Source organism: Paenirhodobacter ferrireducens (assembly GCF_004022265.1).
GTDB lineage: Bacteria > Pseudomonadota > Alphaproteobacteria > Rhodobacterales > Rhodobacteraceae > Rhodobacter > Rhodobacter ferrireducens.
In genome coordinates this window covers 1-104,824 of sequence record NZ_SAVB01000022.1, presented here as the reverse complement: position 1 = coordinate 104,824, position 104,824 = coordinate 1, and the positions used below count along the sequence as shown (strand labels likewise).

106 protein-coding genes and 2 tRNA genes are annotated in these 104,824 nt (G+C 68.3%); 43 read left to right on the top strand and 65 right to left on the bottom strand.

Translation table 11 applies throughout. The features are described from left to right. The first annotated feature begins 32 nt into the window (after positions 1 to 32). The 3 genes from cydX (at position 33) to hemP (ending at position 685) form a co-directional block, all read left to right on the top strand. The gene (gene cydX / locus EOW65_RS15620) at positions 33 to 155 is read left to right on the top strand and encodes a cytochrome bd-I oxidase subunit CydX (protein ID WP_128150978.1); all 123 of its coding nucleotides are present in this window, start codon (positions 33 to 35) and stop codon (positions 153 to 155) included. A gap of 209 nt (positions 156 to 364) precedes the next feature. Next, a complete protein-coding gene (locus tag EOW65_RS20030; RefSeq protein WP_164880121.1) occupies positions 365 to 517 on the top strand; it encodes a hypothetical protein in 153 nt (50 codons plus the stop codon). Positions 518 to 526: 9 nt separating this feature from the next. After that, the gene (gene hemP / locus EOW65_RS15615; protein WP_164880124.1) at positions 527 to 685 is read left to right on the top strand and encodes a hemin uptake protein HemP; all 159 of its coding nucleotides are present in this window, start codon (positions 527 to 529) and stop codon (positions 683 to 685) included. Between the two features lie 57 nt (positions 686 to 742). On the opposite strand, the gene EOW65_RS15610 is transcribed toward hemP, so the two are convergent. From EOW65_RS15610 to EOW65_RS15595, 4 genes are all read right to left on the bottom strand, one after another. Beyond that, entirely contained in the window at positions 743 to 1,012 is a 270-nt protein-coding gene (locus EOW65_RS15610; RefSeq protein WP_128150976.1) for a DksA/TraR family C4-type zinc finger protein, read from the bottom strand. A gap of 106 nt (positions 1,013 to 1,118) precedes the next feature. After that, positions 1,119 to 1,192: transfer RNA gene (locus EOW65_RS15605), tRNA-Gly, on the bottom strand. Positions 1,193 to 1,262: 70 nt separating this feature from the next. After that, on the bottom strand, positions 1,263 to 2,915 hold the full coding sequence (locus EOW65_RS15600) for a hypothetical protein (protein WP_206364086.1): 1,653 nt from the start codon (positions 2,913 to 2,915) through the stop codon (positions 1,263 to 1,265). A gap of 87 nt (positions 2,916 to 3,002) precedes the next feature. Next, positions 3,003 to 4,796, bottom strand: coding sequence for a PhoX family protein (locus EOW65_RS15595; RefSeq protein WP_206364085.1), 1,794 nt, complete (start codon positions 4,794 to 4,796; stop codon positions 3,003 to 3,005). A 169-nt stretch (positions 4,797 to 4,965) separates the two neighbouring features. Here EOW65_RS15595 and EOW65_RS15590 point away from each other — a divergent pair, with 169 nt between their 5' ends. From EOW65_RS15590 to ybaK, 4 genes are read left to right on the top strand one after another with little or no spacing between them, the layout of a single operon-like run. Continuing rightward, positions 4,966 to 6,813, top strand: a complete 1,848-nt coding sequence (locus EOW65_RS15590; protein WP_128150973.1) for a heavy metal translocating P-type ATPase — start codon at positions 4,966 to 4,968, stop codon at positions 6,811 to 6,813. Positions 6,814 to 6,822: 9 nt separating this feature from the next. Beyond that, positions 6,823 to 7,182: a YigZ family protein gene (locus tag EOW65_RS15585; protein WP_128150971.1), complete on the top strand. Its 360-nt coding sequence runs from the start codon at positions 6,823 to 6,825 to the stop codon at positions 7,180 to 7,182. Further along, positions 7,179 to 7,541 (top strand): DUF4186 domain-containing protein, encoded by a 363-nt coding sequence (locus EOW65_RS15580; RefSeq protein ID WP_128150969.1) that lies wholly within the window; start codon positions 7,179 to 7,181, stop codon positions 7,539 to 7,541. Before EOW65_RS15585 ends, EOW65_RS15580 begins: the two co-directional genes overlap by 4 nt. Further along, the gene (gene ybaK / locus EOW65_RS15575; RefSeq protein WP_128150967.1) at positions 7,538 to 8,020 is read left to right on the top strand and encodes a Cys-tRNA(Pro) deacylase; all 483 of its coding nucleotides are present in this window, start codon (positions 7,538 to 7,540) and stop codon (positions 8,018 to 8,020) included. Before EOW65_RS15580 ends, ybaK begins: the two co-directional genes overlap by 4 nt. 2 nt (positions 8,021 to 8,022) lie before the next feature. On the opposite strand, the gene EOW65_RS15570 is transcribed toward ybaK, so the two are convergent. After that, a complete protein-coding gene (locus tag EOW65_RS15570) occupies positions 8,023 to 9,474 on the bottom strand; it encodes an ATP-dependent nuclease (protein ID WP_128150965.1) in 1,452 nt (483 codons plus the stop codon). A gap of 53 nt (positions 9,475 to 9,527) precedes the next feature. Beyond that, positions 9,528 to 10,817 (bottom strand): DUF3422 family protein, encoded by a 1,290-nt coding sequence (locus tag EOW65_RS15565; protein ID WP_121533339.1) that lies wholly within the window; start codon positions 10,815 to 10,817, stop codon positions 9,528 to 9,530. A gap of 215 nt (positions 10,818 to 11,032) precedes the next feature. On the opposite strand from EOW65_RS15565, the gene EOW65_RS15560 reads away from it, so the two are divergent. The 5 genes from EOW65_RS15560 to EOW65_RS15540 all read left to right on the top strand — a co-directional run bounded on the left by EOW65_RS15560 (position 11,033) and on the right by EOW65_RS15540 (position 13,141). Continuing rightward, positions 11,033 to 11,467 (top strand): EF-hand domain-containing protein, encoded by a 435-nt coding sequence (locus EOW65_RS15560; protein WP_164880120.1) that lies wholly within the window; start codon positions 11,033 to 11,035, stop codon positions 11,465 to 11,467. 33 nt (positions 11,468 to 11,500) lie between these two features. Continuing rightward, positions 11,501 to 11,812 carry a hypothetical protein gene (locus EOW65_RS15555; RefSeq protein WP_128150961.1) on the top strand — a complete coding sequence of 104 codons (312 nt, stop codon included), beginning with the start codon at positions 11,501 to 11,503 and terminating at the stop codon, positions 11,810 to 11,812. Positions 11,813 to 11,880: 68 nt separating this feature from the next. Continuing rightward, entirely contained in the window at positions 11,881 to 12,450 is a 570-nt protein-coding gene (locus EOW65_RS15550; protein WP_128150959.1) for an RNA polymerase sigma factor, read from the top strand. Then, positions 12,447 to 12,746, top strand: a complete 300-nt coding sequence (locus EOW65_RS15545; protein WP_128150957.1) for a hypothetical protein — start codon at positions 12,447 to 12,449, stop codon at positions 12,744 to 12,746. Before EOW65_RS15550 ends, EOW65_RS15545 begins: the two co-directional genes overlap by 4 nt. Next, positions 12,746 to 13,141 carry a hypothetical protein gene (locus EOW65_RS15540; protein ID WP_128150955.1) on the top strand — a complete coding sequence of 132 codons (396 nt, stop codon included), beginning with the start codon at positions 12,746 to 12,748 and terminating at the stop codon, positions 13,139 to 13,141. The genes EOW65_RS15545 and EOW65_RS15540 overlap by 1 nt, the downstream gene beginning before the upstream one ends. Here the strand turns inward: EOW65_RS15540 and EOW65_RS15535 are convergent, their stop codons facing one another. The 6 genes from EOW65_RS15535 to EOW65_RS15515 form a co-directional block, all read right to left on the bottom strand. After that, positions 13,142 to 13,591 (bottom strand): DUF2306 domain-containing protein, encoded by a 450-nt coding sequence (locus tag EOW65_RS15535; protein WP_276319607.1) that lies wholly within the window; start codon positions 13,589 to 13,591, stop codon positions 13,142 to 13,144. It abuts the gene before it with no gap. A gap of 18 nt (positions 13,592 to 13,609) precedes the next feature. Continuing rightward, positions 13,610 to 13,750 carry a hypothetical protein gene (locus tag EOW65_RS20020; protein WP_164880119.1) on the bottom strand — a complete coding sequence of 47 codons (141 nt, stop codon included), beginning with the start codon at positions 13,748 to 13,750 and terminating at the stop codon, positions 13,610 to 13,612. Between the two features lie 53 nt (positions 13,751 to 13,803). Next, on the bottom strand, positions 13,804 to 15,240 hold the full coding sequence (locus EOW65_RS15530) for an NAD(P)(+) transhydrogenase (Re/Si-specific) subunit beta (RefSeq protein WP_128150951.1): 1,437 nt from the start codon (positions 15,238 to 15,240) through the stop codon (positions 13,804 to 13,806). Between the two features lie 18 nt (positions 15,241 to 15,258). Continuing rightward, complete coding sequence (locus EOW65_RS15525) at positions 15,259 to 16,836, bottom strand: Re/Si-specific NAD(P)(+) transhydrogenase subunit alpha (protein ID WP_128150996.1); 1,578 nt, start codon at positions 16,834 to 16,836, stop codon at positions 15,259 to 15,261. Positions 16,837 to 17,120: 284 nt separating this feature from the next. Further along, positions 17,121 to 17,588 carry a methyltransferase family protein gene (locus EOW65_RS15520; RefSeq protein ID WP_240664722.1) on the bottom strand — a complete coding sequence of 156 codons (468 nt, stop codon included), beginning with the start codon at positions 17,586 to 17,588 and terminating at the stop codon, positions 17,121 to 17,123. 12 nt (positions 17,589 to 17,600) lie between these two features. Further along, positions 17,601 to 18,110, bottom strand: a complete 510-nt coding sequence (locus EOW65_RS15515; RefSeq protein ID WP_128150949.1) for a hypothetical protein — start codon at positions 18,108 to 18,110, stop codon at positions 17,601 to 17,603. 131 nt (positions 18,111 to 18,241) lie between these two features. Between EOW65_RS15515 and moaA the strand changes: the two genes are divergently transcribed. Beyond that, positions 18,242 to 19,252, top strand: coding sequence for a GTP 3',8-cyclase MoaA (gene moaA / locus EOW65_RS15510; RefSeq protein ID WP_128150947.1), 1,011 nt, complete (start codon positions 18,242 to 18,244; stop codon positions 19,250 to 19,252). Positions 19,253 to 19,336: 84 nt separating this feature from the next. After that, the gene (locus EOW65_RS15505) at positions 19,337 to 19,744 is read left to right on the top strand and encodes a universal stress protein (protein ID WP_128150945.1); all 408 of its coding nucleotides are present in this window, start codon (positions 19,337 to 19,339) and stop codon (positions 19,742 to 19,744) included. Between the two features lie 123 nt (positions 19,745 to 19,867). On the opposite strand, the gene EOW65_RS15500 is transcribed toward EOW65_RS15505, so the two are convergent. Together EOW65_RS15500 and dksA are read right to left on the bottom strand one after the other, a co-directional pair. After that, positions 19,868 to 21,046 carry an FAD-dependent monooxygenase gene (locus EOW65_RS15500; RefSeq protein ID WP_128150943.1) on the bottom strand — a complete coding sequence of 393 codons (1,179 nt, stop codon included), beginning with the start codon at positions 21,044 to 21,046 and terminating at the stop codon, positions 19,868 to 19,870. 103 nt (positions 21,047 to 21,149) lie between these two features. Beyond that, positions 21,150 to 21,572, bottom strand: coding sequence for an RNA polymerase-binding protein DksA (gene dksA / locus EOW65_RS15495; RefSeq protein WP_121533315.1), 423 nt, complete (start codon positions 21,570 to 21,572; stop codon positions 21,150 to 21,152). A gap of 193 nt (positions 21,573 to 21,765) precedes the next feature. Between dksA and EOW65_RS15490 the strand changes: the two genes are divergently transcribed. Continuing rightward, positions 21,766 to 22,611 carry an AAA family ATPase gene (locus EOW65_RS15490; RefSeq protein WP_128150941.1) on the top strand — a complete coding sequence of 282 codons (846 nt, stop codon included), beginning with the start codon at positions 21,766 to 21,768 and terminating at the stop codon, positions 22,609 to 22,611. Between the two features lie 267 nt (positions 22,612 to 22,878). Next, positions 22,879 to 22,952: transfer RNA gene (locus EOW65_RS15485), tRNA-Gly, on the top strand. An 8-nt stretch (positions 22,953 to 22,960) separates the two neighbouring features. On the opposite strand, the gene EOW65_RS15480 is transcribed toward EOW65_RS15485, so the two are convergent. Then, the gene (locus EOW65_RS15480) at positions 22,961 to 24,043 is read right to left on the bottom strand and encodes a PQQ-dependent sugar dehydrogenase (RefSeq protein WP_206364084.1); all 1,083 of its coding nucleotides are present in this window, start codon (positions 24,041 to 24,043) and stop codon (positions 22,961 to 22,963) included. Between the two features lie 108 nt (positions 24,044 to 24,151). On the opposite strand from EOW65_RS15480, the gene EOW65_RS15475 reads away from it, so the two are divergent. Then, entirely contained in the window at positions 24,152 to 24,502 is a 351-nt protein-coding gene (locus EOW65_RS15475) for a RidA family protein (protein WP_128150939.1), read from the top strand. Between the two features lie 142 nt (positions 24,503 to 24,644). Here EOW65_RS15475 and EOW65_RS15470 read toward each other — a convergent pair whose 3' ends face one another. After that, a complete protein-coding gene (locus EOW65_RS15470; protein WP_128150937.1) occupies positions 24,645 to 25,811 on the bottom strand; it encodes a M20 aminoacylase family protein in 1,167 nt (388 codons plus the stop codon). A gap of 64 nt (positions 25,812 to 25,875) precedes the next feature. Further along, a complete protein-coding gene (locus EOW65_RS15465; RefSeq protein ID WP_128150935.1) occupies positions 25,876 to 27,213 on the bottom strand; it encodes an NAD(P)/FAD-dependent oxidoreductase in 1,338 nt (445 codons plus the stop codon). A gap of 154 nt (positions 27,214 to 27,367) precedes the next feature. Between EOW65_RS15465 and EOW65_RS15460 the strand changes: the two genes are divergently transcribed. Both EOW65_RS15460 and EOW65_RS15455 read left to right on the top strand, forming a co-directional pair. Continuing rightward, on the top strand, positions 27,368 to 28,150 hold the full coding sequence (locus EOW65_RS15460; protein ID WP_240664720.1) for an HAD-IIB family hydrolase: 783 nt from the start codon (positions 27,368 to 27,370) through the stop codon (positions 28,148 to 28,150). Further along, positions 28,143 to 29,360, top strand: coding sequence for a glycosyltransferase family protein (locus EOW65_RS15455; protein WP_128150932.1), 1,218 nt, complete (start codon positions 28,143 to 28,145; stop codon positions 29,358 to 29,360). The genes EOW65_RS15460 and EOW65_RS15455 overlap by 8 nt, the downstream gene beginning before the upstream one ends. Here the strand turns inward: EOW65_RS15455 and EOW65_RS15450 are convergent. The 20 genes from EOW65_RS15450 to EOW65_RS15355 form a co-directional block, all read right to left on the bottom strand. Next, positions 29,357 to 31,141 (bottom strand): sugar phosphorylase, encoded by a 1,785-nt coding sequence (locus tag EOW65_RS15450; protein ID WP_128150930.1) that lies wholly within the window; start codon positions 31,139 to 31,141, stop codon positions 29,357 to 29,359. The two genes, EOW65_RS15455 and EOW65_RS15450, sit on opposite strands and share 4 nt — an antisense overlap. 117 nt (positions 31,142 to 31,258) lie before the next feature. Then, positions 31,259 to 32,281, bottom strand: a complete 1,023-nt coding sequence (hypE, locus tag EOW65_RS15445; RefSeq protein WP_128150928.1) for a hydrogenase expression/formation protein HypE — start codon at positions 32,279 to 32,281, stop codon at positions 31,259 to 31,261. A gap of 241 nt (positions 32,282 to 32,522) precedes the next feature. Continuing rightward, entirely contained in the window at positions 32,523 to 33,659 is a 1,137-nt protein-coding gene (hypD, locus tag EOW65_RS15440) for a hydrogenase formation protein HypD (RefSeq protein ID WP_128150926.1), read from the bottom strand. Next, positions 33,656 to 33,946, bottom strand: coding sequence for a HypC/HybG/HupF family hydrogenase formation chaperone (hypC, locus tag EOW65_RS15435; protein WP_121533299.1), 291 nt, complete (start codon positions 33,944 to 33,946; stop codon positions 33,656 to 33,658). Before hypC ends, hypD begins: the two co-directional genes overlap by 4 nt. 1 nt (position 33,947) lies before the next feature. Next, positions 33,948 to 35,423 (bottom strand): sigma-54-dependent transcriptional regulator, encoded by a 1,476-nt coding sequence (locus tag EOW65_RS15430; protein ID WP_128150924.1) that lies wholly within the window; start codon positions 35,421 to 35,423, stop codon positions 33,948 to 33,950. Then, positions 35,423 to 36,310 (bottom strand): hydrogenase nickel incorporation protein HypB, encoded by an 888-nt coding sequence (hypB, locus tag EOW65_RS15425; RefSeq protein ID WP_128150922.1) that lies wholly within the window; start codon positions 36,308 to 36,310, stop codon positions 35,423 to 35,425. Before hypB ends, EOW65_RS15430 begins: the two co-directional genes overlap by 1 nt. Further along, a complete protein-coding gene (hypA, locus tag EOW65_RS15420; RefSeq protein ID WP_128150920.1) occupies positions 36,310 to 36,651 on the bottom strand; it encodes a hydrogenase maturation nickel metallochaperone HypA in 342 nt (113 codons plus the stop codon). Before hypA ends, hypB begins: the two co-directional genes overlap by 1 nt. Then, positions 36,644 to 37,528 carry a hydrogenase expression/formation protein HupK gene (locus EOW65_RS15415; protein ID WP_128150918.1) on the bottom strand — a complete coding sequence of 295 codons (885 nt, stop codon included), beginning with the start codon at positions 37,526 to 37,528 and terminating at the stop codon, positions 36,644 to 36,646. The genes hypA and EOW65_RS15415 overlap by 8 nt, the downstream gene beginning before the upstream one ends. Next, positions 37,525 to 38,331 carry a [NiFe]-hydrogenase assembly chaperone HybE gene (gene hybE, locus EOW65_RS15410; RefSeq protein ID WP_128150916.1) on the bottom strand — a complete coding sequence of 269 codons (807 nt, stop codon included), beginning with the start codon at positions 38,329 to 38,331 and terminating at the stop codon, positions 37,525 to 37,527. Before hybE ends, EOW65_RS15415 begins: the two co-directional genes overlap by 4 nt. After that, positions 38,328 to 39,155 carry a hydrogenase expression/formation protein gene (locus EOW65_RS15405; RefSeq protein WP_128150914.1) on the bottom strand — a complete coding sequence of 276 codons (828 nt, stop codon included), beginning with the start codon at positions 39,153 to 39,155 and terminating at the stop codon, positions 38,328 to 38,330. The genes hybE and EOW65_RS15405 overlap by 4 nt, the downstream gene beginning before the upstream one ends. Before the next feature lie 4 nt (positions 39,156 to 39,159). After that, positions 39,160 to 39,573: a thioredoxin domain-containing protein gene (locus tag EOW65_RS15400; RefSeq protein WP_128150912.1), complete on the bottom strand. Its 414-nt coding sequence runs from the start codon at positions 39,571 to 39,573 to the stop codon at positions 39,160 to 39,162. A gap of 10 nt (positions 39,574 to 39,583) precedes the next feature. Continuing rightward, the gene (locus tag EOW65_RS15395) at positions 39,584 to 39,904 is read right to left on the bottom strand and encodes a HypC/HybG/HupF family hydrogenase formation chaperone (RefSeq protein ID WP_128150910.1); all 321 of its coding nucleotides are present in this window, start codon (positions 39,902 to 39,904) and stop codon (positions 39,584 to 39,586) included. Beyond that, complete coding sequence (locus EOW65_RS15390) at positions 39,904 to 40,536, bottom strand: HyaD/HybD family hydrogenase maturation endopeptidase (RefSeq protein WP_121533283.1); 633 nt, start codon at positions 40,534 to 40,536, stop codon at positions 39,904 to 39,906. The genes EOW65_RS15395 and EOW65_RS15390 overlap by 1 nt, the downstream gene beginning before the upstream one ends. 308 nt (positions 40,537 to 40,844) lie before the next feature. Continuing rightward, the gene (cybH, locus tag EOW65_RS15385; protein ID WP_128150908.1) at positions 40,845 to 41,621 is read right to left on the bottom strand and encodes a Ni/Fe-hydrogenase, b-type cytochrome subunit; all 777 of its coding nucleotides are present in this window, start codon (positions 41,619 to 41,621) and stop codon (positions 40,845 to 40,847) included. A 48-nt stretch (positions 41,622 to 41,669) separates the two neighbouring features. Beyond that, the gene (locus EOW65_RS15380) at positions 41,670 to 43,463 is read right to left on the bottom strand and encodes a nickel-dependent hydrogenase large subunit (protein WP_128150906.1); all 1,794 of its coding nucleotides are present in this window, start codon (positions 43,461 to 43,463) and stop codon (positions 41,670 to 41,672) included. A 3-nt stretch (positions 43,464 to 43,466) separates the two neighbouring features. Continuing rightward, the gene (locus EOW65_RS15375) at positions 43,467 to 44,543 is read right to left on the bottom strand and encodes a hydrogenase small subunit (RefSeq protein ID WP_128150904.1); all 1,077 of its coding nucleotides are present in this window, start codon (positions 44,541 to 44,543) and stop codon (positions 43,467 to 43,469) included. Positions 44,544 to 44,742: 199 nt separating this feature from the next. Continuing rightward, positions 44,743 to 47,001 (bottom strand): carbamoyltransferase HypF, encoded by a 2,259-nt coding sequence (gene hypF / locus EOW65_RS15370; RefSeq protein ID WP_128150902.1) that lies wholly within the window; start codon positions 46,999 to 47,001, stop codon positions 44,743 to 44,745. Positions 47,002 to 47,058: 57 nt separating this feature from the next. Continuing rightward, positions 47,059 to 48,495: a nickel-dependent hydrogenase large subunit gene (locus tag EOW65_RS15365; protein ID WP_128150901.1), complete on the bottom strand. Its 1,437-nt coding sequence runs from the start codon at positions 48,493 to 48,495 to the stop codon at positions 47,059 to 47,061. After that, positions 48,492 to 49,490 (bottom strand): NADH-quinone oxidoreductase subunit B family protein, encoded by a 999-nt coding sequence (locus EOW65_RS15360; protein ID WP_128150899.1) that lies wholly within the window; start codon positions 49,488 to 49,490, stop codon positions 48,492 to 48,494. The genes EOW65_RS15365 and EOW65_RS15360 overlap by 4 nt, the downstream gene beginning before the upstream one ends. After that, complete coding sequence (locus EOW65_RS15355) at positions 49,487 to 50,884, bottom strand: sensor histidine kinase (RefSeq protein ID WP_128150991.1); 1,398 nt, start codon at positions 50,882 to 50,884, stop codon at positions 49,487 to 49,489. The genes EOW65_RS15360 and EOW65_RS15355 overlap by 4 nt, the downstream gene beginning before the upstream one ends. A gap of 123 nt (positions 50,885 to 51,007) precedes the next feature. Here EOW65_RS15355 and EOW65_RS15350 point away from each other — a divergent pair, with 123 nt between their 5' ends. Together EOW65_RS15350 and EOW65_RS15345 are read left to right on the top strand one after the other, a co-directional pair. Then, positions 51,008 to 52,651 (top strand): FAD-binding dehydrogenase, encoded by a 1,644-nt coding sequence (locus tag EOW65_RS15350; RefSeq protein WP_128150897.1) that lies wholly within the window; start codon positions 51,008 to 51,010, stop codon positions 52,649 to 52,651. Then, a complete protein-coding gene (locus tag EOW65_RS15345) occupies positions 52,648 to 53,646 on the top strand; it encodes a 2-dehydropantoate 2-reductase (protein ID WP_128150895.1) in 999 nt (332 codons plus the stop codon). Before EOW65_RS15350 ends, EOW65_RS15345 begins: the two co-directional genes overlap by 4 nt. 38 nt (positions 53,647 to 53,684) lie before the next feature. On the opposite strand, the gene EOW65_RS15340 is transcribed toward EOW65_RS15345, so the two are convergent. Together EOW65_RS15340 and EOW65_RS15335 are read right to left on the bottom strand one after the other, a co-directional pair. After that, positions 53,685 to 54,848: an MFS transporter gene (locus EOW65_RS15340; protein WP_128150893.1), complete on the bottom strand. Its 1,164-nt coding sequence runs from the start codon at positions 54,846 to 54,848 to the stop codon at positions 53,685 to 53,687. Positions 54,849 to 54,850: 2 nt separating this feature from the next. Continuing rightward, positions 54,851 to 55,390: a GNAT family N-acetyltransferase gene (locus tag EOW65_RS15335; protein ID WP_128150891.1), complete on the bottom strand. Its 540-nt coding sequence runs from the start codon at positions 55,388 to 55,390 to the stop codon at positions 54,851 to 54,853. A 90-nt stretch (positions 55,391 to 55,480) separates the two neighbouring features. Between EOW65_RS15335 and EOW65_RS15330 the strand changes: the two genes are divergently transcribed. Next, entirely contained in the window at positions 55,481 to 56,368 is an 888-nt protein-coding gene (locus EOW65_RS15330) for a LysR family transcriptional regulator (protein ID WP_206364083.1), read from the top strand. 22 nt (positions 56,369 to 56,390) lie between these two features. Here the strand turns inward: EOW65_RS15330 and EOW65_RS15325 are convergent, their stop codons facing one another. The 7 genes from EOW65_RS15325 to EOW65_RS15295 form a co-directional block, all read right to left on the bottom strand. After that, positions 56,391 to 57,596 (bottom strand): NAD(P)/FAD-dependent oxidoreductase, encoded by a 1,206-nt coding sequence (locus EOW65_RS15325; RefSeq protein WP_128150889.1) that lies wholly within the window; start codon positions 57,594 to 57,596, stop codon positions 56,391 to 56,393. A 334-nt stretch (positions 57,597 to 57,930) separates the two neighbouring features. Beyond that, entirely contained in the window at positions 57,931 to 58,851 is a 921-nt protein-coding gene (locus EOW65_RS15320; protein WP_128150888.1) for a serine hydrolase, read from the bottom strand. A gap of 26 nt (positions 58,852 to 58,877) precedes the next feature. Then, entirely contained in the window at positions 58,878 to 59,831 is a 954-nt protein-coding gene (locus tag EOW65_RS15315; protein ID WP_128150886.1) for an ABC transporter ATP-binding protein, read from the bottom strand. Beyond that, positions 59,818 to 60,813 (bottom strand): ABC transporter ATP-binding protein, encoded by a 996-nt coding sequence (locus tag EOW65_RS15310; RefSeq protein WP_128150884.1) that lies wholly within the window; start codon positions 60,811 to 60,813, stop codon positions 59,818 to 59,820. Before EOW65_RS15310 ends, EOW65_RS15315 begins: the two co-directional genes overlap by 14 nt. 3 nt (positions 60,814 to 60,816) lie before the next feature. Then, a complete protein-coding gene (locus EOW65_RS15305) occupies positions 60,817 to 61,638 on the bottom strand; it encodes an ABC transporter permease (protein WP_206364082.1) in 822 nt (273 codons plus the stop codon). A gap of 4 nt (positions 61,639 to 61,642) precedes the next feature. Then, the gene (locus EOW65_RS15300; RefSeq protein WP_128150882.1) at positions 61,643 to 62,578 is read right to left on the bottom strand and encodes an ABC transporter permease; all 936 of its coding nucleotides are present in this window, start codon (positions 62,576 to 62,578) and stop codon (positions 61,643 to 61,645) included. An 83-nt stretch (positions 62,579 to 62,661) separates the two neighbouring features. Next, the gene (locus tag EOW65_RS15295) at positions 62,662 to 64,170 is read right to left on the bottom strand and encodes an ABC transporter substrate-binding protein (protein ID WP_128150880.1); all 1,509 of its coding nucleotides are present in this window, start codon (positions 64,168 to 64,170) and stop codon (positions 62,662 to 62,664) included. Positions 64,171 to 64,306: 136 nt separating this feature from the next. Here EOW65_RS15295 and EOW65_RS15290 point away from each other — a divergent pair, with 136 nt between their 5' ends. Together EOW65_RS15290 and EOW65_RS15285 are read left to right on the top strand one after the other, a co-directional pair. Beyond that, the gene (locus EOW65_RS15290; RefSeq protein ID WP_128150987.1) at positions 64,307 to 65,209 is read left to right on the top strand and encodes a LysR family transcriptional regulator; all 903 of its coding nucleotides are present in this window, start codon (positions 64,307 to 64,309) and stop codon (positions 65,207 to 65,209) included. An 80-nt stretch (positions 65,210 to 65,289) separates the two neighbouring features. Further along, positions 65,290 to 66,270 (top strand): MBL fold metallo-hydrolase, encoded by a 981-nt coding sequence (locus EOW65_RS15285; protein ID WP_128150879.1) that lies wholly within the window; start codon positions 65,290 to 65,292, stop codon positions 66,268 to 66,270. Between the two features lie 3 nt (positions 66,271 to 66,273). On the opposite strand, the gene EOW65_RS15280 is transcribed toward EOW65_RS15285, so the two are convergent. Then, positions 66,274 to 66,909 carry a TetR/AcrR family transcriptional regulator gene (locus EOW65_RS15280; protein ID WP_128150877.1) on the bottom strand — a complete coding sequence of 212 codons (636 nt, stop codon included), beginning with the start codon at positions 66,907 to 66,909 and terminating at the stop codon, positions 66,274 to 66,276. A gap of 172 nt (positions 66,910 to 67,081) precedes the next feature. Here EOW65_RS15280 and EOW65_RS15275 point away from each other — a divergent pair, with 172 nt between their 5' ends. From EOW65_RS15275 to speB, 7 genes are read left to right on the top strand one after another with little or no spacing between them, the layout of a single operon-like run. Next, entirely contained in the window at positions 67,082 to 68,134 is a 1,053-nt protein-coding gene (locus EOW65_RS15275) for an ABC transporter substrate-binding protein (RefSeq protein ID WP_128150876.1), read from the top strand. 49 nt (positions 68,135 to 68,183) lie between these two features. Beyond that, positions 68,184 to 68,999 carry an ABC transporter permease gene (locus EOW65_RS15270; protein ID WP_128150874.1) on the top strand — a complete coding sequence of 272 codons (816 nt, stop codon included), beginning with the start codon at positions 68,184 to 68,186 and terminating at the stop codon, positions 68,997 to 68,999. After that, positions 68,999 to 69,778 carry an ABC transporter ATP-binding protein gene (locus EOW65_RS15265; RefSeq protein WP_240664718.1) on the top strand — a complete coding sequence of 260 codons (780 nt, stop codon included), beginning with the start codon at positions 68,999 to 69,001 and terminating at the stop codon, positions 69,776 to 69,778. The genes EOW65_RS15270 and EOW65_RS15265 overlap by 1 nt, the downstream gene beginning before the upstream one ends. Next, on the top strand, positions 69,775 to 70,533 hold the full coding sequence (locus EOW65_RS15260) for an SDR family NAD(P)-dependent oxidoreductase (protein WP_128150872.1): 759 nt from the start codon (positions 69,775 to 69,777) through the stop codon (positions 70,531 to 70,533). Before EOW65_RS15265 ends, EOW65_RS15260 begins: the two co-directional genes overlap by 4 nt. After that, complete coding sequence (locus EOW65_RS15255) at positions 70,527 to 71,234, top strand: SDR family NAD(P)-dependent oxidoreductase (RefSeq protein ID WP_128150870.1); 708 nt, start codon at positions 70,527 to 70,529, stop codon at positions 71,232 to 71,234. Before EOW65_RS15260 ends, EOW65_RS15255 begins: the two co-directional genes overlap by 7 nt. 11 nt (positions 71,235 to 71,245) lie before the next feature. After that, entirely contained in the window at positions 71,246 to 72,016 is a 771-nt protein-coding gene (locus EOW65_RS15250; RefSeq protein ID WP_128150868.1) for a creatininase, read from the top strand. An 11-nt stretch (positions 72,017 to 72,027) separates the two neighbouring features. After that, positions 72,028 to 73,002, top strand: a complete 975-nt coding sequence (gene speB, locus EOW65_RS15245; protein WP_128150866.1) for an agmatinase — start codon at positions 72,028 to 72,030, stop codon at positions 73,000 to 73,002. Between the two features lie 84 nt (positions 73,003 to 73,086). Here the strand turns inward: speB and EOW65_RS15240 are convergent, their stop codons facing one another. Genes EOW65_RS15240 through EOW65_RS15230 form a run of 3 tightly spaced genes read right to left on the bottom strand, consistent with a single transcriptional unit; the run spans position 73,087 to position 75,430 of the window. Next, positions 73,087 to 74,448 (bottom strand): sensor histidine kinase, encoded by a 1,362-nt coding sequence (locus EOW65_RS15240; protein ID WP_128150864.1) that lies wholly within the window; start codon positions 74,446 to 74,448, stop codon positions 73,087 to 73,089. After that, the gene (locus EOW65_RS15235; RefSeq protein WP_128150862.1) at positions 74,445 to 75,116 is read right to left on the bottom strand and encodes a response regulator transcription factor; all 672 of its coding nucleotides are present in this window, start codon (positions 75,114 to 75,116) and stop codon (positions 74,445 to 74,447) included. Before EOW65_RS15235 ends, EOW65_RS15240 begins: the two co-directional genes overlap by 4 nt. Then, a complete protein-coding gene (locus tag EOW65_RS15230; protein WP_206364081.1) occupies positions 75,116 to 75,430 on the bottom strand; it encodes a PepSY domain-containing protein in 315 nt (104 codons plus the stop codon). Before EOW65_RS15230 ends, EOW65_RS15235 begins: the two co-directional genes overlap by 1 nt. Before the next feature lie 306 nt (positions 75,431 to 75,736). On the opposite strand from EOW65_RS15230, the gene EOW65_RS15225 reads away from it, so the two are divergent. The 5 genes from EOW65_RS15225 (at position 75,737) to EOW65_RS15205 (ending at position 81,885) form a co-directional block, all read left to right on the top strand. Then, on the top strand, positions 75,737 to 76,777 hold the full coding sequence (locus EOW65_RS15225; RefSeq protein WP_128150860.1) for a cytochrome-c peroxidase: 1,041 nt from the start codon (positions 75,737 to 75,739) through the stop codon (positions 76,775 to 76,777). A 145-nt stretch (positions 76,778 to 76,922) separates the two neighbouring features. Beyond that, positions 76,923 to 77,327 (top strand): OsmC family protein, encoded by a 405-nt coding sequence (locus EOW65_RS15220; RefSeq protein ID WP_128150859.1) that lies wholly within the window; start codon positions 76,923 to 76,925, stop codon positions 77,325 to 77,327. 109 nt (positions 77,328 to 77,436) lie between these two features. Beyond that, positions 77,437 to 77,877, top strand: a complete 441-nt coding sequence (locus tag EOW65_RS15215; protein ID WP_128150857.1) for a glycine zipper domain-containing protein — start codon at positions 77,437 to 77,439, stop codon at positions 77,875 to 77,877. A gap of 205 nt (positions 77,878 to 78,082) precedes the next feature. Beyond that, positions 78,083 to 79,075, top strand: coding sequence for a uroporphyrinogen decarboxylase family protein (locus EOW65_RS15210; protein WP_128150855.1), 993 nt, complete (start codon positions 78,083 to 78,085; stop codon positions 79,073 to 79,075). Further along, positions 79,072 to 81,885: an AMP-binding protein gene (locus tag EOW65_RS15205; protein ID WP_128150853.1), complete on the top strand. Its 2,814-nt coding sequence runs from the start codon at positions 79,072 to 79,074 to the stop codon at positions 81,883 to 81,885. Before EOW65_RS15210 ends, EOW65_RS15205 begins: the two co-directional genes overlap by 4 nt. A gap of 303 nt (positions 81,886 to 82,188) precedes the next feature. Here EOW65_RS15205 and EOW65_RS15200 read toward each other — a convergent pair whose 3' ends face one another. Then, positions 82,189 to 82,572 (bottom strand): hypothetical protein, encoded by a 384-nt coding sequence (locus EOW65_RS15200; RefSeq protein ID WP_164880118.1) that lies wholly within the window; start codon positions 82,570 to 82,572, stop codon positions 82,189 to 82,191. A 747-nt stretch (positions 82,573 to 83,319) separates the two neighbouring features. On the opposite strand from EOW65_RS15200, the gene EOW65_RS15195 reads away from it, so the two are divergent. Both EOW65_RS15195 and EOW65_RS15190 read left to right on the top strand, forming a co-directional pair. Next, positions 83,320 to 85,521, top strand: coding sequence for a hypothetical protein (locus tag EOW65_RS15195; RefSeq protein ID WP_128150849.1), 2,202 nt, complete (start codon positions 83,320 to 83,322; stop codon positions 85,519 to 85,521). A 330-nt stretch (positions 85,522 to 85,851) separates the two neighbouring features. Continuing rightward, positions 85,852 to 87,048: a tyrosine-type recombinase/integrase gene (locus tag EOW65_RS15190; protein ID WP_128150980.1), complete on the top strand. Its 1,197-nt coding sequence runs from the start codon at positions 85,852 to 85,854 to the stop codon at positions 87,046 to 87,048. A gap of 334 nt (positions 87,049 to 87,382) precedes the next feature. Here the strand turns inward: EOW65_RS15190 and EOW65_RS15185 are convergent, their stop codons facing one another. After that, on the bottom strand, positions 87,383 to 88,006 hold the full coding sequence (locus EOW65_RS15185; protein ID WP_128150847.1) for a hypothetical protein: 624 nt from the start codon (positions 88,004 to 88,006) through the stop codon (positions 87,383 to 87,385). Between the two features lie 610 nt (positions 88,007 to 88,616). Between EOW65_RS15185 and EOW65_RS15180 the strand changes: the two genes are divergently transcribed. The 3 genes from EOW65_RS15180 to EOW65_RS15170 all read left to right on the top strand — a co-directional run bounded on the left by EOW65_RS15180 (position 88,617) and on the right by EOW65_RS15170 (position 91,677). Continuing rightward, entirely contained in the window at positions 88,617 to 89,621 is a 1,005-nt protein-coding gene (locus tag EOW65_RS15180) for an ABC transporter substrate-binding protein (RefSeq protein ID WP_128150845.1), read from the top strand. Positions 89,622 to 89,696: 75 nt separating this feature from the next. Further along, the gene (locus tag EOW65_RS15175; protein WP_128150843.1) at positions 89,697 to 90,608 is read left to right on the top strand and encodes an ABC transporter permease; all 912 of its coding nucleotides are present in this window, start codon (positions 89,697 to 89,699) and stop codon (positions 90,606 to 90,608) included. Continuing rightward, entirely contained in the window at positions 90,601 to 91,677 is a 1,077-nt protein-coding gene (locus tag EOW65_RS15170; protein WP_128150841.1) for a quaternary amine ABC transporter ATP-binding protein, read from the top strand. Before EOW65_RS15175 ends, EOW65_RS15170 begins: the two co-directional genes overlap by 8 nt. Here EOW65_RS15170 and EOW65_RS15165 read toward each other — a convergent pair. Then, positions 91,668 to 92,096 carry a bacteriophage spanin2 family protein gene (locus EOW65_RS15165; RefSeq protein WP_164880117.1) on the bottom strand — a complete coding sequence of 143 codons (429 nt, stop codon included), beginning with the start codon at positions 92,094 to 92,096 and terminating at the stop codon, positions 91,668 to 91,670. The genes EOW65_RS15170 and EOW65_RS15165 overlap by 10 nt on opposite strands. Positions 92,097 to 92,167: 71 nt before the next feature. Between EOW65_RS15165 and EOW65_RS15160 the strand changes: the two genes are divergently transcribed. Beyond that, positions 92,168 to 92,449 (top strand): hypothetical protein, encoded by a 282-nt coding sequence (locus tag EOW65_RS15160; protein ID WP_128150837.1) that lies wholly within the window; start codon positions 92,168 to 92,170, stop codon positions 92,447 to 92,449. Positions 92,450 to 92,530: 81 nt separating this feature from the next. Here the strand turns inward: EOW65_RS15160 and EOW65_RS15155 are convergent, their stop codons facing one another. From EOW65_RS15155 to EOW65_RS15145, 3 genes are all read right to left on the bottom strand, one after another. Beyond that, entirely contained in the window at positions 92,531 to 92,911 is a 381-nt protein-coding gene (locus tag EOW65_RS15155) for a hypothetical protein (RefSeq protein ID WP_128150835.1), read from the bottom strand. Between the two features lie 74 nt (positions 92,912 to 92,985). After that, positions 92,986 to 93,732 (bottom strand): phage regulatory protein/antirepressor Ant, encoded by a 747-nt coding sequence (locus tag EOW65_RS20010; protein ID WP_206364080.1) that lies wholly within the window; start codon positions 93,730 to 93,732, stop codon positions 92,986 to 92,988. Positions 93,733 to 93,793: 61 nt separating this feature from the next. Further along, complete coding sequence (locus EOW65_RS15145; RefSeq protein ID WP_164880116.1) at positions 93,794 to 93,988, bottom strand: Arc family DNA-binding protein; 195 nt, start codon at positions 93,986 to 93,988, stop codon at positions 93,794 to 93,796. A gap of 86 nt (positions 93,989 to 94,074) precedes the next feature. Between EOW65_RS15145 and EOW65_RS15140 the strand changes: the two genes are divergently transcribed. After that, a complete protein-coding gene (locus EOW65_RS15140) occupies positions 94,075 to 94,500 on the top strand; it encodes an Arc family DNA-binding protein (protein WP_128150829.1) in 426 nt (141 codons plus the stop codon). A gap of 10 nt (positions 94,501 to 94,510) precedes the next feature. Here the strand turns inward: EOW65_RS15140 and EOW65_RS15135 are convergent, their stop codons facing one another. From EOW65_RS15135 to EOW65_RS15095, 9 genes are all read right to left on the bottom strand, one after another. Further along, a complete protein-coding gene (locus tag EOW65_RS15135) occupies positions 94,511 to 95,191 on the bottom strand; it encodes a lysozyme (protein ID WP_206364079.1) in 681 nt (226 codons plus the stop codon). 70 nt (positions 95,192 to 95,261) lie between these two features. Next, complete coding sequence (locus EOW65_RS15130; RefSeq protein ID WP_128150825.1) at positions 95,262 to 95,558, bottom strand: hypothetical protein; 297 nt, start codon at positions 95,556 to 95,558, stop codon at positions 95,262 to 95,264. Positions 95,559 to 95,574: 16 nt separating this feature from the next. Continuing rightward, a complete protein-coding gene (locus EOW65_RS15125; RefSeq protein WP_128150823.1) occupies positions 95,575 to 96,258 on the bottom strand; it encodes a hypothetical protein in 684 nt (227 codons plus the stop codon). After that, positions 96,258 to 97,148, bottom strand: coding sequence for a hypothetical protein (locus tag EOW65_RS15120; protein ID WP_164880115.1), 891 nt, complete (start codon positions 97,146 to 97,148; stop codon positions 96,258 to 96,260). Before EOW65_RS15120 ends, EOW65_RS15125 begins: the two co-directional genes overlap by 1 nt. After that, positions 97,145 to 103,165, bottom strand: coding sequence for a coiled-coil domain-containing protein (locus EOW65_RS15115; protein ID WP_128150819.1), 6,021 nt, complete (start codon positions 103,163 to 103,165; stop codon positions 97,145 to 97,147). Before EOW65_RS15115 ends, EOW65_RS15120 begins: the two co-directional genes overlap by 4 nt. 38 nt (positions 103,166 to 103,203) lie before the next feature. Beyond that, positions 103,204 to 103,524: a hypothetical protein gene (locus tag EOW65_RS15110; protein ID WP_128150817.1), complete on the bottom strand. Its 321-nt coding sequence runs from the start codon at positions 103,522 to 103,524 to the stop codon at positions 103,204 to 103,206. A gap of 35 nt (positions 103,525 to 103,559) precedes the next feature. After that, complete coding sequence (locus tag EOW65_RS15105; RefSeq protein ID WP_128150815.1) at positions 103,560 to 104,009, bottom strand: hypothetical protein; 450 nt, start codon at positions 104,007 to 104,009, stop codon at positions 103,560 to 103,562. An 89-nt stretch (positions 104,010 to 104,098) separates the two neighbouring features. After that, complete coding sequence (locus EOW65_RS15100) at positions 104,099 to 104,542, bottom strand: hypothetical protein (RefSeq protein ID WP_128150813.1); 444 nt, start codon at positions 104,540 to 104,542, stop codon at positions 104,099 to 104,101. Between the two features lie 2 nt (positions 104,543 to 104,544). Continuing rightward, positions 104,545 to 104,781: a hypothetical protein gene (locus tag EOW65_RS15095; RefSeq protein ID WP_128150811.1), complete on the bottom strand. Its 237-nt coding sequence runs from the start codon at positions 104,779 to 104,781 to the stop codon at positions 104,545 to 104,547. Positions 104,782 to 104,824: the final 43 nt, after the last annotated feature.

Sequence of the window (104,824 nt, the reverse complement as noted above, 5' to 3'; positions counted from 1 at the left end):
ACAAGAACGCCTACTGAGAAAGGACGCATCCCATGTGGTACTTCGCCTGGATCCTCGGCCTCCCCCTCGCAGCCCTCATCGCCGTCGCAAACGCAATGTGGCTCGAAATGCTCAACGATCGGAAGATCGCCGGGGAGCATGATCCGAAGCGCTGAGGCGCATCCCATCCCGAGACCGGCCTCCTTCGTCCAGTTTGGGGGCCGACCAGGGCCGCCCCGGTGTCCAGCCGCCGGGGCGGCCCTACTTTTTTGGGGGAGCGTCCGGTGCGCGGAGATAATCCGAGTAAAAGAATCAGCCTTTACAAATCCGATCTTTTCACTCAGGTTATCCCCACCAGGAACCGAAGCGAACAGGACACCCGGACATGAAACGCTCCCTCCATCCCGGCCCCGACGCGCGGGGCGCCCGCCGCTCTGACCCGCCCTTCAGCCTGCGCGACCTCGTCGAGGCGATCTGCACCGGCGTCGCCCCCGCCCAGGGGATCGAGATGATGCTCGACCGCATCGAGAGGGGCTGAGGAATGACGATGTCGCAAAGCTTTACCGCGCAGGATTACCTCCCCGCGCTGCCGCTGCATGACGCGCGCGTGCTGACCGAGGGCGGCTCGCTCGCCAGCATCCTGCTCGACGGTCAGGTCTATACGCTGCGCATCACCAAGGCAGGCAAGCTGATCCTGACGAAGTAGTCCCCGTCAGAGATCCCTTCCTTCGTCGCGACTGGGGCCGGCCTGCCGGCCCCCTTTTCATTTCAGCTGGCTGTCCTTCGAGCCACGCCGGTTGATGCCGCCGCGCAGCTGCGGCCGGGCGTCGCGCGCCTTCTGACAGTCGATGCAGAGCTTGACGCCGGGGATCGCCACCCGCCGCGCCTCGGGGATCGGCTCGTCGCATTCGACACAGAATTCCGCGCTTTCGCCCATGGGCCCGCGCCGCGCCTGCAGGCGCTTGAGCTCGTCCTCGATCGAGGCGTCGATCTGTTCGTTCACCGCGCCGTCGCGCGCCCAGCCACCGGCCATGCCGCATCCCTCCAGTCAGACCGTAAAGCTAGGCAGCAAAACGCCGCCCGTCAAAGGGGCGGCGACAACCAGAGGGGAAAATTTCGATCCGGGAGGGAAATTTTTCTGGAGCGGGCGGCGGGAATCGAACCCGCGTCATTAGCTTGGAAGGCTAAGGTCTTACCATTACACAACGCCCGCGCCGGTGCACAGTCCGCGCCCGGACCTGATACAGGCACCGGGCGCGTCGTGCAAGCGCCGCGTGACGGGCTCAGCGCTTGAGCCGGTAGAACCACGGATCGGCCGGTTCCGTGATGCCGGTCGGCGCATCCTGCTCGACCCGGCGCCAGACCGTCGCGTCCTGCGGGGTGATCGTCGCGTCGCGCCCCTTCACGAAGCTCTGCTCGCGCACGATCATCCGATAGGCGGCATCGAGCGCGATCGCCCGTTCGGGCGAAGGCGTGACGAGCGGCGCGATGTCGGCCGTCAGCGCCGCGGCCTTGTCGTCCGCCAGATCTCCGTCCTCAAGCCAGGCCGCGATCACCTCGGCATTCGAGCGGAACTCGTCGCCCGCATGGTTGGTGCGCAGGTAATGGGCGTAATCGCCCTGCCCGTCCGCGCGCACGAGATCCGGCGTGCCGGAAAGCCCCTTCTGCGTCCAGTGATACCAGCCGTCGCGGAAGGAGCCGGGGCCCGAGAGCTTGCGCGGGAAGGCGAAGGTCGAATCGTCGGTGGTGCCGATCGAACCGTGGCAGCCCATGCAGAACACCGTCTCCTCGAAGCTTTGCGGCCGCAGATCGCCCGCCGCATCCTCGATGAAGCCCTGCAACCGCCAGCCCATGCCGTTCGGGATCCCCGCCTCGGCCGAGCCGAAGAACTGCTTCGGCCGGTCGGGGAAGTCGGCGTCCTCCTTCTTCTCGGCGAGCGCCCCTTCCTCGAGATCGGCATAGTTCTGCCAGGAGGTCTTCTTCATGTAGCGCAGCTCCTTCATCCGCGGCGCCATCGTCACGCCCTCGGGGCGCGGGTCGAGGTAGCGCACGGAATGCAGGAACTCGGTGCCGAGCGGATAGAGACCGGCCGCAAGCGGCGCCTCCTTCGGGCCGAGGGTGCCCGCGCGCCCGGCCCAGTGCATCGTCACCCCCTCGAGCGGGGCAAAGGCAAAGGCCACTCGGGTCGCGGTGGCAAGCGCGCCGTCGCGGTTGAGATCGACGCCGAGCGCGGCCTCGTCCATCGGCTCGATCGCCACATCGGCACGGTTGATCAGCGCCTCGGTGATCGCGAGATTGGCCTTGTAGACGGCGAGGCTCTCGGTGCCGTCGGCGGTCTGGCGATAGGCGTCGGGCAGACGGATCATCACATCGTCGGTCGAGCCGTTGGTGGGCCAGAAGGTGCCCGGCAGCGGCACATAGGCAAAGGCGCGCCAGCCGGTGCGCCGGCCGTCAGGGGCATGGTCGAAGCCCTCGTCGTCGAAGGCGAAAAACGCGTCGGGGCGATAGCCCGCCCAGGCCCCGTCGCCATTTGCGTCCCACTCGGGCGGCAGCCGGTCGAGCCTGGCGGCCAGCACCGGCCGGCCATCGGCACCACGGTAATTGTCGGTGCGCACCCAGTCCCGAATCTCCTCGGCGTCGGTCGCGGCCACCGCGGCGCGGCGATCGACGAACAGGTTCGTCCAGGGGTTTTCGAGCGCCGGCCCCGGCATCGCGTAGTCCTGCTGCAGGTCCGGGTCGGAGACGAAATTCGGCGCGCGCGGCAGGGTGTGGCAGGTCTGGCAGGGGTTGTGCACAGCGCCCTGCGCATCCTCGGTCTTCGTATAGCATTGCGGCGGGATATAGGCGGTCTTGTTCGCAAGCACCGTCGCCGTCAGATCGAGCGCATGGGCCGGCGCGGCGGTGGCAAGCAGGGCAAGAAGGGTCAGGCGCCGCATCGGTCGGTCCTTTCGCAAAGGCAGGAAGTCTCGAAAGCAGACGGGGCGCGGAAAAGATCCGCGCCCCGCCCGTGGTCTGGTCTCAGATCACTTGTCCATCGCCGGGAACGGCCCGATGTAGCCCACATAGGCGCGCGCATCGGCCGGATCGGCGAGCTTGTCCTCGTCGCTTTCGCCATAGGGGTGCTGCACGACCGCCATCAGATAGCCGTGGCCATCGATGTTCGGATACCAGTAGGCCGAGGTGGTTTCCGAGCCATAGGGGGTCGACAGGATCCGGGTCAGCTTGCCCGAGTCGGTGTTCAGCGCCCAGATCGCGTCGTTCTGGTGGCCCTCGCCAGTGTCCTCGCCGATGATCAGCGTGTTGTAGCCCGGCATGTAGGTGATGTTGTCCGGGTTCGCGATGCCGTTGATGTCACAGGTGTTCACCTTGGCCGCGTCGCCGCACATGTTGTGCGCCGGATCGCAGCCCGGATCGGCGGCCTTTTCTTCCTGTTCCTTCGACATCGGGATGCCGGCGACGAGGCCCTTCATCGAGGTCGCGGTGAAGCTGTCGTCGAGGCTCAGCTGATAGACCGCGCCGCAGGCGTTCTTCGCCACGCGGATGTCGTTGCGGCCGCCCTTGTCCTGCTTGCCGCCGTCTTCCATGCCCTTCGACACTTCCGACATCGACAGATAGAGCGCGTGCTTGTCGGCGTCGTAGGTCGAGCCTTCCATCTTCCGGAACTCGGTCGTCGCGCCCATCATCGAGGCATAGCGGCGGGTTTCCAGACGCGAGGCCAGCATCTCCATGCCCGGCTTCACCTTCAGACATTCGGCGCGGCCCTCGGCGTTCGACGAGGCAAAGCCCTCGGCACAGCTGCCGTCCTCGTTCAGATCGGCGGCCTCGAACAGGTCCGAGAATTTCACGCCCTTCTCGATCGCGGCCTGCACGGTCGCGTCATCGGCATGGCCGAGGTCGATCCAGTCAAGGGTCGCCGCGCCCACGCCCTCGTCCGAGGTCTGCACCCATTTCGCGGCGTAAAGCGTACCGGCCGACAGATCGCCCGCCTTGTCGGCGACGAAGCGGAACAGGCCCACGTTGGTGCCGTCGTCCGAGATATAGGCGGTCTTCTGGTCGGGCATCACGTTGGCCAGCTCGACCGCGACGCGGCCCATCGAGAAATGCTTGGCCGCGTTGGCGTCGCCCGCGTCCGAAACGGTGATCTCGGTCGGGAAGCCGTAGCGATAGGGGTTGTAGGCGGCGCGGAACTCGTCGAGCGTCATCTTCGCCGGGTCGAGGCCCTGATAGCGCACCATCGGGAAATCGTAATCGTCGATCTGGTCAAGCGCGGTCGCGGTCTCGATCTCGCGCGCATCGGCCGGGTATTCCTCGGAACCGAGATGGGTTTCCCACGGCGTCACCGAGCCCGCACAGGGCACCCAGAGCCCGCCGAAGGCCGAGAAGTTCACCGGCTTCGTCGAGACCGGCGTCAGGTTGCCGTCGGCATCGCGCGAGAGTTCCGAGATGTACATCGAGCCCGGGCGCGATTCGAAATGGGTGATCGAATAGAGCTTGTCGCCCTTGCGGATCAGCGAGGTGAAGTCGGCGTCGACCGAGATGTGCTCGGAACCGTCGGCGGATTTCACCGGGTTGCCGTTCGCGTCGGTCAGCAGCGCGAAGGTGCCGTCGCCGATCTTGTCGCCCGAGCGCGCAAGCAGGTGATAGGCGATCGGGTAATCCTTGCCGTCGATCGTCACCTTGTCGGTCGCCACCACGGCGCGCTTGGCCGCATCGTCGGCCGCGAAGGGCACCGGGGCGAAGGACAGATCGCCCGCATGGGCAAGCACGGGCAGAGCGATGAGCGCGGTGGCTGTCAGAAGATGGCTGCGCAGGGACATGGGGTTCTCCAGTCGGATGAATGATGTGCCCGCCCTAGTCCCGCCGCCCGACAGGAATGTGACAAACCATCCTTCCCTAGCGGAAAGCGCGCCCCCGGGGAGCGGCGCCACGCCCCGTTGACGGCGCCGCGGGGCAGGATAGTCTGCCCCGGCAACCTCGGAGGCAGCCATGAGCAGAACCAGCACCGCGTTAATCGCCCTCGCTATCGCGGGGCTTGCTGTCGGACTCGGGCTGCGTTTCGCGGCGATGCCCTCCGCCGCGCAGATCGCCTGGACGCTGGGCACCCTGCCCGTCCTTGCCGCCCTGCTGATCGAGATCGTGCGCGCGCTGGCGCGCGGCGAGGTCGGGCTCGACATCGTCGCGGCGCTGTCGATGAGTGCGGCACTGCTTTTCGGCGAGACCCTTGCCGCGCAGGTGGTGGCGGTGATGTATGCGGGCGGCACCTTCCTCGAGGCCTATGCCGAGGGGCGGGCGCGGGCCGACATGTCGGCGCTGCTGGCCCGCGTGCCGCGCGTCGCGCATCGCCACAGCGGCGACGGGCTCGAGGAGGTCGCGCTCGACGCGCTCGCCCCCGGCGACCGCATCCTCGTGCGACGCGGCGAGGTGACGCCGGTCGACGGCACGCTGGCCTCGGCGACGGCACTGCTCGACACCTCGGCGCTGACCGGCGAGTCGCTGCCGGTGCGGATCGGCCCCGGCGCCTCGGTGATGAGCGGGGCGGCGAATGCGGGCGAGGCCTTCGACATGATCGCCACGCATCGCGCCGCCGAAAGCACCTATGCGGGCATCGTGCGACTGGTCGAGGCGGCGGCCCGCGCCCGCGCGCCGATGGCGCGGATGGCCGATCGCGCCTCGCTCGGCTTTCTCGCCGTCACCCTCGCGATCGCCGGCGCCGCCTGGGGGCTGACCGGCGATCCGATCCGCGCGGTCGCGGTGCTGGTGATCGCCACCCCCTGCCCGCTGATCCTTGCCGTGCCGGTGGCGCTGGTCGCCGGGCTCAGCCGGGCGGCGCGCTTTGGCGTGCTGATCAAGGGGGCGCAGGCGCTCGAGGCGCTGTCGCGGGTGAAGGTGCTGATCCTCGACAAGACCGGCACCCTCACCGACGGCACGCCGAAGCTGACCGCGATCCTGACCGAGGGCATCGACGAGACCGAAACGCTGCGCCTGGCTGCGGCGCTCGAACAGGCCTCGGGCCATCCGGTGGCACAGGCGCTGGTGGCCGAGGCGCAGGGCCGCGGCCTGGCCCTGCCGGTGCCCGAGGCGGTGTGCGAGGCCCCGGGCGAGGGCCTGACCGGCCGGATCGAGGGGCATGCGGTCGCGATCGGCGGGCCGGGCTTCGTCGCCGCGGCGCTTGGCCAGCCCGCCCCCGACCTGCCCCCGGCCGAGCCGGGCGCGCTGCGGGTGACGCTCGGCGTCGATGACCGGATCGTCGCCCATCTGACCCTCGCCGATCGGCTGCGCGAGGACACCCCCGGCTTCCTCGCCGCGGCGCGCCGCCTCGGCATCCGCCGCATCATCCTGGCGACCGGCGACCGGCCCGAGATCGCCGCGCGGGTCGCCGCGCCGCTTGGCCTCGATGCGGTCGAGGCCGGGCTCGTGCCTGCGGACAAGGTCGCGATCGTGCTGCGCGAACGCAGCGCCGGGCCGGTGATGATGGTGGGCGACGGGGTGAACGACGCCCCGGCCCTTGCCGCCGCCGATGTCGGGGTGGCCATGGGCGCACGCGGCGCTGCCGCCTCGGCCGAGGCGGCGCAGGTGGTGCTGCTGGTCGACCGGCTCGACCGGCTGCTGCCCGGCATCGAGGTCGCACAGCGCTCGATCGCCATCGCCTGGCAAAGCGTCGCGGTGGGGCTTGGCCTCAGCGTGCTTGGCATGATCGCCGCTGCCTTCGGGCTGATCTCGCCGGTCGAGGGCGCCATCGCGCAGGAGGCGATCGACGTCGCGGTGATCCTGAACGCGCTGCGCGCCCTGGCGATCCGGCCGCGCGGCATTGCCCCCGCCACCGAAGCGGCCTAAGCGGGAACCATGCGCATCCTCGAGAACATCATCACCGACCGCGGCTCGCGCTATGCCGTCTCGGGTGGCCCCTGCCGCACCGAGGCGGAAGCGCGCGCCTTCCTCACCGCGCTGAAGCGCAACAAGAAATTCGCCAAGGCCACGCATAACAGCTGGGGCCTGATCGGCGCCGACGGCCCGGTGAAGAACGACGACGGCGAGGCCGGCGCCGGCATGGTGATCCTGCGGATGCTGGAGCGCGAGGGGGTGACGGACGAGATCGTCGTCGTCACCCGCTGGTTCGGCGGCAAGCATCTGGGCGGCGACCGCTTCCGCCATGTGCAGGAGGCGGTGCGGATCTACATCGACGCGCTGCGCGCCGGGGCATGAACGCCGAAGCCGAGACGCTGGCCCGCCTCGCGCATTCGAAATTCCGCGCGCGCTTTCACCTCGGCCCGCGCGAGCGCGCCTATGCCGAGACGAAGGGCCGCGCTATGATCGCCTCGCATGGCGCCGATTTCATCGCGACGCGGCTGGCCCCGGAAGCGCCCAAAAACGACGGCAGGCAGACCCCGATGCGCGGCCACCCGGTCTTCGTCGCCCAGCACGCCACCGCCACCTGCTGCCGCGGCTGCCTGGCGAAATGGCACGGCATTCCGGCCGGCACCGCCTTGACGGCAGCCGAGCAGGACCGGATCCTGCGCCTGATCCTTGCCTGGATCGACCGCGAGATGGACCACGGACAATGAGCACGCAAACCCCCTCGACACAGGCGCTGAAGCGCGCGGGCGTCGATTTCGACATCCGCGAATACGACTATCCGCACGACCACGGCCACGAGCGCATCGCGCTGCAGGCGGCCGAGGCGATCGGCGCGGATCCGGCGCGGGTGCTCAAGACGCTGATGGTCGAGGTCGACGGCAAGCCCGCCTGCGCGGTGATCCCCTCGGACCGGACGCTGTCGATGAAGCGGGTGGCCACGGCCTTCGGCGGCAAGGCCGCGCAGATGATGGACGCGGCGAAGGCCGAGCGCCTGACCGGCTTTCACACCGGCGGCATCAGCCCCTTCGGTCAGCGCAAGCGGGTGCCGGTGGCGATCGAGGTGGCGGTGATGGAGTTCCCGACGGTGGTCATCAACGGCGGCAAGCGCGGCATGATGGTGATCCTTGCCCCCACCGACGCCCTGACCGCGGCGGGCGCCACGGCACAGCCGCTGATCGCCGACTGAGCTCAGATCAGCAGCGCGTCGACACGCTCCGCAATCTGCGCGAAGGGGGCCGGGCTCGCCACGCCCCAGCGGCCGGCGGGCGTACGGTCATCGCCCAGAGTGATCGCCAGCACACATTGGAGGACCGCCTGCTCGAACAGCCATTTCTCGGGCCAGTCCGCGCCGGGCAGGAAATCGAGATGATCCCGCGCCCAGTCCCGGATCCTCGCCTGTTCCGCCTCGGCCGAATGGCCGCCGTCGCACAGATTCGCCACGCCCGAGCAGAAGCTGTCCGCGGTGCTGCGCCGATCGCCATCGGGCAGGCACAGGCATTGCCGCCGCCCCTCGAGATAGCGCGCGGCCATCACCCTTTGCAGGCTGCTGTGCGAGCCGATCGGCAGGATCCGCACCCGCTCCCGCTGCGCGAGGCTGAGGCTTGCCTGAACGATCGCCTCGGCCACCTCGTCCTCGACGAGGATGTCAAGCTTGCGCGGATCGCTGCGCCCCATCCGGCCGCAGGCATAATCGGCCGAGATCCCGGGAAAGGCCCGCGTGTCCTCCCCCACGGCCTCGATGAAGACCCGCCCCTCGGGCGGCAGCGCGGCGAGGATCTCGTAGGCATGGGTGGTGCAGATCACCTGGCACTTGCGTTCAAGACACAGCTCTTTCAGCACCTCGATCAGCCGTTTCCGGGCGCGCTCGTGCAGGCCCAGCTCGATCTCGTCGATGACGAGCAGACAGCCCGGCCCGGCGGCGAAAAGCGTGATGAGGATCTCGAACACCGCGCTTTCCCCTGCCCCCATGTTGAATCCCGAATAGCGCAGCGCCCCCGATTGCACCCGCGGCAGGGTGTAGCGGCGATGTTCGAGGCTTTCGAAGGCGTCGTAATGCTTGCCGAGGATCCGCCCCGCGAGTTCGGCAATGCGGGCGCTGTCCGCGGCGGCGACGCCCGGCGGCCGGAAGCTGGCGCGATAGGACTTGTGCGTGCTGCGCTCGTAATAGGGCACGACCCGCTGCACCCCGAAATAGATGACGTTGCGCCTCACGCGCCCTTGGTAGTTGTTCCACTTTCCACCTTCGCGCTTGGTGCGAGACTGACCCGCAATTCCCGGCTCGCGCCCGCGCCAGCGATCATGCCGAAACGCATAATCGATCCGAATTCCTTCTGGCCCGATCTCTCCGGCGGACTGCACGAAGAAATCGCTGAAAGTATAGTAGTTCACCTTTCGACTTGGCGGGCGAAAACCGTCGGCAGCATTGTGAAAGGCACAGGCCGCCATCGCGAGCAGCGTCGACTTGCCCGATCCGTTCGCCCCGGCGATGGCGAGGATCGGATAGCCGATCTCAAGCCGGAACGGCGCCAGCCCGCGCATCCGGCCGCGCGCCAGCTCGATCGCGACCAGCGACTGCCGCGTGTTATCGTTGGTGAACCAGGTCAGATTCTTCTGATCAATCTCTGAAAGAACATATGGCATGACGCCCCCGCAATGCGGGAAGTATCGGCGGCAGGCCGTGTCCCGGCAAGGGCCTAGTGCCCGCCAAAGCCCTTGCGGATGCGCCGCACCATCAGCCAGACGCCGATGATGACAAGCGGCGTCAGCCCGGCCACCGCCATCTCCTTCGACACGCCATAATGCTTGGCGAGCGGATAGCTCAGATAGCCCGCAAGGCTGACCGCGTAATAGCTGATCGCCACCACCGACAGCCCCTCGACCGTGTGTTGCAACTGCAGCTGCACGTCGGCGCGCCGGTCCATGCTTTCCAGAAGCTTCTGGTTCTGCCCCTGCCGCTCGACCTCGACCCGGGTGCGCAACAGCTCGCCCGCGCGCTCGGCCCGCTCGATCATCGCATTCAGCCGCGCCTCGGCCGATTTCACCGTGCGCATCGCCGGATCATAGCGGCGCAGCATGAATTCCGAGAATTTCTGCCGCCCCTCGAAGCGGCTCTCGCGCAGCACCATCACCCGTTCCTTGACGATCGCCTCATAGGCCCCCGTCGCGCCGAAGCGGAAGGAATGGGCGACGGCGAGCCCCTCGAGCTCGGCCGAGATCGCCAGCAGCCGGTCGAGCTGCTCCTCGGCGGGGTGGCTGTCGTCGCTCATCCCCTCGACCAGCGCCTCGAGCTCGGGGTCGAGCGCGTTGAGCCGCTGCGTCAGGCTGCGCGCCCGGCCAAGGCCCAGCATCGACATCGCGCGATAGGTCTCGAGCTCGCAGATCCGCTGCACGACGCGGCCGATCCGCCCGGGCCCGGTGCCCGGCCGCACGAAGACGGCAAAGCGCATCTGCCCGTTCGCGTCGATGCGGAAGTCGGTCGCCACCGCCGCGGCCCCGTCGAGCACCCAGGCACAGACCATGCTTTCGTGCACGAACCAGTCATCGAGCGCGGGCATGATCGCGTCCGGGTCCTCGGGCAGGAACTCGATGCGGATCATCACCGCGGCGATGCGCTTGCCCGGCGCCTGCGACAGCCAGTCGGCCGGGAAGACCTCGGTGTCGTTCGGGTCGAAGGGCCGCGCGGCGACACCCGGCGCATGGGCGAGATAGGTCACGAACTCGGTGTGGCTTTCCCATTTCAGGGTATAGCGGCCGATCTCGCCGGTATGGTGGGTGACATCGGCGGGCGGCAGCGGCGCGCCGTTGCGCTCGAGCAGCGCGCACAGATGCGCGTGATCGCGCCTGCGGTCTCGGTTCGCGGCATCGCGCGGTTCCTTCACCGCGGCATAGACCACATGGGCCGGCGCCGCGATGCGCGGAAAGGGGCGCGCATGCAGCTCGTTCACCAGCGCATAGCGCAGCGGATGGTCGTCGATCGGGGTCATGCTGCCTCCGGTGCGGTCAGGGCCGAGGCTTTCCCCCTTACCGCGAATCGCCCCACAGGCAAAGAAAAAATGCCGCGATACCAGATGTTTATCGGCATACAACGGTATGCAGGTTGCGCCTCCGCATGCCGCGGCACGGAAAAATCACGCGGCAGGCGTAGGGAATGGCGCCGCGCCGCGTATCCCCTTGCATGACATCGAAAGGGAGACCCGCGATGAAACCAGCCCTGCCCCTGCGCACCCTGCCCGCGATCGCGCTTGCCGCGACACTCGGCCCGGCGCTTGCCTGCGCCGCTGGCACCACGAGCCCGGGCTTTGCCGCGCTCGACCGCGACGGCAACGGCGCGATCAGCCGCGCCGAGTTCCTCGAGCTGCGCAAGGCGATGTTCGCACGCATCGACGCCGACGGCTCGGGCACGATCACCCGCGCCGAGCTCGACGCCGCCCGGGCGAAGCTGCCGCAAGGCAGCAGCCGCCGCGGCGAGGACCGGATCTGGGCGCAGGATGCGAACCGCGACGGCAAGCTGACACTCGCCGAATACACCGCCCAGACCCGCGGCTTCGACATGGCCGACCGCAATGGCGACGGCGTGCTGAGCCCGGCCGAATTCGAGCGCGTCGCGCGCTTCCTCGGCCAGCTGCCGCGCTGATACCGCCCCTCATCTCCGTCGAAAGGACAGATCATGAAACGTCTTGCCACCCCCCTTCTCGCCCTTGCCCTCGCGCTGCCCGCCACTGCCCCGGTCGCGCAGGCGCAAAGCGTCACCGTCACCGGGTCGAACGGCGGCACGATCCAGCGCGACCGCGACTGCACCCGGTCCGCGGGCACGGCGCGCTGCACCGTCACCGGCACCGCGACCGGCCCGAACGGGCAGATCGCCACGCGCGAGCGGGTGCGCACCACCACCGCCGGCAGCTCGAGCACCACGGTCACCGGCACCGGGCCGCAGGGCAGCACCACCTATCGTGCGCGCCGCATCATCGTGACGCGCTGAGGGGATGCGCCCGCCCCGCCCCGCGGCTAGGCTGCGGCGGGCGGGGCGCAGGGGGCGCGCAGGCGGCAATGGAACGCGGCGAGGAAGCACAGGCACTGATGGCGGCGCTCGCGCGCGGCGAGCGTGCGGCGCTTGCGCGCCTGATCGCCCTGTACGGGCCCGGGGTGCAGCGCTTCATCGCGGCCCAGCTCGGCTCGCGCAGCGAGGCCGAGGATATCGCGCAGGAGGTCTTTCTGCGGGTCTGGGCGCAGGCGGGTCGCTATGACCCGGCAAAGGGCGCGGTCAGCAGCTGGATCTGGCGCATCGCGCTGAACCTGTGCATCGACCGACGCCGGCGGCTTGGCTGGCGGCGCTTCCTCGGCCTCGAGGCGGCGCCCGAGACGGCGGACGAGGCACCCGATGCCGAGGCGGTGCTCGACGGCCGGCAGCGGCTCGCGCAGACCCGCGCGGCGCTCGCCCGCCTGCCCGAACGGCAACGCGCGGCGCTTTTGCTGCGCGCGGCCGGCGGGCTCGCCACGGCCGAGATCGCGGCCGCGCTCGGGGTCAGCCCGGGGGCGGCGGAACAGCTTCTGGTGCGGGGCCGCGCGGGGTTGCGCGCGCAGCTTGGCCCCGGATCCCGGGAGGAGGAGAAAGGATGACGCAGATGGATGACGACGACCTCGATCGCGACCTGTCGGCGCTGCTGGCCGAAGAGCCCGCCGATGCGGCGGCGCTCTCGCGCCGGGTGCTGACCCGGCTCGCGACGCCCGCGCCCGCGGGCGCCGCGGGGCTTGCCGAGGTGCTGGCCCTGCCCGGCCCGGCGCTTGGTCTCTTCGGCGGGATGATGGCGGCGGCGATGGCGCTTGGCTATCTGCTGCTGCCGGTGATGGGCGGCGAGGGCTGGGTCACGCTCGGCCTCTTCGGCGATGTTCTCGGCGTGACGGGAGGGTTCTGATGACACTCAAACGCGACAAGGGGCGGATCGCGCTGATTGCGGTGCTGGCGGTCTCGCTTCTGGGCAATGCGCTGGCGGCCGGCGCTGTGCTGCGCTTTCGCGCGCTGCAGAGCGAGCTGCTCGGCCCCGCGGCGGAGCAGGCGCTTTTCCCGCGCGCGGTGCGGCGCGACCTGCGTGCGGCGCTGCGCGAGAATGCCGAGACCCTGCGCCCGGCCCTGCACCGGCTGGCCGAGGATCGCGCCGCGGTCGTCGCGGCCGGCATGGCGCAGCCCTTCGACCGCGCCGCGCTCGATGCCGCGATGACGAAATTCCGCACCGACGCGGACGCGGGCATCGGGGTGCTGCAACAGGTGATCGGTGACCGGCTCGAGGCGCGGGCCGCAGCGCAGAAGTGATCACGCGAGGCGCAGGCGTCGCATGGGCCGCAGCAGAAGGACGGCGACGGCGACAAGATTGACGACAGCCCCAAGCGCCGAGCCGGGCACGAAGACCCGCTCCAGCGGCAGCCCCGCCATCATCCCCGCAAGGATGAACCAGCGCGCCGAAGCGACCGACAGGCCAAGCGCAAGGGCGAGGATCATCGCCGCGCGATGGAGCCCGAACGCACGGCGGCGCGCTGCCACGACCCCGAGGACGAGACTGGCCAGGAAAGCCAGAACCAGAGCCGCGGTGCCAGCATGTGCGAGCGGCCCCCCAAGCCCGGGCAGTGCCCGCACGAGGGGCCAGACCATGGCCCCCGAAACCAGCCCGGACAGCACGAAGAGACGCCCGCGCCAGCGATGCACGCCCCCCTTGCGGGACAGAAATTGCAGCGGTCCGAGCAGCAGGAAGACCAGCGCGGGCAGCAGGTGCAGCGTGGTCAGCTAGGGGTGGTGCAGATAACGCAGATCGCCCCCCGCGCCGCCCCAGACATGCACCAGCCGCGCCAGCGTATTCCAGAGCAGGGGCAGGCACAACAGATACAGCGCAGCAGTCGGGGCCGCGGTCGGGAAAAATCTGTTCATCGCAAAGGGGCCAATGAAAAAGCCCCGCCGAAGCGGGGCTTTCTGTGGTTTCGTCAGCGCAGAAGCTGCAGCAGTTCCTCGACGGACTTCTTGGCGTCGCCATAGAACATCCGCGTGTTCTCCTTGTAGAACAGCGGGTTCTCGATGCCGGAATAGCCCGTGCCCTGACCGCGCTTCGACACGAAGACCTGCTTCGCCTTCCACACTTCCAGCACCGGCATGCCGGCGATCGGCGAGTTCGGGTCTTCCTGGGCCGCCGGGTTCACGATGTCGTTCGAGCCGATCACGATCACCACGTCGGTTTCCGGGAAGTCGTCGTTGATCTCGTCCATCTCCATGACGATGTCGTAGGGCACCTTCGCCTCGGCCAGCAGCACGTTCATGTGCCCCGGCAGACGGCCCGCGACCGGGTGGATCGCGAAGCGGACGTTCTTGCCCTTGCCACGCAGGATCGAGGTCAGTTCCGACACTGCCACCTGCGCCTGCGCCACGGCCATGCCATAGCCCGGCACGATGACCACGCTGTCGGCGTCGCTCAGCGCGTCGGCCACACCCTGCGCGTCGATCGCCACCTGCTCGCCCGTCACTTCCATCGCCGGGCCCGTCGCGCCGCCGAAGCCGCCGAGGATCACCGAGATGAACGAACGGTTCATCGCCTTGCACATGATGTAGGACAGGATCGCACCCGAGGAGCCGACCAGCGCGCCGGTCACGATCAAGAGATCGTTGCCGAGCGAGAAGCCGATCGCCGCCGCGGCCCAGCCCGAGTAGCTGTTCAGCATCGACACCACCACCGGCATGTCGGCGCCGCCGATGCCCATGATCAGATGATAGCCGATGAAGAAGGCGAGCAGCGTCATCACGATCAGCGCCCAGGCCCCTGCCCCGTTCATGAAGGCGATGAGCATGGCGAGCGACAAGAGCGCCGCACCCGCGTTCAGCATGTGGCCGCCCGGCAGCTTCTTCGCCTTGCCGTCGACCTTGCCGGCAAGCTTGCCGAAGGCGACGACCGAGCCGGTGAAGGTGACGGCGCCGATGAAGACGCCGAGGAACAGCTCGACGCGCAGGATGTTCAGCTCGACCGCCGACTTGTGCGCGACAAGCGCCGCAAAGCCGGTGAGCGCCTCGCGCGCGGCCGCGTCCATGGCGCCGACCCGCGCCATCTCGAGATAGGCGTTATAGCCGATGAAGACGGCAGCCAGACCCACGAAGCTGTGCAGCGCCGCGACGAGCTGCGGCATCTCGGTCATCTCGACCGTCTTCGCCACATACCAGCCGAGCACCGCACCACCCGCGAGCATCAGCGCGATCACCCAGCCATGGCCCATGCCCGGGCCGAAGACCGTGGCGATGACGGCCAGCGCCATGCCGGTGATGCCGTACCACACGGCGCGCTTCGCGCTCTCCTGCCCCGACAGGCCACCGAGCGAGAGGATGAACAGAACGGCTGCAGCGATATAGGCAGCCTGAACGATACCGATGGAAAACATCTCAGTCCCTCCCCCCGATCACGATTTCTGGAACATGGCGAGCATCCGCCGGGTGACGAGGAAGCCGCCGACGATGTTGACCGTGGCGATCAGCACCGAGAGCGCGGCAAGGACGACGACGAGCCAGCTGCCCGAACCGACCTGCAGCAGCGCGCCGAGGATGACGATGCCCGAGATCGCGTTCGTCACCGCCATCAGCGGCGTGTGCAGCGAATGCGACACGTTCCAGATCACCTGGAAACCGACGAAGCAGCTCAGCGCGAAGACGACGAAGTGCGACATGAACGAGGCCGGCGCGACCGTGCCCACGAGCAGCAGCAGCGCCGTGCCCACGGCCAGCAGCGTCACCTGCTGGCGCGTCGCCTTGCGGAAGGCCGCCTTCTCGGCCGCCTTGCGTTCCTCGGGGGTCGGCTCCTTGGCCTTCTCCTTCGGCTTGTGCGCGGCGATCGCCTTGATCTTCGGCGGCGGCGGCGGGAAGGTCACCGCGCCCTCGAAGGCCACGGTGGCGCCGCGGATCACGTCGTCTTCCATGTTGTGGACGATGACGCCATCCTTGCCGGGCGTGAGATCGGTGATCATGTGGCGGATGTTGGTCGCGTAAAGCTGCGAGGCCTGCGTCGCCATCCGCGAGGGGAAGTCGTTGTAGCCGATGATGGTGACGCCGTTCTCCGAGACGATCTTCTCGCCCGGCACGGTCAGGTCACAGTTGCCGCCACGTTCCGCCGCAAGGTCGACGACGACCGAGCCGCGCTTCATCGCCGCGACCATGTCGGCGAGCCACAGCTTCGGCGCGTCGCGGCCCGGGATCAGCGCCGTGGTGATGACGATGTCCATGTCGGGGGCAAGCTCGCGGAACTTCTTCAGCTGCGCTTCGCGGAACTCGGGGCTCGAGGGCGCGGCATAGCCGCCCGCCGCAGCGCCGTCCTGCGTCTTCTCCTCGAAGTCGAGGTAGACGAATTCGGCGCCCATCGATTCGATCTGCTCGGCCACTTCGGGACGGACGTCGAAGGCATAGGTGATCGCGCCGAGCGCGGTCGTCGTGCCGATCGCGGCCAGACCCGCGACGCCGGCGCCGACGATCAGCACCTTGGCCGGCGGCACCTTGCCCGCCGCCGTCACCTGACCGGTGAAGAAGCGGCCGAAGTTGTTCGCGGCCTCCATCACGGCGCGATAGCCCGCGATGTTCGCCATCGAGCTGAGCGCGTCCATCTTCTGCGCCCGCGAGATCCGCGGCACCATGTCCATCGCGATGAAGTTCGCGCCGGTTTCCTTCGCCAGTTCAAGGCGATCGGGGTGCTGGCCGGGGTAGAAGAACGAGATGACGGTCTGCCCCTTGCGCAGCCAGCCGTGTTCCTCGTCGGTGACCAGCGGGCGCACCTTGACGATGAAATCGACCTCGGCGAAAAGCTCCGCCACGGTCGGGATCACGGTGACCCCGGCCTTGCGATAGGCCTCGTCCGAGAAACCGGCGGCGTCGCCCGCCCCGGCCTCGATGAAACAGGTATGCCCCAGTTTTTGCAGCTGCAGCGCGGAATCGGGGGTCATCGCGACGCGCGATTCCCCCTCGAACGTCTCTCTCGGAGCGCCGATCTTCACGTGTTTCTCTCCCATGATTGCCCCCGGACCAATTTCAGCCGGGGGACACAAACGTGGCAAAATCTCCTTAGCACCGCGCAATAAAGTTTCACAAGTCGCGGAGACGGAGAAATCCTTGGAAAATGGTCGCACCTGCGGCACGACGAAACAGTATACCTTTGAATACCGTTTGATCTGGAATTTTTTCATTCCGGATCAATGAATTGCCCCGTTCATCTACACATGCCTCGGGTCGCGGACGCAAGCACCGGCCCGGAGCGTCGCGGCGTGACGTTGCGGCGGGGTCACAGCCAGCGGCGGGTGCGGGCGCAATAGGCCCTGTAGTCGGCGCCGAAGGCCGCGCCGATCCAGGCCTCCTCGGCGCGGATGAAGCGGCGCGCGATGAAGGCCATGAAGACCGGCACCAGCGGCAGCGCGAGGCTTGCGCCCCACCACAGGTCAAGCCCGGCAAGCACGATCGCGTCAGCCAGATAGATCGGGTTGCGCGAGAGCGCGAAGACGCCGCCGGTGACCAGCGCGGCAGGCCGCCGACGCGGAATGACCGTAGTGCGGTGCAGCGCCATCTGTGCGGCAGCGGCCACCATCAGCAGGAGCCCCGCGCCGATCAGACCGCCGCCAAGCGCCCGCCCGAAGGGCAGCGGCAGCGGCGCGAGCCGGCCGATCGCCCAGCTCGCCAGAGCGAAAAGCGCCAGCCACAGCGGCGGGATGTCCACCTCATGCAGCAGCTCGGCAGGCGATCGGTGGCGCACCATGCCCCTGCCCGCTCAGCTGCGCCAGACGACGATCTGCGCGAGATCGGAGGGCGCAAAGCCCAGAAGCCGCAGCGCCGCAAGCGAGATCTGCGAGCCGGCGTTGCGGTCGCCGACCAGCGGCAGGAGATCGACCTGCACCGAGGCGCCGGTCTTCGGATCCTCGATCCGGCCCTTGCCCGGGGCCTCGACCAGCGGCGTGCGGATCCAGAATCCGGTCGCCGTCGGATCGCCGAGGCCCGCCACAGTGGTGCCAAGCCGCATCTCGCCCGGGATCGCCACGACGCCATTTGCGGCGATATGCGCGGCGGAAGTCGTGGTCGCCGATTCGGGCACACCCGATTGCGGCATCGAGCCCGGCATCGGCCCGGCCTGCGGCAGCGGTGCGACATCGACCGTGCCCGGATCGGGCAGCGCCCCGGTCGCGGCCGCAGCGGTGTCGGCCGGCTTGCGCTCGTCCTTGCCCCCGCCACATCCCGCCAGCGCGATCGCCAGAACCGTGATCGCCACACCCGTCCGATTCATGCCTGCCTCCGCACAGAAATCGGGCGCAGACTAGGGGGTGGCGGGACGCACTGCAACAGGGGCACGGCATCGCGCACGCGGATGTGCATGCGCGCTTGCCGGGCTGGGCCGCGCGCCCTATCTGGGCGCGCATGGAAACCGCGCCCCTCATCGACCCTTTCGCACGACCGATCACCTATCTTCGGGTGTCAGTCACCGATCGATGCGACTTTCGCTGCAGCTACTGCATGGCCGAGCACATGCAGTTCCTGCCGAAGAAGGAACTGCTGACGCTCGAGGAGCTCGACCGGCTGTGTTCCGGCTTCATCGGGCTCGGCGTGCGCAAGCTGCGGGTGACCGGGGGCGAGCCGCTGGTGCGGCGCGGCATCCTTGGCTTCTTCACCGCAATGGCACGGCATCTGGAGACCGGCGCGCTCGACGAGCTGACGCTGACCACGAACGGCTCGCAGCTTGCCCGCTTCGCCGACGACCTTGCCGCGCTCGGGGTACGGCGGGTGAATGTCTCGCTCGACACGCTCGATGCGACGAAATTCGCCGAGATCACCCGCTGGGGCCGCCTCGCTCCGGTGCTTGAGGGGATCCGCGCCGCGACCCGAGCGGGGATGCGGGTGAAGATCAACACCGTGGCACTGAAGGGCTTCAACGAGGACGAGCTCTTCGCCCTGGTCGACTGGTGCGGCGCCGAGGGCCACGACCTGACCTTCATCGAGGTGATGCCGATGGGCGAGATGGGCGAGGAACAGCGGCTCGAGCAATACTGGCCGCTGACCGACCTGCGCGCGCGGCTGGCCGAGCGTTTCACCGTCTCCGAGACCGGGGAGCGCTCGGGCGGGCCGGCGCGCTATGTGCGGCTGACCGAGACCGGCCAGCGCATCGGCTTCATCACCCCGCTCAGTCACAATTTCTGCGAAAGCTGCAACCGGGTGCGGGTGACCTGCACGGGCGAGCTGTTCATGTGTCTGGGTCAGGAGGACAGCGCCGATCTTCGCGCGCCGCTGCGCGCCTGCCCGGACGAGGACGCGCCGCTCGTGGCGGCGATCCGCGCCGCGATCGGGCGCAAGCCGAAGGGGCACGATTTCGACTATTCACGCGCCCATGTTTCGGGTCAGATGAGCCGTCACATGAGTCACACCGGCGGCTGAGCCGCGGCGTGGCGTCCTGACCCAGATCAAGGCGCGCGGGCAAGGGAGAGTCCAGTCTCGCGCCGGACCAAAGGAGAATTCTCGATGTATTCCAACATCATCGTCCCCCTCGCCTTCGACGAGGACCACAATCCCGATACCGCGCTGAACGTGGCGCGCACGCTCGCGTCGGACGGCGCGCGGATCACCCTCGTGCATGTCATGGCCGATGTGCCGGGCTATGCCATCTCCTACATGCCCGAGGGCTATGGCGCCGAGCTGCGCAAGACCCTGCAAGATCAGCTGGACGGGCTTGCCGGCGATTTCGAGGCCGGCGCCGGTGTGATCCGTCAGGGCAATGCGGCGAACGAGATCCTCGATCTCGCCGAGGAGATCAAGGCCGACTGCATCGTGATCGCCTCGCACCGGCCGGGCTTTGGCGATTACCTGATCGGCTCGACCGCCGCGCGTGTGGTGCGCCATGCGCCCTGCTCGGTGATGGTGCTGCGCTGAGGCGACGAGAGAGGGGGCGCTGCCCCCTCTTTTGCCTGACGGCAAAATTCACCCCCGAGGTATTTCGGGCAAGGCGAAAGCAGGGAACACAGGCAAGCGGGTGCCGGGAAAGCGGGGGCGGGCTCAGGCGCCCGCACCGCCGGTGACATCGTGGCCGTAGACCCAGTCGAAGCGGCCAAGCAGCTTGCCCGGCACCAGCGTCGAGAGGGTGCGGATACCCAGATGCCCCACCGTGCGGGTCAGCCCCGAGAGGTGGTAATTGCGGGCGTTGCGGTTTGCCGCCTCGACGATGCGGGTGCAGCGCGGCGCGCGCGCGGCCTGATAGGCGGCGAGCGCGGCACTGTCCTCGGTGTGCTGCGCCAGCATCTCGGCCAGCACCCAGGCATCCTCCATCGCCATCACCGCGCCCTGCGCGAGGAAAGGCAACGTGGGATGGGCGGCATCGCCCAGCAGCACCGCGCCCTCGCCCCACCAGCGCCCGGCGACCGGGTGGCGGAAGAGACCCCACAGCCCCGGCGCCTCGACCTGTGCAAGCCAGTCCTGCACCTGCGGGCAGAATTCCTCGAAGGCCGCGCGCAACGTCAGCGGATCGTCGGTGAGGCTCCAGCTTTCCTCGACCCAGCGGCGGCGCTCCTCGACCGCGACGATGTTGCGCAACCCGCGACCAAGCGGATAGCTGACCAGATGCTTGCCCGCGCCCATGAAGACCTGCGCCACCTTCGGCGCGGCGTCGTCGCAGGGCACCAGTGCGCGCCAGGCGACCTGATGGGTGAAGAAGGGGGCGACCGCGCCATTCAGCGCCGCGCGGACCTTCGAATGCAACCCGTCGGCACCGATCAGCAGGTCGGTCTCGATCTCGGTGCCCTGCGCGGTGGTCAGCCGCGGCGCACGACCGGCGGCGAGATCGACGGTCTCGATCTTCTGCAGCAGGCGGATCTGCACGCCCGCCGCGCGCGCGCCCTCGGCCAGCAGCTCGATCAGCCGCGCGCGGTGCAGGAAGCGGTATTCGGCGCCCGGCCGCAGCCGTGCGAGGTCAAGCCGCGCCACGCGCGAGGCCGTCTCGCCGTCGATCAGCTCGACCGCCTCGGCGCGCGGGCCCGCGGCCTCGAAGGCCTCGCCAAGGCCGAGCGCACGCAGCACCCGCGCCCCGTTCGGCGAGATCTGCAGCCCCGCCCCCACCTCGCGGATCGCCTCGGCCTGTTCGAGAACGGTGACCTCGGCGCCGCGCAGCGCCAGGGCGCGCGCCACGGTAAGCCCCGCCACACCGGCCCCCAGCACGGTGATCCTGCGTCCGATCAGCATGGTTCCTCCAGAAACGACTGCACCGGCACCATCGGGGTGCCGGTGCGAGCTGTCCTTGCGCGACATCAAATCCGGGGCACCCCGCCGCCGGGACCCGCCGCGATCAATCGTCGCGATGCACGCGCTCGCGCCGCTCGTGGCGCTCCTGCGCCTCGAGCGTCATCGTCGCGATCGGGCGCGCATCGAGCCGTTTCAGGCTGATCGGCTCGCCCGTCATCTCGCAATAGCCGTATTCGCCATTGTCGATCCGCCGCAGCGCCGCGTCGATCTTCGCCACCAGCTTGCGCTGCCGGTCACGGGTGCGCAGCTCGAGCGCGCGATCGGTCTCTTCGCTCGCGCGGTCGGCGAGGTCGGGCACGTTGCGCGCCGATTCCGCCAGGCCTTCAAGCGTTTCCGCGGATTGTTCGAGGAGCTCGTGCTTCCATGCCTGCAGCTTGCGGCGGAAGTATTCGAGCTGCCGTTCATTCATGAACGGTTCGTCCTCGGCGGGGCGATAGTCATCCGGTAGAAAGATTTCGGCCTTCATTTCTGCCCTCACTCTTCTGCCGTCCCGCAAGTCCGGCAGATTCCCTGCCCAAAATTCATGGCGCGCTCATACCGCAACGCCGTTGGGATGTCACGCCCCCGTTTTCACCCCGCCTCTTCCGCCCCACCGGTTGCGGCGCGCCCCGCGCACCGCTAGGCTCCGCTCCCGTGCCCACAGCCAGCGGAGTTCGCCCGTGCGTTTCCAGTCGACCGACAGCTACGTCGCCCCCGAAGACCTGATCGTCGCGGTCAATGCCGCCGTGGCGCTAGAACGGCCGCTGCTGGTGAAGGGCGAGCCCGGCACCGGCAAGACCGAGCTGGCGAAACAGGTGGCGCAAAGCCTGGGTCTGCCGATGCTCGAGTGGAACATCAAGTCGACGACGCGCGCGCAGCAGGGGCTTTACGAATACGACGCCGTCAGCCGGCTGCGCGACAGCCAGCTGGGCGAGGCGCGGGTGGCGGATGTGCGCAACTACATCCGCAAGGGCAAGCTGTGGCAAGCCTTCGAGGCCGAGGGCAAGGTCGTGCTGCTGATCGACGAGATCGACAAGGCCGACATCGAGTTCCCGAACGACCTGCTGCAGGAACTCGACAAGATGGAGTTCCACGTCTACGAGACCGGCGAGACAGTGCGGGCGCGCCATCGCCCGGTGGTGATCATCACCTCGAACAACGAGAAGGAACTGCCCGACGCCTTCCTGCGCCGCTGCTTCTTCCACTACATCAAGTTCCCCGAGGCCGAGACGCTGAAGGCGATCGTGCGGGTGCATTTCCCGGGCATCAAGGAGGCGCTGCTGACCGCCGCGCTGACGCAGTTCTACGAGATCCGCGAGACGCCCGGGCTGAAGAAGAAGCCCTCGACCTCCGAGGTGCTCGACTGGCTGAAGCTGCTGCTGGCCGAGGATCTGGCGCCCGGGGACCTGAAGAAGGACGGCGCGACCCTGCTGCCGAAGCTGCACGGCGCGCTCTTGAAGAACGAGCAGGACGTGCATCTGTTCGAGCGGCTGGCCTTCATGGCGCGCCGCCAGCCCGGGCGCTGAGCGGGTCACGCGGGCTTTCGCACGAGCCGCCGCAAGGGGGGCGCTGCCCCCCTCGGCCTGCGGCCTCACCCCCCGGGATATTTGCAGCAATTGGAAGCACAGGACCACTCTCGTCTTCCAATTGCCCCAAATATCCCGGGGGTGAATTTTTCGAAGGAAAAGAGGGGGCAGCGCTCCCTGCCTTCCGCCCCGGGCCGGGCCGTGAAAATCCCGCGCAAGGCCGCTTGACGGCGCCGGGCACTTGGCTTAGGTCTGCGCCTGCACCATGCGGGTATGATGTAATGGTAGCCTGTCAGCTTCCCAAGCTGAACGCGCGGGTTCGATTCCCGCTACCCGCTCCAGCCCCCTTTCAGTTCGGAACCAGACGGTAAAGCGCGCCCTCCTCGGCATCGCTGATGATCCAGACATGGCCAGCGCCGTCGACCGCCACGTCGCGCACCCGCATGCCGAGATCCCAGCGGTCGAGCTGGCGCGTGCCATCGGGCGCGACGCGCACCAGCCCCTCGCCGCGCAGCGCGCCGATCAGCAGCGACCCCGTCCAGTCGGGAAAGTCGTGCCCGGCATAGACCGCAAGCCCGGCGGGCGCGATCACCGGTGTCCACCACAGCACCGGTGCGGCCAGATCGGGGCGGGTGTCGTGGTCCGGGATCGGCCAGCCGGAATAGTGATCGCCATTCGAGACGAGCGGCCAGCCATAGTTCCGCCCGGGCTCGATCCGGTTCAGCTCGTCGCCGCCGCGCGGGCCCATCTCGTGCTCCCACAGCGTGCCGTCGGGCGCGAAGGCGAGGCCATAGGGGTTGCGATGCCCCTCGCTCCAGGTCGCGGCGCGGGTCGGGTTGCCGGTGAAGGGATTGCCCGGCGCGGGCTGCCCCTCGGGCGTCAGGCGCAGGATCTTGCCGCGCGGATTATCGGGCTGCTGTGCGGTGTCGGGCTGCATCCTGTCGCCCACCGACAGATAGACCATCCCGTCCGGGCCGAAGGCGATGATGCCGCCGGGCTGACCCTCGCCGCCCGGGCTCTGACGCCAGAGCGGGGCGAGCTCGGTCAGGCGGTTGCCCGCGAGCCGCGCGCGGGCGAGCGTGAGCGCGTTGTTTTCCGCGACATAGCTGAGGAAGACCCGCCGGGTGGTGACGAAATCGGGTGCGGCGGCGATGTCGAGAAGGCCGATCTGCCCCTCGTGGCGCACCGCCGGCACCCCGCGGATCGCTTCCGCCTGCCCATGCGAGACCCGCCACAGTTCCCCCGCCTTGCCGGTGACGAGCAGATCGCCGCCGGGGAGTGGCGCGATCGCCCAGGGCAGCGCCAGCGGCACCACCCGTTCGAGCCGGAACGGCGCTTCGGTGCGCGCCGGCAGGCCCCCCATGTTGCCCGCCTCCTGCGCCGGTGCCGCGCCGGTCATCAGCAGCACTGCCACGATCCATCCGCGCCGCATCATCCCCTCCGTTTTGGCGCAGTCTGGCACGGCGGGCCGCGCTTTGCACCCTTCCCCTTGGCCCTGCCCGCCGCTATCACGCAGAGACCACAACCACAGGAGGGCCCGATGGCCGGGATCGAACGCATCGAATGCGGCGCGCGGATGAGCGGCGCCGTCGTCTACAACGGGCTTGTCTGGCTGGCAGGCCAGGTCGGCACCCCGGGCGCCAGCGTCACCGAGCAGACGAAAGATGCGCTGGCCGAGGTCGACCGGCTGCTGGCGCTGGCCGGTTCGGACAAGACCCGGATCCTCAGCGCGCAGATCTGGCTCGCCGACATGGCCGATTTCGCCGAGATGAACGCGGTCTGGGATGCCTGGGTGCCGCAGGGCGCGACGCCCGCCCGCGCGACCGGCGAGGCGAAGCTGGCCGCGCCCGAGTATCGCGTCGAGGTGATCGTCACCGCCGCGCAGGCCTGAGCCGGTCGAGGGGGCGCTGCCCCCTCGCGCCTCTGGCGCTCACCCCCGGGAGATTTGTTGCGATTGGAAGCGGAAAGGGAGCTTTCGCCTTCGGTCGCGGCAGATCGGCCGGGGGCTTTCTTTCGGGTAAGGCGCGGCACCGTCAGGCGAGCGGCATCCGCGCCTCGATCATCCCCGCATACCAGCTTGCGCCGAAGCAGATCGCCTCGTCGTTGAACTCGTAGCCGGGGTGGTGGAGGATCGCGCTGTCACCATTGCCGACGAAGATATAGGCGCCCGGTCGCGCGTTCAGCATGTAGCTGAAATCCTCGGCCGCCATCTGCGGCGGGAAGTCGGTGTCGACCGTGCCCGCGACCGATTGCGCGACGGCGATGGCGGCGCGGGTGGGCTCGGGTGCGTTCACGGTCGCCGGATAGCCCGGCATCCAGTCGAGCGCAGCCGTCGCCCCCGCCGCCTCGGCGGTCAGCGTGGCGATGCGGCGCAGCTGCGCCTCGGCCGCCACGCGCAGATCGGGGTCAAGGGTGCGCAGCGTGCCGCGCAGCTCGGCCGTCTGCGGGATCACGTTATAGGCCCCCGTCCCCGCCCGCAGCGTGCAGATCGACAGCACCACGGGCGACAGCGGGTCAGTCAGCCGCGAGGCCACCGTCTGCAGCGCGACGACGATCTGGCTGGCGACCAGCACCGGATCGACCGCCTGATGCGGTTTCGCGGCATGGCCGCCGCGGCCGGTCACGGTGATGCGGAACTGGTCGCAGGCCGCCATCACCGCCCCCTCGCGGATCGCGAAGGTGCCGAGCGGCACACCGGGCCAGTTGTGCATGCCATAGATCTCGTCGATGCCGAAACGCTCCATCAGCCCGTCGCGCACCATCTCGTCGCCGCCGCCGCCGCCCTCCTCGGCGGGCTGGAAGACCAGCACCGCGGTGCCGTCGAAGGCGCGGGTCTCGGCCAGGTATTTTGCCGCACCGAGCAACATCGCCATGTGACCGTCATGGCCACAGGCGTGCATCTTGCCGGGCGTGGTCGAGGCATGGGGCAGGCCCGTCTCCTCCTCGATCGGCAGCGCGTCCATGTCGGCGCGCAGCCCGATCGCCCGGCCCCGGCTGTCGGTGCGGCCGCGGATCACCGCGACGACACCGGTGCGGCCGATCCCCTCGACCACCTCGTCGACCCCGAAGCCGCGCAGCAGCCCCGCCACCCGGCCCGCGGTGCGCGGCAGGTCGAACATCAGCTCGGGGTGGGCGTGGAAATCGCGCCGCCAGTCGATGATCTCGGGCAGCAGTTCGGCGAAACGGTTCTTCACGGGCATCGGGCACCTCCAGACGCGCCAGCCTGCGGCAGAAGCGGCGCGCCGGCAAGCCCCTGACGCGCCGTCAGAAGGTCGGGCCGAGATCCATCTTCGTGCCGTCCGAAAAGCGGGCGAAACGGAAGCGGCGCAGGTCGTGACCGGTGTCGCGGTCAAGCATCCGCGCCGCCATCACCCGCCCGATCGCCGGGCCGATGCCGAAGCCATGCCCCGAGAGCCCGGTGGCGATGAAGAGCCCGGGCACCGGGCTTTCGTCAAGCACCGGCACGGTGTCGGGCATCACGTCGATCATCCCGGCCCAGGACCGGATCAGCCGCGGCACGCCGAGCGCCGGGAAGGCCCGGGCAAAGCCCGCCTGCACCTCCTTCAGCCGCGCCAGGTTCGGCGCGGGATCGAGGATGCGCAGCCGCTCGAACGGGCTCTCCTCCTCCTCGCTCCAGTGCCGCGGCGTCGTCCAGCCGTCGGGCCAGCCGCGCCCCGGCGCCCAGGGGCGCAGCCGGGTCTTCGCGCCGTCGCGGCGGAGCTGCGGGAGATAGCGGGCGAGGTTCCGAAACGCGTCGGGGCCGATGTAGAAATCGTGCCAGGTGCCGGAGGCGAGGGTGTAGCCGCCGTCAACCCGGCGCCGCCAGGCGAAGATCTCGTCGGTGGCCGAGACCTGCGCCACCTCGGGCAGCGGTTCGGTCTGCGCGACGGTCGAGCGCACCGCAAGCTGCGGCAGCCGCACCCCCTCGCGCGCGGCAAAAAGCGACGACCAGGCGCCGCCGGCCAGAAGCACCTGCGGCGCGGCGATCCGACCCAGTTCCGTCACCACGCCGATCACCCGCCCGCCGGCACGGTCAAGCGCGCGCACCGCGCAATTCTCGACGATCTCGACCCCCGCGGCGACGGCGAGGCGGGCAAGCAGCGGCACCGCCACCCAGGGCTCGGCGCGCGCGTCGGACGGCGTGATCAGCCCCGCCGCCCAGCCCGCGGTTGCAGAGAGCCCCGACAGCTCGGCACGCGACATCAGCCGGCTTTCAAGCCCGTGCTCTGCCGCCAGCCGCACCCAGGCCTCGTAGCCTGCAGCCGATTTCGGATCATGCGAGAGATAGGCGACACCTGCGCGGCGAAAGCCAAGCTCGGGGCCGAGCTGCGCCGCGAATCCCTGCCACAGATCGAGCGCCTCGAGCATCAGCGGCAGCTCGGCCGGGTCGCGGCCCTGGGCGCGGATCCAGCCCCAGTTGCGGCTCGACTGTTCGCCCGCGATGCGGCCCTTCTCGCACAGCACGACGCGTTGCCCTGCCTGCGCGAGATAATAGGCCGCCATCACCCCGGCGATGCCGCCCCCGATCACCACGACGTCGGCCTGTGCCGGCGGCGGGCCCGGGTAGACGATGCGCTCCGCCTCGGAAATCACGAATGCCATCTGTGCCCCCTGCTGTGCCGCCCCGAAGCTCGCGCCGCCGCCCGCCGGCGTCAAGCCCGATGCCGCGGCGCGGCGTTATCTGTCGCGCGCAGTCCACAGCGGGTTGGCAGGTGGGGCCCGGGCCGCTAGGCTTTCCCCAGACGAAAGGATCCGAGTGAAACTTCTGATCTTCAGCGACCTCGACGGCACCCTGCTCGATCACGCAAGTTACGATTTCGCCCCGGCGCGGCCGCTGCTCGCCTGGCTTGCGGCGCGCGCCGTTCCGGTGGTGCTGGCCTCCTCGAAGACCGGGGCGGAGATTGCCGGCTGGCAGGCGCGGATGGGGCTCGGGCGCTGGCCCGCGATCATCGAGAACGGCGCGGCGCTGCTCGATGGGGCCCCCGACGATACGGGCTATCGCGCGATCCGCGCGGCGCTTGATGCCCTGCCCGTCCAGCTGCGCGCGCCGTTTCGCGGCTTTGGCGACATGAGCGCGGCGGAGGTGGCGGCAGTGACCGGGTTGCCGCCCGACGAGGCAGCGCTCGCGAAGCGGCGCGCCCATTCCGAGCCGGGGCAGTGGTCGGGGACCGAGGCGGAGGCCGAGGCCTTTCTGGCCGCCCTTGCGCCGCAGGGGATTTCCGCACGCCGTGGCGGGCGGTTCCTGACGCTGTCGCAGGGCGGCACCAAGGCCGGTCGGATGGCGGAGCTGATCGCCCGTTTCCGGCCGGACCTGACCATCGCGCTTGGCGATGCGCCGAACGACGCCGAGATGATCGCAGCCGCCGACCGCGGCGTCATCGTGCGCAACGATGCCGGCACGCCCCTGCCCCGCCTCGCGGGCGAGGACAGCGGCCGCATCCTGCGCACCACCCGCTCCGGGCCCGACGGCTGGGTCGAGGGGCTGACCCGGATCCTGCGCCAGACCGGGATCGACACGACAGGAGAGGCCCATGGCTGACTTTCACCAGAACGGCAATATCGCGCAGTTCCACGACCTGCGCACCCGGCCGCTCGAGGAACTCGAATACCGGCTCGAGACCTTCGCCCAGACCCGCAAGATCAGCCTGATCCTGCCCTCGCTCTTTTCCGAGCTGGAGGGGCCGGCGCTGGCGAACATCCTCGATGAACTCTCGAAGGTGAAATACCTGCACCGCGTCATCATCGGCCTCGACCGCGCCAATGCCGCGCAATTCGCCGAGGCGAAGCGCTTCTTCGCGCGGCTGCCGCAGAACCATGTGGTGATCTGGAACGACGGGCCGCGGGTGCGGGGGGTGATGGACCGGCTGGCAGAGCTGGGCATCGGCCCGATCGAGCCGGGCAAGGGCCGCAACGTCTGGGGCTGCATCGGCTATCTGATCGCCTGCGCCGACAGCGCGGTGATGGCAATCCACGATTGCGACATCACCACCTACGAGCGCGGGATGCTGTCGCGCCTTGTCTATCCGGTGGCGCATCCGCAGCTGCCCTATCACCTGTCGAAGGGGTTCTATCCGCGCATCGGCAACGGCCGGCTGGGCGGGCGGGTGACGCGCAACCTCGTCAGCCCGCTGCTGATCTCGCTGAAGAAGGTGGTGGGAGACCGCGACTACATCGACTACCTGCGCGCCTTCCGCTATCCGCTCTCGGGCGAATTCGCGATGCGCACCGCGACGCTGCCGGACCTGCGGCTGCCCTCGGACTGGGGGCTCGAGATCGGGGTGCTGTCGGAGGCCTGGCGCAACATGGGCCCGCGCGCCGTGTGTCAGGTCGAGATCGCCGACACCTATGACCACAAGCATCAGGACCTGTCGCAGGAAGACGCGCAGACCGGGCTCAACCGGATGTCGATGGACATCTGCAAGGCGATCTTCCGCAAGCTCGCCGCCGATGGCACGGTGTTCTCCTCGAACATCTTCCGCACGCTGAAGGCCACCTATTACCGCCGCGCGCTCGACATGCTCGAGGTCTATTCGCATGACGCGATGATGAACGGGCTCGCGTTCGACCGCCACGCCGAGGAAAAGTCGATCGCGCTGTTCGCCGAGAACATCTCGAACGCCGGGCAGGTGTTCCTCGACACGCCGCAGGAACAGCCCTTCATCCCGAACTGGAACCTCGTCCATGCCGCCGATCCTGGCCTGATGGCCGATTTCCGCGCCGCCGTCGCCGCCGATCAGGCCGAGGCCTAGAGGGTGTTGGACAGCCAGCGGCACTGATAGGGGGCGAAGGCAATCGTGCCGTCGGGGTCGATCGCCTCGCCCGAGAGCAGGTCGTGCCAGTCCTCGTCGGCGATCAGGTTCAGCGCGAAGGCGTCGATCACCACCGTCTCGGCCGAGACATTGTGCAGCGCGAAGATCGACTGCGCGCGGTCGAGCGACTGCCGCCAGATGCACAGCAGCCGGTCGTCGGGCGCCAGCGTCAGCTGCGTCGCATTCGGGTGGAACCCGGACTGGCGCGCGCGAATGCGCAACCGGCGCTTCATCTCGGCCATCACCCGTGCCGTGGCGCTTGACGGGTCATCGAGCCGCGCCCGCAGCTCGGGGTAATTCCAGCGGTGGCGGTTGATCGCCCGGTTCATGCCGCGCCGCGCCACCGCCTCGTGGTCGTTTTCCGTCGCCGTGAAGGAATGGATATAAAAGGCCGGGATCCCCTCGAGCGACATCACGATGGTCTGCGAGCACAGGAAGCGCGCGACCTTGTCGCCCTCCTCGCCGGCAAAGGTGCGCCCCATCGCGTCGAAATAGCTGCAGTTGATCTCGTAGGGCGCCTCGCCGCCGCCCGGCAGCGCCCGCATCGAGACCAGCCCGCCATTGCCGCGCACGCAATCGATCATCGCCGCGATCTCCTCGGGCGGCAGGATACCCTCGACCGGGCGCATGCCGATGCCGTCGTGGCTCGCGGTGAAGTTGAAATAGGCGCAGCCCAGCGGCGCCGGCGGCATCGCCCGCAGCCAGCGCCGCAGATGCCGCACATTGCCCGACAGCATCGCGTGCAGCACGAGCGGCGGCAGCGGGAACTGATAGACCATATGCGCCTCGTCGCGCCGCCCGAAATAGCTCAGGTTCTCGGCCTTGGGCACATTCGTCTCGGTGAGCAGGATCACCTTCTCGGTCGCGTAATCGGCAAGCAGCCGCATCAGCTTCACGATCGCATGGGTCTGCGGCATGTGGATCGAGGGCGTGCCCGGCGCCTTCCACAGGAAGGCCACCGCATCAAGCCGGATGATCCGCACGCCTTCGTCGATATGCAGCCGCAGGATCCGCAGGATTTCCAGCAGCACCTCGGGGTTGCGGAAATCGAGATCGACCTGATCGTGGCTGAAGGTGCACCAGACATGGCGCGGCCCCATCGCCGTCGTCACCGCGCGCAGAAGCGGCGAGGTGCGCGGCCGCACGACCGCGCTCAGATCGTCCTCGGGCAAGGCCTCCATGAAGAAGCGGTCATAGGGCGGCTGGCCCTGACGATAGGCGGTGAACCAGGCGCCCTGCGACGAGACATGGTTCAGCACCATGTCCGACATCAGGCTGAAGGCCGCGCCGATGCGGCGAATGTCGGCCCAGTCTCCGAGCGCGGGATCGACCTTGCGGTAATCGGTCACCGCGAAACCGTCGTCCGAGGTATAGGGGAAGAAGGGCAGGACATGAACGCCGTCGACCACCCCGGTCATCTCGCGCAACAGGAAGTCGTGCAGCAGATCAAGCGGCTTATGCGCGCCGTCCTCGATCGAGTTGCCATAGGTGATGACGATCGCGTCGCGCTCCGACCACAGGTTGTTCGAGGGCCGGCGCGGCCTTTGCCTCCGCCCCCGTCCCTCAGGCCAGAAGGCTGCGATCACCGCGCGGGCAAGATCTTCCGTGTCGCGGGCGGGATAGATCTGCTGCAGCAGGTCGCGCAGATGGGTCTGCAGCGGCGCATGTCCGGCGGGCCTGTCGATCGCTCGGGTCCTCCTGTGGCGTGGCGGTTGCCCCATCAGAGCAAGGCCCGGCACGAAGGTAAAGCCCCGAAGCGGCCTCGGCGCCGCCTGCCCCGCGCCTGCCCGCCCGGGCGGCAAGTCCCGGGCAGCGCTGCCAGTTTTCGCGCCGCGCGCTTAGCAGATGCGCGGCAGCTGCTCGCCCACCAGCATGTCGACGATCCGCGCCCCGCCGAAGGCCGTGCGCATCCGCACCTGTCCCGGGTGCGCCGCAACCGCCGCGCCGATGATGCAGGCCCCCTGCCCCTCGGGCCGCAACCGCATCGCGGCAAGCGCCGCCCCGGCCTCGGCCTCGGGCACGAAGACGACCAGCCGCCCCTCGTTCGCCAGATACAGCGGATCGAGCCCGAGGATCTCGCACATGCCCGAGACTTCGGGCCGCAGCGGCAATGCCTCTTCCGAGATCTCGATGCCGCAGCCCGCCGCCCCCGCGATCTCGTTCAGCGCCGAGGCAAGCCCGCCCCGCGTGAGGTCGCGCGCCGCCCGCGCCCCGGGCGCCGCCGCCAGCACCGCCTCCATCAGATGGCCAAGCGCCGCGCAATCGCTCTCGAGCGCGGTCGAAAGCGCCAGATCGCCGCGCGCCGCAAGGATCGTCGCGCCGTGATCGCCCAGCACCCCGTTCACCAGCCCGACATCGCCCGGCCGCACCCGGCCCGCGCCCATCTCGCGCCCGGGCGGCACCACACCGACCCCCGCGGTGGTGACGAAAACCCGGTCGCAGGCGCCGCGCCCGACGACCTTGGTGTCGCCAGTGACGATCCGCACGCCGGCCGCCTCGGCCTCGCGCGCCATGGTGGCGACGATGCGGCGCAAGAGCGCGATCTCGGTCCCCTCCTCGATCACGAAGGCGGCCGAGAGCCACAGCGGCCGCGCGCCGCTCACCGCCAGATCATTCACCGTGCCGCAGACGGCGAGCTTGCCGATGTCGCCGCCCGGAAACTCGAGCGGCGTCACCACGAAGCCGTCGGTGGTGAAGGCGAGCCGCGCACCGGGCTCGGCCAGCGCCGCCGCGCTCAGCTGCGCCGCATCCTCCATCCCGGGCGGCTCGAAGACGGCGGTGAAGACCTCCTCGATCAGATCGCGCATCGCCGTGCCGCCACCACCATGGGCCAGCGTCACCCGTTCATCCCGCAATGCCATGTCATCTTGCTCCAAATACCTCGGGGGTCCGGGGGCAGCGCCCCCGGCGGGGGGGGGGGGGGGCCCCCCCCCCCCCGCCCCCCCCCCCCCCCCCCCCCCCCCCCCCGCCCCCCCCCCCCCCCCCCCCCCCCCCCCCCCCCCCCCCCCCCCCCCCCCCCCCCCCCCCCCCCCCCCCCCCCCCCCCCCCCCCCCCCCCCCCCCCCCCCCCCCCCCCCGGGTCGGGGGCGTCACGCCCCCGAACTCACTCCGCCGCCGCCCGCGCCCCGCCATATTGCCAATAGGCCGCACAGGCGCCCTCGCTCGACACCATGAGCGCGCCCAAGGGCATCTCGGGGGTGCAGCCGCGGCCGAACTGCGGGCACTGCACCGGCTTCATCCGCCCGGTCATCACCGCCCCGCAGGCGCAACCCTCCGGATCGGCAAGCTCGGTGCGCACGCCGGCATAGCCCACACCGAATTTCTCCTCGGCGTCGAAGGCCCTGTAGGCCGGCCGGATGCGCAGCCCCGAGGCGTCGATCTCGCCCAGCCCCCGCCACTCGAAGGACGGCCGCTTCTCATAGACATCGGCGATCGCGGCAAGGCTGACGGCATTGCCATGCTCGGGCACGACGCGGGCATATTGGTTCTCGACCTCGGCCCGCCCCTCGGCGATCTGGCGCAGCACCATCATCACCGATTGCAGCAGGTCGGTGGGCTCGAACCCGGCGACCACGATCGGCTTGTGATAGTCGCGCGCGATGAAGTCGTAAGGGTGGACGCCGATCACCATGCTGACATGCCCGGGCCCGATGAAGCCATCGAGCCGCATGTCGGGGTCGTCAAGCAGCGCCTTGATCGGCTCGGGCACGGTGATGTGGTTGCAGAAGACCGAGAAATTCGCCAGCCCCTCGCGCGCCGCCTGCTGGATCGCCAGCGCGGTCGAGGGCGTCGTCGTCTCGAAACCAAGGCCGAAGAAGACGACCTCGCGCTCGGGGTTGCGGCGGGCAAGCTCCAGCGCGTCGAGCGGCGAATAGACCATGCGGATGTCGGCCCCCGCCGCCTTCGCCTGCAACAGCGAGCGTTTCGAGCCCGGCACCCGCATCGCATCGCCGAAGGTGGTGAAGATCACCCCGGACTTCTCGGCGATCTCGATGCATTCGTCGACACGCGCGCGCGGCAGCACGCAGACCGGGCAGCCCGGGCCATGCACGAACTCGACCCCCTCGTGCACCAGCTTGTCGAGCCCGTAGCGGAAGATCGAATGGGTGTGGCCGCCGCAGATCTCCATGATCGCGACGGGCTTCTCGCGAGTCGCGCCGATCCGGTCGGCCAGTTGTGCGATCTCGGCCAGCAGCGCCTTCGCGGCCTTCGGGTCGCGGAATTCGGAGGCGAATTTCATGCCCGTCCCTCCAGCGCCGCGTCACCCTCGGCCATCTGCGCCAGCGCCTCCTGCGCCTCGCCCAGATCGTGGAGCGCGGCCAAGGTCTTTGCCGCCTCCTCCTCGTCGATCAGGCTCATCGCGAAGCCCACATGAATGAGCGCCCAGCGGCCGAGCAGATCCTCGAGCGGCCCCTCGGCCACGCAGGCCACGTTCACCTCGCGCCGCACCCCTGACACGTCGGCCATCGCCATCAGCCGCCCCGCATCGGTGATCGCCACGATCTGTCCCGGAATCCCAAGGCACATCTCAGATCTCCTCCTCCTCGTTCGCCGCCGAGGGATCGGTGATCCCGTAACGGTCCAGTTTCGCCCGCAACCCGACGCGCGACAGACCAAGCTCGGCCGCCGCCCGGCTCTTGTTCCAGCGCTGCCGCGTCAGGGTCTCGCGCAGGATCCGCATCTCGATCAGCTCGATGCGGTCCTTCAGCGAGCCCTCGGCGGTCATCACCTCTTCCGCGGCCCGGTCCGCCCCCTCGTCCGAGGGCGCCGCCTGCAGGATATGGCGCGAGATCAGCTCGGCGCCCAGCACATTTTCCTGCGCGAAGATCAGCATCCGCGTGACCTCGTTCGTCAGCTCGCGCAGATTGCCGGGCCAGTCGTAGTTTTCCAGAAATTCCAGCGCCGCCGCCTCGAAGCCGAGGATCGGCTTGCCATGCACCCCGGCAGCGTCGGACAGGATCGCCTGCGCCAGCATCGCCACATCGCCACGCCGCGCGCGCAGCGGCAAGAGTGCGATCTCGCCAAGCGCGATGGCATAGTAAAGATCGGCGCGGAACCGGCCCTCGGCGACCGCGCTGCGCAGATCGCAGGCCGCCCCCGCGATCAGTCGCAGGTTGGTGCTGACGCTTTCCTGCCCGCCGACCGGGGTAATCGTGCCCTCGGCCAGCATCCGCAACAGCGCGAGCTGCAGCGCCGGGCTCGCCGCCTCGAGCCCCGCCAGATAGAGCGTGCCGCGGTCGGCCTTCTGCGCCAGCCCGATCCGCGCCATGCCGCCCGGCAAGACGCCGCGCTTCGCCCCGAAGAGCTCGATCATCGCGAGCTCCTCGGGCATGCCGGCGATCGACAGCTCATAGAATGGCTTGTCCGAGCGCAGCGAGCCATAGTGCATCGCCCGCGCCATCTGCCCCTTGCCGGTGCCCGGCTCGCCGGTCAGCAGCACCGGCACGTCGAAGGTCGCGTATTGCCGCGCGAGCTTGACCGCCATGTTCATCGCCGAGTTCGGGCTGCGCAGGATGGTCTCGAACCCCATCCCCTCGCGCAGCGCGCGGCGGCGCTTCTCGACCCTTGTCTCGGTCGTGGTGTTCAGAAAGCGCATCTCGAGCGACAGCCGCTCGTTCTCGCGGGCGAGCGCGAACATCTTCGCCGCGTTGCGCGCCGCCGCCAGAAGCTGTTCGGGATGCCAGGGCTTGGCGATGAACTGATGCACCCCGGCCTCGTTGATCGCCGCCACCATCGAGTTGCTGTCGGTATAGCCGGTGATGACGATGCGCACCGTCTCGGGCCAGCGCTCGCGCACCTCGGTGAGGAACTCGACGCCCGAACGTCCGGGCATGCGCTGGTCACAGAAGATCACCTGCACCCACTGATCCTCGAGCACCGCGATCGCCTCTTCGGCCGAGGGCGCGGTGAGAATCTCGAACTCGTCCTCGAGCGCCATCTTCATGGCAAGGGCCGAGTGCGGCTCGTCATCGACAAGCAGGATCGCCGGGGTGGAGGCCGCCATCACGCGCCCTTCCGCGCAAGGCCCGCGCGCAGCCAGTCAAGCCAGGCCTGCATCCCCTCGCCGGTGCGGGCCGAGACGCGCAACACCTCGATCGCCGGGTTCACCCGCTTCACGTTCGCCTCGTAGAGGTCGAGATCGACGTCGCAATAGGGCGCAAGATCGACCTTGTTCAGGATCGCAAGCCCCGCCGCGGCGAACATGTCGGGGTATTTCAGCGGCTTGTCCTCGCCCTCGGTGACGCTGAGGATCGCGACCTTGGCGTCCTCGCCGAGGTCAAAAGCCGCCGGGCAGACGAGGTTGCCGACATTCTCGATGAAGAGGAACGCGCCCTCGGGCAGGCCAAGGCGCGCAAGCGCCGCCTCGACCATCCGGCCGTCGAGGTGACAGCCCTTGCCGGTGTTCACCTGGATCGCCGCGGCGCCGGTGGCGCGGATGCGGTCGGCGTCGTTCGTGGTCTGCTGGTCGCCCTCGATCACCGCGAGCGGCACCTCCCCCAGCATCTCGATGGTGCGGCACAGAAGCGTGGTCTTGCCCGAGCCGGGCGAGGAGACGAGGTTCGTCGCGAAGGCATGGCGGGCGGTGATCGCGGCGCGGTTGCGCGCGGCGAAGGCGTCGTTCTTCGACAGGATGTCGGTCTCGATCTCAATCAGCCGCTGCTGGCTCATGCCCGGAACCTCGGTGCCGGCGGGGCCGTGGCCAAGGTGGATGTCATGGCCCGCATGGGCGTGGCCGTGGTCATGCAGCGCCCCGCCAAGGGCCGGGATCGCCACGCTTTGCAGCGGTGCGGGATGGGCCGCAAGCGGTGCCCCCGCCTGCCCGGTCTTTTCCAGATGGGCGCGGAACGCGTCCTCCACACTGTGTCCGCCGCAACCGCAAACCGTGCACATCAGAGCACCTCCAAATCCTTGATTCGCATCTCTTCGCCGCCCTGCACCAGCAGCTTGCCGCCGCCGCACTCCGGGCAGGGATCGAGACGGTGGCGGATCTCCACCGCCGCCCCGCAGTCATAGCACAGCGCCTTGCCGGGAAGTTCAATCACCTCGAGCGTCGCCCCCTCGGCGACCGAGCCGCGCATCACCACATCGAAGGCGAAGTCGAGCGCCTCGGTCTCGACGCCGGCAAAGCGGCCGATCTCCAGCCGCACCCGGGTGACGCGCGAAAACCCGTTCGCGCGCGCCGCGTCCTCGATCACGTCACGGATGCCCTCGGCAATCGACATCTCATGCATCGCTCAGCTCCTGCAGATCGACCGCCACGCAGGGGTCGAGAAGATCGACGACCAGCGCCGCAAGCCCCGCCTTCGCCGCGGGCAGCGTGGCAAGCGCGCGTTCGAGCGCCCCGCCCGGGGCCAGCAGATGATCGGTCGGCGTGACCCGGGACAGCGCCGTCACCCGCCCGGCCTCGGTCTCGGCCCGCAGAGCATAGGTGCCGCGCGCCGCAGCTACCAGCGCGGTGCCGTCCTCGGTCACCCGTGCCGAGCGCGGCGCGGCGCAGAAGGCATCGAGATCGACAAGCCGGCCAAGCGCACGCCACAGCGGCCCGCGCCCGAAATCGGCCTCGGCCGCGCGCATCAACGGATCGTCCGCCACCCGCCCGGCCGGCGAGTTCTCCTGCGCGGTGAGCGCCATCGGCTCGGTCAGCGGCGGCAGGTCGGCCGTCGCCTCGCCAGGCGCGAAGCGCGCGGCGATCTCTGCCAGAAGCGGCGCCATGCCGCGCCCCGAGGCGAGCCAGCCCGCCAGATCCGCGGGCTTGTCGCCGCCCCAGAGCGCCGCGCTCAGCCCCGCGCCGCCCTCGGCCCAGCCCGCGGGCAAGGGCCGCGGGTCAAGGCCCAGCAGCCGCGGCCCGCTCAGGCACAGCTTCGCCAGATGGTCGCGCAGGATCTCGCGCCGGGTGTCGGCGGCATCGGCCGGCAGGCCAAGCGCCAGCCGCGCCGCCAGCCCCTGCGCCGCGCCGCACAGGTTGAAGAGCCGCGGCAGCAGCTGAGCCACCTCCTCGGCCGGGCGCCCGCGCATCAGCGCCGCGACCGGCAGCGGCGCGGGCGGCACGATCTGCACCGCAAGCGCCGCGCCCGCCGGGCGCAGGGTGATGGCGAGCGCCGTGCTCATGCGGCCCCCTCGGGCGCCGGGTCCTCGGCCAGCCCCGCCGAGATCAGCCGCCGCCGGGTCGGCGTCGCCGCCTCGGCCGTGTCCTCGGTCTCGGGCGCCTCGGCTGCCGCCAGCTCGGCCTCGCGCCCCGCGCGGATCTCGGCGGCGCGGTCGGTCTCGGCCCGGTTCTCGGTCTTGAAGAGTTCGACCATGATCGCGCGGGCGACGTCGCGCGCCTGCATCTGGGTCTGGAAATCGCCCATCGGCGAGAACAGCGAGCACGCCTTGTAGCCGCCGCCCATCTCCCGCACGTTGTGGATGAACTCGTAACGGCCCGAGGGGAAGTCGATCGCCTCCTTCGCGCCGGGGATCAGCGCCGACCAGTCCTCGCCCTCGGCGGGCAGCAGGATCAGGTTCATGAACCACGGGCTGACCAGCACCCCAAGCGCGCGACCCTCGTGGGCGACGAACCCCACCGCCTCGACCGAGAGCGCCTTGTTCACCAGGGGCACGTCGCGCATCTTGGCGTTCCAGATCTCGCGGAAATCGGCGGCCAGACGCTCGGCCTGCGCCGCCACCCGCTGCGCCTCGAGCAGCGCCGGCGCGCCCGGGTCCTCGCGCACCATGAACTGCGCCTTCGGCGCGTCGCAGGTCGGGCAATGCCAGTCCTCGGGCAGCGCGGCAAAGGGCGTGCCGGGCAGGATCTGCCGGCTGTCGTCGCCCTCGGCCGGATCATAGGGCGTCCAGCAGATCTTGCACTCCATCACCGCGCGCGCGGAAATGCGGTCGTTCGCGCCAAGATACGAGCCCTCGAAGCCACTCATCGGATCGCCTCCAGCACCTCGCGAATGCGCTCGGCGCTGTCCTCGAGGTCCTCGCGCGCGGCCATCGCCACCTCGGGCATCGCCGTCACCTCGAAAGTGTCGAGGATGAGCGTGTCCATCGAATTGAAGAACTGCACGCGCCAGACATGCGTGAGCCCGGTCGCGGTGATCCGGCAATTGCCATAGCCGCGCGACAGGATGGTGACGGCGCCCTCGCCAAGCGCCGCGTCAAGCCAGAGAAGGTCTTCCTCGGTATGCGGCAGAAGGGTCAGGTTGATGACATGCGGCAGCCCGCCCGCGAACCGCGCCGAGTGGTCCTCGAGCTCGGCCATCAGCGCGGGGGCGTTCACCACACCCGCCGGGCGCGGATGGCGGGCGCCGCGCGCGGCGCGGAAGGGCTCGAAGGCGCGCGAGATCGCGGCGGCAGGCACGGCGCCCACCTCGATGCGGTCGATACCGGCGCCGATCACGCTCCAGACGCCCGCGAAGACGCTTTCCTGCACCGCAAGCGCCGGAATGCCCCGGATCTTCATCGCGACCTCGCCCTGCCCCATGGTCTCGGCGATCAGCGCCCGGTTCGGCGCGTCGAGGGGCGCAAGATCGAAACTTGCCATGCCGCCCGCGGCGCAGACCGCGGCGGCATCGGCGATCTCGGCCAGAAGGGCGAGCGCCGGGCCGAGGTCAGTGGCATCCCCGACCTCGGGCAGATGCGTCGAATAGGTGCGCATGCCGTCGGGCAGCTGCATGTAATGCAGCTCCTCGCCCTCTTCGGGCTGCGAGCCCGGACCGAACCCGACGGGCGGCAGGTGGAAGTTGGAAACCATCGGCTCAGCCTTTCGCGGTCAGGATATGGGTGGTGCGGGCGATGTAATCGTCCCAGTCGCGGATCTTCTCGATCGCGCCGAGGAACACGCCGTCACGGTAGAACAGGAACGCCGGCGTGCGCAGGGCGCGGGTTTCCTCGCGCAGCTGCGCCTCGATCGCGTCGCCGACCACGGCGCAGTCGAAGGCGTGCTGGAAGGCCATGCGCAGCTCGGGCAGCACCACGGCAGCATCGGGCGTCTCGAGGTTGCGTTTCGCGTCGCCCGGCACCAGCAGGCAATGCGCGCCGGGCCGGGAGGTGAACTCGGCCAGATCCGAGCGGTTGCCCAGCAGCGGCCAGCCCAGCTCGGCGATCAGCCGCGCCACGAGCGGGTGCATCACGCCCGAGGGGGCGGCATCGGGAAGAACGAGATCGTGCATCGGGCCCTCCTCAGGCGCTGGTCTTGCCGGCGTCGAGCGCGGCCTGCAGATGGGGCGGCAATTGCGGCGCGCGCGCCTCGAGATCGGCGAAGGCATCGCCCAGCCCCTCGCCCGCCATCAGCGCCCGGAGACCGCCAAGCGCGGCCGTGATCCTTGCCGCCTCCTCGGCCGGCAGGACCGCGCGCGCGGCGCCGAGGAAGGAGAGGACCCAGTCCCCCACCACAGCCTCGGGGGTGAGCGAGAGGTCGACGATGACCGCCCGCCCGTCCTCGACCGCCTCGCCGCGGATGCCCTCGACCGCCGTCAGCTGCACCGGAATGCCCACACACATCACGCAGTCTCCTTGGCTGTCGCGGGGAAGAAACGATCGTCGCCGGTGCGGCAGGCCGCCTCCGCCGAGGGGCGGCCGGTCTCGTAGGCGCCGCGCCGGATCGAGGCATCGGCGAGATCGCCGGTCTCGGTGCGGCCATCGCCCACGGGCACGCCCCAGCGGGTCAGTTCGGCCACCGCCTCGGCGATCGCCGGGCCGATCTGTGCCGCCACCGCCGGCCGCAGGCCGCCGCCGTAATCCTCGAGCTCGACCGGCTGGCAGCCGATCAGCGTCAGCCGCGCCGGGCAGCCACCGGTGAATTGCGCCGTCGCCAGCACGTCCTGGAACCCGGTCTGGTGCAGCGACATCTTCTTCGCGCCCATGAAGGCCGGCACATCCGCGTCGCGCAGCACCCGCAGCGTGCCGGGGGGAAGCCCGAAGTCGATGGCGTCGAAGACGAGAAGCGCGTCGGCCTCTTCGAGGAAGGGCAGCAGGTAGAGCCCCTGCGTGCCGCCGTCGAGCAGCCGCACCCGGTCAGGCAGCGCGCAACGCTCGGCCATCTCCTCGACGCAGCGCACGCCAAAGCCCTCGTCCGCCCAGAGCACGTTGCCGATACCGAGGACAAGCACCCGTTCAGGTCGTTCAGCTGGCATAGGTCCCTCCCCCTGACCGTCTGCTGGCAAGAGGCTTTTCGCCCCAAGTTGATTCCGAAAGTAATCTTTCCGCCGCTTTCCGCCGCCGAAAAATTCAAGGCCCGGGCATTCTGGACCACAGCCTTGAAATGAAAACAAAATCCGGCCGAAACCCCGGCTGGCGAGAGGGAAATTCCGGAAAGGAGCTTACCACCCGGCACCGAAATCCGGCAATTCATTTTCCGCATGGCTGCCCTGAATGCAAACAGGCGCGGGGATCTCCCGCGCCTGTCCGTCCGGCCGACCGGATCACTCGTTACCCGTCCGGTTCAGTCGATCCGGTCGTCCTTGAACATGCGGTGGCCGGAAATCATCGTCGACACCATCGACTGGCGCGACATGATATCCTCGCGGATCGCGGCATAGATGTGGATGATCATGAAGATCACGATCGCCCACATGCCGAGGTGGTGCAGCGTGTGCAGCCGCTGGCTGTTCTGCACGAGGCCCAGAAGCCAGCCCATCGCGGTGTCGGGCAGGCTGCCCTGTCCCGCGCCCTCGGCATAAAGCGCCCAGCCGGTGCCGATCATGAAGGTCAGCCCGAGCGTCATGAAGCAGAACATCGCCACATGCGCGAGCGGGTTGTGGCCCACATATTTCTTCGGGTGCTTCTCCAGGAACATGTACCAGCGCAGCTCCCACAGCAGTTCCCGCCAGAACCGCGGGTTGAAGATCGGCACGTAAAACATTTGCCGGGCGTGAGAATTTCCGACAAAGGCCCAGTAGATGCGGCCGAAGAAACCGACCGTCAGGATCATCGCCGCGGCGAAATGGGCAAAGCGGACATAGCCCATCACGAACTGGTCGTAGGCCTCGGCGATCTGCATCGTCGGCAGCGGCCGGCCGATCAGATAGCCGGTGACGCACAGCACAGTGATCGCCAGCGCATTGACCCAGTGCCAGATCCGCACCGGCGCCTGATAGACATAGACCGAAGTGCTGTGGCGGATCGACTCCAGGTCCGCGAGCGTCGCATCCCCGGTCAGGCGCGAGGCCTCGAAGATCTCGTGCGCCTCGCGGGCGGGATGAAAGATCTTGTCACTCATGGCCGGGCCCTCCCCTGGCTCTTGCCTTGATCTGCATCGCTTCCTCCCTCAGCGCACCTTGACCCGGGTCAGTTCCTGACCGTCGGGCGACATCACATGGGTCGAGCAGGCCAGGCACGGATCGAAGCTGTGCAGCGTACGCAGGATCTCGACCGGCTCCTCGGGGCGCTCCATCTTGGTGTCCATCAGCGAGGCCTCGAAGGCGCCGATATTGCCCTGACTGTCGCGGGGCGAGCCGTTCCAGGTGGTCGGCACGACGCATTGGTAATTCTCGATGCGGCCGTCCTTAATCCTGATCCAGTGGCCAAGCGCGCCGCGCGGCGCCTCGGTCATGCCGACGCCCTTGGCCTCCTTCGGCCAGGTCGAGGGGTCCCATTTCTCGACATTCGCCGTCGACTGGTCGCCGTTCCTGATGTTGGCGATCATCTTGTCGAAGAAATGCCGCTGCAGGCGAGAGCAATACTCGCTTTCAAGCGCGCGCGCAGCGGTGCGGCCCAGCGTCGAGAAGAGCGCGTTGAACGGCAGGTCCATGGTGCGCAGAAGCCCGTCAACCTGGGTCTTGATGTCCTCGTGGCCCTTGGCATAGCCCACGACATAGCGGGCGAGCGGCCCCACCTCCATCGCGTGCCCCTTCCAGCGCGGCGCCTTGATCCAGGAATATTTCGCCGACTCATCGAGCTCCTCGATATTGGTGCGGGTGCCCTTGGCGTTCGGGCCAAGCTCGTAATGCGGATTGGTCTCGCCATCCCAGGGGTGCAGCCCCTTGCCCGGCTCGCCATAGGTGTACCAGGAATGGTCAACGAATTCCTGCACCTGCTCGGGGTCGCGCGGATCGACGTCGTGGACCTCGCTCAGGTTGCCGTTGATGATCGCGCCGCGCGGCAGGTGCAGCTGTTCGGGGCTGAAATCGTTCGGGTTTTCCGGGATGTCGCCATAGGCAAGGCAGGCCTGCGAAGACAGGCCCCCGCCATAGAGCCAGTTGCGATAGAAGCCGCCGATCGCGATCACGTCGGGGATGTAGACGTTGCGGTTGAACTCGGCCGACTTGTCGATGATCGAGGAGACGAGGTTCAGCCGCTCCATGTTGATCGCACCGACCGAACCGACGCCGTCGATGTTGATCGGGCACGGCACGCCACCCACCAGCCAGTTCGGATGCGGGTTCTTGCCGCCGAAGATGGTGTGAACCTTGACGATCTCCTTTTGCAGGTCGAGCGCCTCGAGGTAATGGGTCGTCGCCATCAGATCCGCCTCGGGCGGCAGCAGATAGGCGGGGTTGTCCCAGTAGCCGTTCTTGAAAAGCCCGAGCTGCCCGCTTTCGACGAACTTCTTCAAACGGTTCTGCACGTCGCGGAAGTAGCCGGGGGAGGACAGCGGGTGGCTCGGGCTCACCGCCTGCTGCAACTCGGAGGTGGCCTTCGGATCGGCGCGGAGCGCGTTCACCGGGTTCACCCAATCGAGCGCATGCAGGTGATAGAAATGGACGATGTGGTCGTGGATCTGCAGCGCGAGCTGCATCATGTTGCGGATCGAGTTCGCATTGTCCGGGATCTGGATGCCAAGCGCATCCTCGACCGCGCGCACCGAGGTCAGCGCGTGGGTGCCGGTGCAGACGCCGCAGATCCGCTCGGTGAAGGCCCAGGCGTCGCGCGGGTCGCGGCCCTTGAGGATGACCTCAAGCCCGCGCCACATCGTGCCGGTCGAGACCGCGTTGCGGATGATGCCGTTCTCGTCGACGTTCACCTCGCAGCGCATATGGCCTTCGATGCGGGTGACCGGGTCGACGACGATGCGCTTGCCGGAATTGTCGAGGGTGAAGCCGTTCGGGGTCTGGGTGGTCATGGCTTACGCCTCCTCGTTCTTCTTCTGCGCACGCTTGAGCGCGGAGACGGCGGCATGCACCGCCACGGCACCGCCGACGACGGCGGCCGCGGTGCCGCCGACCTTGTCGGCGTTGGCCTCGATGCCGAATTGCTTGATGTTGGTCAGCCGGTCATAGAACGAGCCCTGATCCCAGAACCCGTCTTCCGAACAGCCGATGCAGCCATGGCCCGACTGGATCGGGAAGGACACGCCGTCGTTCCAGCGCACCGTCGAGCAGGCGTTGTAGGTGGTCGGCCCCTTGCAGCCCATCTTGTACAGGCAATAGCCCTTGCGCGCATAGTCGTCGTCCCAGTGCTCGACGAACTGCCCGGCGTCGAAATGCGGGCGGCGATAGCACTTGTCGTGGATGCGCTGGCTGTAGAACATCGCCGGGCGGCCCTGACGGTCAAGCTCGGGCAGCCGGTCGAAGGTCAGCATGTAGGTGATGACGCCGGTCATCACCTCGGCGATCGGCGGGCAGCCGGGCACCTTGATGATCGGCTTGTCGGTGATGACCTTGTGCACCGGCGTCGCGCGCGTCGGGTTCGGCGCCGCGGCCTGCACGCAGCCGTAAGACGCGCAGGCGCCCCAGCTGATGATCGCCTTGGCGTGTTCGGCGGCGTGTTTCAGCTGCTCGACGAAGGGCTTGCCGCCGACGATGCAGAACATGCCGTCCTCGTTCAGCGGCGGGTTGCCCTCGACCGCAAGGATGTAGTTGCCCTTGTATTTCTCGATCGTGTCCTGAAGCGCCGCCTCGGCCGCGGTGCCCGCCGCCGCCATCAGCGTGTCGTCATAATCGAGCGAGATCATCGACAGCACGACATCCTTCGCCAGCGGGTGGGCCGAGCGGATGAAGCTTTCCGAGCAGCAGGTGCATTCGAGCCCGTGCACCCAGATGACGGGCGTGCGCGGCTTCGTCTCCATCGCCTCGGCGATCTTCGGCACGTAAGCCGGGCCAAGGCCGAGGGCCGCGGCGGTGAGCGAGCAATATTTCATGAAGCTGCGGCGGGTGATCCCCTGCCGCCGCATCACGTCATAGAAGGTTTCGATTGTCGACACTGGTTCCTCCCTGGCCCGTTCGGCGCGCCAGACCGGGGGCCCGCGCGGTGTATTCCTTGGTATGCAGGGGGGCGGCGGGGGCTGCCAAAGGGATTTCACCCTTGGGCGATGCAAGCTTTTTCAACGTGAAATCAATTCGTTGGGAAAATTCCCAGCGAGCAGGGCGGCAAGCGCGTGACCGCTTTCGCGGCCCGAGTGGTCAGGCGCTTTCCGACTGCGCTGCAGCGACGAGGGCCTGACCGAGCGCCAGCCCGCCGTCATTCGCCGGCACCCGCCGGTGGGTCAGCACCGGCAGCCCGGCCAGCGCGGCGCAGGTCAGATCGTGCAGCAACGCGTTCTGGAACACCCCGCCCGACAGCGCCACGGCCCTTGCCTCTCCGGCCTCGACCAGCGCGCGGGCCGGGGCGGCGAAGGCCTCGGCGACCCAGCGGTGGAAGGCAAGCGCAAGGGCGCCCGGATCGGCACCACCCAGTTGCGCCGCCCTCAGCTCCCGCAGCAGGGCTGCGGGTGCGAGCGCGCCGCCCCGCGGGGCGGGGGCGCCGAAGCCAAGCTTCGGCGCCCCCGCCCGCCCGGACCGTCGTGCCAGGGCTTCGAGCCGCATCGCCGCCTCACCCTCGTAGCTTTGCCGCGTCGGGCAGATCCCGAGACAAGCCGCGACCGCATCGAAAAGCCGCCCCACGCTTGACGACAGCGGCGCATTGATCCCCTTCGCCGCTGCCTGCCGCGCGAGATCGCGCGGGGCATCCGGGAAGAGCGCATCGGCCCAGTCCGACAGCCCCGCCGCATCGAGACGCACCAGCGCGTTGCGCCAGGGCTCGATCTGCGCGCGGTCGCCACCGATCAGCGGCGCCGGGTCCAGCCAGACCCGCCGCTCGTAGCCTGCATAATCGCCAAGCAGGATCTCGCCGCCCCAGACCGTGCCATCCGGGCCAAGCCCGAGCCCGTCGAGGATGATCCCCACCACCTTGCCCCCCTCGCGCGGCCAGAGGTTCTCGCCCAGACAGGCGGCGAGATGCGCGTGATGGTGCTGCACCGCGACGCATCGCAGGCCCTCGGCCGCGGCCCGTGCCTGCCCGTGCCGCGTCGCGCGGAAATCGGGGTGCAGATCGGTCGCCACCACCTGCGGGTGATGATCGAAGAGCACGGCATAATCGGCATCGGCCCGCTCGAACGCCTCCCAGGTCAGCGCCTCATCGAGCTCGCCCAGATGATGGCCGAGCAGCGCCTGTCCGTTTTTCACCAGACAGATCGCCGCCTTCATCTGCCCGCCATAGGCGACGACCGGCGGCGCATCCTCAAACCCGGGCGGCAGCGGCAGCGTGCCCGGCACCTGCCCCCGCGCGCGGCGCAAGACCATCGGCGGCTCCGCCCGCACCACCGAGTCATCCAGCCGCCGCGCGATCTCGCGGTCGTGCATGAGAAACCCGTCGGCGAAGCCGGCCAGCTTCTCGCGCGCCTCGGCATTGCCGATCACCTGAGGCTCGCCCGACAGATTGCCCGAGGTCATCACCAGCACGCCGTCGAACGCGTCGAGCAGCAGGTGATGCAGCGGCGTATAGGGCAGCATCACGCCCAGACTGTCGATCCCCGGCGCCACCGCCTCGGGGAGCGTGCCGCGCGCGGGCATCAGGACGACAGGCGCGGAGGCATCGCGCAGCGCCGCCGTCGCGGCGTCCGAAACTTCGACGATCGCCGGCAGATCCGCCTCCCGCGCCATCAGCGCGAAGGGTTTCGCCGGCCGGCGCTTGCGCGCGCGCAGTGCCGCCACCGCCCCGGCATTCGCCGCGTCACAGGCGAGGTGAAAGCCCCCCAAGCCCTTCACCGCGACAATCCCGCCCGCCCTGAGCCGCGCGGCGGCAAGGGCGATGGCATCGCCCTGAACCTCGCCGCCGCCCTCCTCATACCACAGCCGCGGCCCGCAGGTCGGGCAGGCGATCGGCTGCGCGTGAAAGCGCCGGTCGGCCGGATCGCGATATTCGGCGCCGCAGTCCGGACACATGACGAAGGGCGCCATCGTCGTCTTCGCCCGGTCATAGGGCAGCCCCTTCAGGATGGTGAAGCGCGGCCCGCAATGGGTGCAATTGGTGAAGGCATAGCCGCGCCGCCGCCCCGCACCGCGGATTTCCTCCAGACAGGCCGGACAGGTCGCGGCATCGGGTGTCACCCGGGTCTCGGCCCCCGCCCCCCGCGAGGCGACAATCTCGAACCCCTCGGGCGGCGCGTCGAAGGTAAAGGCCGTGACCTCGACCGCATCGACCCGCGCGAGCGGCGGCGCCTCGGCCCGGATCGCCGCCGCGAGATCGCCGATCCCGCCCGCCACCCGCACCAGCACCCCCTCGGGGTCGTTCAGCACATGGCCGCGCAAGCCCCGCGCATGCGCGAGCTGCCAGATGAAAGGCCGAAACCCCACCCCCTGCACCTGCCCCCGCACCCGGACCTGAACGCCCTGCTCTTTCATCTTGCCTCAAATACCTCGGGGGTCCGGGGGCAGCGCCCCCGGCGCTCTCCCCGCGCCTCAATGCACCGTGCAGACCATGCACGGATCGAACGATCGCACCACGTGCTGCACCGCGACCGGCGTGTCCTCGCCCGCCGCCACAGGCGCCCCGACAAGTGCGGCCTCCAGAGGCCCCGGCACGCCAGCCCCGTCGCGGGGCGAAAAGTTCCAGGTCGTCGGCGCGATGATCTGGTAAGACGCGATCCGCCCACCCTCGATCCGCAGCCAATGGCCAAGCGCGCCGCGCGCTGCCTCGACCAGCCCGGCGCCCTGCCCGACCTCGGGGATCTTCCCTTGCGTGATGAAACGCGCCCCGGGGTCGATGCCGCGGGCCAGATCCTCCATCACCAGCTGCGTGTGGGCAAGTTCCAACAGCCGCGCCGCCACCCGCGCCAGCACCCCGCCGCCCCCGGCCGCGAGCGCGCGGGCAAGCGGATGGCCATCCACCACCTGCCGGGCAAGCGCACCGACCTCGGCGGGCGCCCCCGCCAGCCGCGGCGCCTTGCACCAGCTGTAGGCGCCCGCGCGCATCGCCTCGTCGGGCCGGGTCTCGGCGGCGAAGGGATGCGCGGTCTCGCCGAGCATCCAGGCGTGGCTCAGGTCCTCGACAATCGCCGCGTCAACCACCGGCTGCACGGCCCCGTCCTGCCACAGGCCGGGGGCATAGATCCGCCTGTCTTCAACCGGATAGGCGCCAAAGCTCAGGTAGCGGCCGCGGCCCCGGCCAAGCCCCGCAAGCCCGGTGTCGGCGGCGATCTCGAGGAACAGCCCGACGTCTCCCCGGCCCCAGACGCTCAGCGCCGCGACCGTCTCCAGCGCCACGAAATCCTCGAGCGGGCCGCCGAAGACCACCTCCTCGAGATAGCGGCGGAAGGCGCGCAGGGTGATCTCGATGCGCAGCTTCTCACGCGGGCCGGGCGCCCGGGTGACGCCGCCGGGCTGGATCGCGAGCGTATGCGGCCATTTCCCCGCCATCAGCCCGAGGATGTGCATGAGGCTTGCCCGCGCCTCGATCGCCGCGCGCTGCGCCCCGCCCTCGATCGCGGTGAAGCGCGCCACCGCCCGTGGAAACCAGCCCCGGCCGGCATAGGCCGGGCGGGTAAAATCGGGCATGAAGAACAGGTTGAAATGCAGCAGGTGGTCCGAGACGTTCTCGACCGCATGGATCAGCGCCGCCATCGCCGCGCCCTGCGGCGTCGGCACCAGCCCCATCGCCGCACCAAGCGCCCGCGCCGCCGCCGCCGACTGGCTGATCGAGCAGATGCCGCAGATCCGCGGCGCGATGGTCAGCGCGTCACGCGGATCCTTGCCGTCGAGCATCCGCTCGAAACCACGATAGAGCGGCGCATTCACCTGCGCCGCAGCAACGGCCCCATCGGCGATGTCGAGATGCACCTCGAGATCGCCCTCGACCCGGTTGAACGGTCCGACGACCAGCCGCGTCGGCGCGCTCATCGCCGGCCCTTCGGCTTGCGCAGGGTGGGCGGGGTCTCGATCCGGTCGGCGGTGGCGTTGGTGGCGATCCGCGCCGGCGTCGCGGCTTTCGACAGCGAGGCGAGCGCCATGAACCAGGCCTTCGGCATGTCGGTCGGCAGGCCGACCGGAATGCCGGCGATCTTCGGCGTCTCGCCGAAGGCATGGCGCGGTTCCTCGAACTCGGGGGCGGTGCAGTTGATGCAGGGGTAATTGCCGCGCGTGCAACTGCCCTCGCCGTTCCAGGGCCGGATGTTGCAATCGCCCACCGCCTGGGTGCCGATGCAGCCGAGGTTCTCCATCATGCAGCCCATCTCTCCCGGCTCGATCGCCGAGGCCTTGTATTCATAGAACTCGTTCTTCGGGCAGCCGTGATGCACGAGGTGCCGGGCGTAGAAGAGCGGCCGGCCGAAGGCGTCGAGGTCCTCGGGCCCGAGCGTCCCCGCCGCCAGCATCAGCAGCGTCTCGGTCACCCAGCCCGGATGGGTCGGACAGCCCGCGACATTGATGACGGGCAGGCCCGAGCGGGCACGGAACCCGGCGGGAAGTGCGCCGCCCGGATGAGCGCCGTCATATTGCACGCCGACCGCGTCCGACGGGTTGCCGCCCGCCGTGGTCACCCCGCCATAGGTCGCGCAGGTGCCGACGGCGACGACGTTCTCCGCCATCGGCGCCAGGCCGCGCAGCCAGTCGAGCATCGAGCGCCCGGTGCCCGACAGCATCTGGAACCGCCCGGTGCCGCGCGGCCCGCGCGCGATCGCGCCCTCGACGGCGAGGATATCGAGCGCCACCTCGCCCGCCTCGGCGGCGGCAAGGATCGCGCGCGCCTCGGCCCCGGTCTCGAGGCTCAGCCCCGGGTGCCACAGGAAGCGCAGCCCCGCCCCCGAGAGCGTGTCGAAGAGGTTCGGATCCTCGGCGCACAGAAGCGACATCGTGCAGCCGCCACACCCGGACGCCTGCAGCCACAGGATGTTCATGCGCCCTCCCCCGTCGCAAGCGGCAGATCGAAGCTGAAGCAGGCGCCGCCAAGCGCGCTGCCGCTCGGGCACAGCCGCAACCGGCCGCCGTGCTCCTCGACGATCTTGTTGCTGATCGACAGGCCAAGCCCGGTGCCGCGGCCGACGGGCTTCGTGGTGAAGAACGGGTCGAACACCGCCTGCGCCAGATCCTCGGGCACACCCGGACCGCTGTCGGCAACCGAAAGCACGCCGCGGTCCCCCGCGATGCTGGCCGAGATCTCGATCGCGCCGTCGGCCCGACCGTCGAGCGCGTCGATCGCGTTTTGCACGAGGTTCATCGCCACCTGCTGGATATGTCCGGGCCGGCCCCGCACCTTCAGCGCGGGCAGGCCGGTGAAGCGCACCTCGGCCAGGGTCTTCGAGCCGCGCCGCACCCAGGTGGCGGCGATCCGCGCGGTCTCGACCAGATCGAACTCGACCATCTCGCCCGAGCCCTCGGCCGAAAGCCGGCGCAGATCCTCGACGATGTCGCGCACCCGTTCGGCGCCGTCGCGCGCGCCGCGCACCGCGTCGCGCAGGTTGCGCACCTCGCGGTCAAGCTTCAGCTCCTCGCGCAGCGCCATCAGCCGCTCGCGGCTCGCCCCCTGCGCCACCTGCTCGAAATAGGTCTCGAACTTGCCGGCATAGCGTTCGAGCGCATGGGCATTGGCATAGACGAAGGAGATCGGGTTGTTCAGCTCGTGCGCGACGCCGGCCAGCAACCGGCCGAGCGAGGCGAGTTTCTCGTTGCGCACCAGCTGCGCCTGCGCCGCCTTCAGATCCTCGTGGCTGTGGGCAAGCGCCGAATAGGCTTGGCGCAGCTCGCCGAGCGGCCGGCCGGTCAGCACATAGCCCACCACCCGCTGCCGCTCGTCCAGCCGCGGACTGACGGAGAGTTCCAGCGGCGCCGGCCCGCCGGGGCCACGCAACGCGCCCTCGAGCGTCACCGGACGGCGGCTGTTCGCCGCCTCGGCCAGCGCCGCATCGAGCGCCGCCATCGTCTGCGGCTCGACCATCTCGGCAAGCGGCCGTCCGTGCCAGTCGGCCGCCGGATGGCCGGTCAGCGTGCCGACCGAGGCAGAGGTCTCGACCACCTCGCCCGCGCGCGAGACGACGATCAGCGCATCCGACACGCTCGCCAGGATCGAGCCGAGGAACGAGCGCATGTCCTCGAGCGCGTGGTTCTGATGTTCCAGCCGCTCCTGGTAATCGACAAGATCGGCATAGGTCCGGTCGACGGCCGACAGCACGTCCATCCAGACCTCGTCGCCCGCCGCCCGCGCCACCGCGTCAAGGCCGGGCGCACCCGGAACCCCGCGGGGCCGGGCCGGATCGGCGGGGTCCGCCCCCCCTGTCTGCGCGCGATGTGCCATGGGTGCGAGCATATCCGCCTCCCCCTCGCGCGCAAGCCCCGGCGCTGACGCTGCGTCGTTATGGACGCCGCGCCCGGTCCTGCCCCAGCATCGGGCCGGGAGGCCTTGTCTGGGGAGGAGACAATGCAGGAGACACCAGAGGTGATCGTCGTCGGCGCCGGCCTCGCGGGGCTGGTGGCCGCCTGCGAGTTGCTCGACCGCGGCCGGCGCGTGACGATCCTCGAGCAGGAGCCGCGGGCAAGCCTTGGCGGGCAGGCGTTCTGGTCGTTGGGCGGGCTGTTCATGGTCGACACGCCCGAGCAGCGCCGGATGCGGATCCGCGACAGCGCCGAGCTGGCGCTTTCCGACTGGCTCGGCTCGGCGGGCTTCGACCGCGCCGAGGATGCCTGGCCGCGCCGCTGGGCCGAGGCCTATCTCGCCTTCGCCGCGGGCGAGATGCGGGCCTGGCTGCATGGTCTCGGGATGCGCTGGTTCCCGGTCGTGGGCTGGGCCGAGCGCGGTGGCGGGCTCGCCCATGGCCACGGCAATTCGGTGCCGCGCTTCCACGTCACCTGGGGCACCGGGCCCGGGGTCCTTGCCCCCTTCGTCTCGCGGATCTGCGCCGCCGAGGCCGAAGGCCGGCTCAGGCTGCGCTTTCGCCACCGCGTCACCGCGCTCTGCGGCGGCCCCGCGGGCATCACCGGGGTCGAGGGCGAGATCCTGGCCGAAGATGCCGCGGGGCGCGGCATGGAAAGCACCCGCGCCGTCGCGGGCCGGTTCGAGATCGCCGCCGGGGCGGTGATCGTGGCGAGCGGCGGCATCGGCGGCAACGCGGCACTGGTGCGGCAGAACTGGCCGGTCGAGCGGCTCGGGCCGCCGCCCGAAAGCATGGTCTGCGGCGTGCCCGCCCATGTCGACGGGCTGATGATCGGCCATGCCGAACGCGCCGGCGCCCGGGTCATCAACAACGACCGGATGTGGCATTACACCGAGGGCATCCGGAACTGGGATCCGATCTGGCCGAACCACGGTATCCGCATTCTGCCCGGCCCCTCCTCGATGTGGTTCGACGCCGACGGCAACCGCCTGCCCGCGCCCTGCCTGCCCGGCTTCGACAGCCTCGGCACGCTCGCCCATCTGTGCCGCTCCGGCCAGCCGCATTCATGGTTCGTCACCACCCAGGCGATCGCGAAGAAGGAATTCGCACTCTCGGGATCGGAGCAGAACCCCGACCTCACCGGCAAGGACATCGCGCTTCTGCTGCGCAGCCGGCTCGGCCGGGCCGCGGCGCCGCCGCTCGAGGCGTTCAAGCGCCATGGCGAGGATTTCGTCGTCGCCCGCGGACTTGAGGAACTGGTGGCCGGGATGAACCGGATCGGCGCGCAGCCGATCAAGGCCGATCACCTGCGCGCGCAGATCGAGGCGCGCGACCGCGAGCTGGCGAACCCCTTCGCCAAGGACGTGCAGATCACCGCCCTGCGCGGCGCGCGCGCCTATCTGGGCGACCGGTTGATGCGCACGGCGCGGCCGCACCGGATCCTCGACCCGAAGGCCGGACCGCTGATCGCGGTGCGGCTGCACGTTCTGACCCGCAAGACACTGGGGGGCATCGAGACCGACCTGACCGGGCAGGCGCTTGGCGCGGACGGGCGGCCGATCCCGGGCCTTTTCGCCTGCGGCGAGGCGGCGGGGTTCGGCGGCGGCGGCTATCACGGCTATAACGCGCTCGAGGGCACATTCCTCGGCGGCTGCCTGTTCTCGGGCCGCGCCGCGGGGCGGGCGGCATGAGGATCGGCGTCTTCGGCGCGGGGGCGGTGGGTGGCTATGTCGGTGGCTGTCTTGCGGCCTCCGGCGCCGAGGTGGTGCTTGTCGGCCGTGCGCCGCGGATGGCGGCGCTGCGCTGCGACGGGCTGTGGCTGACCGACCTCGACGGCCGCGACAGCCGCACCCGCGCCTTTGTCGCAAGCGATGATCCGCGGGCGCTGGCCGGCTGCACGCTGATCCTGGTGACGGTGAAATCCGCCGCGACCGGCGAGGCCTCCCGCACCCTCGCGCCGGTGCTGGCGCCGGGCAGCACGGTGCTGAGCCTGCAAAACGGGCTGCGCAATGCCGCCCGGCTGGCCTGGACCCTGCCGCGGGTCGAGGTGCTTGCGGGCATGGTGCCCTTCAACCTCGTCACCGGCCCGGACGGGCGCCACCACCGCGCCACCTCGGGCCGGATCGCCGCCGATATCCGCGCCGCGCGCTTCGCCCCGGTCTTCGCCCGGGCCGGGCTGCCACTCGATCTGCGCACCGACATGGAGGCAGTGCTCTGGGGCAAGCTGCTGCTCAACCTCAACAATGCGGTCAACGCGCTGTCCGGCCTGCCGTTGCGCGCCGAACTCGCGCAACGCGACTACCGCCGGGCGCTGGCGCTCGCCCAGACCGAGGCGCTTGCGCTGCTGCGCGCCGAAGGGCGGGTGCGCCCGGCGCAGCTGACGCCGCTGCCGCCCGGATTGCTGCCGCGGCTGCTGGCACTGCCCGACCCGCTGTTTCGCCGCCTCGCCGGGGCGATGCTGCGCATCGACCCGACGGCGCGCTCGTCGATGGCCGACGATCTCGATGCCGGCCGGGCGTCCGAGATCGACTGGATCAACGGCGAGGTGGTGGCGCTGGCCGGCCGGCTGGACCGGCAGGCGCCGGTGAATGCGCGGCTGTGCGCACTGATCCGTGCCGGACACCGCCCGATCGCGGCTGCCGCGCTGCTGGCGGAGCTGCGCAAAGCGGCAGCAACGCGCCCCTGAGGAAGCCGCCGGCGCCCCCCCCCTGTCCCGGCCCCGGCTCAAAATGCCGTGCGACGGCGCAGGAACAGCGCCGCGGCGGCAGCGGCGGTGACCAGGGCGAGGGCGAGGCTCAGCCACAGCGCGGCGGCGGGCCCTGCCCGCGCGATCAGCGTGGCGTAGATCAGCGGCGCGGCGGCCGCGGCATAGAAGGACGGGGCGATCAGCCGCCCGGCGATCACCGCGTAATCGGCGACCGGGAACAGCACCAGCGGCAGGCTGCCGCGGGCGATGGTCAAGAGCCCGTTGCCCGCGCCATAGCCCAGCACGAAGATCGCCGCGCCCGGCCCTGCCCCGGCAATCGCCGGCCCCGCCGCCATGCCGAGGGTGAGAATGACGGCCGCAACCAGTGCCAGCGCCCGCGGATCGAGCCGGCGGCCGAGCACGATCTCGAGCAGCCGCGCCGCCGATTGCGCGATGCCGGGCAGGGCAGCAAGGGCGACGGCGCCTTCCGGACCGATGCCCCGCCCGGTCAGCAGCGCGATCAGATGCGCCGACAGGCCCGAGCTGAGGAAGGCGGTGGCGGCGACGATGGCGGCGAAAAGGATGGCGGCGGCGCGCGTCTCGGGCGGGATCGTCGCGCGGCGCGGCGCGGCAGTGGCGCCCCCACCCTGCCCCGCCGCCGGCAGCAGCCGATAGAGCGGCAGCATGGAAAGCGCGATCACCGCATAGACCAGCAGCGCCCCGCGCCAGCCAAGCGCGCCCTCGAGGAAGGCGCCGAGCGGCCAGAACAGGCTGGAGGCGAGCCCGCCCAGCAAGGTGATCTGCGACAGCGCCGGCCGCGCGGCCCTGCCGCCCGCCTGAACGAGCGCGGCAAAGGCCGCCTCGTACAGGCACATCCGCATGCCGAGCCCGAGAACGGCCCAACCGGCGAGATAAAGCCCCGCCCCCGGCGCCACGGCCAGCATCGCGCAGCCAAGCGCCAGCAGCAGCGAGCCCGCGCTCATCACCGCCCGCCCGCCATGGCGGTCGAGCCCGCGGCCAAGCGCGGCCGAGCTGAGCCCCATCACCGCAAGCGCCAGCGAGAAGCCGCCATAGGTGAGCGCCGGGCCGAATCCCGGCTCGGCCGCAATCGCCGGGCCGAAGACGCCGAGCGCGTAATAGGACAGGCCCCAGTTCACCAGTTGGCTCAGCCCGATCGCGGCGACGGTGCGACGGGGCAGCATCGCTAGCCCTCGAAAGGCGTGTCATCGCCCGGGCCGAGCGGGCGCTGCATCAGCACGGAATCAAGCCAGCGCCCGTGCTTCCAGCCGACCGAGTGCAGCGTGCCGACCGGCTCGAACCCCATCGCGCGGTGCAGCCCGATCGAGGCGGCATTGGCGCTATCGCCGATCACCGCGACCATCTGGCGAAACCCCGCCGCGGTGCACTCGGCAATCAGCGCCCGGATCAGCGCGCGGCCGACGCCGAGCCCCTGCGCCGCCGGCGCGACATAGACCGAATTCTCGACCGTGCCGCGATAGGCCGGGCGCGGCCGGTAGGCGCCGGCATAGGCATAGCCGACAACCTCGCCCTGCCGCAGCGCGACCAGATAGGGGAAACCGGCGGTGACCACCTTCTGCCAGCGCGCCTGCATCTCGGCGAGATCCGGAGGATCGAGCTCGAAGCTTGCGGTGCCGAAGCGCACCGCCTCGGCATAGATCGCCTGGATGGCGGGAAGGTCATCGGCCCGGCACGGCCGCAAGGTCAGGGGAAAGGCGTCGCTCATGCTCTGCTCCGCAAGGATGTCGCGGGCACGATGGCATTCCGCGTGGCAAAAGGAAATGCTATGCTCCTTATGCAATCGATAAGGCAAACCTTGAAGAACACCCTGACCCTGCGCCATCTCGACCTGCTTGCGGATGTGGCCGAGCTTGGCAGTTTCTCGGCCGCGGCCGAGAAGGAAGCGCTCTCGCAACCCGCGGTGAGCCAGCAGATCCGCGCGCTCGAGACCTTCTTCGGCGTGCGGCTGATCGAGCGCAGCGGCCGGCACATGCGCCCGACCGAGGCCGGGCGGGCGGTGCTGGCCGGTGCGGGCCGGATCCGCGACGAGGTCGAGGCGATGCAGGAGGCGGTGCAGCCCTTCCGCGCCGGCCGCGCCGGGCGGGTGCGGATCGGCACCGGCGCCACCGCCTGCATCTACCTGCTGCCGCCGATCCTCGGCGCGCTGAAACGGGAGATGCCGGGGCTCGACTGCACCGTGCGCACCGGCAACAGCCCCGAGATCCGCCGTCTGGTCGAGGAGAACGCCCTAGACCTCGGCCTTGTGACCCTGCCCGCGCCGGGTCGCTCGCTCGAGGTCACACCGATCTTCGAGGAGGATCTGGTGGCGGTCTGTCCCGCGGCCGAGGCGCCTGCGGGGCCGATCACCGCCGCGGCCCTCGCCGCCCGGCCGCTGGTGCTTTACGAGGATGCGGGCCACACCCGGCTGCTGATCGACGGCTGGTTCGCCGCGGCCGGGCTGCAGCCGAAGCCGGTGATGGAACTGGGCAGCGTCGAGGCGATCAAGGAGATCGTCGGCGCTGGGCTCGGCTGGTCGGTGCTGCCCGCCTCCTCGGTGCGGCCCGGAAAGGCGGGCGGGCTCGGCTCGGTGCCGCTCGAGCCGCGGCTTTGCCGCCGCCTCGGGCTGGTGCTGCGCCGCGACAAGCGGCTGACCGCGGGGCTGCGCGAGGTGATCGCGGCGCTTCGGGCCGGGCTGACCGGCTGACCGCCGCCCCGCCACGCCGACCTCAGACGATCGCCTGCTCGAGGAAAGGCCGGCCCTCGGCGATGCGTTCGAACCGCATGTCGCTCAGGTCGATGCTGCGATAGCCGCCATAGGCGATGAGTTCCATCACCGCGCGGCCGACCGCCGGGCCCTGCTGCAGCCCATGCCCGGAAAAGCCGTTCTGGAAGATGAAGTTCGTCACCTCGGGGTGGCGGCCGACGATGCCGTTCTGGTCGAAGGTGTTGTAATCGTAATGCCCGGCCCAGAAGCGCACGAGCTTCAGCGCCTCGAAATTCGGCGAGCGTTCGGCCAGCGCCGGCCAGATCTGCTCTTCCCATTCTGGGTGGTCGGGGTCGAAATCGTCGTACTCGGGCGGCAGGTCGTTCTCGGGCACGCCGCCGGCGATGAAGAACCGCCCCTCGGGCCGGCACCAGACCCCGGTCGGGTCGATCATCAGCGGCAACCGGCCGTCATTCACCCGTGCCGTGCCCTCGGGCGTGCCCGCCGCGTCGAAGACGAAGAGCGTGCGCTTGCGCGGCTCGACCGGCAGATCGAGCCCGGCCATGCGCGCCACGCGCCCGCCGCGCGGCCCGGCGGCGTTGACGATCGTGCCGGCGCCGACGCTCGCCCCCGATTTCAGCGTGACGCCGGTCACCCGGTTGCCCTCGCGAGCGATCGCCACGACCTCGTCGGCGACGAAATCGACGCCGAGCGCGCGCGCCTTGCGCCGGGCGCCCGCCATGATCCCGGTGTTGTCGAACCAGCCCTCGCCGCTCAGCCCGTAGGAGGCCAGCAGCACGTCTTCGGTGTTCAGATGCGGGAAGGCCCATTTCAGCTTGTCGGCATCCCACAGCTCGACCTCGGCGCCGGCGGCGCGCTGCACCGCGTGGTTCTCGCGCAGGATGCGGACCTGATCGTCGGTATTGGCGATGAAGAGGTATCCGCCCGGATGATAGCCAAGGCTGGGCCGGTCGCCCTCGACCTCCATCAGGTCGGGGAAGTCGCGGATGAAGTCGTGCCCGAAGAGGCCGATCTCGACATTCGCGCGGTTCGAGAACTGCACCCGGATGCCCGAGGCCGAAAGCGCGGTCGAGGCGGTCGCATAGCTCGGGTCGCGTTCGACCACCAGCACCGTGCCGTCGAAGTCCGGGTTCGACGCCAGCCAGTAGGCGGTGCAGGCGCCCATCACGGCCCCGCCCACGATCACGACATCATACTGTTCACGCATCTTCGGTCTCGTCCTCGACAATCCGTTCAGGCCCGGAACCGCCGGGCGCGGGCAAGGCCGGCGCACCAGCTTCCCCGGGCCCGCGGACAGCTGTCCGCGACCTGACCGGCAGCACATCCGGAGCGGGAAAACCGGGACCAGGCCCGAGGTCGGGCGCCGTCGCCCGATGCGCCAAGACTGCCGCGCGGCACCGCGAAACGCCAATTCGGATTGGACCCGACCTCATTCCGGAACGGAATGATTTTTCAGACGCGGCAGCGGCGCAGGCGCACACGCCGATGCAAAACGGCCGGCCCTGCCGGGCCGGCCGCGAGGCAGCGGAACGGGAAGCCGCTCAGAACGGGGCAGCGTCGAGCAGCCGGCCGGCAAAAAGCGCCCCGATCTGCGGGAAGACCTCGGGCCGGTCCTCGCAGATTTCCTTGCCCTGGGTCATCAGGCACAGGATCAGCGGCGCCTGTCCGGGCAGCGCGACGCGGATCAGGTCGTGCTTGTAATAGGACGCGCGCGGATCGCCGGTCCAGGAATTGCGCCCGGCCTTGCTCCACAGCGTCGCCTCGTCGGGCATCCCGCCGCCCAGATATTCCGACACCTGGAAATGCGGCGAGGCTGCCTTCTCGCTGGTGCGATCACGCAGCAAGACGTCTTGCGCGCGGTGGCGAGCCGCCGCCCCGAGCGGCACCTCGCCCGCGAACAGCTCGGCAAACAGTCGCGCCGCCGCGGCCGGGGTCAGCGCGTTCAGGTAATCGCCCTCGGGCCCGGCATATTGCGCCTCGCGGCCATAGCGGGTGTCGTCCATCAGCTTTTGCGTGATGTTGCAGCCGGCGAACTCGGGCCAGCCGAGCGTCAGGAAGAAGCGGTTCAGCCCCTCGCGCCGCGCCCGCCACTGCGCGAACTCCGCCCCCTCGAGCCGGGTGTCGCCGGTGGTGCCGGTGACGAGGTCGATGATGTAATTCGTCGCGGTGTTCGAGGACCAGGCGATCATGTCATGCATCGCACGGTCGAGGTCGTCATGTTCGGCCACCGCCCCGGCCTCGATCCGGTTCAGCACATGGACAAGGTGAAAGACCTTCACCAGGCTGCACGGGTAGCAGCGCCAGTCGCCGCGATAGGCGAAGCGGGCCGGCGCCGGCCCCTCGCGCAGCGCGACGAAGCCGAAATTGTCGGGCTGCAGCCCCTGCCCGGCGAACCGTTCGATCAGCTCGGCGGTCAGGGTCTCGCAGCGCTGCGTCCACTCGGTATCAGTTTGGAAGTCCATGGTCTTGCTTTCAGGTTCGGGAAATCTCAGCAGGCCTTGTCGCAGCGTACCGCGCCCGAGGGCGGCAGCGGGCGCAGGGCCTGGGGGCGGGCACAGCCGGCCTCGGCCAGCGGGCAGCGCGGCGCAAAGCGGCAGCCCTCGACGACGGCGAAGGGATCGGGGATCTCGCCGTGGATCGCGGCGACGGCCTCACGCGGCGCATGCAGGTCGGGCACTGCCTCGATCAGGGCGCGGGTGTAGGGATGGCGCGGCGCGGCGAACAGGCGGGCGCTGTCGTCAAGCTCGACGATCTCGCCCAGATACATCACCGCCACCCGGTCACACAGATAGCGCACCACATTCATGTCATGGCTGATGAAGACGATCGTCAGCCCCTTGTCGCGGTTCAGCCGGCGCAGCAGGTTGATGATCTGCGCCTGCACCGAGGCATCCAGCGCCGAGACCGGCTCATCGGCCAGCAGCACCTCGGGGCCCGAGCACAGCGCCCGTGCGATCGAGACGCGCTGACGCTGCCCGCCCGAGAGCGCATGCGGAAACTTCGCCGCCACCTCCTGCGGCAGGCCGACCTCGTCGAGCATCTGCGCCACCAGCGCCCGCCGCCCGGCCCGGCCAAGCCCGGCCCGGTAGCGTGCGATCACCTCGTCAAGCTGGGCGCCGATCGTCATCCGCGGATCGAGCGAGGAATAGGGATCCTGAAACACCATCTGGATGCGGCCGGCCGGGTCCGGCCCGTCGAGGGCCGCACCGTGGAAGCGGACACTGCCCGCATTCGCCGGCTGCAGCCCGACGCCGATGCGCGCAAGCGTGCTCTTGCCGCAGCCCGATTCCCCGACGATGCCGAGGATCTCGCCGCGCGCGACCGACAGATCGACGCCGCGCACCGCGTGCAGCCAGACCCTGTCGCGGCGGGCCAGCCTGTCAAGCAGCCCATGCCGCACCGGGAAACGGCGTGCCACGCCACGGAACTCAAGAAGCGACATCGGGCACCTCCGACAGGATGCAGGCATCGAGATGGCCCGGGGCGGTGCCCGGCCGCGGCAGCAGCCCGGGCGCGGGTCCGCTGCCACAATCCTCGCGGGCGAGGCGGCAGCGCGGCGCGAAGCGACAGCCGGGCGGTGGTGCGATCAGGCCGGGCGGGCTGCCCTCGATCGGCACCAGGTCCCGGCCGCGGCTTGCCTGTCCGGGCAGTGCCGCCAGCAGGGCGCGGGTGTAGGGATGGGACGGGTGGTCAAGCACCTCGCGCACCGCGCCGGTCTCGACGATGCGGCCGGCATACATCACCGCCATCCGGTCGCAGACCTGCGACACCACGCCCAGATCGTGGGTGATCAGGATGATCGCGGTGCCGGTGCTGTCGCACCGCTCGCGCAGCAGCCGCAGGATCTGGTCCTGCACCGTGACATCGAGCGCGGTCGTCGGCTCGTCAGCGATAATCAGCCGCGGCCGCAGCGCCAGTGCCATCGCGATCACCACGCGCTGACGCAGCCCGCCCGAGAGTTCGTGCGGATAGGCGTCAAGGCGGCGTTCGGGTGAGGTCACATGCACGTCGCGCAGCAGCCCGAGCGCCGCCTGCCGCGCCTCGGCCCGGCTGACCTTGCGGTGGCGCAAGATCACCTCGGCGATCTGCCGGCCGATCCGCATCGTCGGGTTCAGCGCGGTGAGCGGATCCTGAAAGATGAAGGCGACCTCGCGACCGCGCACCTGTGCCAGCGCACGCTCGGGCATGGCGGCAAGGTCGCCCACCCCGTCGAGCAGGATCTGCCCGCCCGCGACGCGCGCCGGCGCGCCGCCGAACAGGCGCAGGATGGACCGGCAGGTGGCCGACTTGCCGCAGCCCGACTCGCCGACGATGCCGAAGATCTCGCCCGGGGCGACATCGAGGCTGACCCCGTCGACCGCGCGCACGATCCCCGCCGGGCCGCTGAACTCGGTCCTGAGGTTGCGGATGCTGAGAAGGCTCATGGCTTATCCCTTCGGCTTCAGCGCGACCGACAGCCCCTCGCCCACCAACGAGAAGGCGATGCCGATCCAGACGATGGCGAAGCCCGGAAACACGGTCATCCAGGGCGCCTCGCGCATGTAGTCGATGCTCTCGACGATCAGGATGCCCCATTCCGGCGCCGGCGGCTGGACCCCGAGGCCGAAGAAGGACAGGGCCGCCACCGCCTGCACCGTCAGCACCACATCCGACATCGCATAGACCAGCGCCGGGGTGACCGCATTCGGCAGGACATGGCGCAAGAGCACCCGCAGCTTGCCGAAGCGCAGCACGCGCGTCGCCTCGATGTATTCGAGCCGGGCGATGAGGATCGTCTCGCCGCGCACGATGCGGGCATAGCCGATCCAGTTCACCAGGAAGAAGGCGATGTAGAGGTTCGCCTCGCTCGCCCCGAGTACGCCGACGATCGCCAGCACCAGCACGTAGAACGGAAAGGCCCAGACGACATCGGTCAGCCGCATCAGCGCGGCATCGACCCAGCCGCCGAAGAAGCCCGCGACGAGGCCGACCATGGTGCCGGCAAGCATCGGCACGAAGACGCAGACGACCGCGATGCGCAGGTCGAACACCGCCCCGGCAAGGACCCGGGTGAAGATGTCGCGGCCGAAATTGTCGGTGCCGAACCAGTGGCTTGCGGACGGCGCCTGCATCGCCGCGCCGAAATCGAGTGCATAGGGATCCCAGGGCGAGAACCAGGGCGTCAGCGCCGTCGCCGCAAGCGTCAGCGCCAGCATCGCGAGGCCGGCCGCGCCCGCCGGACTGCGCAGAAGATGGATCAGGATGCGCAAGGGGCTACTCCAGTCGCACGCGCGGATCGGCCAGCGCGTAACAGATGTCGGTGACGAGATTCACGATCACCACCATGATCGCGAAGAACACGGTGAGGCCGCGGATCACCGGCAGGTCGCGCGACACGATCGCGTCGATCAGCAGGCTGCCGAGACCGGGCACCGAGAAGATCTTCTCGACCACCACGGTGCCGCCGATGATCCAGCTGACCCGCACCCCGATGATCGAGATCGTCGAGATCAGGCTGTTGGGCAGCACGTGGCGGAGGAACACCTGCGCCCCGCTCAGCCCCTTGGCGCGGGCGGTATCGACGTAATCGGCCTTCAGCGTGTCGATCAGCGCGGCGCGCAGGCTTTGCTGGATCAGCGCCGCGGTCGACAGCCCGACGACGAGCGAGGGCAGGAACAGCCGGGAGAGGTTTTCCCCCACCCCCTGCCCCACGCCGCCGGTCGGGAACCAGCCAAGCCCGAGCGCCAGCCACAGGATCAGCACATAGCACAGCCAGAACGGCGGCATCGCGATCAGCGCGACGAAGACGTGCCGGATCGCGCCGTCGACCACCGTGCCGCGTCTGAGCGCCGCGAGAATGGCGAAGGGCAGCGCCACGGCCAGCGCGATCAGCGTCGAATAGGCGACGATCGCGAGGGTGAAGGGCAGCCGCTCGGCCACCAGCCCGATCACCGGCATCTTGTGGAAGATCGACACGCCGAAGCTGCCGGTCAGGCAGTCGCGCAGGAAATAGAGGTATTGCAGCCAGAGCGGCTGATCGAGGCCCCAGAGCTTGCGCATGGCGGCAAGCTCCTCGGGGCTCGCCCGGGTGCCCATGGCGCGCGAGGCCGGATCGCCCGGCATCACCTGTAACAACAGGAAGCCGAGCAGCGTGATACCGATCAACACCGGGATCAGCATCACGAGCCGTTTGAGAATGACCTGGAACATCGTCCGTCCGCTGGCTGGAAAATGCCCGCCCCCGGTCGGAGGCGGGCCAGGACCGGCGCGACACAGGCCGCGCCGGCAGGGGATCATTTCGCGATCGTCACGTCCTCGAGCCGGAAGTTCGAGGTCGGCAGCACCGAGAAGCCCTTCACGTAGTCCTTCTCGGCCCAGACCGTCGCCGGGTGATAGAGGAAGAGGAAGGGCGCCCCGTCATGCAGGATCTGGATCATCTCGCGGAACATGGCGCCGCGCTCGGGCCCGTTCACGGTCTTGCGCTCCTGTGTGTAAAGCGCGTTCAGGCGCTCGTTCTTCCACTCGGTGTGATAGGCGTTGGCGCGCTCGGGATTGACCGCGACGAAGCCGATGATCTGATCCGGGTCGATGGTGTCCGAGGTCGTGTAGCTGAGCGACATCTGATAGCCGCCCGCCTTCGTCGTCTCCCACTGGGTGCCGCTCTCGAGCATCTGGATCTTCACCTTGACGCCAACCTGGGCGAGCATCGCCTGCAGCGCGATCGCGGTGTTGCGCTGCGTCGCGATGCCGGAATCGACCAGCATCTCGGCCTCGAAGCCCTCGGGATAGCCCGCCTCTGCCAAAAGCGCCTTCGCCTTTGCCGGGTCGTAGGGATAGGGCGTCAGCGCCGGATCGGCATAGGCCATCACCGGCATCGCCGAAGCCGCGGGCGTGCCCTCGCCATAGAGCACACCCTTGATCAGCGCGGTCTTGTCGATGGCATAGTTCAGCGCCTGACGCACCTTCTCGTTGCCAAGCGGCGCGTAGCGGGTGTTGAGCTGCACGAAATCGGCGCGGTAGGGGGTGACGGACCCCGTGGTGATCCCCGGTTCCGCCTTCAGTGCGGCAAGCTGGTTCAGCGGCGGGTCAAGCGCCACATCGACCTCGCCCGCCTCGAGCTTGATGACCCGCGCCGAGGGCTCGGTCACCACCTCGAGCACCGCCTCATCGACGGCGGGCTTGCCGGCCTGCCAGTAATAGGGGTTCTTCACCAGCTCGAGAGAGGCGCCGCGCGTCCATTTCTTCAGCACGAAGGGGCCGGAGCCCACCGGCGCATCGAAGAAGGCGGCGCCCTTCGCCTCGAGCGCGGCCTTCGGCAGGATCGCGGCGGCGAACAGCGCGAGGTTGTTGAAGGCCGGGGTGAAGGGCTCGGTCAGATGCATCACGATCTCCCGCGGGTTCGGGATCTCGAACCGCGTGATCGGGCGATAGAACCGGCCCCAGCCCGATTCCTCCGAGGCCGCGCGCGCGATCGAGAACTGAACGTCCTCGGCGGTCACCGGCGTGCCGTCGGAGAATTTCGCGTCACGCAGCTTGAAGCGGATGGTCAGCCCGTCGTCGGACACGGTCCAGCTTTCGGCCAGTCCCGGTTCCAGCTTGGTGCCGGTCGCGTCGGGGCGCACCAGGGTGTCGTAGATCAGCAGCTGCGTCCAGATCGAGCCGTTGTCGCTGGTCGCGATCGGGTCAAGGCTGACCGGATCGTAGCCCATTGCCACGCGCAGCGTCTCCGCCTCGGCCGACAGCGCCGCCAGCGACAGCGTCGATGCCAGCAGCAGGGCCCGGAAATTCAGTCTCGTCTTCATCGGCTTGGTCCTTCCTCGCCTGTTGGTGCGATGCGCCGTTCCGCACTCGGTCGGTCGCTTGTTCTGAGGCAACGTTAGACAAGCGGAAAATCGGTGAATAATGATAAATATTGGCCCAACTATCAGGATGCTGATAATGAACCTGCGCGAGATGGAACTGTTCGGCACCCTGATGCGGGTCGGGACGACAACAGAAACGGCGAAACTCCTTGGCATTTCGCAGCCGAGCGTCAGTGCGCAACTGAAACGGCTTGAGGCGAACCTCGGGGTTTCGCTGTTCCACCGCACCGGCAACCGGCTCGAGGCGACGCGCGAGGCGAACGAGCTCTTTGCCCTTTCCGCCCCAATTTTCAGCACCTATGCGCAGGTCCGTGCCCGGTTGCCGGCACTGCGCAACGCCGCGGCACGGCCGGTGGCGATCTCGGCGACGCCGGCCCTGGTCGAGGGCTTCCTCGGCCCGATCCTGATTCGCGCGGGCTATCAGAACTGGCGCAAGCGGCTGATCCTGAGAGTGAACTCGCCCGAAGAGGACCTGCGCGAGGGGGTGGCCGACATCGGCTTGCAGATGGCCTTTCCGCCCAAGGCCGAATTCCAGTCGCACGAGATCGGCACCAGCACCCTCGTCGCGGTGCTGCGCGACGACCACCCGCTTGCCCCGCGATCCGAGCTCTTCTGCGCCGCGATGCAGAAATATCCGCTGGTGTGCTACAACGCCGACTGGTCGCCGATGGGCGCGACGATCCGAGCCGCCTTCGAGGCGCAGGGGCTGAGCTATGACCCGGCTTGCATCGTGCCCTATTGCGCCAATGTCTGTGACATGGTGCGTGCCTGCGGCGGCGTCGGCATCGTCGATGCGATGACGGCGCATGAGTATGCGATGCAGGGGCTGACCGCGCGGCGCATCGTCGACATGCCGCCGGTGACGATCCTTGCCTTCCATCGCCGCAACGAGCCGCTGAGCGCGCCGGTGCGGGATTTCCTGTCGCATCTGACGCATGCCGGCAGCGCCGCCGGGCGCAAGGCACGGGCCGAGGGCTGACGGGCCCGCCGCGGGCCGTGGGACTGGACAACACCGCCCGCCGGCCCATCTGCAAGGGGCCCCTGCCCGAAGGACGCCCCATGCTCCGTTCCCGCCCCTATGCCGGCCCCGTCAGCGACCATTTCGACGGCACACGCTTCTTCGCGCCGGGCCAGCCCTCGCCCGACCGCAGCCTGCGCGAGATCCTGCGCTGGCAGCGCGAGGGCAACCGCGCGCCCTGGCCGAAGCGGGTGGCGGTGACGCCCGCCGTGCCGCCCGCCCGCTCGGGCCCCGCACGGGTCACCATGGTCGGCCATGCGACGATGCTGATCCAGCTTTCCGGGGTGAACCTGCTCACCGATCCGGTCTGGTCCGAGCGCGCGAGCCCCTCGCGCCTGATCGGGCCACGCCGCGTCACCACGCCGGGGATCGCCTTCGACGACCTGCCGCCGATCGACGCGGTGCTGCTCAGCCACAACCACTATGACCACCTCGACATCGCGACGCTGCGCCGGTTGCAGGCGCGGCACCGGCCGCTGATGGTGATGCCGCTCGGCACCGATGCGACGGTGCGGCGCGCGGTGAGCGGGGCGCGGATCGTCACCGCCGACTGGCACGAGGAGGTGCCCCTCGCCCCCGGCGTTGCCGTGACGCTGACGCCCGCGAACCACTGGTCGGCACGCGGGCTGGGCGACCGGCGGCGGGCCCTGTGGTGCGGCTTCTGGATCGACAGCCCCGCGGCGCGGCTGTGGTTCGCGGGCGACACGGGCTATGGCGACGGCGCGATCTTCCGCGCCATCCGCGCCCGCCACGGCGCCCCCGACATCGCGCTGATCCCGATCGGCGCCTATGCGCCGCGCTGGTTCATGGGCGCGCAGCACATCGCCCCCGACGAGGCGGTGCAGGTCTTTCGCGACATCGGCGCGCGCGCGGCGCTTGGCTTTCACTGGGGCACCTTCCAGCTGACCGACGAGCCGCGCGAGGAACCGGCCGAGCTTCTGGCAGCGGCCCTTGCCACGGCCGGCATCGCGCCCGAGCGCTTCCGCGCCTTCCGCCCGGGCGAGGTCTTTGCCGAAGGCTGAGCCTCAGCGCCCCGGAAACCCGCCCGGCATCAGCGCGCTCAGGTCGTTGCGCAGATGCTGGAGCCCGGCCTCGCAACTGCTGCCATCGGCGGCGATGAACTCGATGAAGCGGGCGTTTTGCAGGTTGAACAGCGCCCAGCCCAGATGCGCCGGATCGACCGTCTCCGGCAGCAGCCCCGCCCCGACCATCCGCTCGACTTCGCGGATCAGCACCGAGGCCAGACGGTTGTCGAGCTCGTGATAGAGCTTGCCGAAGCGCGGCTCGGTGCCGGAGACCGAGGCCGCAATCACCTGCCGCCAGATCGCCTTGTCGAGATGGGTCTGGGTGTGGCGGCAGACGATCTCGAAAAAGCCGAGGACCAGCTCCGCAAGGGTCGCCGTGCGGCCGCGCAGGCCGCGCTCGAGCGTCGCGAGAAGCTCGCGGTCGCTTTCCGCCACGAGCGCCAGCAGAACCCCCGATTTCGTGCCATAGTAATTGTGCACGGTGACACTGGAGACGCCGGCGATCTCGGCGATTGCCTCCATGGTGATCTTTTCAAGACCGGCCTCGAGAAACAGGCTCTTGGCGGCGGCGATGATGCGCGCCTTGCGGTCTTCCTTCTGCCGCTCGCGCAGGCTGGTGGGCTGTTGTTCCGTCATGGCGGCATCATTTCGTCTCGGGGCGGGAATTGCAATCAACAATTTACTGTCTCAAATTTTTTATTGACTAAAGAATTTTGCTCCGTATGAATTTTCTCAAGACCACCACCACTCACACGACCACCACTCGCGACATCACCAAGAAAAACGACGACCGTCAGGGAGCCCCATCATGAAGACGCTGACCATCGCCTTTGCTGCCATTGCCGCCTTGAGTGCCGGAACCGCCTCGGCCAAGGAGACCATCAACGTCGGCATGTGCGTGTCATGGCCCGGCTATGCCATGCTCGACGTGGCCAAGCAGAAGAACCTGCTGCCCGATTACGACCTCAACATCACCAATTTCGAGGACCCGCTCGGCGGTCATGCGGCGCTCGCCGCGGGGCAGATCGACGTCTATGACTGCACCGCCGATTACGTGCCGGTCTCGGTCGAGGCCGGGCTGAACGAGGTCAACGTCGCCTATCTGAACCCCTCCTACGGGGTCGATCACGTGATCCTCGCCGCCGGCATGGACCCCGCCGCGCTGAAGGGCAAGAAGGTTGCCGCGCCGCAGGCCTATATCGGGCAGCTGCTGATGGGGCTCTGGCTCGACCGGCAGGGCATCGCGCCCGGCGACGTGACCTGGGTGAACCTCAATGCCGACGAGGCGGTGGGGCCGATGCTCTCGGGCGATCTGGCCGCGGCCTACATGTACGAGCCGTGGATCTCGAAGGTGCTCGAGGCCGCGCCGGGCGCGAAATCGGTGGTGAACACCACCGACCCCGAGATGCTGAAGACCGGCATCTTCATGGACTCGCTCTACATGAACAAGGACTTCATCGCGAAGAAGCGCGATGCCGCGCTTGCCGTCCTCAAGGCCGAATGGGACGCCCGCGGTTACTGGCATGACCATGTCGAGGAGGTGAACGCGCTGATGGCCGAGACCCTGCAATGGCCGGTCGATGACATCAACGCGGTGATCGGCACCAATGGCAAGAGCCTCGACGGCGGCATCTATGTCTTCGACTTCGACGAAAGCGCGCGCACCTGCGGCGTGCTGGATGGCGCGCCGCCCTTCGGCCTGCCGAACGGCTCGATGCCGGGCTCGGTCGCGCTGACGAACGAGTGGTGGATCAAGCTCGGCCTGATGAAGACCAAGGTCGATCCCGCGAAGGGCATCGACTGCTCGCTGATGGGCGACCTTGTGGCGCAGGGCTATCGCCAGTCCTTCACCGCGAACTGATCCCGGCATTGCCCCGCGGCACCCGCCGCGGGGAGCAACGGAGGACCCGATGTCGACCGCTTCCAAGGGGCGAAAAGCCCGGCTGCTGCAAGTCCGCGTCCCGGTCTCGGGGCGACAGGCGCTGATCTCGGCCCTCGGGGTCTGGATCGCCTTCTTCGGGATCTGGATCCTCGCCTCGGGGCTTGGCTGGGTGAACCCGATCCTGGTGCCGCCGCCCGGCAAGGTCTTTGCCACCATCGTGCGGCTCTTCGCCGAGCAGGGCTTCGGCGCCGATGTGCTGATCTCGATCGGGCGGGTGCTGATCGCCTTTGCACTCGCCAGCCTCGTCGCGGTGCCGCTCGGCGTCGCCATGGGCGCCTTCCCGGCGATCAACGCCGTCTTCGCCCCCTTCGTCTCGGCCTGGCGCTATCTGCCCGCGCCCTCCTTCATCCCGATCCTGCTCATGTGGTTCGGCACCGGCGAGACGCCGAAGCTCGCCCTTCTCTTCCTCGGCGTGATCTTCTTCCTCGTCACCCTGATCGCCGACCACACCCGCGAGATCCGCAAGGAGCTGATCGAGACCGCGCTGACCCTTGGCGCCAATCGCCGGGTGACGGTGTTCCAGGTGATGCTGCCCGCCGTGCTGCCCAATATCCTCGTCGCGATGCGGCAGATGCTGGCCGTGGTCTGGACCTATCTGGTGATCGCCGAGATCGTCGCCTCGACCACCGGCATCGGCGCGATGATGATGCGCGCCCGCCGGTTTCTCAAGACCGACGAGATCCTTGCCGGCATCATCGTGATCGGCGCGCTCGGCATGGCCTGCGACATGGCCTTCGCCCTGCTGCACCGCCGCCTCTTCCCCTATCTGGAGGACAAGCGCTGATGTCCGCCCTGCTGCACATCCAAAACGTTTCCAAGACCTTCGATCTGCCCGGCGGGCAGGCGCTCACCGCGGTCGACGATGTCAGCTTCGCGGTCGAGAAGGGCTCGATCTGCGTGCTCCTCGGCCCCTCGGGCAGCGGCAAGTCGACGCTCCTGCGGATGATCGCGGGGCTCGAGACCCAGAGCTCGGGTGCGGTGCTGCTCAACGACACCCCGATCGAGGGGCCCGGGCGCGAGCGCGGCATGGTGTTTCAGGCCTACAGCTCGTTCGACTGGCTGTCGGTCGGCAAGAACGTCGAATTCGGCATGAAGATCAACGGCGTGCCCAAGCCTGAGCGGCGCGCGCGGGCCGAACGCTTCATCGGCCTCGTCGGGCTGTCGAAATTCATCGACGCCTATCCCTCGCGGCTTTCGGGCGGCATGCGGCAGCGCGTGGCGATTGCCCGCACGCTGGCCAATGCCCCCGACGTGCTGCTGATGGACGAGCCCTTCGGCGCGCTCGACGCCGAGACCCGCTGGCAGATGCAGGAGCTGATGATCGAGGTGGCCGAGGCCTCGGGCACGACGATGATCATCGTCACCCATGACATCGAGGAGGCGATCTTCCTTGCCGACAAGATCGTGTTCCTGTCGAGCCACCCGGGCCGGCTGAAGGAGGAGATCCTCCCCACCTTCAAGCCCGGCCGGCTGCGCAACAAGGAAGATGTGATCGCCCTGCCCGGCTATGCCGAGATGGAGCGCAAGATCATGCGGATGATGCGCGAGGAGGGGCACAAATGACCGGCATCGACTTCACCGGCCGCACGGTCGTCATCACCGGATCGAGCCGCGGCATCGGGCTGGGCATCGCCCAAGGCTTCGCCCGCACCGGTGCGACGCTGCACCTGATCGCGAATGACGCCGCGGTGCATGACCGCGCCGCCGGCCTTGGCGCCACCGCGGCCGAGGCCGACATCTCGGTCAAGGCCGAGGTGATCCGCGCCCTCGCGCCCCTCGAGCGCATCGACGTGCTGATCAACAACGCAGGGCTCGAGCTGATGACGCCGATCGCCGGGGCGGATGACGCGACGACCGACGCCTTCCGTCGGGTGATCGACATTAACGTGACCGGCACGGCGCTCGTCACCGCCACGGCGCTTGGCCGGATGGGTGCGAGCGGCGCGATCGTCAACACCGCCTCGATCTGGGGCCGCGTCGCCGAGCCGGGTTTCGGCGCCTATGTCGCCTCGAAACACGCGATCATCGGGCTGACCAAGACCTGGGCGCGCGAGCTCGGCCCCCGCGGCATCCGGGTGAACGCGGTCTGCCCGGGCTGGGTGCGGACCGAGGCCTCGATGCGCTCGCTCGGCCGGATCGCGGCCGAGGCGGGCCGGGCCGAGGACGATCTGCTCACCGACATCGTCGCCGGGCAGGCCCTGCCCGGCCTGATGGAGCCGCCCGACATGGCGCCCACCTATCTGTTTCTTGCCTCCGACCTTGCCGCGAACATCACCGGCCAGTCGCTGGGCGTCGACCGAGGAGAAGTCCCATGGTGAAACCGCTTTCGGGCAAGCGCGCCCTTGTCACCGGCGCGGCCAGCGGCATCGGCCGCGCGACGGCGCTGGCATTGCAGGACGCGGGCGCCGAGGTGATCGGCCTTGATCTGCACAGCAGCGAGGCGCCCTTCCAGATCCTGGCCTGCGATCTTGCCGACGAGGCGCAGATCGTCGCGACGGTCGCGGGGGCGGCGGCGCGGATGGGGGGCATCGACATCCTCGTCAACAACGCCGGCATCCTCGAGGAAGCGCCGCTTGGCGCGCTGAGCGCCGCCCATATCGACCGGATGTTCGCGGTCAACGTGCGCGGCGCGATGCTGGTCGCGCGTGAGGTGCTGGCGCATCTGCCGGAGGGCGGGCGGATCATCAACACCGTGTCCGAGCTTGCCTATCTCGGCCGCGCCAATGCCTCGGTCTATGCCGCGACCAAGGCCGCGATGCTGGGCGCCACCCGGTCCTGGGCGCGGGAACTTGCGCCGCGGGTGCTGGTGAATGCGGTCGCCCCTGGCCCGACCGACACCCCGCTGCTGGGCTTCGAGAAACTCGACGCCCGCGCGCAGGCCGAGGAAACCGCCTACCCGATCGGCCGCATCGGCCGGCCCGAGGAAGTGGCGGCCGCCGTCGTCTTCCTCGCCGGCCCCGGCGCCACGCTCTTTCTCGGACAATGCCTCGGCGCCAATGGCGGCGCGGCGATGATGTGATGGACCAGACGATGACCGACACCGTTTTCTATGCCGAACTGCCCTGGCCCGAGGTCGAGGCCCGGATCGCCGCCGGCGCCCCCGTGTTCCTGCCGCTCGGCGCGACCGAACAGCACGGCCGGCACATGGCGCTGAACGTCGATGTGGTGCTGCCGACCGCAGTGGCCGCGCGGGCGGCGGCCGAGGTCGGCGGGCTGGTGCTGCCGACGCTCGCCTATGGCAACCGCTCGCAACCGAAGACCGGCGGCGGCCCGGGCTTTCCGGGCACGGTGAACCTGACCGCACAGACCTTCGCGCTGATCGTGCGTGACGTGATCTGCGACCTCTTCCGCCAGAAGGTGCGCAAGATCGTCACGGTGAACGGGCATTACGAGAATATCGGCCCGACGATCGAGGGGATCGAACTTGCCCTCGACGCGATCGGGCGCGACCGGACGGACGGCCTTGTCATCCTGCGCGTCGATCACTGGGACATGGTGCAGCCCGGGACGCTCGATCGGATCTTCCCCGACGGCTATCCGGGGATCGAGCTCGAGCATGCCTCGGTGATCGAGACCTCGATGATGATGGCGCTGCGCCCCGAGCTCGTCGATCTGACGAAGGCCGCCCATGACGGCCCCGCCGCCTTCCTGCCCTATGACCGCTATCCCAAGCCCTGCGCCGAGGTGCCGCCCTCGGGCGTGCTGTCTCTGACCGAGGGGTCGGCGGCCGAGAAGGGCGAATGGCTTCTTGCCGATTGCACCGCCGGCATCGTTGCCGCCGTCGCCCGCGAATTCAACTGAGGACGCTGAAAATGACCAAGTTCCACCAGCCCATCGACGCCGCCGAAGTGCCGCGCTTTGCCGGGCTTTCGACCTTCATGCGCCTGCCCGCCGTGGCGACGGCCGCGGGGCTCGACATCGCGCTGATCGGCATTCCGTGGGACGGCGGCACGACGAACCGCGCCGGCGCGCGCCACGGGCCGCGCGAGGTGCGCAACATGTCGAGCCTGATGCGCAGCGCGCACCATGCCTCGGGCGTCGCGCCCTTCGAGATCGCCAATATCGCCGATGTGGGCGACCTTTCGGTGAACCCGATCGACGTGATGGACGGGATCGCGCGGATCGAGGCCGGCATGGCCGCGATCGTCGCCACCGGCGCGCTGCCGCTGGCCGTGGGCGGCGATCACCTGACCACCCTGCCCTCGCTGCGCGCGGTGTCGAAAGGGCCGCGGGGCGGCGGCAAGCCGCTCGGGATGATCCATTTCGACGCGCATTCCGACACCAACGACACCTATTTCGGCGGCAACCGCTTCACCCACGGCACTCCTTTCCGCCGCGCCATCGAGGAAGGCGTGCTCGACCCGAAGCGCGTGGTGCAGATCGGCATCCGCGGCTCGGTCTACGAGCCGGGCGAGCATGACTGGGCCAAGGCGCAGGGCATCCGCATCATCTACATGGAAGAATTCGTGGCGCGCGGCCCCGCGGCGGTAATCGCCGAGGCGCTTCAGATCGTCGGGCAGGATCCGACCTACATCACCTTCGACATCGACTCGATCGACCCCTCGATGGCGCCCGGCACCGGCACGCCCGAGATCGGCGGCTTCACCACCCGCGAGGCGCAACAGATGCTGCGCCTGCTTGGCCCGGTCAACATCGCCGGCGCCGATGTGGTCGAGGTGGCGCCGCCCTTCGACGTCGGCGGCATGACGGCGCTCGCCGGCGCCACGGTGATGTTCGAGCTGATGTGCGTGATGGCGACGCAGGTCGATCAGCGCCGCGACGGCTGAAAAACCGCGGCATGCGCAGACCGGGGGCACAGCGCCGGTTCGATGGCTGGTCTGCCGCAAACGCGAGCGAGCTTTCGCCGGGCCTCATTGGCGCGGCGGGCCGCACACCCCGGGCAGCCTCAGCCGCGCCTCGAGCCCCGGCGTCGCCGGATGCAGCGTCAGTTCGCCCTCCAGCGCCTCGGCGATGTCGCGGGCGATGGCGAGCCCGAGCCCGCTGCCCTGACCTTGCGTGTCGGCACGGGCCCCACGTGCCATCAGCGCCCCGATCCGGTCGGCGGGAATACCCGGGCCATCATCGCAGACCGAGATCGTGACCGCGCGCTCGGCGGCAACCGCGGTGATCCGGACCCGCCGGCGGGCATGGCGCGCCGCATTCTCGATCAGTGCGCCGAGGGCCTCGGTCAGGTCATCGGGATCGGCGGCAACCGCCAGCCCGGCCGGCACCTCGAGCTGCCAGTCGCGCCCCGCCCCCTCCCCGGTGCGCCGCACGACCCGCAGCACGCCGGCAAGGGCGGGGGCGATCTCGGCGCGCGCCTCGTGCCCGCGCATGGCGACGCGGGTGCGCGCCAGCTCGCGGTCGACATGGCGGCGCATCGCCCCGGCAATCGCCTCGATGTCAGCCGCGACGCCGGCCCGGCCCTCGGCCCGCAGCCGGCCCGCCTCGCCCAGAAGCGCCTGCAGCGGCGTCTTCAGCCCATGCGCCAGATCGCCGGCGCGGGTGCGGGCCCGTGCCACCTCCTCGCCCCGCGCCGCAAGCAGCGCGTCGACCTCGCGCACCAGCGGCAGCACCTCGGCCGGGAAATCGGCCCCGAGCCGCCGTGCCCGCCCCGAACGCACGTCGGCCACGCGCTGCCGGATCATCCGGAGCGGCCGCAGGCCGACGGCGATCTGCACCCATCCGGCGAGAATCAGCGCCACGGTCAGCACCACCGAATAGGGCGCGAGGTCGGAGATGAAGCCGTTGCGCGCTGCGGCGAGCTCGGTGCGGTCCATCGCCACGGTGGCCCGCATCCCCGAGCCCCCGAGCCGGCGCGGCAGCACGACGCTGCGCTCGATCGCCAGCAACGGCTGCCCCGCCGGCCCCGACAATTCGTGCACATGTTCCGCCCCGTCCCGCAGCTCGTCGACCGGCAGCGGAATCTCGTAATCCCACAGCGAGCGCGAGCGCAGCATCCCGCCCTCGGCCGCGATCTGCCAGTAAAGCCCGCCATAGGGGCGCTGGAACCGCGGATCGGCGGGGGTGGCGGTCTGTTCCAGCGCGCCCGAAGGGGCACGCTCGACACCGGCCAGCACCTGGTCAAGCTGCACCGACAGCTCGACCAGGGCGCGGCGCGTCACATGCGCATCGAAGAGCGCGGCAAGCCCCAGCGACGAGAGCGTGATCGCCACCGCCACCGTGACCGCCCCGGCACAGGCCAGCCGCACCCGCAGCGAAAGCCGTCTCACAGCGCGTCCCCCGCCGCTTCGAGGAAATAGCCAAAGCCGCGCCGGGTGCCGATCACCCCTGGTCCCAGCTTGCGCCGCAACCGGGCGACCACCGCCTCGAGCGCATTGACCTCGCGCAGCTCATTGTCGCCGTAAAGATGGTCGAGCAGCTCGGTCGGCGGCACCACCCGGTCGCGATTGAGCAGCAGATAGACCAGCAGCCGGTATTCCAGCGCCGTCGTCTGCACCGGCCGGTTCTGCCGCATCACCGACATCCGGTTGGTATCGAGCGCCAGACTGCCCGCGCGAAGCACGGCGCTGCCGCGTCCGGCCGAGCGCCGGATCAGCGCCCGCACCCGCGCTACCAGCTCCTCCATGCGGAACGGCTTCGGCAGGTAATCGTCCGCGCCGGCGTCGATCCCCTCGACCCGCTCGGTCCAGGTGCCGCGCGCGGTCAGCACCAGCACCGGCATCTCCCGGCCGTTGGCGCGCCAGCGCTTCAGCACCGTCAGCCCGTCGAGCCGCGGCAGGCCGAGATCCAGCACCACGAGGTCGTACTCCTCGGTATCGCCGAGAAACCACGCGGTGTCGCCGTCGGTGCAGAACTCGACCCGCAGCCCGGCAGCGCCAAGTGCGGCGCCGAGATCAGCCGCGATCCTCGGATCATCCTCGACGGCCAGCACCCGCATCAGTGCCCGCCTCCCAAGTCGGACGGCAGCATCACCCCCGTGGCGGCATCGACCCCGACCTCGAAGATCCGGCCGTCGGGCGTGATCAGCTTGATCTCGTAGACCAGCCTGCCGCGCTCTTGCCGCAGCTCGACCTCGAGCAACCGGGCCCCGAACCTCTGTTCGACCGGCGCCAGAAGCGCATGCAGCGGGCGGATCTCGCCGCGCTCCAGTGCCCTCTGGGCGCGGTTGTGGTCATACTCGGGATCCGCCGCGGCGGGCAGGCCGGCGACGGCCCCCAGAAGCATCGACAGGAGAAGGAGCGGCGGTCTCATCGTCGAGCTATAGACCGCGCAACCTGACGTGATCCTGACGGACGGCCTGCGCCGGGTGCAACCCCGCCCCGATGTTGCCGCAACACGTCTGGCGTGTGCTGTCAGGCTCCTGTCAGCGCGGGGTTGCTAGATCTGGCACGAAGATCGACGCGATCTCGTTTCCCCGCGGCGGCCAGAGCCCCGACTTGCTTTCGATATCCGGGATTTCCCCGCCCGGGCCGCTCTGCCGCCGTCGTCCGTCGCGCCCTTCCTGCCCCCCGGGACCGCCCGGCAACGGTCGGCCATTCTTGCCATGAGGTATCTGCCATGAAACCAGTACTCGCAGCCCTGACCCTGATCGGCGCGCAAGCCGGTGTCGCCGTCGCGGCCAATCCTGCCATCGACGACGACGCGCTGCGCAGCGATGCCCAGGGCGTCTTCGAGCCGATCCCGCAGGCCCCCGATCCGGCGCCCGCCCCGGCCCAGGCCGAGCTTGGCAAGATGCTGTTCTTCGAACCCCGTCTGTCCGAGGCGCATAACATCAGCTGCAACACCTGCCACAACCTCTCGACCGGCGGCGTCGACCTGTCCAGTGTCTCGCTCGGGCATCGCTGGCAGAAAGGCGGGCGCAACTCGCCGACGGTGCTGAACTCGACCTACAACTTCGCCCAGTTCTGGGACGGGCGCGCCGCCAACCTGATCGAACAGGCAGGCGGGCCGATGCAGAACCCGGTCGAGATGGCCTCGAACCCGAACCATGTCATCGAGATGCTGAAGGCGATCCCCGGCTATACGCCGATCTTTGCCACCGCCTTCCCCGATGCAACCGACCCGGTCACCTTCGAGAATGCGACCGCAGCGATTGCCGCCTTCGAGGACACGCTGATCACCCCGAACGCCCCCTTCGACCGCTGGCTGAAGGGCGACGATGCGGCGATGACCGAGGAGCAGAAGCAGGGGTTGTCGCTCTTCATGTCGGAAGGCTGCAGCAGCTGCCACAACGGCATGAACATCGGCGGCAACAGCTATCAGGTGTTCGGCGTCGTCGCCAAGCCCGACCCGTCGATCCTGCCGCCCGAGGACATGGGGCGCTATGCCGTCACCAAGGACGAGGCCGACAAATACGCCTACAAGGTGCCGACGCTGCGCAACATCGCCCTGACGGCGCCCTATTTCCACTCCGGTGCGGTCTGGGACCTGAAAGAGGCGGTGAAGGTGATGGCCGACGCGCAGCTCGGCGCACAGCTTGATGACCAGCAGCTCGGGCAGATCGTGGCCTTCCTCGGCAGCCTGACCGGCGACATGCCGCAGATCGTGTATCCCGTGCTTCCGGCCAGCGTCGCCGGAACGCCGCACCCGATGCCCTGATCCGCGCGCCCCGAACCGCCCTGCCGGCCCTGAGGCCGGCAGGGTCGACCATCTTCGCGCTTGACCCGGGCCGCGGGATCCGCTCGAATTTCGTCACTGCGACGGCCGCGCCGCCGCCCGCCCGCTGACGGAACTGGATCAACAGATGATGGAATATCGCGTTCACGCCCGGCGCATCGACGCGCATGGCAGTCTCGCCCGGGCGAAGGCGGCAGAGGTGGTTCTGGATACCGATCTTGCCGGGCGGCAGGATGCGATGAATCCGGTCGAGCTGCTGCTCTCCGCACTTGCCGCCTGCATGCTGAAGGGGATCGAGCGGGTCACGCCGATGCTGCAGTTCCAGATCGACGGGGTCGAGGTCACGCTCGAGGCGCTGCGTCAGGATGCGCCGCCGAAACTGGTGGCAATCCGCTACGAGATCGTGGTGGACAGCGCCGAGACCGAGCAGCGGCTGGACCTGCTGCACCGCAATATCCTGAAATACGGCACGATCTCGAATACCCTCTCGGCCGCGGTGCCGCTTGAGGGGCATCTGCGACGGAAGCGCTAGACCGCGGCACGCCGGCCGGACGCGGCGTCGCGCCGGCATTATCAGCTTGCAAATTCGTTCACGGTCCTGTGATCTTCCGCAGGCAAACGACCGTCAATTTGGAAACATCATGTTCAGAAAACCCGCAGCGCTGCTTTGCAGCGGCGCATTCCTCTTCCTTGCGGCCTGCGAGCCGGTGCAGCCGCTCGCCGAATACCGCCCCGCCGTCGACCCCGGCAAGACCAATCAGGCGCGCTACGAGAAGGATCTCGAGGCCTGCCGCACCGTCGCCCTGCAGGTCGAGGCGGATTACAAAGCGCGCCAGCAGAAGGAGATGGGCAAGAACCTTGCCGCGGGCCTCATTGTCGGCGCGCTGGTGGGGGCGGCGGCCGGCACCCACACCGGCTACCGCAACGATTACATCCTGACCGGTGCCGCGGTCGGGGCCGCCGCCGGGGCCGGCGCGGGCGACTATGACCACGATCTGGTCACCTACGGCCCGCGCCGCGTCGTCGACCGCTGCATGGCCGGGCGCGGCTACACGCTGCTGACCGATTTCGGCCGCGGCTGATCGCGCGCGCCCTGCCCGCCCCGAAAGCCCGCCCCTCGTGGCGGGCTTTTGCCGTTCCGCCAGCGCGACGCGACCTCTTCCGACGGCCCCTGCAGCGCACAGGTGGCGGTTGTGCACGCTGCCACCCTGTGCAATTTTCACCCGGTCACAGTTCCGCCGATGCCGACCATTTTTCGCACCGGCCGCTGACAGGGATAGCTGAACGATGTTGGCGAAACAGCGCTATCTGGAGCTGGTCGAACAGGCCAGGCAGGGCAGGCACGGGGCCGCGGTTCCGGTCGCGTTCTGGCAGCACCATCCCGTTGCGGATCAGCAAGGGGAGCGGCTCGCCGACGCGACCTGCGCCTTTCAGGCCCGCTTCGACTGCGATCTGGTGAAGATCACCCCCGCCTCGAGTTTCCAACTGCGCGACCTCGGGCAGACGGACAGCTGGACCGGCGATCCGATCGGCCGGCGGATATTCGGCGCCGGCCCGGTCAGCACCGCCGAAGACTGGCTGCGCCTTGCCGAGAGCCGGCCCGAGGAGCGGCATCTCGCGGAGCATCTCAAGGCCGCCCGGCTGGTCCGCGCCCGCGTGCCCGCGCATATCCCGGTCCTGCAGTCGATCTTCGACCCGCTGTTTCAGCTGCGCATCCTCGCGGGCGCGCACTGGCAAGACCATCGCCGGGACTGCCCCGAGGCCCTGTCCATCGCGCTCGCCGCCCTGACCGAGCGGACCCGTCGCATCGTCGGGCTGTTCAGGGAAGCGGGCGTCGACGGCATCTTCCTTGCGGTGCAGCACGCCGGCGCGCACGAAAGCCCGGGCGACAGCTTTTTCACGATGGGCCTGCCCGAGGGACTGAGCTGCCTCGCCGCCGCGGGCCCGGACAGCCTGAACGTCGTGCATCTGCATGGGGAGGGACTTCCGGCCACCCTGCTCGACGCCTTCCCCGGCACCACCGTCCATTTTGCCTTCGACGCCAACCCCGCACTCGACGAGGGGCGGCGGGCCGGGCCCGAGGTCTTGCTAAGCGGCGGGATGGCGCCCTCCGAGCTGGCCAGCCTGACGGCCGAAACGATGGCGACCGAAACGGCACGGCTGCTGGCGCGGATGCGGGGTCGCGGCTTCACCCTCGGCGCCGGCTGCGCGCTGTGGCAGGCAACGCCGGATCGCACCGTTCTGGCGGCGATCGCCGCGGCACGCGGAGCCCTGCGGTGAGCGCCCCCTGCCCCCCGGTGCCGGGGCTTGCCGCGGCGGATCTCGCGCATCCGCTGTGGCCTCGCTTTGCCCGCGTCGCGGCAGCCCGGCCCGCGCATCCCGCGATCCTTGATGAGCATGGCGAGCTGTCCTATGCCGCGCTGCTGAGCCTTGCCCTGCGCTATGGCGGCGTCATTTCGGCGCGCGTGCCGGACGGCGCCCCGGTGGCGCTGTGCCTGCGGACGGACCGCCATGTCGTCGCCGCGATGCTGGGGGCGCTCTTCGCAGGGCGGCCCTATGTGCCGCTCGATCCGACCTATCCGGCAGATCATCTGACCCGCGTCATCACCCATAGCGGTGCCGGGCTGGTGATCGGCGAGATGCCCGCCGACCTTATGCCGCGTGCCGGAACGGGGCCCGGAAAGATCGGCACCGTGAGCGCGGCGGATGTGGTGACGGCAGCGGCCGCCACCCGGGGCGAGGCCCGCCCCGAAAGCCCCGCCTATGTCATCTACACCTCGGGCTCCACCGGCGCGCCGAAGGGTGTCTGGCAGGATCAGCGCGGCTTGCTGCACGACATCTTGCAATACACGCAGGTGGTGCAGCCCACCTGCGCCGACCGTCACAGCCTGCTTTATTCCCCCTGCGTGAACGGCGCCCTGCGCGACATCTACGGCGCGCTCCTGACCGGCGCGACACTGTGCATGTCGGACCTGCGCGGCGAAGGCCTGCACAAGGTGCTGCACGATCTGATGGCGCGACAGGTCACGATCCTGCACGCGATGCCCCCGGTTCTGCGCAGCCTGATCCGGGCCGCCTCGGGGCCGATCTGCCCCGAGGCGCGGTTTCTCTACACCGCGGGCGACCGCTTCCTGACCGAGGACCTGCGCACGGTGCGCGCCAACCTGCCCGAGGGCTGCGCGATCTACACCGGGATCGGTTCCACCGAATGCGCGACGCTCTATCGCCAGTGGATCGTGCCGGGGGACTTTGCCCCTGGCTGCGAACTGGTGCCGGTGGGCTTTGCGGTCGAACAGCGGGAAATGTGCCTCGTCGACGAGAGCGGGCAGGAGGTCGCGCCGGGCGAGATCGGACAGATCCGCGTCTCGAGCCCCTATATCGCACGCGGCTACTGGAATGACGCGGCGCTGACGCAAGGCAGCTTCCTTGCCGATCCGGCGCGGCCGGGGTGGCGCAGCTTCCAGCCCGGCGACCTCGGACGGCTGCGCCCCGACGGCCTGCTGGAGTTTCTGGGCCGCGCCGACCGGCAGATCAAGATCCGCGGCTACCGGATCGAACCCGCCGAGATCGAGGCGGCGCTGCGTCGGCGCGCGGGGGTCGCCGACGCGGTGATCGTGCCCCGGACGCGGCAGGGCAAAACCAGCCTTGTCGCCGTCGTCGAGCCGGCAGACGGGGCGCATCTGGATGGCGGCGCGCTCCGGCAGGAACTGCGCCAGACCCTGCCCGCCCAGTTGCAGCCCGATCGCGTGGTGGTGCTGGACCGGCTGCCGCGACTTGGGAATTTCAAGCTCGACGTCACCGCGCTGCGGGCCCTGCTCGACCGGCCAGGGTCCCCCCCTGTCCCGTCCGGCGGCTTGCCCGGGAGATACCTGTCGCTGTGGGAGAAAATCCTCAGGCGCAGCATCGACCCGGACGCCGCCCTGGACACGATCGGGGCGGATTCACTGGAACTGCTGGAACTCGAGCTTGTGCTGGAACGGGAGCTGAAGATCTCGATCCGGGGCGCGATCAGCCCGGAGGCGACCCCGCGCAGCCTCTGGCACGCCGCCCTGCCCGCGCCGGAGCGGCCCCCGACGCGGCGCGGTGCGCCCGAGGAAAAGCTGCAGGCCCTGGCGGCGCTGATGGCGCCCTCTGCCGGCATTCCCCTCGATCCGGATGGGCTGGTCCGGCTCTACAATCACGGTGGGCAACGAATGCCGCTGCTGTGGTGCGTCAATCAGGTGAGCGAGGCGGATGCGCTGGCCCGGGCACTTGGCACGGAGCAGCCGCTGATCGCCATGCGCTCCCTGGCCGGCCTTGGCGGAGAGGATCGCCGCGCCGCGACCGGCGCGGTCCGGCAGGTGGCCGAGCGCTATATCGAGATCCTCCTCGCCCGAGATCTGCCGCAATGCGTGGCGGTCGGCGGCAATTGCCAGGCGGTGCCCGTCGCCTTCCAGATCGCGGCGGCGCTTTCCCTCGCGGGACACGCCATCGGCTCGCTGATCTTTCTCGAACGGATGCTCCCGCTTCCCTACGGCGGGCGGATGCTGATCCTCTTCGGGCGTGACAGCCACCGGCACAACCCGGCCTTCCAGTTCGCCGATCCGACCGCCGGCTGGGGGCGCTATCTGCGCGATGGCCATTGCGCGATCATCGACGGCACCCATGGCCAGTTCTTCCGGCCGGAAAATATCGGCTCTCTCACCGAGGCCTTGCGCCGGGAGATCGACGCCGCGGCGGAAGGCGGCTGGTTGCCCGCCCTGGCACGCCGGGCGGAGATGTCGGTGCAGATCGTTTCAGAAGGCGAGCGGCGGATCTCGATTCGGCTGCGAAACCCGAACACCCTGGCCTTCGAGGCCGGCGAGGACAGTCACATCGGACTGGCGGTCCATGCGCTCGACCGCGGCGAGGAGGACGCGCGTCCGCTTCGCGTGCCGGACCAGATGATCCCCTTGCCGCGGCGCGTCCTGCCCGGCGCGCAGATCGAGATCACCACGGCCCTGCCTGTCGACAGGTTCGGAACGGGGCGATATCTCGTCAGCCTGTGCGAAGAAGGTGTGGGCTGGTTCGCGTTGACGGCGGGATCGGATCCGGTCATCCGGTTGCCCTGACCGCCCCCCCGGGGGGGCCGACCGGCGGCCCGCCCGGGCATCGCGCAGCGGTTGCCGGGCTCAACGGCATCCCGACGCCGGGAGGCCGCAGGGCTTGCGCTGCCGTTTCAGGACTTCGGTGCCGCACCTGGCAGCCATGGCCCGGCGCGGGGTACGCTCCCGCGCTCGGGCACAGGATCGGCGGATCGGCGGAACGGTCCGGGGCAAGCCCCGACTGCCTGACCCGACGCACCGCGCTCCTGCTAAGCCGGGCCGCCCCCGGGCAGGCGAAACCGCTTCGAAGACGGGACGCCCCTGCCCTCTTCAGGAACACTGCATCAGGTAGTTCTGCTGCGCGGTGTCCAGCATGCCGTCCAGAAGGGTCATCCCGAGCGGGCTGTCGGAAACGTCGGGCACCTGACCAAGCGGGCCGCGCTCGCGCAGCACCTTGAGCAGCAGGTCAGGATGATACTGCCGCAGCATGGAGCCGAACACCAGGGAGAAGGCCATGCCCTGCTGCGGGTTCAGCGCTCCCATCGTCGCAACCGTCGGCACGGACAGTCCCGAAACCCGCGCCGCCTCGACGGGATCGGCGTTCTGGTTCGCCTCCAGAACGGCACCGATCCGCTCGATTTCGGCCGCCGGCCGGGTCGCCACCCCGCCCTCGATTTCCCGCAGTGCGCTGCATTGCGCCGGCGAAAAGCTCATTGGAGCGTCGGAGGGCGGCAGCGTGGCAAATTGCGCCCCCGCAGGCAGGGCTGGCGCGGCAAGCGCACAGAGGGCGGCAAGAAGAAGAAGGGAGGTGCGCATCGCGATTTCCCGGCGACATGTGTCAGTTCAAGAAGAGCAATGCCACGGAACCGGAGCGGAAAACAGATGGGCGTCATCCTCTCTCCCGGGTGACGGCCAGATCCCGCCGCCCGGGGCTGACGGGGCCCTCCGGGCATGGTGCGCCGGCCTCGCGCCAGCGCACCGCCCCGACCGCAAGGGAGATCGTCAGCGCCGCCCGGAGCTCCGGGGATCGCCGCCACCGAGAGCCTGAGCCCGGCGATCCGGAAATTCTCCAAAGATCAACATATCGCCGCGAAGACCATGGCCAAGCCGCAGAAAACAGGCCATCCTTGCCCCGATTGCAGGAGGGTTCGTCTTGGATATTCTCGATCATTTCAAGGAACTGGCGGTATTTCCCCGGGTCCGGTCACGGTGCCTCGCGCCTTTGGCAAAGGCGGATGCAATCGCGATCGCCCCCTTCCCCCGCCGCGGCGAAATGGACGATCTGGCACGTGCCGGCAGGGTCCAGCGCCGCACCGGGTCCCGGCCTGCCGCGGCGCCGGCATCCCGCACCCGTGGCCCGATCTCTGCGCACCCGTTGCGCCCGGTCCCCGGCCGAAAGGATCGGCCGCGCGCCGGAAGACTCGCCCGGCGCCTTGGCATGGCGACCGGAGGGGCCGCGCAATGACCACCATCCTGTTCGAGAATGACAACCTTTCCTTGCACTCTGTTCCGATCGATCAGTCCGAACAGGTGGTGGTGACCTTCTCGCCGCGTCTCGGCGCACCGCGCCCCGGGCCGGCTCATCCGAATGCAGGCTTTGGCCAGGAGTTCTTCCGCAAATCGGGCATCTCCGTGTTCCATGTCGTCGCGAAATGGAACCACTGGTGGCAGTTGGACGAAATGGAGGAGGTCCTGCAGGCGATCAGGGACAGGCGGGGCACGCGCGCGCTCTGGACCTATGGCGCCAGCATGGGGGGCACGGGGGCACTGATGTTCGCCGACCGGCTCGATGCTGAGGGCGCGCTCAGCATGTATCCGCAGGCCAGCGTCGATCTTTCCCGCGCCGATTTCGAGCCGCGTTGGATGGCGGATCGGCGCCGGATCAAGACGTTCGACGATCGTTGGCTGGACGCCGGACTGAGCACCCCGACCTGGCTGTTTCATGATCCGGCACATATCGAAGATGATCGGCACGCACGCATGATCGCCGCTGTTGCCGCCGACATCCACTGCATCCCCGTGCGGTTTTCGGATCATGCGGCCATGCGCATGCTGCTGGAATGCGGCCTGCTCAGCGACACCGTTCGAAATGTTCTGGCCGGCAGATTTGACCGGGATGCGTTTTTGCAATCCGTCCGCTCGCGTCGAAGCGGCTCCTCTGTTGCCCTGACGGGAGCGGCAGGTGTCCTCTCCCGCAGAGGCAACCATCAACGTGCGGCCACGATGTCTGGCAAAGCTGTAGCGCTTTTGGAGTCGGAACGACGCTCTGGCCGGCGGCTAGCGACTGCAATTGCCACACTGACGCTTCATATCCACACCGCAAATCTCGTTCGGGCACGTAAGGTCGAAGAAGCTGCCGCTCTGTTCGTCAAGCTGCGCGACGCCCCCCTCGTCGCCGGAGATTTCACGCAACAGTTGCTTCAACTCGCCTTGCTCACCCGCAACTCCGATGAGTTGATCCGGTTGATCGAGCAGCGCCTAACTACCGGGAGCATTTCAGGTCACTGGTTTGAAGCGCTGATGACAGCCATCAACGGAAATCACCTTCTGCCAGACCAGATCTTGAAATTCCACAGGCGGAACGGCGCGAAGATCCTGGCCGCAGACACGACAGGACGCTATGCCCAGGCCATTGCCGCGAAAAATCTGGATGTCGCCACAACGGCCCCGCAACCAGATGCGGCGTCGAAGGCCTACCGCATCGAAGGTGATGCATTGCTCACCAAGGATAACGTCGCGTTCCTGGTCGGCGGCAATCTTTCGGTCTTGCAATATGTGACGGGCAAACTGGCGCCCACTCCCACCTCGCTCGCGACCTTTGCCGGCAATCTTGCCGAGCGGGCAAGCATCGCGCGCGGCCAGGGGATCCCCTATCTCCATGTGATCTTTCCTGACAAGCAATCGGTGATGACGGAAGCCTTTCCGATCGGGCCTGTCCACCGGCTTGGGGATGCCTATCTCGCTCCCCTCGATCCTGAATTGCGGCCCTATGTGCTGTATCCGGCGGACAGGTTACGGGACGAGCAGCGCGCCCCCTTCCTGCCGCTCGACACGCATATGACCGATCATGGATCTCTGGCGGTGCTGCGGATGATGCTTTCGGCCACCGGGATCCAGGCCGAGGAGAGCCTGACGCGCGTGGAACGGCGGATCGTCAAGGCGCAGCGGTGGGCAGGGGATCTTGGCGCCAAATTCACCCCCCGGCTGTTTCAGGATGGTGTCGTCCTCGATCCCGACTGGCCGGTCACCGCTTTTCGCAATTCGAGCGGTTTCAACGATGGGCTGGTGGATATCCTGATCAGCCCCGAGGCCGCGCATGACCGGACTGCCCTGCTCTTCGGCGATTCATTCTTCCGGATGATGTTGCAGCACCTGAGCATGGTCTTTACCCGCGTGATCTGCCTGCGCACCCGTTTCCTGCATCCCGAGATGGTGACGCTGATCCGCCCGGATGTCATTTTCACCGGCAATGCCGAGCGCTATCTGTCGAATGTCACCGCGGATTCTCAGGCGCAGGCTTTCGCGCTCTATCCACATCTGCGGGCGGCCACGGATCTGGCGATGCCGCCAGAATTTCTTGAGGCCTGGAGGGCCGTCACCGCGCCGCGTTCCGTCTATTCGCAGAGGTTCTTGCACCGTTACAACCTGCCTAGACCGGCGTGACCACGTCTCCTCAGTGCCCGTCAGGGCTGCGGTGCGCGGCGGGTTCTCCCTCCCCCGGCAACGCGGCAACCGCGTGAACGCAGACGGGGAGATGCCTTCCGGCACAATATGAGTGTGGGGTCAGCCCGCCCCGCACATCGAAAACAATCTGAATACACTGAATTGAGAAACTGGTGCCGACGGAGGGCATCATACGGATGTCGCGCGCCGTTGCCTGACGCCCCAAAACATGAGATAAGGCCAACAAATTAAAGGAAAAAACGTCTCACCTCGTCGCTAAAAAGAGATAAACAGCGCACGCATAATGTGGGGCTAAGTGTGGGGCTCGCAGTGGCGGCAAAAGACAAACTTACAGCGATAAAGATCAAGAATGCGGCCCCCGGCCTCTATGGAGACGGCGGTGGTCTATACCTACACCGAACAGAGGATGGCGGGAAATGGATCTACCGCTTCACCTTCGCAGGCCGCCGCCGTGACATGGGCCTTGGGGCCCTTTCTGCAGTTTCTCTGGCGCAAGCGCGCAAGGAGCGGGACCGTTGGGCCGCCGTTCGGGCCTCAGGGCGCGATCCGATCGCCGTGCGGACACAAGAGAAGAACACGGCGGCTGCGGAAGCTGCGCGGAGCAACCCAACGCTTGAGGATCTGGTTGCGCTGGTCTTCGACGCACGCAAGGCCACACTGAAAGACAACGGGGAGTCCGGGCGTTGGCTCTCTCCGATCCGAGTGCATATTCTCCCCACTCTCGGCGCCCGGCCTGCGTCGTCTCTCGCCGCATCCGATTTCGTCCGCGCGCTTTCGCCGATCTGGCACAGCAAGCCGACTGTGGCGGTCAAGGCATTTGCCCGGCTGCGCCTAGTTTTCCGCAAAGCGCGTGCCATCGGCCACCGTGTGGACCCAGCGACGATCGAGGCAGCCCGCGAGATGCTTGGGGATCTTCACATCAAGCATCAGCACATCGAGGCCACGCCCTGGCAGGACATTCCCGCGCTGTTCCAACGGCTGCACGGAGACACTTCGGGCCGGGCATGCCTGCGGTTCCTCATACTGACAGCCGTTCGCTCCGATGCAGCCCGCGGCGCTCGGCTCAGCGAGATCGACGGAACTGTCTGGACGGTCCCGCCCGAGCGGATCAAGGGAACCCTCCGGGCGGCCGAAGCCTTCCGCGTCCCCCTATCGAAAGCGGCGCTAGAGATCGTTGAGACCGCTCGGCACCTGTCAAATGACCGCGTCGACGGCCTACTGTTTCCGGGTCCGCTTGAGGGAGCCCTGTCGCAGAATGCGCTGATCAATGTGCTCAACGACATGCACGAGGCCGGCAGGCCACACGGGTTCCGCACCAGCTTCCGGACGTGGGTGCAGGATACAGCATCCGCTCCCTATGAGGTCGCGGAAACTGCACTCGGGCACAAGATCGGCGGACGCGTAGAACGGTCTTACGCGAGATCCGATTACCTAGACCAGCGCGCGGCCCTCATGCAACGATGGGCCGATCATGTCGCAGGCAACTGCACGATGGGCCGGAACTGATCGAGGCGATCCAGGACCTATGCGGGACCAATATTGGAGATATTTGACGAGGTGACTACGGCAGTAGAACTGTAGCCAGCCAAGGGCGAAGGGCGGTGAGCGGACGGTCGGTGCAAGCGTGATGGGCGCTCGTATGCACTGCGGAAGCGGACCTTCGGGCGGCAATCTTCGCACGCACCCGACCTATAGGCAGGGAGAGCTGAGCAATCCGCTGGCTTCGCTGCCTAGAAGCGGCCAGGCCGTAAGCCTTGTGCTGCGCTTTCTGTGTTGTCGCTGAGTGTCAGGCCATTTCTCGGGAGAGTCCTGGCTCGACAAGTGGGCATATTTTGAACTACTATTTCAAATCGTAAAATTTTGACTTGAATGCGTTAATTGAATTATTTAGCGATTCAAGGCGCTCATTCAGATCATCGTCATAGGTCGATAAGAACAATGGGTTGTATCGAGAAGTCGTAATAATGTCTGCCACTTCGGAAAATGACCTGTCAAAATAATCATAACCCACAATATCTGCAAATTTCCTCTGCTCCGGCGAAAAGGAATAGTAGATCTTACCTTCAACGTGTCGCGGGATCGGAGCTGGAATAAAATTCCGCGTCCCGTCGTATTGCAGGAAGAGAAGCCGATCCATAGGCAGACCGTTGAAGAACAATGTGACGTAGTAAGATGCAGCTCGTTGATCAGGGCGGTACAGCGCATCCATCCAAGGTTCGAAATAGTCATTGTCTGAAACTGGTTCAGAAAAATCCACATCGATCGTGAACCCAGAATATATCCTATGACGATATGTCGTATTTCCCGGAACTTGAGAGGGGACGCGCGCCCAGGATTTGGGGTTCTTAAGTGCCAATTTCTGGATAGTTCCAGGTGCAAAAAATGTGATGAATGTAAGTGCCACCCCTGCAAAGCCAAGGATAATACCTACCAGTGCGACTATAGCATTGAGCACGTCTGACACGTTACAATCTCCTGAGACCAAGACTTTTAAAGCTAACCTGAACAGGCCCCGTTCTCAATTTCATAGAGTCCTGAAGACCGGAAGTGAAGACCTTCCAATTCTAAGCCTTCTTCGTCGTCAGCTCCCCGCAGCGAAGTTCTTTACAGCTCCATCGTAGCGAACTGCGCCGGACCCATTGTCCGAACTGCCGACTTCCAACCGCTTCCAAGGGTCGCAAGCGCGGCGAACGGCAGGTTCGGCGGGCCGCGCTGCAACATCCCAGATCCAAGTCGAGTGTCGGCTCAGGGCCGGGTGCGCCGTCGACCACTGCCAGCCGGTCGGCGGCGCTCACCGCGCTGCCGCAAGTCAGGTTCGAGCCCTTTCTTGCCAATTGGTTGTCAAAAACGCAAAACCTCTGTAAGGAGAGCGAGGTCGGTCTTTTCCGGCCCTGCTCCGCCTGCGCCCTTGGCGTGCACCTGGTGGAGCATCGGAGCGGTGCCTCGGGCGTTGCTCCCGACCCCTTGCGCATCCTGCCACTTCATTCGGGGTCTCACTAATCCAGCGGGTCGTCGCGGGCAGCGCCGCGGCGGGTCTTCCTTTGCGCTGCACAACGACGAAGGACAGTATTGTCATGACGAAGTTGGAGTTTTCTCTGCTATTTTCGCTTTGCCTCGGGGCAACCGCCGTTCCGGCCCTGGCCGATGAGGGAAGCTGCGGAACCGTCTCGATCGCGGAAATGAACTGGGCCTCGGCCGGGGTCGCGGCCTGGGTCGACAAGATCATCCTCGAGGAAGGCTATGGCTGCGATGTCACCCTGGTGACCGGCGACACGATGCCGACTTTCGCCTCGATGAACGAAAAGGGCGACCCCGACATCGCGCCGGAGCTTTGGGGCAACGCGGTGAAGCTCGCGCTCGACACCGCCGTTTCGGAAGACCGGATGGTGATCACCGCGAACATCCTGCAGGATGGCGGCGTCGAGGGCTGGTGGATCCCGAAATACACCGCCGAGGCGCATCCCGAGTTCAAGACCGTCGAGGATGCGCTCAAGCATCCAGAGCTGTTCCCCAACCCCGAGGACCCGTCGACGGGCGCCCTTTTCAACTGCCCGTCGGGGTGGAACTGCCAGATCTCGACCGAGAACCTCTACCGCGCCTATGGGGCCGAGGCGAAGGGGTTCGAGCTGGTCGATACCGGCTCGGCCGCGGGGCTCGACGGTTCGATCGCCAGCGCCTACGAGCGCAAGCAGGCCTGGTTCGGCTATTACTGGGCACCGACGGCGATCCTCGGCAAATATCCGATGGTGAAGCTTGATGCCGGGGTGCCGAACGACAAGGCGGAATGGGATGCCTGCACCTCGCAGCCCGAGTGCCCCGAGCCGAAGCCGAATGCCTATCCGACCTCGGACGTCTTCACCGTGGTGACCAAGGCGTTTTCCGAGAAGAATGCCGTGGCGATGGATTACCTGAAGGCCCGCAGCTGGTCGAACGAGCTGGTCGGCAAGTTCCTCGCCTGGCAGACCGACAATCAGGGCACCAACGAGGACACCGCCTATCATTTCCTCGAGACCTATCCGGAGGTCTGGAAGGCCTGGGTCTCCCCCGATGTGGCCGCGAAGGTCGAGAAGGCGCTCTGAGCGCCTCTTGCACCGACCGCTGCGCGCGCGGGCTGTCGCGCGCGCATTCCCAAATGCGACCAAAGGACATGATCAATGGCATCATCCTGCTGGGGCCTGTCTGAATCCCTGTGCGACTTTCCCTCCCTGTCGAACAAGAGCCTGCGCCTGATGCGCAAGACGATCGACGACGGGTTCCGCGACCTCGTGCGCCAGTTCTCCGACCAGATCGACGCTGCAACGCGACCCTTGCAATGGTTCCTCAACACGCTCGAGACCCTCTTCACCGGAACCCCCTGGTTCGTGATGCTCGTGCTGATCCTTGCCGCGGTGTGGTTCGCCTCGCGCAGCGTGAAGATTGCCGTCGGCACTGGCGCCGCGCTGCTTGCGATCGGCTTTTTCGGCCTGTGGGAAGACACCATGACCACGCTGGCAATGGTGACGGTGGCGACGCTGATCTCGATCGTGCTCGGCCTGCCGATCGGCATTCTTGCAGCCCGCTCCGACCGGGCGCAACGGGTGATCATGCCGGTCCTCGACGTGATGCAGACGCTGCCGAGCTTCGTCTACCTGATCCCGGTCGTGGTGATCTTCGGCATCGGCAAGGTGCCCGGGCTGATTGCCGTGGTGATCTATGCCACGCCGCCGATGATCCGGCTGACCAACCTCGGGATCCGGCTCGTCGACAAGGAGGTGATCGAGGCCGCCGATGCCTTCGGGTCCTCGCCCCGGCAGAAGCTGTGGAACGTGCAGTTGCCGCTGGCGCTGCCGACGCTGATGACCGGCGTCAACCAGACCATCATGATGTCTTTGGCGATGGTCGTCGTTGCCTCGATGGTGGGCGTCGGCGGGCTGGGCAAGAACGTGCTGCAGGCGATCAACAACCAGTTCTTCACCATGGGCTTCCTGAACGGCTTTGCCCTCGTCGCCATCGCCATCGCCTTCGACCGGGCCTCACAGGCCTTCGGCAAACGACTTCAGAAACACGCGGAGGTGCTCGATGACTGAGACCGATCTGACCCAAACGCTCAGCCCCGACGAGGAAGAGACGGTCCCCGGGATCTCGATCCGCAATCTCTACAAGATCTTCGGCCCGCATCCCGAGCGCTATGTCTCGGCGGTGCGCGAGGGCATGACCAAGACCGAGCTCAACCGCAAGCATCACCATTCTCTCGGCCTGCGCGACATCACCACCGATCTGCCGGCGGGCAAGATCTCGGTCATCATGGGGCTGTCCGGCTCGGGGAAGTCGACGCTTCTGCGCCACATCAACGGGCTGATCGCACCGACCGCCGGCGAGGTGCTGATCGACGGCGAGGACGTGGCGAAGATGTCGCCCGAGGCGCTGCGTGCCTTCCGCCGCCACAAGACCGCGATGGTGTTCCAGAACTTCGCCCTGCTGCCGCATCGCACCGTTCTCGAAAACGCTGTCTACGGTCTCGACATCCAGGGCGAGCCGCGCGCCAGCAGCACCGAAAAGGCGCAGTGCTGGATCGAGCGGGTCGGTCTGAAGGGCTACGAGAACCGCTATCCCGCGCAGCTCTCGGGCGGCATGCAGCAGCGGGTGGGGTTGGCCCGGGCGCTGACCAACGATGCGCCGATCCTGCTGATGGACGAGGCCTTCTCGGCCCTCGATCCGCTGATCCGGATGGACATGCAGACGGTCCTGCTCGACATCCAGAAAGAGGTCTCCAAGACCATCGTCTTCATCACCCACGACCTCGACGAGGCATTGCGGCTTGGCGACAAGATCGTGATCCTGCGTGCGGGCGAGATCTCGCAACAGGGTCTCGGAGAGGAGATCGTGCTGCATCCGGCGAATGATTACGTGCGCGCCTTCGTGAAGGAGGTGAACCGTGGCCGGGTGGTGCGGCTGCGCTCGATCGCCCGCCCGAAACCCTCGGGGGAGGATTGGCCCGGACTACAGCTGCCGGGTGCCACGACGCTCGAAGGGGCGGCGCACCAACTGCTCGATGCTCCCGGCGGCAGCATGGCAACTGTTCTGGCGCGCAATGGAAGCGCGCGAGGCGTGGTTTCGATGGATGATGTCATGCGGGGAATGCTTTCTCAAAGCTGACTCTCCCTTCGCGTCCCCCTGACCGCGCGCGCAATCTGCTCGGGCCAGCGCAACGGGCTGTCGAGGAGGAGCGCGACGGCGAAGGCGAGGATCAGCCAGGGCGGGCTGTCGCCCTCGACCACCACGCGCCCGACGCTGCCCGCGCGCACGGCATTGGCATCGGCCGATTGCACGACGTCGCGGCCGGCACTGGCGGCGCGGATCGCCTGATCGCGCTGCGTGCTGGTGCCAAGGGTCTGCGCCGCGGTGCGCGCCGCCTGCCCGTTCGCGGCGACCTTCGGGCCGCTCAGCAGCCCGGGCAGCGCGCCACAGGCGGCAAGCGCGAGGCAGAGCGCCAGCGCGCCCCCTGCCCGACATCCAAACCCGAGAAGTGCGTTTTGCCAAGCATTGATGGTATTTCCGAAGGGCTGCGGGCGCATGGCGTTTTCCTTGTCGTTAAAGGAAAAGCCCCGTAGCGTTTCCATGCTACGAAGCTTTTGGAGGTATTGATATGAAAGCTGTTTTTCTCTCAGCCGCGCTTATGGCGTCTGGTATTCCGGCATCAGCAGGATCGGTTACAGGAGATCAATTCTGCGAACTCCTCATGCCGCAGATGCTGCAATTCGTAGAGAACACCACAAAGATCTCCGGCTCGTTCCGCACGGTCTACAGCGACACTTTTACGAGCGCAGACAGGACCAGATTTGCAGAGTTGAAATCCTCAAACGATAAGTTGGAACAAGCTGCAAAAGACTATAGAGCCGCCTTCATCAAGGCCTGCTACGACAACTGATCACGACCACACAGCAAACACCGCCCCCGGCCGCTCCACCAATCGGCCGAGGGCGTTCGCCTGATGGCATTCGCTGCGGTCTTAGTATCGCCCAACTCCCGGGGCCCAGTGACCAAGGCTGTTCTCGATCCACACCCCCCCGTTCTTCATCCGCGGATCATCCTTCCAGACCGCACTCAGCACCCGCGCATCGACCCCCATCCTGTTGTTCAGCCCCTCGACTGGCCCCCAGTTCGAGTTTACGGTCACGCTCATGCTGGTGGCCTCCTCGGGAAATGCACCACGGATCAGCGCCAACAGAGCTTCAGCATGATGCTGGATGCGCGCCTCGCGGCTCATGTCCGCAATCGCCGGACCGGAAGATACGGCCAGCGCCGGAGCCGTCAGCGCCGCGGCGATCATCTTGCGGCGGGAAATCCCTTGGGTTTCGGCGGACAGCACATTAGATTTGGCAGAAGCCATCTTTCGATCTCCTTGATAGATCGTTGAAGGTCAGGCCCCCGGAAGCATGCCAGTGCTTCCGGGGGCCGTTTTGATTAGGCAACCAGGGTTGCGGTCGGGGGGATCAGCTTCGCCAGCACGGACAGGCCCTTCGCCGTGATGCGAACCTGCTCCGTGATCTTCTCGGAGCCATCGGCGCGCAGCACCGTGGTGCTCTTGTGCTCCAACAGTCCCTGATTGCACTTCGGCTGATAGCCGAGCCACGTCCCGCTGTTCGGGCGCTTGTAAATCCAGCCGTTCTGCGACAGCCAGTCGAACAGGCCCTTCGGACGCATCCCGAGGTTCTTCGCCGCCTCGGTGATGTTGATCGACCCATCAGCCTTGACAAGGCGTTCGTGCGCTTGAACGTCTTCGCGCATCGCCTCGATCTGTTGCGCCTGCGCCTTCATGGTCGCGTCGGCCTCGATCAGTGCCGCCGCCATCAACTGCGGGCCGCTCAACACCGCCATGCGCTTCAAGCGTTCTTCCATCGCGCCGAAAGCCGCGAGGAACTTGATCTTCCAGTCCATCGCCTTCTTGCCGGTGAAGCCCATGACCAGCATCGAATACCCGTCGCGGGTCAGTTCGTACATATGGTAGGTCTGGCCGTTCTGTGCGTCGACATATGTGGCCTCCTCAAAATTGAGGACACCCCATTCTGGGTTCGCTTCGATCAGGTTGCGAATGTCGCGTTGGACATTGTCGTGCCGCTTCTCAAACTTCTCCGCGATGATACGGCTGTTGGTTTTTAGACTCGCGTTCACAAGCCCATTGAAGTCGTCGTGGTTGACAGGCATATTCATGCCTAGATCCTTTCGTGAGTGGTTTGGATTTCGAAGCCGCTTGGGTGCCAGCCCGGCGGCTTCATTCGTCTCTGGTGCCGGGGACATCGGGTTGAGACCCGGAATATCCCGATGCCACACCAAGAGCCTTCCGAAGATGAAAGACGATCTCGGCGTTCATCGAGCGACCGTTCTCAGCCGCCATTGCCTTAACCTGCTCTCGCATCCCTTTCGGCATCCGAAGCCCGTAAGGCGTATCTTGATTTCTGATCTGCATGCCCTTCCTCATGATGTCCTATGGACTTTATTGATGTCCTAAGGACGCCATTGAAGTCAAGACTTTTTTCGCGTCCTTAGGACACCATGGCTGAAGAACAGAATCGTACGCTCAATGACAAGTTCATGCTCCGCCTCCCCGACGGGATGCGGGACCGGATCAAAGCTGCGGCAGAGGCGAACAACCGCTCTATGAACGCCGAGATCGTGGCAACGCTGGAAGAGAAGTATCCAGCACCAAAATTGCCAATCAGAGAGATTGCTCGCAGTATAGCGACGCTTCTAACGCTAGTTGATAGCGAAGACAGAGATGAGCTAGTCCGAAAGCTTCAGGTGCCATGGGATGCTTTCGCAGAAAGGCTAGGACCGCATCAAGCCACTACGGGGATGTTCGAGCTTGCCGAGGTCCTGAACAATATAGAGAAGAGTTTGGGAAGAAGACTAACCCCAGAAGATATCGAAGATCTCTGGGATCTTATCCCGTCTTCCCAACAAATAGGCCCAAAGAACTGACCTGCCCGGCTCACAGCCCGCTCAGGCACAATGTGCGCTCCGCCTCCCGCCGGCGCACGAGGCCGCGCACCACCTGCCCGCCCGCCTTGTTCCACAGCCGCAGCGCCTCGCAGGCGCCGCGCAGATCGCCCGCCCGGGCCCGGCGTGCCATGCTCGAGCCGCAGAAGGCACCCGAGCCGATGTTGTAGGCGGCAGACACGAAGGCGGCCCGGGTCTCGGCCGGCAGCCCGGCCGGCAGACAGGGCCGGATCTCGCGCTCGGACTGCGCCACGCGGGCGGCCAGACGGCTGTCGCATTCGGCCGGCGTCGCCACCTGCCCCGGCCGCACCCCCTGCGTGTCGCCATCGCAGATCGTCCAGACACCGACGATATCGCGGTAAGCGCGCAGCTCGCGCCCCTCGAAGGGGGCGATCACCGCCGCCGCAAGCGCCAGCACCGCGCCGAGCCCCGCCACCGTGCGCCGGCCCACGGCGCCGCTCTCGTCGATGCAGAAGGCCCGGCCCCGGCGCCACTTGCGGATCAGGAGCAGGAGGTTCACCACCGCGATCAGCAAGCCCACGATCGGCACCAGCTGCGAGGCGAGGGTCGAGGCGCTCTCGAGCGAGGGCCACCAGGCCGGGAAGCTAATCGCCCCCGGGATTGTGGCCCATCCGGCCCGCGTCGCAATCTGGTCGAGTTTATCGGTCGTCACTGTCCTGCCCCTTTCCGGCAACAAAAAACCCGCCAGTGGCGGGTGCATCTCGGGTTTGTCTTTCGGCCTGTCAGACCTCCTGCACATCGTGCGGCGGCAGCTGCACCGGGCCGTCCGCCGTCACCGCGATCGGCTGCGGAAAGCGCGTCTGCTCCGAGGCATCCGCGCCATGCGGCAAGACCAGCGTCAGGTGCCAGAGCCCCCCATCCTGTACCGGCTGACCGACGATCCAGTCATGCGGCGCCTCAGGATCTGCGGTGTAGGTGCCGAGATCGAGCGCCACACCGTTCAGCACCAGAACATCGCCGGCGACAGAGACCGTCAGCGTGTCGTCGCGGCGCATCGGGCTCAGGGTGATGAGAAACATGTCAGGCTCCTTTCGCTCAGTACCAGCGGCCGATGGCACTGAAATCGACGGTGAAGTTGTTGACGTTGGAGTTTGCGGCAAACAGCATCACGCTCGCCGATGAGATGCCGGTCACCCGGACCTTGTTCCAGGCCGCCGCGCCGGTGCGCAAAGACCCGTTCACCGCAAGATTGCCGGTTGCGGTGAAGCTTGCCGGGAAGGTCCAGGAATATTCCGTCGAGCGCCAGATCGCGCCTTCGGCCGTCGTGATCGGCCCTGCCGCGCCGACCGCAGAATAGGTGCAGATCTGCGTGCCGTCGGCAAAGCGCACGTATTCTCCGTTGGCATTGCTGCCGCGTTCGATCAGCGCACGGTTTGGCACCCCGCCCGGGGCCATCTCTACCGTTCCGAGGATGTTCTTGCGGCCGTAGATGCGGCCCATGTCAACGCCGCCTTCGGCGAAGGCGAGCTGGTTGGCAGCCGGGCGGAACAGCCCGGTGTCGGCATCTCCAGCGAAGGAGACCCCCGGGAGCCCTGCTGTCCCGGCCGGAATGGACAATGGAAATGCGTCGCCATAGGCGTTGATCGCCGCCACCAGGGCGTTGATATTCGAGACCAACGTCGCGAGGTAGGCAACCTGCGCATCGGCGCGAGGCGGGAAATTGACCGGGTCGTTTCGGCTCGGTGCCGGTGGCGGTGTGGTGATTGTCGGAAGCGTCATCAGGTAAGGCCCTCCACTTCAAGGCTGCCAAAGCTGACATTGGTGGTCAGCGGGATCGAGAAATCTTGGAAGAATCCGTAGACGGTGGTTCCGAGATGCCCCGTCTCGTCTCCGGCGTAATAGACCGCGGGGATGGCTCGCACTCGTGCGAGGATCTTGCGGATGCGGCGCGCATCCCCGGTTGGAAAGCTGAAACGGAAGCGCGTGGTGTCGGAATAGGCGCGCTCGACAATGCTGAAGTTGCCGAAGGCGTCCCGCTCTTTCACCGAAAAATCGTCGATGCCGATCTCGGTGTCGACCAGCGTTTCGCCGATCACCTGCGCCCGACCGAGCACGATTTGCCCGACCTTGGTGGTGCCCCCAGAGGCTAGGGTGATATCGACCTGCACGCCAGTGTAGATGGGGACGCCAGTCACGATCTCCTGATCCGCATAGGTGATCGGCTCGAAGAAATACGACCACCAGTCGAATACGGCGCTACCGTCGATCAGGATGCGGGTCTGGTCATAGATGACCCCGTCGACAGGATCGGTGACCACGACACGGATCGAAGCAGCATTGAGCCCGAAGAAAGCGATGGCATCGGAGAGCATGTCTGGCCGCAGGCTATAGGTGATGTCGCCCTCCTGCGTCACCGGATCGGAGATCAGCCGATCGAATGCCCGCCAGCGGTTTGTGGCGCCGAGGCGAACCCAGAAGGTGCTGGTGGTGTCGGCGAGTGGGTCCTGCCCGGTGCTGGCTGCCACGGCCTTATAGATCGCATGAGTGCGGATCACTTGGTCATTGACGGCATAGCTCGCCCCGGCGTCCCACGCCGGGGCATCGGTCTCCGGGACATTGGACGCCAGCAACATCGCGTCGGTGATGGCGATCGGCTCGATGATCCTCATGCGGTGGCCTCCTGCACGGGCGGCTGCCCGATCACATCCCATTTGCGGGTGGTCTTCGCGATGCTGCGCGTATTGTCGGCGGTCTGCAGCCCGAGCTGGCGGCTCTCTTCCTTGAGCGCCCGCAGCTCCTCGCGCAGCGCCCGGAGTTCCTCGACCACCTGCCGGTTATCGAGCATCGAGCGCGTCTCGGACGGGTTGTAGATCCGCGAGGGGGCGACCAGCTCGAGGTCGTTCTCGCCGATATAGGCCGGGCCGCCATCATGGGTGCCGCCACGGGCGAAGCTGGGCACGCCCCGCGCGATGTCTTGCTCAACATCATTGAGGGCAAGCCAATAGGCGTTGTAGATCCGCTCCGTCCCGAGCGGCCCTGTGACGACGGTCTTGTCTCTGCCAGCGATTGTGCGCGTGCTGAACGTATAGTCTGCACGGGATAGCGCCGGTGCATCTGGCTCAGTGACTACTGGCGCCAGAGACGCCAAATAGGCAGCCTCCCGGCTTCCGGTCGGGTCGTATACCGTGCCGCCGATCTGGTCTGTTGTATCATATCCAGCGACGGCGCGACGAATCTGATAGGTCGTCCTCCCGGTAGTGTCGAAACCAATGATCTCCGCCATTGCAGCAAGGTCTGCATCCGTCACAAAATACGACCCATCGGCATTCGCCGTCAGGCCGGAGGCATAGGTGTTGAGGCGCGTCACCGCGCTCTCATGCGCGGCCCTGGCGGTCTCAGCACGCACAGCGGCGGCCAGATCTCCAAGCGCACTGCGCAGTGCGGTCATCGGCGCGGTGATGCTGGCCTCGGTCGCGGTCTCGTACCAGGTCGAAAAAGCCGCAGTCGGGTCGAAGCGGAATGTTCCGCCGAGGGTAAGCATGCCGTTCGTGCTGCCTGAGATCGCGCTAAGCAGGCTGCGCTGCGCCGCCGTGAGCCCCGAGACATTGACAAGGCCATTCACGATCCGGGTGATCCGGGTGCCGGTGGCGTCGAGCACTGCCCGCTGCTGTGCGGTGAGGCCAGACAGCTCAATCGCTGTGCGGATCGTGCGCGACGCGGTCGTCGCACGCTGACGCAGGACGCGGATCTCCACGTCGGTGAGGTCGGCGGCATAGACCGAGGCGACGGTAATTGCCCGGGCGGCAGAGGTATTGGCCCGCAACAGCAGCGTCCGCGTCGCATCGGTCATGCCAGAGGCCAGCACACCGGTGATATTTGCGACGTAGCTGCCCTGCTGGCGCAGCAGGATGCGCCGCGCGTCGGCCGACAGATCGGCGCTCACCGTGGCGCCGATCAGCGCGGCATAGGTGCCCTGCTCATCGATCACGATCCGGCGCAGGTCAGCGCTGACGCCGGGCGAAAGCGACGCCATGACCGAGACGCTGTAGGCGCCGACGGCGCCAAGCGCCAGACGCTGCGCCTGCGGGTCAATGCCAGAGGCGAGCGTCGCCGTCACCACCCGGGCGAGCTCGCTGTTTCCGGCAAGTGCCACCTGCATCGTCTCGGCATCGAGCCCTGCCCCGGCGAGCAGATTGACCGTCTTGCGCAGCGTCGAGACGGTGTTGACCGCCAGCCGCGTCAGATCGGCGCCGAGGTCGTTCTCGGCGGCATAGGTGATCGTCTTCACCATCTCGCTCGCGCCGGTCAGCGCCAGCCACTTGAGATCCGGCGTCAGGTCAGAGCGGGTGATGAAGTCGATAGTGCTGGTGATGCCGGTGTCGGCATTGCGCAGCAGCGCCTTGAGATAGTCCGGGATCTGCGCATCCTCGACGGCGGTGATGCTCAGGTCGATCTGCTTTTGCAGGCTGGCATAGTTGATCTCGGCTGCCGCGGCGATGGCGTCGTCGAGCGATCCGAGCTGGCTGTTCAGCGTGGTGATCTGATCTTCGCTCAGCGCGTTTCCAGCGGCGAGATAGTCGGCCACCTCCTGCATCAGGTCGACCTGATCTTGATAGAGCCCCTGGATCACATCCCACTTCGCCCCCTCGATCTGCGAAGCGCCCTGCACCGTGCCGAGATCCGACAGCACCCGCGCCTGCGCCAGCGCGAGCTCGGTCGCCGAGCCCGCGGTGTTGCTCACATTGTCGAGGTAGGTCTGCGCGACGCCGGTCAGGCTGTTGACCGCATCGAGGTCGCCCGCCAGCGCCGAGGCGAGCCGTGTCATGTATTGCGCCTGGCTGAAGGCCGTTGCCTGTGTCGGCGAGACCAGCGCGCCCGCGGTCGAGCGCATCGAGCGCACGAACTCGGCGATGCTGTCCGCCGCCTTGTACCAGTTGCCCGCGGCCGCGGCTGCCGCCTTCTGGCTTTCGGTGACCGCGTTGATCGTCGCATCAAGACTTGTCGACACCGCGCCGAGCAGGGTCTCGAGCTCGGCAGTAAGCCCCGACACTGCCGGCAGGATCTGATCCATCACGCCCGCCATGCCCACGAGCGCCGCCCAGAGATTGCGGCCAGCCTCGGTGGTCAGGTCCTGCGCGTCGATCAGGGCGCGATACTCGTCGCGCGAGCGCGGCAGCGCGGCGTTATAGGCCGCAAGCGCCGCCGTCGCCTGCCGGGTCAGGATCGCCTGTTGCTCGGCCGCCGAGTAGAACGTGCCCCAATAGGTCGAAACAGCCGAGGTGAAGCCATCGGCCCCGCCGAGCAGGTCCTCGAGCGCCGATGACACCGCCGCACCGGCAAGGCCGGAATAGCGCAGCGAATAGCCGAGCGTGTCGAAGGCGCCGTTGACCGTGGTCAGCGCGGTGCTGAGCCGGGTCAGCGCCTCTGTCGCGGTCTCACCCGTCGCGATCAGGTCATCGAGGCCGCCGATCATCAGCGCATAGGCATCGGCCGCGTCCGACAGCGCCGCAGTGAGCGCCTTGCCGATCTCCTCGTCCGACAAGCCCTTGGTCGAGACCTTCAGCTCATAGGCGAAGGCGTCGAATGTGTCGGCCGCAACGCCCAGAACCGAAGCCATCGACAGGATCGATGCCTGCGTGGCGTTGATCGCCTGAATGATTGGATCGGCCACCTCGGCAGACGCCGGCTTCGTGCTGGTGCTGGTCGAGGAGCTGAGCCCCCAGAATTTCGACTTCTTCACTTTCTTGTAGGTGTAGACGAGCACATCGGTGTCGGAGATCACTGCCTTGATGCCGGCATCGAGCAGCTTCGTCTTGGTGCCGAAGAAGCTGACCAGACCGGCGATGATCGCGATCGGGCCAGCGATGGCGCCGATGGCCGAGCCGAGCGCGCCGAGCGAGGCGGCAATCGAGCTGCCGCTGCCGGTCAGCAGCGCGCCGACGTTTCCGGTGAGGTTGGCGAAGGCCGTGGTGACCGAGGTCGAGAGCCCGGCGAGCCCGGCCGAGAAGGCGCCCGAGATCGAGCCCCAGGCGGCCGACATGATCGAGCCCGCGAAATTGCTCATGCCGAGCGAGATCGCCGAGAAGGCGGTGCCGATCCCCGACATCGCGCTGCCGGTCGCGGCCGCCGCCGCGGTTCCGCCGGCCGAGACCGAGCCGGTCAGCCCCATGCCGACCACGATCTGGTTCTTCATTGCCAGCGCGATCGCCTGCTTGAGCCACGACTTGAGCGCGTCGGTCATCGAGCTCAGACCGCCTGAAAACCCGTCGACCAGCCCGGTCGAGATCGCGTCCGACAGATCGCCGACGAGCGGAAGGCTGTCGGCAAGCTCGACGTTCAGGTTGCGGACTGCCTGCGCCCATTCGTCGTCGGACAGGGCGGCTTTCAGCGGCACGAGCTTCGCGAGCTTCTGCCGGTAGGCCTCAAGCGGATCGAGCGACGCCCGCAGCGCCTCGAGCTCGCGCTCGTATTTCTTCGCGAGCCTGTCCGAGGCCTTCGCGCCCGCACTCGCGGCCTTCTCCGCCTCGTTCCGCGCCTTGATCTTCAGCTGCAGATCCTGCTCGGCATAGATGACGCTCTGCCGGTCGGAGAACAGGGCACGTTCGGACGTTGCCACGATGCCCGCGTCTACCCCTGCCGCCAGCTGGGCATTGCGATACGCCTCGCGCTCAAGGTCGAGCTGTTTCTGTTTCCCGGCAACGATCTCATCCTGCCCGGCGTTGATCGCCGAGATCTGGGCATTGATCACCTGGAGCCGGTCACGGGCCGCCGCAGCATCGGAGGTAGCCGCCGCACCGAGCCGCGCGGCAAGCGTCGCCGCGGCATTGGCCGCGTTATAGGTCGCAGCAGTGACTCCGTTCATCGTGGCGAGGATGGTTTGGGCGGACAGGTTCCCGTTTGCGGCCTGCCGTGCAAGCTCGCGCAGTTGCTCCGGGATGTCCTCCGTTGTGCCGTAGACCTTCTTCAGCCACTCATTCAGCTCAGCAGTGGCCTTTGCGGCTTCCTCCGGACCATCTGCGGCGCCGATCGCCTCGATGCGCTGCGTCAGGGCGACGGCGCCCTCACCGGTCAGCTGGAAACGCCTGCCCAACTTCTCCAGCGCATCGCCTGCATATTTCCCATAGAATTCATAGTTTTCGGCCAGCCCTTTGATGTCTGCGGCAACGTCCATCTCCGAAATCGCCGTGATAGACGCCTGCAGCTTGTCGAGGGCATCGAGCTGCGCGAGATCGCGCAGAACGGCATAGGTCTCCCGGGCGGCACCAGAGTAGCGCCCGAACTTCTCGATCAGATCAGCGGATGACATGGAGGCATCTGCGGCGGCGGCTCGATAGGCATCGGTCGCATCGCTCAGGTCGTCCATGGTCTTCTTGAGCTGTTTCCCGCCGTTGTCGGCGCCAAGAAGGCTCATGGCGAGCGGCCCCATGACGGCAATCACCCCGCCAGCCAGAATCCCCCATGTGCCAAACACGGTCAGAAGGTCTGCCGACTGAACGCTCAATGCCTGTATGTAATTGCCGGTCACAGCGCCCTGCTGAGCGACTTGGTTCAGCTGGAAGGCAGCCTGTTTGAGGGCCATCCGCCCGCCGCCAACACTCGCGAAGAGCCCCTTGCTCGCCGCAGTCGTGGCCGTGGTCGCTGCAGATGTCGATTTCGCGGCGGTAGCAACGCCGAGCATCTGCTTTTCTGCGAGCCCCAGCACATGGTTCGCCTGCGCCTGCGTGATCGCGCCAGTCTTCACCGCAGCCGTCATCGCCTCCGTCGCCGCCTCATAGCGCTTCGAGGCCGCATAGACCGGATCGAGCGAGGCCCGCAGCGCCTCGTATTGCCCGGTCGACTGGGCAACGGCCGCGGCCTGCTCGCGCTGCGCCTGCTCGGCTCGCTCGGCTGCCGAGGCGACGCCCATGTAACGGCTCGCCGCCTGCTCGAGGATCTGCTCGGCCTGTCCCTGCGTGATCGCGCCAGCCTGCACCGCCGCCGTCATCGACTGCTGTGCCGCCTCATAGCGCTTCGAGGCCGCATAAACCGGATCGAGCGAGGCCCGCAGCGCCTCGTATTGACCGGTCGACTGGGCAACGGCTGCCGCCTGCTCGCGCTGCGCCTGCTCGGCCCGCTCGGCCGCCGAGGCGACGCCCATGTAACGGCTCGCCGCCTGCTCGAGGATCTGCTCGGCCTGCCCCTGCGTGATCGCGCCTGCCTGCACCGCCGCCGTCATCGACTGCTGTGCCGCCTCATAGCGCTTCGAAGCCGCATAGACCGGATCTAGCGAGGCCCGCAGCGCCTCGTATTGCCCGGTCGAGAGCGCCACCGCCGCAGCCTGCTCGCGCTGCACCTGCTGGGCCCGCTCGGCCGCGGTGGCCACGCCCATGTAGCGGCTCGCCGCCTGCTCGAGCGCGATGTTCGCCGCGCGCTGCGTCGCATCGCCCCGCTCCACCATCGCGGCGAGATCCTGCTGGATCTGCCGATAGCGCTGCGTCGCCGCAAAGGCCGGATCGATCGCAGCACGCAGCCGGTCGAAGGCATCGGCCCCCGTGCCCGCAACCGAGCGCGAGATCCCGGCCATCGACTGGTTGACGTTCGCCGCCATCCGCTGCGTCGTCGCCACCAGCGTGCGCGACCGGCTTTCGTATTGCGAGAGGTCGAGCGTGGCGCTCACCTGCATCGCTGCTGCGCTGTTCACCGACATGGCGGGCTCCGATCGTGCAAAAGGAAACGGCGGGCCGTTCAGCCCGCCGTGCTGTCGTCGAGATCCACCGGCGCGATCGCCAGCGGGTCCTCTCCGGCCTTCAGAGCCGCGCAATAGCCCGCGCACATCGCCGCGAGCGTCTCGATCTCCCAGGGCTCGCTCAGCCGCTCGGTCGCCCGGGCGAAGGGCTCGATCTCGGGCCAGTCGGTGGCGCGCGCCTCGGCGAGCCCCGACCGGATCGGGCCAAGGAGCTGCATCGCCTCGACGAGATACTGCCCGGCATCGAGCACCGGCAGGCGCAGCTCGCGACCGCGCTGCCGGGCGAAGGCCAGCCGCGAGACCTTCCAGCTTTTGGGCACTGAATGCAGGTGCCCGAGCTGGCGCGCGTAGAGGATCAGGCGGCCGCGGCGTTTCCCAGGTAGCTGTCGCGCCGCGAGGCGAAGGTCAGCACCTGCTCGACGAAGGAGCGCTCGCCCTCCTGCCCGTTCACCATCTGCAGGTTGAGGAACCAGCGGATGTCGTCTTCGGCCACCGTCAGCGCCGCCTCGCCGCGCGAGACATTCTCGAAGCCCGCGATCAGCGGCACGGCGCCGTCGACCATCTGCGCGTGCAGGTCATCGAGCATCTGCACATCGCCCTTCTTCGGCTTCGCCTTCATCCGCTCCTGCTGCGCCGCCCGCAGCGCCGCCTGCGCCGTGCGGCTCTCGGTGCCGCGCACCAGCACGACGCAGGGCTTCGTCTGCTCGGCGTCGGCGTAAAGCTTGGCGCCGGTCACCGGGTGCTCGAGGTGCACGCGGCCGGGTTTCTCGGCCGCCGAGCGGCTGTCGAACTGTGCAAAATCCATCATCTTCCTCTGTCTCTTGTCTGTGTGGTGGGTCGCAGAAATGGCCGGCCGCGAGGGAACCGCGGCCGCGCCCGGTGTCATGCCCGGCGTCAGGCGGCGACGCGCACGACGGCGCAGTTGATCCGGGCCTGCCCGCTCATCCCCTTCTGCGTCGAGGCCGAGCGCGCGCGGTCGCGCACGTTCGCGACCTTGCCGTGGAAATACGAGATCTCGCCGTCCGGGTCGGTGATCTTGAAGGACACGTCGTCGTTGGTGTTGGTCTTCGCGATCAGCAGCGCCTGGCCGGTGTCGGCGGCGCCGCTCAGCAGGAAGGTGAAGTCGGTCGTACCGCCGTCGACCGCGCCGTTGGTGTGCATCACCCGGCCCTTGAGCGTGGTCTCGGTCGAGTCTTCCGAGGTGTCGCCGATCTCGCCCCATTCGAGGATCTCGCCGATCTCGGAGAAGCTCAGCGCCGCGAAGCCGGCAGAGTCAATCGTGACGGGCTTGCCCGCCGCCACCTCGATGGTCGCGCCGATATAGGTCATGTTGGTCATGGTCAGCCTTTCTTCTCAGTGCCCGAGGTCTCGGGCGTTGCGGTCTTCGCCGGGGCGGCGACCGTGGCCGCGGTCCCGGCGATCTCGATCGTCTTCGCGGCCAGCCGGCCGCGCAGGACGTTGCGGTTGTCGACGATGTCCAGCACGGTCTGGTCGATCTCGACCGCCTTGCCGGCAGGCAGCAGGTGCCCGCTCGGAAGGGTCAGATCGCCCTTCCCCAGGTTGGTGACTTTCGGCATCTCGCCTCCTCAAATGACGAGGCCCCGCACGCGGACGGGGCCC

Bases quoted from the DNA above. Each gene is read 5' to 3' on its own strand.
- EOW65_RS15545 (WP_128150957.1), top strand. From the start codon at position 12,447: ATGACGCAGATGGATGACGACGACCTCGATCGCGACCTGTCGGCGCTG.
- EOW65_RS15340 (WP_128150893.1), bottom strand. From the start codon at position 54,848: ATGCTGCCCCGTCGCACCGTCGCCGCGATCGGGCTGAGCCAACTGGTG.
- EOW65_RS15400 (WP_128150912.1), bottom strand. From the start codon at position 39,573: ATGCACGATCTCGTTCTTCCCGATGCCGCCCCCTCGGGCGTGATGCAC.
- EOW65_RS15225 (WP_128150860.1), top strand. From the start codon at position 75,737: ATGAAACCAGTACTCGCAGCCCTGACCCTGATCGGCGCGCAAGCCGGT.
- EOW65_RS15310 (WP_128150884.1), bottom strand. From the start codon at position 60,813: ATGAGCCTTCTCAGCATCCGCAACCTCAGGACCGAGTTCAGCGGCCCG.
- cydX (WP_128150978.1), top strand. From the start codon at position 33: ATGTGGTACTTCGCCTGGATCCTCGGCCTCCCCCTCGCAGCCCTCATC.
- EOW65_RS15595 (WP_206364085.1), bottom strand. From the start codon at position 4,796: ATGTCCCTGCGCAGCCATCTTCTGACAGCCACCGCGCTCATCGCTCTG.
- EOW65_RS15395 (WP_128150910.1), bottom strand. From the start codon at position 39,904: ATGTGTGTGGGCATTCCGGTGCAGCTGACGGCGGTCGAGGGCATCCGC.
- EOW65_RS15180 (WP_128150845.1), top strand. From the start codon at position 88,617: ATGACGAAGTTGGAGTTTTCTCTGCTATTTTCGCTTTGCCTCGGGGCA.
- EOW65_RS20030 (WP_164880121.1), top strand. From the start codon at position 365: ATGAAACGCTCCCTCCATCCCGGCCCCGACGCGCGGGGCGCCCGCCGC.
- EOW65_RS20010 (WP_206364080.1), bottom strand. From the start codon at position 93,732: ATGAATATGCCTGTCAACCACGACGACTTCAATGGGCTTGTGAACGCG.
- EOW65_RS15145 (WP_164880116.1), bottom strand. From the start codon at position 93,988: ATGCAGATCAGAAATCAAGATACGCCTTACGGGCTTCGGATGCCGAAA.
- hypF (WP_128150902.1), bottom strand. From the start codon at position 47,001: ATGAAAGAGCAGGGCGTTCAGGTCCGGGTGCGGGGGCAGGTGCAGGGG.
- EOW65_RS15280 (WP_128150877.1), bottom strand. From the start codon at position 66,909: ATGACGGAACAACAGCCCACCAGCCTGCGCGAGCGGCAGAAGGAAGAC.
- dksA (WP_121533315.1), bottom strand. From the start codon at position 21,572: ATGAAGGCCGAAATCTTTCTACCGGATGACTATCGCCCCGCCGAGGAC.
- EOW65_RS15430 (WP_128150924.1), bottom strand. From the start codon at position 35,423: ATGGCGGCCTCCACCCCGGCGATCCTGCTTGTCGATGACGAGCCGCAC.
- EOW65_RS15585 (WP_128150971.1), top strand. From the start codon at position 6,823: ATGCGCATCCTCGAGAACATCATCACCGACCGCGGCTCGCGCTATGCC.
- EOW65_RS15160 (WP_128150837.1), top strand. From the start codon at position 92,168: ATGAAAGCTGTTTTTCTCTCAGCCGCGCTTATGGCGTCTGGTATTCCG.
- EOW65_RS15290 (WP_128150987.1), top strand. From the start codon at position 64,307: ATGAACCTGCGCGAGATGGAACTGTTCGGCACCCTGATGCGGGTCGGG.
- EOW65_RS15325 (WP_128150889.1), bottom strand. From the start codon at position 57,596: ATGCGTGAACAGTATGATGTCGTGATCGTGGGCGGGGCCGTGATGGGC.
- EOW65_RS15355 (WP_128150991.1), bottom strand. From the start codon at position 50,884: ATGGCACATCGCGCGCAGACAGGGGGGGCGGACCCCGCCGATCCGGCC.
- cybH (WP_128150908.1), bottom strand. From the start codon at position 41,621: ATGAGTGACAAGATCTTTCATCCCGCCCGCGAGGCGCACGAGATCTTC.
- EOW65_RS15235 (WP_128150862.1), bottom strand. From the start codon at position 75,116: ATGCGGGTGCTGGCCGTCGAGGATGATCCGAGGATCGCGGCTGATCTC.
- EOW65_RS15390 (WP_121533283.1), bottom strand. From the start codon at position 40,536: ATGCCAGCTGAACGACCTGAACGGGTGCTTGTCCTCGGTATCGGCAAC.
- EOW65_RS15300 (WP_128150882.1), bottom strand. From the start codon at position 62,578: ATGTTCCAGGTCATTCTCAAACGGCTCGTGATGCTGATCCCGGTGTTG.
- EOW65_RS15450 (WP_128150930.1), bottom strand. From the start codon at position 31,141: ATGGGGCAACCGCCACGCCACAGGAGGACCCGAGCGATCGACAGGCCC.
- EOW65_RS15155 (WP_128150835.1), bottom strand. From the start codon at position 92,911: ATGGCTTCTGCCAAATCTAATGTGCTGTCCGCCGAAACCCAAGGGATT.
- EOW65_RS15215 (WP_128150857.1), top strand. From the start codon at position 77,437: ATGTTCAGAAAACCCGCAGCGCTGCTTTGCAGCGGCGCATTCCTCTTC.
- EOW65_RS15270 (WP_128150874.1), top strand. From the start codon at position 68,184: ATGTCGACCGCTTCCAAGGGGCGAAAAGCCCGGCTGCTGCAAGTCCGC.
- hypD (WP_128150926.1), bottom strand. From the start codon at position 33,659: ATGAAATTCGCCTCCGAATTCCGCGACCCGAAGGCCGCGAAGGCGCTG.
- EOW65_RS15365 (WP_128150901.1), bottom strand. From the start codon at position 48,495: ATGAGCGCGCCGACGCGGCTGGTCGTCGGACCGTTCAACCGGGTCGAG.
- EOW65_RS15530 (WP_128150951.1), bottom strand. From the start codon at position 15,240: ATGTTTTCCATCGGTATCGTTCAGGCTGCCTATATCGCTGCAGCCGTT.
- EOW65_RS15175 (WP_128150843.1), top strand. From the start codon at position 89,697: ATGGCATCATCCTGCTGGGGCCTGTCTGAATCCCTGTGCGACTTTCCC.
- EOW65_RS15230 (WP_206364081.1), bottom strand. From the start codon at position 75,430: ATGAGACCGCCGCTCCTTCTCCTGTCGATGCTTCTGGGGGCCGTCGCC.
- hypE (WP_128150928.1), bottom strand. From the start codon at position 32,281: ATGGCATTGCGGGATGAACGGGTGACGCTGGCCCATGGTGGTGGCGGC.
- EOW65_RS15520 (WP_240664722.1), bottom strand. From the start codon at position 17,588: ATGGTGCGCCACCGATCGCCTGCCGAGCTGCTGCATGAGGTGGACATC.
- EOW65_RS15565 (WP_121533339.1), bottom strand. From the start codon at position 10,817: ATGACCCCGATCGACGACCATCCGCTGCGCTATGCGCTGGTGAACGAG.
- EOW65_RS15360 (WP_128150899.1), bottom strand. From the start codon at position 49,490: ATGAACATCCTGTGGCTGCAGGCGTCCGGGTGTGGCGGCTGCACGATG.
- EOW65_RS15140 (WP_128150829.1), top strand. From the start codon at position 94,075: ATGGCTGAAGAACAGAATCGTACGCTCAATGACAAGTTCATGCTCCGC.
- EOW65_RS15115 (WP_128150819.1), bottom strand. From the start codon at position 103,165: ATGTCGGTGAACAGCGCAGCAGCGATGCAGGTGAGCGCCACGCTCGAC.
- EOW65_RS15515 (WP_128150949.1), bottom strand. From the start codon at position 18,110: ATGAATCGGACGGGTGTGGCGATCACGGTTCTGGCGATCGCGCTGGCG.
- EOW65_RS15580 (WP_128150969.1), top strand. From the start codon at position 7,179: ATGAACGCCGAAGCCGAGACGCTGGCCCGCCTCGCGCATTCGAAATTC.
- EOW65_RS15540 (WP_128150955.1), top strand. From the start codon at position 12,746: ATGACACTCAAACGCGACAAGGGGCGGATCGCGCTGATTGCGGTGCTG.
- EOW65_RS15320 (WP_128150888.1), bottom strand. From the start codon at position 58,851: ATGGACTTCCAAACTGATACCGAGTGGACGCAGCGCTGCGAGACCCTG.
- EOW65_RS15560 (WP_164880120.1), top strand. From the start codon at position 11,033: ATGAAACCAGCCCTGCCCCTGCGCACCCTGCCCGCGATCGCGCTTGCC.
- EOW65_RS15095 (WP_128150811.1), bottom strand. From the start codon at position 104,781: ATGCCGAAAGTCACCAACCTGGGGAAGGGCGATCTGACCCTTCCGAGC.
- EOW65_RS15415 (WP_128150918.1), bottom strand. From the start codon at position 37,528: ATGAGCACGGCGCTCGCCATCACCCTGCGCCCGGCGGGCGCGGCGCTT.
- hybE (WP_128150916.1), bottom strand. From the start codon at position 38,331: ATGAGTGGCTTCGAGGGCTCGTATCTTGGCGCGAACGACCGCATTTCC.
- EOW65_RS15255 (WP_128150870.1), top strand. From the start codon at position 70,527: ATGGTGAAACCGCTTTCGGGCAAGCGCGCCCTTGTCACCGGCGCGGCC.
- EOW65_RS15590 (WP_128150973.1), top strand. From the start codon at position 4,966: ATGAGCAGAACCAGCACCGCGTTAATCGCCCTCGCTATCGCGGGGCTT.
- EOW65_RS15555 (WP_128150961.1), top strand. From the start codon at position 11,501: ATGAAACGTCTTGCCACCCCCCTTCTCGCCCTTGCCCTCGCGCTGCCC.
- EOW65_RS15505 (WP_128150945.1), top strand. From the start codon at position 19,337: ATGTATTCCAACATCATCGTCCCCCTCGCCTTCGACGAGGACCACAAT.
- EOW65_RS15405 (WP_128150914.1), bottom strand. From the start codon at position 39,155: ATGGTTTCCAACTTCCACCTGCCGCCCGTCGGGTTCGGTCCGGGCTCG.
- EOW65_RS15105 (WP_128150815.1), bottom strand. From the start codon at position 104,009: ATGGATTTTGCACAGTTCGACAGCCGCTCGGCGGCCGAGAAACCCGGC.
- EOW65_RS15250 (WP_128150868.1), top strand. From the start codon at position 71,246: ATGACCGACACCGTTTTCTATGCCGAACTGCCCTGGCCCGAGGTCGAG.
- speB (WP_128150866.1), top strand. From the start codon at position 72,028: ATGACCAAGTTCCACCAGCCCATCGACGCCGCCGAAGTGCCGCGCTTT.
- EOW65_RS15275 (WP_128150876.1), top strand. From the start codon at position 67,082: ATGAAGACGCTGACCATCGCCTTTGCTGCCATTGCCGCCTTGAGTGCC.
- EOW65_RS15210 (WP_128150855.1), top strand. From the start codon at position 78,083: ATGTTGGCGAAACAGCGCTATCTGGAGCTGGTCGAACAGGCCAGGCAG.
- EOW65_RS15470 (WP_128150937.1), bottom strand. From the start codon at position 25,811: ATGCCCGTGAAGAACCGTTTCGCCGAACTGCTGCCCGAGATCATCGAC.
- EOW65_RS15265 (WP_240664718.1), top strand. From the start codon at position 68,999: ATGTCCGCCCTGCTGCACATCCAAAACGTTTCCAAGACCTTCGATCTG.
- EOW65_RS15610 (WP_128150976.1), bottom strand. From the start codon at position 1,012: ATGGCCGGTGGCTGGGCGCGCGACGGCGCGGTGAACGAACAGATCGAC.
- EOW65_RS15170 (WP_128150841.1), top strand. From the start codon at position 90,601: ATGACTGAGACCGATCTGACCCAAACGCTCAGCCCCGACGAGGAAGAG.
- EOW65_RS15165 (WP_164880117.1), bottom strand. From the start codon at position 92,096: ATGCGCCCGCAGCCCTTCGGAAATACCATCAATGCTTGGCAAAACGCA.
- EOW65_RS15315 (WP_128150886.1), bottom strand. From the start codon at position 59,831: ATGTCGCTTCTTGAGTTCCGTGGCGTGGCACGCCGTTTCCCGGTGCGG.
- EOW65_RS15465 (WP_128150935.1), bottom strand. From the start codon at position 27,213: ATGGCATTCGTGATTTCCGAGGCGGAGCGCATCGTCTACCCGGGCCCG.
- hypC (WP_121533299.1), bottom strand. From the start codon at position 33,946: ATGTGCCTTGGGATTCCGGGACAGATCGTGGCGATCACCGATGCGGGG.
- ybaK (WP_128150967.1), top strand. From the start codon at position 7,538: ATGAGCACGCAAACCCCCTCGACACAGGCGCTGAAGCGCGCGGGCGTC.
- EOW65_RS15500 (WP_128150943.1), bottom strand. From the start codon at position 21,046: ATGCTGATCGGACGCAGGATCACCGTGCTGGGGGCCGGTGTGGCGGGG.
- hemP (WP_164880124.1), top strand. From the start codon at position 527: ATGTCGCAAAGCTTTACCGCGCAGGATTACCTCCCCGCGCTGCCGCTG.
- EOW65_RS15220 (WP_128150859.1), top strand. From the start codon at position 76,923: ATGATGGAATATCGCGTTCACGCCCGGCGCATCGACGCGCATGGCAGT.
- EOW65_RS15475 (WP_128150939.1), top strand. From the start codon at position 24,152: ATGGCCGGGATCGAACGCATCGAATGCGGCGCGCGGATGAGCGGCGCC.
- EOW65_RS15285 (WP_128150879.1), top strand. From the start codon at position 65,290: ATGCTCCGTTCCCGCCCCTATGCCGGCCCCGTCAGCGACCATTTCGAC.
- EOW65_RS15335 (WP_128150891.1), bottom strand. From the start codon at position 55,390: ATGAGCGACGCCTTTCCCCTGACCTTGCGGCCGTGCCGGGCCGATGAC.
- EOW65_RS15100 (WP_128150813.1), bottom strand. From the start codon at position 104,542: ATGACCAACATGACCTATATCGGCGCGACCATCGAGGTGGCGGCGGGC.
- EOW65_RS15570 (WP_128150965.1), bottom strand. From the start codon at position 9,474: ATGCCATATGTTCTTTCAGAGATTGATCAGAAGAATCTGACCTGGTTC.
- EOW65_RS15380 (WP_128150906.1), bottom strand. From the start codon at position 43,463: ATGACCACCCAGACCCCGAACGGCTTCACCCTCGACAATTCCGGCAAG.
- hypA (WP_128150920.1), bottom strand. From the start codon at position 36,651: ATGCATGAGATGTCGATTGCCGAGGGCATCCGTGACGTGATCGAGGAC.
- EOW65_RS20020 (WP_164880119.1), bottom strand. From the start codon at position 13,750: ATGAACAGATTTTTCCCGACCGCGGCCCCGACTGCTGCGCTGTATCTG.
- EOW65_RS15195 (WP_128150849.1), top strand. From the start codon at position 83,320: ATGACCACCATCCTGTTCGAGAATGACAACCTTTCCTTGCACTCTGTT.
- EOW65_RS15295 (WP_128150880.1), bottom strand. From the start codon at position 64,170: ATGAAGACGAGACTGAATTTCCGGGCCCTGCTGCTGGCATCGACGCTG.
- EOW65_RS15200 (WP_164880118.1), bottom strand. From the start codon at position 82,572: ATGAGCTTTTCGCCGGCGCAATGCAGCGCACTGCGGGAAATCGAGGGC.
- moaA (WP_128150947.1), top strand. From the start codon at position 18,242: ATGGAAACCGCGCCCCTCATCGACCCTTTCGCACGACCGATCACCTAT.
- EOW65_RS15350 (WP_128150897.1), top strand. From the start codon at position 51,008: ATGCAGGAGACACCAGAGGTGATCGTCGTCGGCGCCGGCCTCGCGGGG.
- EOW65_RS15125 (WP_128150823.1), bottom strand. From the start codon at position 96,258: ATGACGCTTCCGACAATCACCACACCGCCACCGGCACCGAGCCGAAAC.
- EOW65_RS15600 (WP_206364086.1), bottom strand. From the start codon at position 2,915: ATGCGGCGCCTGACCCTTCTTGCCCTGCTTGCCACCGCCGCGCCGGCC.
- EOW65_RS15130 (WP_128150825.1), bottom strand. From the start codon at position 95,558: ATGTTTCTCATCACCCTGAGCCCGATGCGCCGCGACGACACGCTGACG.
- EOW65_RS15120 (WP_164880115.1), bottom strand. From the start codon at position 97,148: ATGAGGATCATCGAGCCGATCGCCATCACCGACGCGATGTTGCTGGCG.
- hypB (WP_128150922.1), bottom strand. From the start codon at position 36,310: ATGTGCACGGTTTGCGGTTGCGGCGGACACAGTGTGGAGGACGCGTTC.
- EOW65_RS15550 (WP_128150959.1), top strand. From the start codon at position 11,881: ATGGAACGCGGCGAGGAAGCACAGGCACTGATGGCGGCGCTCGCGCGC.
- EOW65_RS15455 (WP_128150932.1), top strand. From the start codon at position 28,143: ATGGCTGACTTTCACCAGAACGGCAATATCGCGCAGTTCCACGACCTG.
- EOW65_RS15345 (WP_128150895.1), top strand. From the start codon at position 52,648: ATGAGGATCGGCGTCTTCGGCGCGGGGGCGGTGGGTGGCTATGTCGGT.
- EOW65_RS15260 (WP_128150872.1), top strand. From the start codon at position 69,775: ATGACCGGCATCGACTTCACCGGCCGCACGGTCGTCATCACCGGATCG.
- EOW65_RS15480 (WP_206364084.1), bottom strand. From the start codon at position 24,043: ATGCGGCGCGGATGGATCGTGGCAGTGCTGCTGATGACCGGCGCGGCA.